Annotated in this window: 84 protein-coding genes, 1 tRNA gene and 1 pseudogene (2 of these 86 running past the window's edge); 35 read left to right on the top strand and 51 right to left on the bottom strand. The window is 53.1% G+C overall.

Going from position 1 to position 115,343, the window contains the following annotated elements:
* The 6 genes from Pla22_RS10880 to Pla22_RS10905 all read right to left on the bottom strand — a co-directional run.
* A protein-coding gene (locus tag Pla22_RS10880; RefSeq protein ID WP_146514633.1) for a DUF1552 domain-containing protein crosses the window boundary here: on the bottom strand, positions 1-864 show its 5' portion. It extends 561 nt beyond the left edge of the window; 864 of the gene's 1,425 nt are visible here — the first part of the coding sequence; it begins with the start codon at positions 862-864; its stop codon lies off the left edge, out of view.
* 4 nt (positions 865-868) lie between these two features.
* Positions 869-3,244 (bottom strand): DUF1592 domain-containing protein, encoded by a 2,376-nt coding sequence (locus Pla22_RS10885; RefSeq protein ID WP_146514634.1) that lies wholly within the window; start codon positions 3,242-3,244, stop codon positions 869-871.
* 217 nt (positions 3,245-3,461) lie between these two features.
* A complete protein-coding gene (locus tag Pla22_RS10890) occupies positions 3,462-5,291 on the bottom strand; it encodes an arylsulfatase (RefSeq protein ID WP_146514635.1) in 1,830 nt (609 codons plus the stop codon).
* Entirely contained in the window at positions 5,291-6,613 is a 1,323-nt protein-coding gene (locus Pla22_RS10895; protein ID WP_146514636.1) for a DUF1552 domain-containing protein, read from the bottom strand. The genes Pla22_RS10890 and Pla22_RS10895 overlap by 1 nt, the downstream gene beginning before the upstream one ends.
* Before the next feature lie 19 nt (positions 6,614-6,632).
* The gene (locus tag Pla22_RS10900) at positions 6,633-9,059 is read right to left on the bottom strand and encodes a DUF1592 domain-containing protein (RefSeq protein ID WP_146514637.1); all 2,427 of its coding nucleotides are present in this window, start codon (positions 9,057-9,059) and stop codon (positions 6,633-6,635) included.
* Positions 9,060-9,262: 203 nt separating this feature from the next.
* Positions 9,263-11,221, bottom strand: coding sequence for a TolC family protein (locus Pla22_RS10905; RefSeq protein WP_242631932.1), 1,959 nt, complete (start codon positions 11,219-11,221; stop codon positions 9,263-9,265).
* A 377-nt stretch (positions 11,222-11,598) separates the two neighbouring features.
* Between Pla22_RS10905 and Pla22_RS10910 the strand changes: the two genes are divergently transcribed.
* The 6 genes from Pla22_RS10910 (at position 11,599) to Pla22_RS10935 (ending at position 21,908) form a co-directional block, all read left to right on the top strand.
* Positions 11,599-15,174 (top strand): ABC transporter permease, encoded by a 3,576-nt coding sequence (locus tag Pla22_RS10910; RefSeq protein WP_242631933.1) that lies wholly within the window; start codon positions 11,599-11,601, stop codon positions 15,172-15,174.
* A 9-nt stretch (positions 15,175-15,183) separates the two neighbouring features.
* Positions 15,184-16,014: a lipoate--protein ligase family protein gene (locus Pla22_RS10915; protein ID WP_146514640.1), complete on the top strand. Its 831-nt coding sequence runs from the start codon at positions 15,184-15,186 to the stop codon at positions 16,012-16,014.
* 76 nt (positions 16,015-16,090) lie between these two features.
* The gene (locus Pla22_RS10920) at positions 16,091-17,488 is read left to right on the top strand and encodes a UTP--glucose-1-phosphate uridylyltransferase (protein ID WP_146514641.1); all 1,398 of its coding nucleotides are present in this window, start codon (positions 16,091-16,093) and stop codon (positions 17,486-17,488) included.
* Between the two features lie 351 nt (positions 17,489-17,839).
* A complete protein-coding gene (locus Pla22_RS10925; RefSeq protein WP_146514642.1) occupies positions 17,840-19,684 on the top strand; it encodes an efflux RND transporter periplasmic adaptor subunit in 1,845 nt (614 codons plus the stop codon).
* Complete coding sequence (locus tag Pla22_RS10930; protein WP_146514643.1) at positions 19,681-20,502, top strand: ABC transporter ATP-binding protein; 822 nt, start codon at positions 19,681-19,683, stop codon at positions 20,500-20,502. The genes Pla22_RS10925 and Pla22_RS10930 overlap by 4 nt, the downstream gene beginning before the upstream one ends.
* A 74-nt stretch (positions 20,503-20,576) precedes the next feature.
* A complete protein-coding gene (locus tag Pla22_RS10935; RefSeq protein ID WP_146514644.1) occupies positions 20,577-21,908 on the top strand; it encodes an ABC transporter permease in 1,332 nt (443 codons plus the stop codon).
* A 148-nt stretch (positions 21,909-22,056) separates the two neighbouring features.
* Here the strand turns inward: Pla22_RS10935 and Pla22_RS10940 are convergent, their stop codons facing one another.
* Positions 22,057-23,088: a transglutaminase-like domain-containing protein gene (locus tag Pla22_RS10940; RefSeq protein WP_146514645.1), complete on the bottom strand. Its 1,032-nt coding sequence runs from the start codon at positions 23,086-23,088 to the stop codon at positions 22,057-22,059.
* 150 nt (positions 23,089-23,238) lie between these two features.
* The gene (locus Pla22_RS10945) at positions 23,239-23,775 is read right to left on the bottom strand and encodes a hypothetical protein (protein ID WP_146514646.1); all 537 of its coding nucleotides are present in this window, start codon (positions 23,773-23,775) and stop codon (positions 23,239-23,241) included.
* Between the two features lie 440 nt (positions 23,776-24,215).
* On the opposite strand from Pla22_RS10945, the gene Pla22_RS10950 reads away from it, so the two are divergent.
* From Pla22_RS10950 to Pla22_RS11035, 19 genes are all read left to right on the top strand, one after another.
* Positions 24,216-25,283 (top strand): alpha/beta hydrolase, encoded by a 1,068-nt coding sequence (locus Pla22_RS10950; RefSeq protein ID WP_146514647.1) that lies wholly within the window; start codon positions 24,216-24,218, stop codon positions 25,281-25,283.
* Positions 25,261-26,250 carry an aminotransferase class IV gene (locus tag Pla22_RS10955; protein ID WP_146514648.1) on the top strand — a complete coding sequence of 330 codons (990 nt, stop codon included), beginning with the start codon at positions 25,261-25,263 and terminating at the stop codon, positions 26,248-26,250. The genes Pla22_RS10950 and Pla22_RS10955 overlap by 23 nt, the downstream gene beginning before the upstream one ends.
* 280 nt (positions 26,251-26,530) lie before the next feature.
* Entirely contained in the window at positions 26,531-27,889 is a 1,359-nt protein-coding gene (locus tag Pla22_RS10960) for a hypothetical protein (protein ID WP_146514649.1), read from the top strand.
* Positions 27,886-29,499, top strand: a complete 1,614-nt coding sequence (locus tag Pla22_RS10965) for an ATP-binding cassette domain-containing protein (protein ID WP_242631934.1) — start codon at positions 27,886-27,888, stop codon at positions 29,497-29,499. The genes Pla22_RS10960 and Pla22_RS10965 overlap by 4 nt, the downstream gene beginning before the upstream one ends.
* 46 nt (positions 29,500-29,545) lie before the next feature.
* Complete coding sequence (locus Pla22_RS25195) at positions 29,546-29,719, top strand: hypothetical protein (protein ID WP_165440595.1); 174 nt, start codon at positions 29,546-29,548, stop codon at positions 29,717-29,719.
* Positions 29,720-29,954: 235 nt separating this feature from the next.
* Positions 29,955-30,821 carry a hypothetical protein gene (locus tag Pla22_RS10970; protein WP_146514650.1) on the top strand — a complete coding sequence of 289 codons (867 nt, stop codon included), beginning with the start codon at positions 29,955-29,957 and terminating at the stop codon, positions 30,819-30,821.
* Positions 30,822-30,972: 151 nt separating this feature from the next.
* A complete protein-coding gene (locus Pla22_RS10975; RefSeq protein WP_315854167.1) occupies positions 30,973-33,870 on the top strand; it encodes an FAD-linked oxidase C-terminal domain-containing protein in 2,898 nt (965 codons plus the stop codon).
* Positions 33,867-34,124 carry a MoaD/ThiS family protein gene (locus Pla22_RS10980; protein ID WP_146514652.1) on the top strand — a complete coding sequence of 86 codons (258 nt, stop codon included), beginning with the start codon at positions 33,867-33,869 and terminating at the stop codon, positions 34,122-34,124. Before Pla22_RS10975 ends, Pla22_RS10980 begins: the two co-directional genes overlap by 4 nt.
* Positions 34,125-34,136: 12 nt before the next feature.
* The gene (locus Pla22_RS10985; RefSeq protein WP_146514653.1) at positions 34,137-34,592 is read left to right on the top strand and encodes a molybdenum cofactor biosynthesis protein MoaE; all 456 of its coding nucleotides are present in this window, start codon (positions 34,137-34,139) and stop codon (positions 34,590-34,592) included.
* A complete protein-coding gene (locus Pla22_RS10990; protein ID WP_146514654.1) occupies positions 34,589-35,761 on the top strand; it encodes an aminotransferase class V-fold PLP-dependent enzyme in 1,173 nt (390 codons plus the stop codon). The genes Pla22_RS10985 and Pla22_RS10990 overlap by 4 nt, the downstream gene beginning before the upstream one ends.
* Positions 35,758-36,264 carry a YkgJ family cysteine cluster protein gene (locus Pla22_RS10995; protein WP_146514655.1) on the top strand — a complete coding sequence of 169 codons (507 nt, stop codon included), beginning with the start codon at positions 35,758-35,760 and terminating at the stop codon, positions 36,262-36,264. Before Pla22_RS10990 ends, Pla22_RS10995 begins: the two co-directional genes overlap by 4 nt.
* 387 nt (positions 36,265-36,651) lie before the next feature.
* Positions 36,652-37,068, top strand: a complete 417-nt coding sequence (locus Pla22_RS11000) for a hypothetical protein (protein WP_146514656.1) — start codon at positions 36,652-36,654, stop codon at positions 37,066-37,068.
* A gap of 258 nt (positions 37,069-37,326) precedes the next feature.
* Positions 37,327-38,190, top strand: a complete 864-nt coding sequence (locus Pla22_RS11005) for a DUF1559 domain-containing protein (protein ID WP_146514657.1) — start codon at positions 37,327-37,329, stop codon at positions 38,188-38,190.
* Positions 38,191-38,323: 133 nt separating this feature from the next.
* The gene (locus Pla22_RS11010; RefSeq protein WP_146514658.1) at positions 38,324-38,686 is read left to right on the top strand and encodes a hypothetical protein; all 363 of its coding nucleotides are present in this window, start codon (positions 38,324-38,326) and stop codon (positions 38,684-38,686) included.
* Positions 38,687-38,788: 102 nt separating this feature from the next.
* A complete protein-coding gene (gene lnt / locus Pla22_RS11015; RefSeq protein ID WP_165440596.1) occupies positions 38,789-40,369 on the top strand; it encodes an apolipoprotein N-acyltransferase in 1,581 nt (526 codons plus the stop codon).
* Positions 40,370-40,479: 110 nt separating this feature from the next.
* Positions 40,480-41,730, top strand: a complete 1,251-nt coding sequence (locus Pla22_RS11020) for an outer membrane protein assembly factor BamB family protein (RefSeq protein WP_242631935.1) — start codon at positions 40,480-40,482, stop codon at positions 41,728-41,730.
* A gap of 110 nt (positions 41,731-41,840) precedes the next feature.
* The gene (locus Pla22_RS11025; RefSeq protein ID WP_146514660.1) at positions 41,841-42,968 is read left to right on the top strand and encodes a Gfo/Idh/MocA family protein; all 1,128 of its coding nucleotides are present in this window, start codon (positions 41,841-41,843) and stop codon (positions 42,966-42,968) included.
* Between the two features lie 241 nt (positions 42,969-43,209).
* Positions 43,210-43,710, top strand: coding sequence for a hypothetical protein (locus tag Pla22_RS11030; RefSeq protein WP_242631936.1), 501 nt, complete (start codon positions 43,210-43,212; stop codon positions 43,708-43,710).
* Between the two features lie 397 nt (positions 43,711-44,107).
* Positions 44,108-45,325: a PDZ domain-containing protein gene (locus Pla22_RS11035; protein ID WP_146514661.1), complete on the top strand. Its 1,218-nt coding sequence runs from the start codon at positions 44,108-44,110 to the stop codon at positions 45,323-45,325.
* 147 nt (positions 45,326-45,472) lie between these two features.
* On the opposite strand, the gene Pla22_RS11040 is transcribed toward Pla22_RS11035, so the two are convergent.
* The 7 genes from Pla22_RS11040 to Pla22_RS11070 form a co-directional block, all read right to left on the bottom strand.
* Positions 45,473-46,465 (bottom strand): HlyD family secretion protein, encoded by a 993-nt coding sequence (locus tag Pla22_RS11040; protein ID WP_165440597.1) that lies wholly within the window; start codon positions 46,463-46,465, stop codon positions 45,473-45,475.
* A gap of 53 nt (positions 46,466-46,518) precedes the next feature.
* Positions 46,519-47,304 carry an ABC transporter ATP-binding protein gene (locus tag Pla22_RS11045; protein ID WP_146514663.1) on the bottom strand — a complete coding sequence of 262 codons (786 nt, stop codon included), beginning with the start codon at positions 47,302-47,304 and terminating at the stop codon, positions 46,519-46,521.
* 3 nt (positions 47,305-47,307) lie between these two features.
* A complete protein-coding gene (locus Pla22_RS11050; protein WP_146514664.1) occupies positions 47,308-48,435 on the bottom strand; it encodes an ABC transporter permease in 1,128 nt (375 codons plus the stop codon).
* A 116-nt stretch (positions 48,436-48,551) separates the two neighbouring features.
* Entirely contained in the window at positions 48,552-49,046 is a 495-nt protein-coding gene (locus Pla22_RS11055) for a hypothetical protein (protein WP_146514665.1), read from the bottom strand.
* Positions 49,047-49,071: 25 nt separating this feature from the next.
* Entirely contained in the window at positions 49,072-49,707 is a 636-nt protein-coding gene (locus Pla22_RS11060; protein ID WP_242631937.1) for a YdcF family protein, read from the bottom strand.
* A complete protein-coding gene (locus Pla22_RS11065; RefSeq protein ID WP_146514666.1) occupies positions 49,704-50,732 on the bottom strand; it encodes a FemAB family XrtA/PEP-CTERM system-associated protein in 1,029 nt (342 codons plus the stop codon). Before Pla22_RS11065 ends, Pla22_RS11060 begins: the two co-directional genes overlap by 4 nt.
* A gap of 68 nt (positions 50,733-50,800) precedes the next feature.
* Positions 50,801-51,958, bottom strand: coding sequence for a glycosyltransferase (locus tag Pla22_RS11070; RefSeq protein WP_242631938.1), 1,158 nt, complete (start codon positions 51,956-51,958; stop codon positions 50,801-50,803).
* 184 nt (positions 51,959-52,142) lie between these two features.
* Between Pla22_RS11070 and Pla22_RS11075 the strand changes: the two genes are divergently transcribed.
* Positions 52,143-53,855, top strand: coding sequence for an FAD-binding oxidoreductase (locus tag Pla22_RS11075; protein ID WP_146514667.1), 1,713 nt, complete (start codon positions 52,143-52,145; stop codon positions 53,853-53,855).
* A 26-nt stretch (positions 53,856-53,881) separates the two neighbouring features.
* On the opposite strand, the gene Pla22_RS25200 is transcribed toward Pla22_RS11075, so the two are convergent.
* The 32 genes and pseudogenes from Pla22_RS25200 to Pla22_RS11235 all read right to left on the bottom strand — a co-directional run bounded on the left by Pla22_RS25200 (position 53,882) and on the right by Pla22_RS11235 (position 95,900).
* The gene (locus tag Pla22_RS25200; protein ID WP_165440598.1) at positions 53,882-54,493 is read right to left on the bottom strand and encodes a glycosyltransferase; all 612 of its coding nucleotides are present in this window, start codon (positions 54,491-54,493) and stop codon (positions 53,882-53,884) included.
* Between the two features lie 727 nt (positions 54,494-55,220).
* Entirely contained in the window at positions 55,221-56,120 is a 900-nt protein-coding gene (locus tag Pla22_RS11085) for a PEP-CTERM sorting domain-containing protein (RefSeq protein WP_146514669.1), read from the bottom strand.
* Positions 56,121-56,181: 61 nt separating this feature from the next.
* Positions 56,182-56,523: a hypothetical protein gene (locus tag Pla22_RS11090; RefSeq protein ID WP_146514670.1), complete on the bottom strand. Its 342-nt coding sequence runs from the start codon at positions 56,521-56,523 to the stop codon at positions 56,182-56,184.
* 65 nt (positions 56,524-56,588) lie between these two features.
* The gene (locus Pla22_RS11095) at positions 56,589-57,368 is read right to left on the bottom strand and encodes a hypothetical protein (protein ID WP_146514671.1); all 780 of its coding nucleotides are present in this window, start codon (positions 57,366-57,368) and stop codon (positions 56,589-56,591) included.
* A 67-nt stretch (positions 57,369-57,435) separates the two neighbouring features.
* A complete protein-coding gene (locus Pla22_RS11100; protein WP_146514672.1) occupies positions 57,436-58,779 on the bottom strand; it encodes a VanZ family protein in 1,344 nt (447 codons plus the stop codon).
* Positions 58,776-59,735, bottom strand: coding sequence for a hypothetical protein (locus tag Pla22_RS11105; RefSeq protein ID WP_146514673.1), 960 nt, complete (start codon positions 59,733-59,735; stop codon positions 58,776-58,778). Before Pla22_RS11105 ends, Pla22_RS11100 begins: the two co-directional genes overlap by 4 nt.
* Positions 59,716-60,942: a glycosyltransferase gene (locus Pla22_RS11110; RefSeq protein WP_242632046.1), complete on the bottom strand. Its 1,227-nt coding sequence runs from the start codon at positions 60,940-60,942 to the stop codon at positions 59,716-59,718. Before Pla22_RS11110 ends, Pla22_RS11105 begins: the two co-directional genes overlap by 20 nt.
* 47 nt (positions 60,943-60,989) lie before the next feature.
* Positions 60,990-62,180: an aminotransferase class V-fold PLP-dependent enzyme gene (locus tag Pla22_RS11115; RefSeq protein WP_146514675.1), complete on the bottom strand. Its 1,191-nt coding sequence runs from the start codon at positions 62,178-62,180 to the stop codon at positions 60,990-60,992.
* A gap of 26 nt (positions 62,181-62,206) precedes the next feature.
* Positions 62,207-63,517 (bottom strand): phenylacetate--CoA ligase family protein, encoded by a 1,311-nt coding sequence (locus Pla22_RS11120; protein ID WP_146514676.1) that lies wholly within the window; start codon positions 63,515-63,517, stop codon positions 62,207-62,209.
* 337 nt (positions 63,518-63,854) lie between these two features.
* A complete protein-coding gene (locus Pla22_RS11125) occupies positions 63,855-64,532 on the bottom strand; it encodes a methyltransferase domain-containing protein (RefSeq protein WP_146514677.1) in 678 nt (225 codons plus the stop codon).
* A 349-nt stretch (positions 64,533-64,881) separates the two neighbouring features.
* Positions 64,882-65,070 carry a hypothetical protein gene (locus tag Pla22_RS11130; protein WP_146514678.1) on the bottom strand — a complete coding sequence of 63 codons (189 nt, stop codon included), beginning with the start codon at positions 65,068-65,070 and terminating at the stop codon, positions 64,882-64,884.
* Positions 65,027-65,175 (bottom strand): annotated as a pseudogene (locus tag Pla22_RS26040) (IS256 family transposase); the annotation flags it as partial. The gene Pla22_RS11130 and the pseudogene Pla22_RS26040, both read right to left, overlap by 44 nt.
* Positions 65,176-65,385 carry a transposase gene (locus tag Pla22_RS11135; protein WP_165440599.1) on the bottom strand — a complete coding sequence of 70 codons (210 nt, stop codon included), beginning with the start codon at positions 65,383-65,385 and terminating at the stop codon, positions 65,176-65,178.
* 35 nt (positions 65,386-65,420) lie between these two features.
* Positions 65,421-68,369 carry a right-handed parallel beta-helix repeat-containing protein gene (locus Pla22_RS11140; RefSeq protein WP_165440600.1) on the bottom strand — a complete coding sequence of 983 codons (2,949 nt, stop codon included), beginning with the start codon at positions 68,367-68,369 and terminating at the stop codon, positions 65,421-65,423.
* 311 nt (positions 68,370-68,680) lie between these two features.
* Positions 68,681-69,628: a glycosyltransferase gene (locus tag Pla22_RS11145; protein WP_146514680.1), complete on the bottom strand. Its 948-nt coding sequence runs from the start codon at positions 69,626-69,628 to the stop codon at positions 68,681-68,683.
* Complete coding sequence (locus Pla22_RS11150; protein ID WP_207310333.1) at positions 69,629-72,277, bottom strand: hypothetical protein; 2,649 nt, start codon at positions 72,275-72,277, stop codon at positions 69,629-69,631.
* A 1-nt stretch (position 72,278) separates the two neighbouring features.
* On the bottom strand, positions 72,279-73,607 hold the full coding sequence (locus Pla22_RS11155; RefSeq protein WP_146514681.1) for an O-antigen ligase family protein: 1,329 nt from the start codon (positions 73,605-73,607) through the stop codon (positions 72,279-72,281).
* Between the two features lie 98 nt (positions 73,608-73,705).
* Complete coding sequence (locus Pla22_RS11160) at positions 73,706-74,479, bottom strand: class I SAM-dependent methyltransferase (RefSeq protein ID WP_165440601.1); 774 nt, start codon at positions 74,477-74,479, stop codon at positions 73,706-73,708.
* The gene (locus Pla22_RS11165; protein ID WP_146514683.1) at positions 74,469-75,344 is read right to left on the bottom strand and encodes a glycosyltransferase; all 876 of its coding nucleotides are present in this window, start codon (positions 75,342-75,344) and stop codon (positions 74,469-74,471) included. Before Pla22_RS11165 ends, Pla22_RS11160 begins: the two co-directional genes overlap by 11 nt.
* Positions 75,341-76,840: a lipopolysaccharide biosynthesis protein gene (locus Pla22_RS11170; protein ID WP_146514684.1), complete on the bottom strand. Its 1,500-nt coding sequence runs from the start codon at positions 76,838-76,840 to the stop codon at positions 75,341-75,343. The genes Pla22_RS11165 and Pla22_RS11170 overlap by 4 nt, the downstream gene beginning before the upstream one ends.
* Positions 76,841-76,903: 63 nt before the next feature.
* A complete protein-coding gene (locus tag Pla22_RS11175) occupies positions 76,904-77,989 on the bottom strand; it encodes an acyltransferase family protein (protein WP_146514685.1) in 1,086 nt (361 codons plus the stop codon).
* 44 nt (positions 77,990-78,033) lie between these two features.
* Positions 78,034-78,798 (bottom strand): GDSL-type esterase/lipase family protein, encoded by a 765-nt coding sequence (locus Pla22_RS11180; RefSeq protein WP_146514686.1) that lies wholly within the window; start codon positions 78,796-78,798, stop codon positions 78,034-78,036.
* A gap of 47 nt (positions 78,799-78,845) precedes the next feature.
* The gene (locus tag Pla22_RS11185; protein WP_146514687.1) at positions 78,846-80,735 is read right to left on the bottom strand and encodes a carbamoyltransferase family protein; all 1,890 of its coding nucleotides are present in this window, start codon (positions 80,733-80,735) and stop codon (positions 78,846-78,848) included.
* Entirely contained in the window at positions 80,716-81,498 is a 783-nt protein-coding gene (locus tag Pla22_RS11190) for a polysaccharide deacetylase family protein (RefSeq protein WP_146514688.1), read from the bottom strand. Before Pla22_RS11190 ends, Pla22_RS11185 begins: the two co-directional genes overlap by 20 nt.
* 391 nt (positions 81,499-81,889) lie before the next feature.
* Positions 81,890-82,615, bottom strand: a complete 726-nt coding sequence (locus tag Pla22_RS11195; protein ID WP_165440602.1) for an acyltransferase — start codon at positions 82,613-82,615, stop codon at positions 81,890-81,892.
* On the bottom strand, positions 82,612-83,871 hold the full coding sequence (locus tag Pla22_RS11200) for a glycosyltransferase (RefSeq protein WP_146514690.1): 1,260 nt from the start codon (positions 83,869-83,871) through the stop codon (positions 82,612-82,614). The genes Pla22_RS11195 and Pla22_RS11200 overlap by 4 nt, the downstream gene beginning before the upstream one ends.
* 3 nt (positions 83,872-83,874) lie before the next feature.
* Positions 83,875-85,173: a TIGR03087 family PEP-CTERM/XrtA system glycosyltransferase gene (locus Pla22_RS11205; RefSeq protein WP_146514691.1), complete on the bottom strand. Its 1,299-nt coding sequence runs from the start codon at positions 85,171-85,173 to the stop codon at positions 83,875-83,877.
* An 89-nt stretch (positions 85,174-85,262) separates the two neighbouring features.
* Complete coding sequence (locus Pla22_RS25660) at positions 85,263-87,029, bottom strand: XrtA system polysaccharide deacetylase (RefSeq protein WP_242631939.1); 1,767 nt, start codon at positions 87,027-87,029, stop codon at positions 85,263-85,265.
* Between the two features lie 44 nt (positions 87,030-87,073).
* Positions 87,074-87,742, bottom strand: coding sequence for an exosortase-associated EpsI family protein (locus Pla22_RS11220; protein WP_146514692.1), 669 nt, complete (start codon positions 87,740-87,742; stop codon positions 87,074-87,076).
* Between the two features lie 37 nt (positions 87,743-87,779).
* Positions 87,780-92,564, bottom strand: coding sequence for a UDP-N-acetylglucosamine--peptide N-acetylglucosaminyltransferase SPINDLY family protein (locus Pla22_RS11225; RefSeq protein WP_146514693.1), 4,785 nt, complete (start codon positions 92,562-92,564; stop codon positions 87,780-87,782).
* 33 nt (positions 92,565-92,597) lie between these two features.
* Complete coding sequence (locus Pla22_RS11230; RefSeq protein ID WP_146514694.1) at positions 92,598-94,925, bottom strand: polysaccharide biosynthesis tyrosine autokinase; 2,328 nt, start codon at positions 94,923-94,925, stop codon at positions 92,598-92,600.
* A gap of 51 nt (positions 94,926-94,976) precedes the next feature.
* The gene (locus tag Pla22_RS11235; protein ID WP_242631940.1) at positions 94,977-95,900 is read right to left on the bottom strand and encodes an exosortase/archaeosortase family protein; all 924 of its coding nucleotides are present in this window, start codon (positions 95,898-95,900) and stop codon (positions 94,977-94,979) included.
* A 711-nt stretch (positions 95,901-96,611) separates the two neighbouring features.
* Here Pla22_RS11235 and Pla22_RS11240 point away from each other — a divergent pair.
* Both Pla22_RS11240 and Pla22_RS11245 read left to right on the top strand, forming a co-directional pair.
* Positions 96,612-97,328 (top strand): hypothetical protein, encoded by a 717-nt coding sequence (locus Pla22_RS11240; RefSeq protein ID WP_146514696.1) that lies wholly within the window; start codon positions 96,612-96,614, stop codon positions 97,326-97,328.
* Between the two features lie 201 nt (positions 97,329-97,529).
* On the top strand, positions 97,530-101,732 hold the full coding sequence (locus Pla22_RS11245) for an SdrD B-like domain-containing protein (protein ID WP_165440603.1): 4,203 nt from the start codon (positions 97,530-97,532) through the stop codon (positions 101,730-101,732).
* A 69-nt stretch (positions 101,733-101,801) separates the two neighbouring features.
* Here the strand turns inward: Pla22_RS11245 and Pla22_RS11250 are convergent, their stop codons facing one another.
* The gene (locus tag Pla22_RS11250; protein ID WP_242631941.1) at positions 101,802-102,584 is read right to left on the bottom strand and encodes an N-acyl amino acid synthase FeeM domain-containing protein; all 783 of its coding nucleotides are present in this window, start codon (positions 102,582-102,584) and stop codon (positions 101,802-101,804) included.
* Between the two features lie 464 nt (positions 102,585-103,048).
* On the opposite strand from Pla22_RS11250, the gene Pla22_RS11255 reads away from it, so the two are divergent.
* Positions 103,049-104,125, top strand: a complete 1,077-nt coding sequence (locus tag Pla22_RS11255) for a hypothetical protein (protein ID WP_146514698.1) — start codon at positions 103,049-103,051, stop codon at positions 104,123-104,125.
* A gap of 763 nt (positions 104,126-104,888) precedes the next feature.
* Complete coding sequence (locus Pla22_RS25940) at positions 104,889-105,050, top strand: hypothetical protein (RefSeq protein WP_390620262.1); 162 nt, start codon at positions 104,889-104,891, stop codon at positions 105,048-105,050.
* Between the two features lie 95 nt (positions 105,051-105,145).
* Here the strand turns inward: Pla22_RS25940 and Pla22_RS11265 are convergent.
* A tRNA-Asp gene (locus tag Pla22_RS11265) sits at positions 105,146-105,219 on the bottom strand.
* A 309-nt stretch (positions 105,220-105,528) separates the two neighbouring features.
* Here Pla22_RS11265 and Pla22_RS25205 point away from each other — a divergent pair.
* From Pla22_RS25205 to Pla22_RS11280, 4 genes are all read left to right on the top strand, one after another.
* A complete protein-coding gene (locus Pla22_RS25205; RefSeq protein WP_165440604.1) occupies positions 105,529-105,696 on the top strand; it encodes a hypothetical protein in 168 nt (55 codons plus the stop codon).
* 367 nt (positions 105,697-106,063) lie between these two features.
* Positions 106,064-106,390 carry a DUF6793 family protein gene (locus Pla22_RS11270; RefSeq protein ID WP_146514699.1) on the top strand — a complete coding sequence of 109 codons (327 nt, stop codon included), beginning with the start codon at positions 106,064-106,066 and terminating at the stop codon, positions 106,388-106,390.
* A gap of 128 nt (positions 106,391-106,518) precedes the next feature.
* Positions 106,519-108,903: a hypothetical protein gene (locus Pla22_RS11275; RefSeq protein WP_146514700.1), complete on the top strand. Its 2,385-nt coding sequence runs from the start codon at positions 106,519-106,521 to the stop codon at positions 108,901-108,903.
* A gap of 74 nt (positions 108,904-108,977) precedes the next feature.
* Positions 108,978-109,904 carry an ABC transporter ATP-binding protein gene (locus Pla22_RS11280; protein ID WP_146515381.1) on the top strand — a complete coding sequence of 309 codons (927 nt, stop codon included), beginning with the start codon at positions 108,978-108,980 and terminating at the stop codon, positions 109,902-109,904.
* A gap of 56 nt (positions 109,905-109,960) precedes the next feature.
* Here Pla22_RS11280 and Pla22_RS11285 read toward each other — a convergent pair whose 3' ends face one another.
* Positions 109,961-111,325, bottom strand: coding sequence for a leucine-rich repeat domain-containing protein (locus Pla22_RS11285; protein WP_146514701.1), 1,365 nt, complete (start codon positions 111,323-111,325; stop codon positions 109,961-109,963).
* A 241-nt stretch (positions 111,326-111,566) separates the two neighbouring features.
* Between Pla22_RS11285 and Pla22_RS11290 the strand changes: the two genes are divergently transcribed.
* Positions 111,567-113,006: a Gfo/Idh/MocA family protein gene (locus Pla22_RS11290; protein ID WP_146514702.1), complete on the top strand. Its 1,440-nt coding sequence runs from the start codon at positions 111,567-111,569 to the stop codon at positions 113,004-113,006.
* A 192-nt stretch (positions 113,007-113,198) separates the two neighbouring features.
* Here Pla22_RS11290 and Pla22_RS11295 read toward each other — a convergent pair whose 3' ends face one another.
* Positions 113,199-115,343 carry the 3' portion of an AMP-binding protein gene (locus Pla22_RS11295; RefSeq protein WP_146514703.1) on the bottom strand. The gene runs 120 nt beyond the window's last position, so the window shows 2,145 of its 2,265 coding nt (coding positions 121-2,265); its start codon lies beyond the right edge, outside the window — the gene reads right to left on this strand; it ends in the stop codon at positions 113,199-113,201.

Here is a 115,343-nt window from a genome sequence, read left to right on the forward strand (position 1 = left end):
CCAGCGACGCTGGGGTTTCATCGACACTTCGATCCGACGCTCGATGCTGCGTACGGATTCTAAGTACTCGTCCAGCTTTGCGCGATCGGTGGTGCCTAGCTTGCGTTGCAAGTTCTTAGCGTCTTCGCGGACAAGGTCCAACACGCTCGTGTCGTCGCCTTGCAATGACTTCGCGACCTCGCGAGTGGTGGGATCGAGTCCTGATAACACGGGGCCGACGTTGGTACCTCGAAACAAGCGGTCAAAGGCTAGCTGAGGAATGATCTCTTTCGGAACCGGTGTGCGTGGGTCTCGCCAAGCGATGTGGGATCCGTAGATGCGAGTGAAACCTCCTCCGATGTTGTCGACTCCGGTGTAGGCTGCATCAACGCCCAATTCAAAACTTGGCAGCGGAGTCTTGGACCCGATCTTTGCAGCGAGAAGTTGGTCCGCCGACGTGTTGCCCGTGTTCATGTCGCGGCCGGACGTTTGCAATACGTGACCCCCGGAAAGGAAGGCCGGGACTTTAGGCCAATGACCGTTCTTGTTGTTCAGGCCAGGGTGGTGAAGGTTCTCCAACAAGATCATGTCGTCTTTCACTTTGGCGAGTGAACGCAACATGGGGGAAAGGTCGTACTGGTCGGTGGGTTTCTTTGTTTCTGGGTCGACCTTGACCGCAGGAGTCCAATTGGGCGCATTCACACCATTGGGCATGAACAAGAACGCTGTCCGCACGGGAGGCCGATCCAGTGGTTTGCCATCGGCGTCAACCGAATCGGATTCCGGTTCCATGGCCTCAAGCCGGGGAAGCGACATCGATGCGGCGGCGCCGGAAACACCCACACCGCGGAGCAGTGATCGACGAGAGATTTTTTGAAAGGCCATCACGTTACTCGGTGGGAAGATAGATAGGCATGGTTTGACGATATTGAAACGGAACGCTTGTGACGATTCCCATCACCAACGCTTCGATACGGTTTTCATTTTGAGCAAGTTGGTCAGTCAATGCACTGATTGTGCAGGAGTCGGCGTCCTCGAGCGATCGGCCCAACGCGAAGCCGAGCATGCGGGTGCAAATCGTGCGAAGGAATTCATCTTGACGATGCGACAATACCTCCCGCAATTCCATGGGGCCGTTGAACACTTCTCCCGAAGGCAGTTTTCCTATCGCGTCAATGTCAAACTTTCCCTCTTTGTCTCGCCATCGTCCTAGGACATCAAAGTTTTCCATCGCAAAGCCAATCGGGTCAATCAAATCGTGGCAAGCTGCGCAGGCGGGATTGGCACGGTGAGCTTCCAGCCGTTGACGAACGGATTGTTTGTCGCGTTCTTTGTCACCCCCTGGCAATGCCCCCGCATCAGGCGGCGGTGACGGAAGATGAACGCCAAAGATTGTCTCTAGTACCCATCCACCTCGCAAAACGGGGCTCGTTCGACGTGCATAGCTCGTCAACATATGCACCGCACCCAAGCCAAGCACACCTGGCCGAACACTGTCTAATTTCGAATCGTCAATCGAAACTCGAGCGAAACCGTCGTCCTCGCTTGGTACGTCATTGAGCTTGTAATGCTGAGCCAATCGGTGGTTCACAACGACATAGTCGCTGGAAATGAGTTCAGTGACGGGGCGATTCTCGCGAAGCAAGACGTGCATCAACTCACCGACTTGATCTCGCAAGTCCGTTACCAGTTCGGTCGTGTAGTCTGGTTTGAAAAAATCGGTGTCGGGGATGTGCGATTTACCCACGACGTTGGTGCCAAGCCATTGTCCAGCGAACGCACTGGCCATGCGTTTGCTGCGCGGGTCGGCCAACATTCGCTGGACTTGTTCCTGCAGAACGTTCTGTTCGTGTAGCTTGTCTTGCTCAGCCAAATCAATCAGCGTCGCATCGGGAACCGAGTGCCATAGAAACATCGAAAGGCGGGATGCAAGTTCAAGATCGCTGATTCGATGCAAACCAGGTTCTTCGTTGGTCGGCTCGGTTAAGAAAAGGAAATGAGGTGAGACAAGAATCGCCTTGAGTGGCAATTTGACGGAATCTAGAAACGGTTCGTCCCGTTCGATAGCTCGATCGAACAACGCCAAGTACTGCTCAAGTTCTTCAACCTTCAGTGTGCGGCGGAAAGCGAGGCGGCCAAAGTGTCGAATGATCTCACGGGCGGCTTCGCGCTCTTGGGTGCCGATCAGATCACCGGCGGGGGCCAGCAATCGTTCGGTCGCTTTCTGCCGATTGGCCAGGTCATCAGCGTCCCGCTTTCGGCGACGTGGCTCGTTCAAGTGGACCCAGTGGAGTTGGGCTTTCGGAGCGTCGTCGGATGAACTCGCTTTGACATCGTTGTCATTGCCATTCGGGTTGCTGTCGCGAACAATAATTCGAATTTGGTGAACGCCGCGAGTCAAACGCAACGGAGTCCAAAAACTATCGTTCTTCTGGTCTGGCTTTAGCTTCTCGGTAAATACTTCAACGCCATCGATCTCTGCATGCAACACTAGTGATGATTCAAGATCGCAGTTTGCCTTGAGCGAAAACTCGTAGTCTCCACCGCGGTAAAGGGTGACTGTTCGCTCGGCCGAGTGGCCATCTGATAATCGAAGTGAATAGTCAATCTTGTCAGAACCTCTAACCAGCAAAGCGTGATCGTTGTCCGATTGTCCCCTGGCAAGTGAATAGGTTTGATCGAACGGAGGCGTAACGATGACGCGGTTTAGAATCTCGCCCGCCACTTCGAGATACCGTTCCATCAACAGAGGAGGCAAGAACAGCGTTTCGCCGTTGTTGTCGAATCCTTCACCGCCACTGCCGTCGGCCGGAAACGATTCGGTGAAGTCAAAATCTAAACCCGTAATGTCGATAATCGCGTGGGTGTACTGATCGCGATTGAGCCGTCGTGGGACCGGGCTGCCCGCGAACTCACCATCGATGCAAGCGGTTGTTCGCAAGTGAGATTCGATCCACTGGAATAACTCAAGTCGCTGAGCTTCGCTTGGTTGGGGCGAGTCGGCCGGTGGCATGGTGCGGTTGTGTAGTTGTTCGGCAACGCTTGACCAAAGGCCACGATTGCGAGCAACCTCGTCACTGGATTGATCTCTCAGGAACCCCACCGCATCGTCTTCGTCATCCGGTGAATGACAATCGCCGCAGAATTCCATCAACTGTGGATGCACGACATCGCGATAGGCATTTTCGTCTGCGCGGGTGACCGATGTCAGCAACGAGATTGCTCCAACAATGAGCATTCGCGATAGGTCAAACAAGCGAATCATAAAATTGCGTGCCGGAGGGATAGTGCGCGGCAAGCTGAGTCAGAGCACAGCAAAGGTGGGAATGCGCCGCGAGGGAGGGTGCCGCTATTATTGACGCAAATCGCAAGGATGCCAATCCGCAAATCGTACCTTCACGACTCGCTTCTCACTTAATAGCCGTTTTGCATTGGACTAAAGTTCTATCAAAACCGGTAAGTCGGGCCCCCGGTTAAGTGGGTCAGAGCCTTTGAACGTACAGGTAGTACGCACCGCAAATCTCCGCACCGGATGAATCCAGAAACGAGGTGCGAATTTCAATCTGCCCCGCCGGCAATGCGGTTTGAATTTGAAACGATTGCTGATCTGATTCCGGTGTTAATTCAAAGGTTTGTCCACCAACCTGTAGGGTTGCTCGCTGGACGGGAAGTGAGCGGCCCTCCGCGTACGTGCCGTCCGTCACTTTGGTCTCGGGGATCGACGCTTGCAATTCTAGATTGGACTCACGAGGCCAGCGTCGAAGCTCCAAGGAAAACACGCCGGCATTGGCAACACTTAAGTGCCACGTGCCGTTTTTCCGTTCCGCTCGACGCACCTGAGTTTGTTGATCCACGAATACATCGAGCCATTCGCAAGCGGTAAGCAAAGTTGGGTTTTCGGCTTTACTTCCGATGATGACTCGTTGAGGTGTCATAACGTCGTCTTTGACGCCGTCCCACCAACGATCTAAATGCGATCGCATTCGTTTCACCACTTCAGGATGCTGATCAGCAACATCGTGATCTTGATGAGGGTCGTAGTCGATGTTGTACAGTTTTCGATTTTCAAGAAAACGCCACTTCTTCCAAAGCACACCCGCACCGTCTCGAGCTGGGATCGCTGGATTTCCGGATGTGTATTCGGCTTTCATGCCCGGCATGCGGCTGTAGTTGATCACGAGCATCCGATCGGGCAACGTTTCTTGTTCACCTCTTAGAATCGGAGCCAAACTGATGCCATCGAGGTCCGCAGGAAGGTTCGTTATGTCAGCCAAGTCCGCCAGAGTTGGCAGCAAGTCTTGCACATGAGTTAAGGCATCAATATCACGCGGTTGATTGATCGGTCCACCCGGCCAGCGAATGAAGCATGGCACGCGGTGCCCCCCTTCCCATAGTTGCGTCTTTTTGCCACGCATGCCAGCGTTGTAATAGTCTGGACCCATCGTGCTTCCGTTGTCAGTTAAGAACACGACGATCGTATCGTCGAACAGATCGCGATGACGTAGGAAGTGATCGAGTTCGCCAACGTTCTCGCCGATGTTTGATCCCATCGCTAAGAAGCTCACCAAGCTCTCTTTCTGTTTTGCATTGAGATGGCGGACAACTTCGGGGTGGCTCTTCAGTGATTGGCGTATCGAATCGCGGTACTTCTCGGGGACGAACCAGGGCCAATGGGCCGCGTTGAGTGCGATGTATGCGAAGAAGGGGCGATCATCGGGTTTTGCAATCCATTCTTTGGCTTGCGAAAAGAAAACGTCCGTGCAGTAACCTGGGAACCTTTCGCGTTTTCCATTGTGTGAGTAGGTATCGTCGAAATAATCGTTGTCCCAGTAATCGGGAACACTGTTGATGTGCGACGAAGGAAACCACAGCGTTTCTTCAAATCCACGATCTTGCGGACGATAAGGGTAGTTGTCGCCCAGATGCCATTTGCCAAAGATCCCAGTGCGATAACCTGCGTCCTGAAACACATTCGCGATTGTTGGCAAATCAGACCGTAACAGTGTCCGTCCACTGCTAACGTTGCTGGCGTTATTACGAAACGCATCGAGGCCGGTCAACAATTGACCTCGTGTTGGAGTGCACATGGGCGCGACGTGAAAGTCCGTTAGTCGAATGCTCTGGGACGCGAGGCGGTCGATGTTCTGCGTTGCAGTGATCGGATTACCGTGACACGAAAACTCACCGTATCCCTGATCGTCGGTCATCACGACTATCACGTTGGGCTGCGATGCACTTGATGCAGTGCCGAACCAAAACAAGGTCAGGCACGCAAAAAAGACAAGGCAACGTGATCTGCCGCGGTATTGCATCAGGTATCTAGCCCTTTTACGCCGGCGGCAGTGCTTGTTCCAAACGTGTCCAATTCCAATCCCATCCGTTGAGCGAACGAGACGAACAAATTGGCAAGCGGCGTATTATTTGCCGAATCATGAGCAACGTATTGCCCATGTCGATAGCCGCCGCCCGCAACGACAATCGGAAGGTTGTGCCAATCGTGAGCACTGGCGTTGCCCAAGTTCGACGCGAACAATACTGCGGTTTCATCAAGGAGGCTTTGACCGGATTCGTCGATCGCGCGTAGCTTGCTAAGGAATTCGTTGAAGACAGTGAACTCCGCTTCTTCGATTAATCGCAACTCTTCTATCTTGGTCGGGTCTTTTCCGTGATGAGAAAGTCCGTGCCAATCGCTGGAAACGCCTTCAATTTTAGGAACGGAATTTAGTCCACCCAATTCGAAAGTGATCGTTCGAGTGGAATCGGTTTGCAAAGCAAGAACGATAATGTCATAGAGCATTCGTTGACGTTCGATTGCTTCATCCTTGTCACGAATGTCGACGGGGGATTCCACATTGACTTTCGGTTTGGGGCGCTTCACCCATCCCTCACTTTGCTGCAAGCGGGTTTCCAGATCGCGAATCGACGAAAGGTACTCGTCTAGTTTACGACGATCTTGACGGCTTACTTTCGTTTCAAGTTCTCGTGCGCGAGAACCCACAGTATCTAAGATGCTGCGTCCTCGTTTGATCGCTGCGATCTCATCAGCCATCTGCGATGAACTGCCTTCAAAGAACAATGCCTTGAATAGTTTTTCAGGTGAACTTTCGCTTGGGACGCTGACGCCGCTAGCGGTCCACGAAAGAGAGCTCCCACCACGGGTGGAAAGCGCCAAATAGGGAAACCGAGTTTGAATGCCGATGTGCTGGGCGATCAGTTGATCGAGAGAAATGGTATTTCGAAAACCAGCTAATCCAGGTCGCATCGCTGATGTCAGGATCGTTAGCGAAGAAGCGTGGCCGTTGTTGCCTTGTTGCTCGGGATGCGAAAGTCCGCCCAACAAAGTTATCTTGTCGAGGTTATCTTGGACCGCCGCCAAGTATGGCGTTGACGGCTTTAGTTGGCCGGGCGATTGCGGAAACAGGTGAGGAGCGTGGAAGCCAAGTCCGGCATTCATGACCACGAAGCGTTTGGGGGCTTCTTCATTCGATGCACCCAATGCACGTTGCCCGACGGTCGGTCCCATGGCTTCCAGCATCGGCAATGCAATCGCCGCTGCACCCATCCCACGTAAGAGTTGACGTCGGTGAATACGCGCCGAATCGTTGATGGCGAGGCTTCTTTGGAAATGATTCATTGTGTGATGTCGATTTGGTTTACTTTTTTCGGAACACATTGCTAGTGACGACATGCTCGATCAAATCTCCCACCCGATAGCCTTTAGATTTTGATTGAGCAACAATTTTGGATATTTCAGGTCGATCCGAAAAACCCATGTCCCGACCGGTTGCGAAGGTCAGCAATTTAGTCACGAAGGATGTGGCAATCGTATCCGAGTCAGCAGCAAGATGTGCACGAAATTCGCGGTAATCATCGAACGATCGTCCATCAGGTAACTCGCCGCTGGCGTCGACTGCAGGGCCGAGCTTGTACCTGACTTTGCGGCCACTGATTTCAAGCTGAACCTTTTCCCCTTCACCGAGACTGCGGAATCTTTCCCGATAGCCACCGATCGGATCAAAGCATTCCAACGCGAATCCTGGCGGGTCAATCATCGTGTGGCAACTTCGGCAACTGTCTAAGTCGCGATGCTTGTCCAAGAGTTCTCGCAGCGTTGTCGCGCCTCGAATGTCTGGCTCGATGCCGGGGATTCCGGGCGGGGGCGGTTGAGGTGGCTTGCCTAGAATTCGTTCCATCACCCACACGCCGCGAACGACCGGGGATGTGTTGGTACCGTTGGCCGAAACTTTCAACACGCTCGCCTGACTGAGCAAACCCCCGCGGATACTATCTTTGGGCAACGTCACTGCGCGAATTTCGGGACCGTGTACGTTTTCGATTTCGTAGTGCCGCGCGAGTCGTTCGTTAAGCATCGCAAAGTCCGATTGGACAAGGTTCCCAATCGGCAGGTTGTCCCGGATCAACTTGCTGACAAAGGCTCGCGTTTCGTCGATCATCGACTGATGCAAAAACTGATCGTATTCAGGAAACAATTGTTGATCGGGGCTGGTGAAATCCATGTCACGCAAGTTGAGCCATGCATCACAAAAATCGTTCACGAACCGGTCGTTATGCTCACCGTCAATCAAGCGCCGAACTTGATTGATCAACGCAGAAGGATTGGTCTTCAACTCACCTTTGTCTGCCGATCGCCTCAATTCCCCATCAGGTGCGGAACGTGTAAGAAAGTAGGCCAAGCGATTTGCGATGGCATGGTCGTCCAGCCAACCATCTGGTTCGTTGAAGTACAGGAAATCTGGTGAACAGAAAACCGCAGCGACCGCGGTTCGCAAGGCATTTTCTAGCGATGCCCCTTGATCAAGTTGCTTCTGGAACAAATCTACATAACGTTCAACATCGCTTGCCAGAACCGGACGGCGAAACGCCAGGTTGGCGAGACGAAAGAGGGTTTTCCGCGCCGATGCGTTTGGGTCGTCGGATTGCAGTTCAAAAGCCTGTTCTCGTTGCCACTTTTTTGTCTTGATTGGCGAGCGAACAAATTGGTCAAGTAAAAGTTGGTGACCACGGCCGGGAAATTCTTCGAGGATCGGGCCGATCAATTCCACTTTGCGAATCGCGGCACCAGGACCCCGGTATCCTTCGATTCCATCTTTTCGCAAGTTGTAGCTTCCTGTGTCGATGCCCCAAGGATCGATCTCGATCATGTAACGATCTTCGATGTCCGCTTGCAGTTCAACGGTAGTGGGTTCTCCCGGAGCCAGTTCGGTGAAGCCGTAGGTCAACTTTTCTGAACCTCGTCGGAAACTGGTTCCACCAACGCGAATCGTGATCGGCTTATCGCTTTGGTACGCGTATCCCGTTACGCGAATAGTGTATCGCCCCGGTGGTTTGACTTCTGTGCCCCGCAACATCCCCGTCGGGTAACCCATTCTTGCAAAAAATACGACGGAATCATCGGGCAACTTCTTCCATAGGTTCCCGATGAACCGTTTTCCCTCCATTGTGTCAGCATAGGATGCGGCAACGGTTTGCATCGGAGGACGTTCGGCAGTTTTTTCAATGGCGGCGTTCATTACCTCGTCCGCTGCTTCGAGGTATTGCTGCAAGTGGACCATCGAAATTCCGAGAGCGTCGCCCACGTTATCGAACTCATGCGATCGGCCATCTTCTGGCAAGCGATCCACTAAGTTCAGCTTCGTACCAAAGATATCGTTCATCGTATTTTGATATTCGCGCCGATTGAGGCGACGGTAGACCGTGCCTTTGTTTGCGGCGTGAGCCTTAGACAGGGATGCGCTCAGCGTGTCATCGAACAATTGACGATCCGCAGGGGAAACCGTGGCCACGTCCTCCGGTGGCATCTCCTGATCGTGAACACGATCAAAGACTCGTTCCCACTTCGCAAAAGTTGCGGCCTTATTCAAGTCGTTCTGCAGCGATTCTAAATCGAAGCCGCCTTCACTCTGCCCGTTGGCGTGACAGTCACCGCAGTGCTGATTCAGGAACGGATCGAGAGTCGAGCGGTTCAGATCACCATTCGCCCCGCATAAGCTGGGGCCGATCAGGAACAAGACAAGCGACGGCAGCAGAATCGCGAATGGGGAATGAAAAGGTGTACTCATGCAGGTGACTTTAGGATTCAGTGGCAGCGCACCGGTTTCGTTGGTTGTTCTTCAGTCGCGCTGGTTGGGCCGGCGCATCGGACTTCAGAGTATAGAAGGAAACCGCAGGGACTCGACGCTTCGGAAGCGGAGTTTAGACGGCGACGCTAGAAGTTGCTCGACACAGCGAAGGTTAGAGGTGATGCAAAGCAGTCAATTTCTAACTAGGTCCCCGCGTAGACTGGATGGCTGCCGCAGCCGCTGTTGCTGATAAAGATGCCCAGGTCGTTCAGCAATGAGCCCGTGGCCGTGCCAATATTAACCAGGGAAAGAGCGTAGCGAGAAAGATCAGACGCCAATTGAGTTTCCGCTCGAAGCAGTTCCTCTTGCGCGTCGAGTAGGAATTCGATTTGAATCTTGTCGGCTTCGTATTGCGCTTGGGATGCAGCCAGCCGGTCACGAGCAGCATCGACTTGAGCCAACGTGGCCTCGAGAGCAGCGAAGCTTGAAGCAACTTCTGCGTGTGCATCGGCGACTTCGTGTCGTACTGATCTTTGTTGTTCGGCAAGCACGGTTTGCTCGCGATTGAGTTGCAACAATGCATTGCGAACAGCCGCTTTCGCTTGGCGTCGTCCTGCCGCTACACCCATTTCGACGCCGAATTCCCATTCTTGGTGGTCGAGAGACGTTAGGTCGTTATACGCACTGGAAAATCGCGAGCCTTCGCCGGTTAGATCGTCACCAAAGCCTCGCATGCGATAGCGACCGATCAAGTCTAGTTGTGGTAGCAGGAAGTTTTTGGCGGCCAACATCTTCAACTCTTGCTGACGCACTCGCAACGATTGGCGCGTTAGTTCCGTTCGTTGATCCATGGCTCGTCCGACTAAGCCGTCGAAGTCAAACGCGAATCTCGCTGTCGAGGCATCGTCCACGGGACGCAGCAGTTGTCCGTCCACGATAGCGATGCCCATTAACATTCGCAGCCTTCGTTCGACCACATACAAGCCACCTTGGCCGGATTCTCCACCGAGGGCTGTTTGTCGTTGCCGAAGGAAACTGTAGTAGCGTGCACGAGCCTGCGCTTCCTTGTTGGCTTCGCCGCCTAGGACGCTGGCGTTTCGCCGAGCCAAGACGGCTTGCCATGTTCTGTAGGCAAGGTCTTCCGCCTCGCGAACACTTTGGTAAACGGCGTATTGTTGTTGAAGTTGCCAGTACGTCGCGTACAGGTCTCGCACGAAATCGCGGACTTCAATTTCAAAGTCGGCTTCGGTCACTTTGACGTTCAGCCGAGCAATGACGATACCGTTTGAAAAGTTAAACCCTGGTTGAGCGTTGGGGCCAGCAATCAAGTTGAAGTTTCGGCCGGCACCTTGCAAGAGTGGTTGCCGCACGCCGGCTTCCCACTGAGTTTCCCAATAGTTTTGAAACAGGTTGCCGGTTCGGTTGTTATTGTCGTAAAGGTGATTGGCACCCAGTTGAATCGTGGCACCTGAAAGCGTTCGCTTTTGTAGTCCTGCGTTGACGGTGGCTAAGTCCTGGGTCAGTTCTTGAGCGTTTCCGCCCACGATGGTGTTGTTGAAAACGCGATCGTTGTTTTGGGCATTAGCGGTCAGGCTTAGGCGAGAATCGAATTCCGATAGCGCGGCTTGAGGCCCAAAGAAAGGATCCGTTGCGGCGATCTGCGGATCGTACGTCGTCGTCACTGCCTCGGGGTTGGCAAGGACCTGAACCCCAAGCGGTCGAAGGACCGGACTGTTAGCCAGAGCGACGGCTAACATTTCGGCTTCGGTGAGGTCGCGAAAGTTTTCGGGGGTTTGCGCCGAGTTGAAAGGGCGATGGTAGTCCGAAGTTTGCGCTGGTAACTGGCTTTCGATGCCGAGCTCTCGCTGATGACTTTGTTCGATTGCCGCTTCAACTTCGGCGATCAACCCTTCGCTTACGTCTGCCGGTTTGGTGGCTTGCGCAGTGTAAGGATCTAGGTCATCGCTCGCCAATAATGCGGAAACGACTTGAAAGGGCGAGCGCGTGATGCTGGGCCGGTAGTCGGCGTTCGAAGTGCTCGATCGCCCGTTGCGATCTGCCATCGCGGGTGTGGTCGTTGTAGACGCGACGGTATCGGGACGTTGCGGTTGCTTTCCGGACGCACAACCAAGCAGGCACGTCGATGTTAGCAGCGACGACACCGAAAAGGCGAAGCCTAAGGACTGCAAGATCAGCGCACGGCGATTCGTTCTACCCACTTGGGTAGGCAGGCGCGCAGTCCGTTCTTGCGGTGTGAAGCGTGTCACGTGAGGGTTCGTCCTTGAACCGTAGAAACATCATCGCCGGTTTGTACCGGTTCGTTCTGTTGACGTATCGGAAGTTGAAGGCCGTGGCAGGTAGTCCCGTCGTTTTTGCCGGACCAGACGCCAGAAGCGAGGCGATGCCCATGATCGGTGCGGTTGGCATATCCGCTAGCCACGTGAGAACTTGGTCCGGTTGTACGGTTTGCTCGCCCGCATGAAACTAAAGGCTGACGCAAATCCCCATGTTCCGTTTTCTTTTTCACCCAGCTTCGTCCGTGAATTCATCTCCTTCGCAAACGTCAGCCGGTTTTTCACTTCGGCGAATGGTCGGTCGATCGCTGCGTCATGATTGGCGAATTTCCCTTGCGGTAGCCTTGGGAGTGGCAACTGCCACTGCGGTGATCACGGGGGCATTGTTGGTTGGCGATTCGATGCGGGGGAGCCTGCGTTCGTTGACCATAGAACGGCTTGGCAGCACCGAGTCGATCGTAGCGCCCGGCGGATTCTTCGTTTCCGATGGTGTCGCGCCGTCGGAATGGGATCCGGTAGCGTTGATCTTCTTTCCCAGTGGAATTGCGGAAGCAAAGTCCGAATCCGGGCGTGTACGTCGCGCCGGATCGGTTCAAATCATCGGCTGCGATGCCAATTTTTGGGACTTGGATGTTTTAGAGACTAAGCCTGCGTCCCTGCCCGGTGAAAACAGTGTGGTCTTAAACCAATCAGCCGCATCCGAATTGGGCGTAGTCAAAGGTGACGAGATCACAGTGCGTTTGCCCACCGAGCAAGCAGTGCCCGCGGATAGCCCCCTTGGCCGGCGAGATCTCAGCAGCGAGGGTTTGCCACGGATGGTTGTGGCCGACATCATCGACGACCAAGGACTCGGGCGTTTTTCAATCACCGCGTCTCAGGCATCGCCGCAAAACATTTACCTCAGTCGAGCTTTGGTAGGTGAAGTCCTTGACCGCGATGGACAAGCCAACATGTTGTTGTTTGATCGCAAAGTCAACATGGATGCGATGCAAGTGGACTTGGAAGACCTTGGATTGTCGCTGCGGAAAATTCACCGCACTTTCGAATCCGAGGATGGTCAAGAACAAACGGTGTTTCAATACGACTCGCTGACCAGCGATCAACTGTTGCTTCCCGAGCCCGTCGTTCGCGTGATTAAGAATGAGTTTTCCAGTGACCAAATTCTTGAAGTCACCACGTATCTTGCCAACGCGATTGAGAAACGCGGTGCCGAACAAGAGATCGTCGCATCGGTTCCTTACAGCACCATTACGGGAATCGATCCGAGTGAATGGCTTCCCCTAAATTACGAGCTCCCCGAAGACACCGCGGAAGGGGTGGTGCCTTTGGTTATCAATGATTGGACAGCCAAGCAGCTCGACGTGAAAGTTGGTGACCCGTTGCGAGTCGCTTACTTTGAACCAGAAGTTGAAAACGGCAAAGAGATCGAGCGTAGTTTTGAAGCCGTCGTTACTCAAGTGGTCCCGATCACCGAGCCGGCCAAGCCGTACCGACGAAATCGTGATGCGGTGTTTGATCAAATGCCAACGCTCTACAACGATTCGGATTTAACGCCCCTTGTGCCAGGTGTCACCGACCAAGAATCGATTAGCGATTGGGACTTACCCTTTCAACTCGAGCGGACCATCTCCAAGGCAGACGATGCCTATTGGAACAATCATCGGCTGACACCCAAAGCCTTCATGCCACTAGCCGACGCGAAGCGTTTCTTTGGTAGCCGTTTTGGTGAAACAACTGGCATCCGTTTCGAAGAGCTAACGGAAACCGAAAGTGAAGGCTTGCGGGAGAAACTTTCCCATCTGCTCAGGCCGCATTGGGGAGAACTTGGTTGGACAGTTCGACCGATTCGTGAACAGCAGTTAAAAGCGTCCAAGGGAACCACGCCCTTTGACGGTCTGTTCTTAGCGCTCAGTTTCTTTGTGATTGTTTCTGCAATCCTGTTGATCGCAATGCTATTTCGACTCGGGTTGATTCAACGCACTCGGCAAATCGGCACCCTAATGGCCACGGGATGGACCGGCGGTCGTGTGCGTCGGTGGTTGCTGGGGGAAAGTGCCGTCGTTGCAACCGTTGGAGCCATTTTAGGCGTGGTCGGCGGCATTCTTTATGCCATGGGTGTGCTGGCAGCACTGCGTTCCTACTGGGTCGGTGCCGTGACGGTTCCGTTCTTGAAATTTCATTGGACGCCCATCAGTTTGATCGGAGGCGGTTTGGCGGGGTGGTCGGTGGCCATGCTAACGATCGTTTGGACGACGCGGTCTCTGCTTCGATGCCAGCCTCAAACCTTGTTGCGCGGTGAAGATGTGGATACTGCATTGCCGAGCACAACGATCGTATCGGGGAAATCGCGGCCAGAAAAAACAACGCGTCGGTTTCCCCTACTTGCCGGGATCATCTTAATTCTTGCGGTGATTGCAGCGGTCGCGGGAGCGATGGTGGGTGGCCAAGCAGCGGCGGGCGGATTTGTGGTATCGGGAATGATGCTGTTGGTCGCTGGTATGTTGTTGATCTACGCCAAGTTGAAGCATCCTCGGCGTCTTCATCATCCTCGGCGTCTTCATCATCAAGGAAGTCACTCGGCATCATCGAACGTCGATCGTGCATCTCGCTTTACTTTGGGTCAAATGGCCTCGCGGAACGCGTCGCGACGTCCGCTCCGCAGCGCGATGACGATCGGGCTGATGGCGTCTGCGTCGTTCTTGATCATCGCCATCAATGCGTTTCAGTTAAGGCCGGATGATCGCGGTATCGGTGGTTACGAGTTGATCGCCCAGTCGGCTCACCCCGTTTATCGCGACATTGACGATGCCAGCGTTCGGTCGGAAATGATGGGCCCCGACGCCAAGGACCTCGATGGCGTTTCCATCGTCTCAATGCGTTTGCGGCTAGAACAAGATGCAAGTTGCAACAACCTGTATCAAGCCACCAAGCCAACCGTGTTGGGGATTCCCCGTTCGTTGTCGGCTCAGCTTGAAAGTCGCGATCCGGACAAGAGATTTCAATGGGCTTCGACGGCTGCGTTGGCACAAGATCAATCGCCCTGGGATTTGCTTAGCGTCGCTGCCGAGGGAACAGAACAAGACCCGATTCCTGTGGTCATCGACCAAAATACGGCAATGTGGAGTTTACAGATGCTCGGCGGTGTCGGTGAAGTAAAGGCGTTTGAGTACGAAGACAACAAGCCTGTCTATTTCCGCGTTGTTGGTCTGTTAGCGAACTCGGTGCTGCAGGGCAAGTTGATGATAGGGGAAGCGAACTTTGAAACATCGTTCCCTGACATCAGCGGCTACCGATACTTTTTGGTTGGCGGCGGTCGTGCATCCGATGGCGATGAAAAAATGAACGCGATTGTCGAATCGTTGGAAAGCCGTTTCAGCGATGTGGGGATGGACGTTTCTTCCTCACGCGATGTGCTAGCAGGTATGTTGGCGGTGCAGAACACTTATCTGCGAACCTTTCAAAGCTTGGGTGCGTTAGGACTGCTGTTGGGAACTATTGGTTTGGCGGTCACTCAAATGCGAAGTGTGCTTGAACGGCGTAAGGAGTTGGCCGTGATGCGGGCCAACGGATTCACTCAGCAGCGACTCGGAACGGTGTTGATGACCGAAACCGCTTCGCTCTTAATTACTGGAATCGGATTGGGAGTGGTGTGCGCGGTATTGGCCGTTTTACCTCACGCTTGGTTGGCCGGGATTCGTCCGCCGTTAATCGAGCCGGTGGTAATGGTGGTCTTGATCATGGCATTTGGAATGTTGGCCGGAGTGTTTGCGGTGCGCCGCGTCAGTTCAATGTCGTTACTCGAATCTTTGCGTAGTGAGTAGATGCTTCGAGTGACCTCAGCCCAAGCGGCTCATTTTTCGAATCTCAGTGCAACCGAACAACTCGCGCTCGACGAAGCGATGTTGCTGGAAGCGGACGGCCAGCATGCGTTGCGAAGCGAATCGCAAACGCGTCAGGAACACGAGACATCGCATGGCCATCAAGATACGAAACTTGGACCAATAAATCGCGAAGATGCCAACCCCAAAGATTCCGAACGCATTCGAATCTGGTCCTTTGATCGGCACGTGGTTGTGCTCGGAAGATCATCGCGAGTGGGCGATGAAGTCAACCGACCATTTTGCGAACAGCATGGGATTACGATCGAACGTCGGGCCAGTGGCGGTGCCAGTGTGGTCGGCGGACCAGGGTGTTTGATGTACAGCGTGGTGGTCGCACATCACGACAAGCCACACTTAAAGCAAATCGACGCCGCGCACGACTATGTGATGTCCCGCGTCTTGTCGGCGGTACAGGTTCAATTGCCTGAAGTGCGGCGTCAAGGCATTTGTGATTTGACCTGGGGTGATTGCAAGTTTTCAGGCAACAGCTTGCGGATCACCAAGCATCATTTGCTCTATCATGGCACGATTTTGTACGGGTTTGATTTGCCCCTGCTTGCCCGTTGTCTAGAGTTTGCACCGAGGCAGCCCGATTATCGAAACCAGCGCTCACATGAACGATTTGTGACGAATGTTCCGCTTGTGGCTGAACGATTGGCAGATGACTTGTGCCAGTCGTTCGGAGTTACCGGGCAATACGATGCCGCAAACTATCATCGACGGGTCTTAGATTTGCGTCAGTCCCGATATGACGATGACAGTTGGCGGTTTCGGCATTGATTTTTTATACATGTGCTGGACGGCACATCGTTGCGACGCACCTTTTTCTAACTCTTGAAGAACTCTTTTCAAACTCATGACAGACGAAACACTTCGCAAAACGCTCGAAACTCACGGTCAATCATCAGTTCTTCGATTCTGGTCGTCCCTCGATGACACGCAGAAAGCAAAGCTGAAATCACAACTCGAAGACATCGACTTTCAGCAACTCAAGGCGTTGATATCGGGTCAGGATAAAAAGCAAGATTTTGCGGCGATGGCTGCGGCGGCCCAGTCGCCACCTTCGGTTCGAGCCGACGGAAGCGGAGCATCGTGGACACTTGCCGAAGCGGTTGCATGTGGGGAACGAGCGCTTTCCAGCGGCGAGGTGGGCGCGATCATTGTCGCCGGGGGTCAGGGAACTCGCTTGGGTTTTGATCAACCCAAAGGAATGTTCCCCATTGGTCCCGTATCAAATCGGACGTTGTTTCAGTTTTTCGCGGATCGACTTGTCGCGGTGGGCAAAAAATACGGAGTGGTCATTCCTCTTTACGTCATGACCAGCGAGGCCACCGACTCGGAAACCCGTGAGTACTTCCAAGCGAATGACTACCTTGGTCTTGATCCCAATCAGGTCCGCATTTTCAAGCAAGGTACTATGCCGGCGGTCGATGCAAAGACCGGCGAATTGCTGCTGGCCCAGCCCGACTCGCTTGCGTTGAGTCCAGATGGCCACGGGGGAACCGTCCGAGCCCTGCAACGCAATGGCTGCTTAGATGATTGCGATGCTCGGGGCGTGAAGTACCTCGCGTACATTCAGGTAGACAATCCGCTCGCCAACCTTTGCGACCCCGCACTGATCGGTCATCACTTGATGGCCGAAAGTGAACTCACCACTCAGGTCGTTCGAAAACGTTATCCCACCGAACGAGTCGGCAACGTCGTCCTCGTCAACGGAGATGTGCAGATCATCGAGTACAGCGACTTGCCAGACGAAGCCGCCGAGGCAACGGACGAAAACGGCGAGTTGAAATTGTGGGCGGGCAATATTGCTGTTCATGTGATTGACGTCGATTTTCTAAAGCGAGTGAGTCAATCGGTAGATGCATTGCCATTTCACCGAGCGTCGAAGAAGGTGCCTTACGTGAATGACGCGGGCGAATGGGTCGAGCCCACGGAGCCAAACGCAGTGAAATTCGAGCGGTTTATTTTTGACTTGCTGCCTCAGGCCAAAAACGCCTTTGTCGTCGAATCCCTGCCCAGCGAGGCGTTTGCCCCGGTAAAGAATGCAGAGGGTGCGGCCACCGATACCGCGTCCTTGGCTCGCCAAGCGGTTTCGGATCTGTATCGCGGATGGTTCGAGTCAGCAGGAATCGCTGTGCCGGAGGAGGTTTTGGTCGAGATCAACCCTCGTTTCGCGCTGACTCAATCGGAACTATCCGCAAAGGTCGACCCAGATCTGACAATCGAGGCAAACGTCTATTTGGATGAGTGATTAGTATGGGGGTAGTCGGTTACACTCGACAGCCGGCAATCATTACTTAGGCGGCTATCAGCGTACGGCGGCTGCGCAAAACTGACTTTGGCGACATAAGCTTCGGTCCGCGGCGACAGGATGTTGGTTTTCGTGCGTGGATCGCTCTTTTGGCCAAAGATTTGGGTAAGGGTGGCCGGAAACGGCGAAACCTCAGCCCTGCGGCGGGGTTCTATGCCCTAGGCGGATTTCTAGTCAGGCAACCGGCTGCTTGAAAATCGCCATGCGCGAACTTTGCGCGATGCGAGAGAAGGATCTCTGTATTGCTGCCAACACCTTCCTTCCCTTCCCTCTCTCCCACCTGCAGTGTTCATGTTGAACTTCAATGCTCGAGATCATTTCCATCATCGCGGTTCCCTGCGGACAGGCGGATTACTTGGTGGATTGTTAGTGTGTTTGATCGTGGTCGGCGTCGTTGCCGCTGTGGGGTATCGTTTTGTATACGCCCCGGACGATGAGATCGACGCGACCAAGTTAATTACCGAAGTGGCGCGACGGGGGTCATTTGATCACGTGGTGTTGGAACAGGGCGAAGTCGAGAGCAGCGTGAACAAGGAAGTTGTTTGCGAAGTGAAGGCTCGCGGAATGGGTGGCGTCTCGATCCTATGGGTCATCGACGAAGGTACCCGGGTGAAAAAGGGTGACAAGCTCGTCGAGTTGGATACGTCCGAGCTCGAATTGAACGAAAAGGAACAACGCATCCAGGTCATCACCGCGGAAGCTCGCGCGGCCACCGCGAAGGCAATGCTTGAACAAGCCATCATCGCAAAGGAAGAGTACCTAAAGGGTATCTTCACAACTGAGGAACGGGCAATTGAAAGCGAGATCCAAATTGCAGAGCAGAACAAGCGACGTGCGACGCTAGCTCTTCAATCCAGCGAGCGGCTCGTGTTCAAAGGCTTGGTGAAAGCTTTGCAACTCGATGCTGACCGTTATGCGGTTGCCAACGCAAACACTCAGCTCGAATCGGCTCAAGACCGGCTAAAAGTACTTCGCGATCTCACCAAAGCCAAGTTCTTGGTTCAATACAACAGCGACATCGCGGCTGCTGAAGCGGCACTTTCCGCTGCTGACAGCGAGCTGAGGGAAGAACGCAAAGAGCTAGACGAAATCATTGGGCAGATCGACAAGTGCGTCATGTACGCCCCGTCGGACGGTGTGGTTGTTCACGCCAATAAGTTCAGCAGTCGTGGTGGTAATTCAGAGTTTATCGTCGAAGCGGGGGCGACCGTTCGTGAACGTCAAACGATCATCCGATTGCCCGATCCAACTCGCATGCAAGTGAATTGCAAGATCAATGAGTCGCGGATCACTTTGGTCAAACCTGGGATGCCGGCAAAGATCAGCATCGACGCTATCACGGGTTTGACGTTGACCGGTCGAGTGACCAAGGTCAATCGCTACGCAGAACCAGGCAGTTGGTTTAGCTCGTCGATTAAAGAATATGCGGCTCTCGTTGAGATTCTGAATCCACCTGAAAGCATTCGAACCGGTATGACGGCTGAGGTGCAAATCTTTGTTGAACAGCTCGACAACGCGTTGCAGATTCCTATTCAGGGACTTTACGAACACGGTGGCGAGATGTTCACGCTGGTCAAACGAAGCAACAAGTCGTTTGAAACTGCGAAGGTGGAATTGCAAGCGACCAACGACACGATGGCGAGCATCAAAAACGGATTGTCGGAAGACGATCGTATCGTGCTGAACCTTCGAGAGCACCTTTCGCTAATGAATTTGCCTGAGATCAGCGAAGTCGATAATAGTGAGATTCGTGAGATGGGCGCGCAGCTTCGTGAAAGTGATGCGGCGGCGGCCAAGGCCGATGCTGATGCGAAAGCAGCCGATTCGGTCGCATCGCAAGGTTCCGCTTCCGGTGACGCAAGTGAAGGCGGCGAAGGCCGTCGAGGCGGAGGACAGTGGAGCGGCGGCGGTGGACGGCAAGGCGCTGGCGGACGACCCGGTGGTGAAGGCCGACCTGGCGGTGAAGGACGAGCTGGTGGTGAAGGACGAGCTGGTGGCGGTCGACCCGGTGGTGGCGAAGGCCGAGCGGGAGGCGGTGAAGGCAGAGCAGGAGGCGGCGAAGGCCGGCCCGGTGGTGGTGGACGACCCGGTGGCGGCGGTGGCGGTAGGCCAAGCGGCGGCGGAGGACAGGGATGAGTATGTCTGAGGCGTATGCTACTACTCCGTTGCCCAATCACAGTGACGAATCGAACAACGAGCCGAAACGGTTAGCGACGTCGATTCGTAAATTGACCAAAGAGTATGTGCTGAAAAGCGAAACCGTTCGCGCCCTGCGCGGCGTTTCGTTTGACGTTCCCGAAGGCGATTACGTTGCGATCATGGGACCGTCGGGGAGCGGGAAAAGTACGCTGCTCAATTTGCTTGGTTGTCTCGACAAGCCCACCAGCGGTTCGCTGATGCTCGGTGAGGACGACATTGCATCGATGACCGACGACCAACTCGCTGAAATTCGCAGCAAGCGAATTGGCTTTGTCTTTCAATCCTACAATTTGATCCAACAGCTCAGCGTTGTTGAAAACATTCAGGTCCCGCTTTATTACCAAGGACGCCTTGGCGCGAAAGAACGAGCGCGGGCCGTTGAACTGGCCGAATTGGTGGGTTTAGGCGATCGACTCGATCACCGCCCCACTCAGCTTTCTGGTGGTCAACAGCAACGTGTGGCGATCGCCCGAAGTTTGATTAACGATCCTTACTTTGTGCTTGCTGACGAAGCGACCGGTAACCTGGATTCCGTAACGACTGACGAAATTTTGGCGATCTTTGACGGTCTCAATAACGAAGGCCGCACGATCATCATGGTGACGCACGAAGACGATGTTGCTGAGCGAGCCAAGCGTATCGTGCGACTTAAAGATGGAATGCTTCACACCGACGAAATCGTAAGTGAAGAACGACGGATCGCGGTTCGGGCGCGGCAGGCGCAAGCTGTGAAAGAGTTGCTTGCCCGCGAGTAGCCTCGTTGAGCTCTCGTTGATTGTCGCGTTCATTGTTTCCCTGGTTCTCTCCTTTTTATTGTTAAGCTGCTACCGTGGTTTGGTTTCGTACATGGCGACTAGGCATCAAAAGCCTCGCGTTGCACCCGCTTCGAACGGGCCTGACGATGCTTGGCATCATGATTGGTGTCTGGGCCGTGATTGTGCTTACGGCGATCAGTCAGGGGGCAAGCGATCAAGTTCAGAAGCAAATTGAATCGCTGGGTTCCACCACCATCATCGTCCGCAGTCAGAAGCCGCCGGACGACAAGATGGCGGGGATGCAGGCGAGCCAATACGGGTTACTGCGCAGCGATCTGGACAAGATCCTTGCCAACGTTCCCACAATTGAAACCGCCGTTCCCGTCCGCGAAATTCGGCGTCAGTTTACCTACCGCGACAACATCGTTGATGGACGCTTGGTCGGTTGTACACCGCAATACGCCGACGTAAATCACTTGAAGATTCGCGAGGGAGGCGGACGATTCTTGTCGGATGCTGATGATTCTAGCTCGGCAACCGTCTGTGTCATTTCGCAAGGCGTCGCCGAACGCTTGTTTCCCTACGAAGAACCTTTAGGTAAGCGAGTCACCATTCCTGAACATACCGACAAGTACAAGATTGTCGGAATCGTTGAAGCACGAAATCCATCGGCGGCGATCGGTGGTTCCCTCGATTCGCAGGACTTCTCGCTCGATGTTTATGTGCCGATGGGCACGATCCGTAAGCGAATTGGCGACACGATTGTCACGCGTCGTGCAGGGCAATTTCAGATGGAAATCATGGAATTGAACCAAATTACGCTGCAAACGAAGGATCAAGAATCGGTCAAAACGTCCGCCGCGTTAATCGAAAGCATCATGGATCAAACTCACGGCGAGTTCAATGATGTTGCAGTCGTCGTACCGCTCGAACTGCTTGAACAAGCCCGGAACATGAAGTTGATGTTCATGGGGATTGGTATTTTGATCGCCTGCATTTCGTTGGTCGTCGGTGGCATCGGAATCATGAATATCATGCTCGCTAGTGTTACCGAGCGAACACGAGAGATTGGGATTCGCCGAGCATTGGGAGCGAAGCAGGGGGACATCACGCGGCAATTCTTGGCCGAGACGATTGTTCTTAGCTTTGCCGGTGCTCTGTTGGGAATCGTGATAGGTCTATCTAGCTTGCCGATGTACCGAACGATGATTTGGTTCGTCAAACGAAGCTTGCCTGACAAGTTCGCTGCATTACCGGCCGCCATTCGTGAAGCGGAACCGTCGATTGTCTACTGGACGATTCCATTGGCCGTTGTGATTGCGGTCTCGGTGGGATTGATCAGCGGACTCTATCCGGCAATGCGAGCGGCCAAGATGAACCCAATCGAAGCACTTCGCCACGAATAGTGACGTGCCGAGTGGGCACTGCAAGAATTGCCGCTAAAGAAGCGGCAGTCGTCTTTGCGAGTTTCTAGCGATCTCGCAGCAATCCAATGTGATTGCGCGTCGCGAGCCGCGGCTCGCGCGACTGGGCCAGTTGCGAAACAAACCGTTTCTAAACGTCAATCATTTCGCGAATCCAGGTTGGCCGTGGATTCTTCTTGCCTTTGCGATCGGCCTTTAGATACTCGGCAACGTACCGCACTGGGGTTCGCGATTCAGGGACCTTGAAGCGGTCACCCTTTTGCAAGATCGGTCGGTACTCGTCCATCCGGCCAAACATGCGAGTGCCCGCCGCTTGGCAGGGAAACCATGTTCCGTTGCCTTGCGAATCTTCTAGGTAAAACTCGGGATAACAATGGTCCGGAATCCATACCATTCGAGCTGGGATGCGAAGGTTTCGGCAGATTGCCACGAACAGACTCGTTAGATCTTCGCAGTCGCCTTTGCCATCTTTCAACGCGTCGGATGCGTTTCGAATCGGCCCTTCTACGTATTCCACTTCTTTGCGAACAAAGTCGTAGATTTGCTCAACGCGATCCCAGTCGTTTTCCGCTTCGCGTTCACCGAGTTCGCGCGACACTTTTCTGATGCGACCGTTTGATGCATCAATGTGAGGGCTGTTGCCGATGTAGATTTTCTCATCGCGCGATAGCCGTTTGGGGATGACAAGATCGTCGATCTGTTCGGGCGGCAGGATGCGAGTGCGCTCGATGTCAAACTCAAACGAAATTTCGTTCGTGCTCCCGGCCGGGACGCTCGCCATCTGGACAAGGACCTGTTTGGCACCGCCGACAAGCTCTTTCACTTCCCAGCCGGTGATTCCGTTGTCGATCGTCTGGTTGATGGGGGTCAGTTTTTGCTCAGGCCATTCCATCGGCACAACGAAGGTAGCGAACACGTTCGTACACGTGACCGGAGTGTTGAACGATAAGCCAAACTTCCAACGCTGAGTCTGCGGACCCTCATAGGTCAATCGGGACGCCGCAGGTTCGCCGGTCGTATCGTCGTCATCCGGCGCGGCAAAGCATCGTTGCGAGAGGGTTGCCAGGGCGCAAAGGCTTCCCAATTGCGAAAGCAGCGCGCGTCGTCCCAAGCTTGGTTGCGGAGCGATCGGTTCGATGTCGGAATGATGAGGGCTGGTCATAGTTCGTTCTCGCGGAAATGAAAGAGACGGCCGGAGCTGCAGCAAGGATTTGATGACGCGTAGCTGCATCATGATCCGCTGTTGCTCCGAGCCGTCGCTCGCTATTTCGAATTGTACTCGCTGGTGCCAAAGTCAAAGGAAGATTGATGCCTAGGCGCCACCGTTGATGGGCTCTTCCCAAAGGATTTTGTTGCCATCGGTGTCGAACTTGCGACGTGTTTCAAATTGGTCCGGTTGTATCGGGCCGCTAGGAAGCACGTTGCTAGGGACGGAATTGCGTGGGACGTAGCCACCGGAAACACCGCCTTGCATAGGTGGATCGGCAGAGATCACGCGTTCACCGTTGATGATCTGGCCTGGTGAGATGGGGCCATCGGATGATCCACCGTAAACGGGGGTGCCATACGAGGGTGATCCGTAACTTTGTCCACCCATGTAGGGATCCGCGACGATTCCGGTCTCGTATCCGCCGTGATCGTAGTACCCTGTGTCATACGACTGCGATCCAACACCGCATCCACATTCACCGCTGGCGTATCCACCGTGGTCGTATGTTGATGGTGTTTGGCATCCGCAAGTGGGAGCTTGGTAGTTCGGAGTGGCGCAAGGTTGTTGTGGCGCAGCGTAAGGCTGTGGCACGTAAGCAGGAGCTTGGCATGTCGGCGCAGCGGGCAAGGGTGCCGCCATCGTGTTGCCAAAGCAAGGACCTTGAAATGGGGTAGCCAATTTGGTGCACAATCCACATCGCGCACCGCGACCGAAAAGGAAATTTTTCATTCCAGAACAGCCACTGCTGAGGCTGAGCAGCGTTATCACCGCTACAACCGTCCAACTGCGAGTAATCATTATTGTTTCCTTCAAATGCATAGCGAGCTTTATCGGCCAACTCGATGATTAGCCGCTCAAAAGTACGACGCTATCTGTGTTGTGCAAACGCAACATCGTTTTTTTTGAGCAACAATTTGATGACAGCATGCAACGGGGCTTCCGCGCCTTCGCTTTCATCCGTCGTTTGCGATCCGGCCGAACTCATGGCCTTATTGATTTGAAGATTCGTACTCGTCCGTCGTTCGTGCTGTCCACGTTAAGACCCATCATCTCCACCGTTTGCCATTAGCAGTTGCTCCATGCGTCACGTGCCCCGATTATCGCTTTGTTTGCTATGCGCCGCTTGTATCGCTTCGCTCGGTATTTCGTATCGTTCATTCGCCTACGAACTGTCCCCCACACCTGCGCCGCCTGCGCCCAATTTGTTCGAACTGATTGAACCGATGGACTCGAGCACATGTTGTGGTGCGAGTCCCTGTCTTTGCGAAGACCAAGAAGACCGATTTTGGTTGATCAATACACGCGGTATGACTTCGCAAGCATGTCGGGCCAACTTGCAAACACCGGAGCTAAAAATTTCGCGGTTGAATTCGTGCGGCAGTTGTTCGGACAGTTCGTTAGACGATTACACAAGTTCCATCGCTCAATCGCCACGTGTCGTTATCTATGCACACGGAAACCGAATGGAATCACACGAAGCAGTCAAGCGCGCCATGACCGTGTATCGAAAGACTCGTTGTTACCGCACCGGTCCCAGCATCGATTGGGTGATTTGGAGTTGGCCGAGTGAACAACAAGGCATCTTGGCGAAGGATGCTCGATTGAAGGCAAAGCGTACCGATGCCCAGGGGCTCTACTTGGGGTGGCTGCTTCGTCGGCACGCCGAATTGAATGTTTCGACGGCGGTGATCGGATACTCGTTTGGTGGACGTGTCGTTATTGGTTCGTTGCACGTACTTGCTGGTGGAACATTGGGCGGACGCCAACTCGATGGGGAACCGGTATACGGATTCAACGTGGATGCGGGTTTGATCGCACCGGCTTTGGACGCCGATTGGATGCAGACGTGCGGCTATCACAACTTGGCAACCAAAAATTTGGACCGTTTGCTTCTGCTGTACAATCGCAAGGACGCCGTGCTGAAACGATATTGGTTGCTTGATCGTGTTCGTGGTGAGAGCGCCTTGGGTTACACTGGCCCGACTTCCTTCGCTTCGCGATTTGACGGCACCCGATTGCCCGTTCAGTCGCGTGATTGTGCGCCCATCGTGGGATTGCATCACAGCGAACTGGACTATTACGAAAAACCTTGCGGTGCCGGATGCGCCATGGCGACCCTCATTCATGACCTCGGAACAACTCCCTAGTGATCTGGCCCAGTACTTTGCTCAGCATGTCTGTTACTTCAACGGTCGATGGGTCGCGCGACCAGATCTTCGATTGTCGGTAGACGATATCGGATTTCGACAAGGTGTTACCGCCGTTGAACGTCTGCGGACTTACGACGGTAAGTTGTTCGCCGCGGACGATCATCTCAAACGTTGGGTGCAAACGACGGCTTCGTTGAAGATCGACGGTCTCCCGTGCTCCAGTAAGTTGGCCGAGTGGCTGGGCGAATTGATTGAGCGAAACAGAGCTCTGCTCGACCAAGCCACCGATGTCGGGGTCACCATCTTTGGAACTCCCGGGGAAGTTGGTGGCAATGGTCCGACCATCGCAATGCATTTGAACCCGCTCGATCACGGCCGGAATCAACGTCGTCGACAAGGGGGACAACCGCTGGTCACGTCGGCGATTGAATCGCCATCGAATGCCTGTTGGCCTCGCACAGCCAAGGTTCGATCGCGAATTCACTACTACTTGGCTGATCGCGAGGCACGTCGCCATTCGTCGGACGCGCTCGGTGTGCTGAGTGACCACGACGGCAGCGTCACCGAAACAAGTATCGCCAACTTGGCGGTCGTTCGTTCCGGCGCAGTCACTTCACCGCTAGCTGAGCAAGTCCTTAGTGGCATCACGCAATCACATTGCCAAGCCCTTGCTGTCTCGATGGGAATTGCATGGACTCAAGAGCGAATTTCGAAGCAAGATTTGCTTTCCGCGGACGAAGTGCTGTTGATGGGGACTGACACCGGTGTTTGGTTTGCCAATGAGATTGATGGTGTACCGATCGATGGTGTACCGATTGGGGCGGACGCATCGACCGGCACAGTAACATCGGTCGCGACAAAGGCTGCGGTTGGGGGTGGCAAAGTCGAGGGCAGCCACGCTGGGTCCGTTTGTCGGAGACTGCAATCAGCGTTTGCGAAATTGGTCTGCTCTACGCAAAACTGAATTGTCGCTAGACTGGGACTAGACTAAGAAACGTTTCGGAAGCCGCCTTTAGACCACACCCACTCGCCTCGCACTTGGTTGCCGCACACTTGATTGCCAAACACGAGAGTAATGTGCATCGATCTGGTGTTCGCTTTCGAACCGTTTCGAACAATCCAGGTATCTTCAGGAGCAACCCGTTGGAAACCGTGGCAATACTTCGGTAATACTTCCGCAGGCAGCTTTGGGGGAAACTTTAAGATCACCGTGCACACCTTGCTTCTCTTCTGTTTTTGACTTCATGACTCATTCGCAATTTCGACTGATCGGAATTCTCACACTGTTGGGTTCGGTCATTGCGGTCGGAGTCTCGGTAGTGAGGTCGTCCGACGATGCGGTCGCTCGGGTGTCCCATGTCATGACAGCGACGCTGTGGGATTCGAGTCAAACGATCAATGCGATCGACAGTGGTGGGCGATTGCGGGCTGGCGATGCCATTTTCATTCGCGTCGAAGACGGTGGTTGGGAACAGGTTGGCTTTGTTCAAAGAGCGGACCCTCAATCGGATCATCTGCAACTGACATGGTATGGCGGATCGAACCCGAACGAGTATCAGTTCGATCAACATTGGCAATCCGGAAGTCTGCAGCAGGTCATCGCAACAATGATGCCTCCCGAAAAGCAGCAACTGATCAAGCATCGCTTGACATCGGTTTTAGAACAGCATGGGGACGAAATTTCTGCGGCATTGATGCCGTTGGTTCAAGAGAGTATGCGCCGATCGTTGCCAATCATTGAATCTTCTTTCCGCGAGTCTGTCGCCCGCCATCGCAGCGAAATTGATCGTTTGGGAAGGCGGCTGAACCGCGAAATCGTTCAGCAGCAGTTGGTCCCGTTGGCCAAGGAAGAGTTGTTGCCAATCATTCGACGGCACGCCCAGCCCGAAGCCGAAGCGATTGGTCGTGAGCTTTGGGATCGAGCTTCCTTGTGGCGATTCGGTTGGCGAGCAGTTTTGGACCAGACGCCGATTCCGCAGAAAGGGCTCGTCCAGGAAGAGTGGGAGCGCTTCGTTGAAGAAGAAGCGGTGCCGGTCGTCGAAGCTCACACCGATCAATTGGTGGCTGCGGTCCAAGCGACGCTTCGTGACATCGCTGCCAATCCTGCTGTACGAGCAGAATTAGGGAATGTCCTTTCCGAGTTGGCAGAGGATCCTGATGCACGGGATCTAGTTCGAGACATTTTGAAAGAGACGGTTGTTGATAATCAGTCGTTGCGAAAGGTTTGGGAAGACGTTTGGACTAGCCCACAAGCAAAAGAGTCCTTACGCATCGCTGGAGACCGACTCGAACCGGTCATTCGACAGATCGGTGATGATCTATTTGGGACTCGCGAAGCTGGGATCGACCCGAACTTTGCCCGCGTGCTTCGCAATCAGGTGCTCGGGAAGGATCGGCACTGGGTGGTCGCGTCCTATCGCGGAAGAATGACTGGCAACGGTGCTCTCGGTAACGGTGGGGACGAAGAAGACTTGATCGAAATCGGGGTCGCCAACGAATCGGAATCCTATCCGATGATTTATATGGCGAGGAACTTTCGAGACGCTCGGCCCAAGACCCGTGCCAATAGCGTCGAGTCAGTGAGCCGTGAGGCGCCGCGATGAAATCAGTGGACGAGCATTCAAACGAGGAAGAAGTTGCAACGAGTAAGCCGTCGTCCATGCGCCTAGACGCATTGGAGATCAAGCTGCATCAAGATTATTTGTTACGGTCAACGAACCTGACTATCGCGGCCGGTGAGATTACCGTGATTGTCGGAGCCAGCGGCGCGGGCAAGTCTGTGTTGCTTCAAACGCTCGCCGGACTTGTGTCTCGAAAGGGCGATGCGATTAACTGGTCAGGAGAAATCGCGATCGGTTCGGCGAATGAACGGTCGCGAGTGGGAATTGTATTTCAACAATTTGCCTTGTTTGATGAGTTGAGTCCGACCGAGAATGTTCAGTTCGCCATTGATCACCGCAAAGACAAATCACAGGCCCCTAGCAGCACCGCCCCGGAATGGCTGGGGCTTTTAGGTATTCCGTCGCGGACTCACACCTCTTCCTTGTCGGGCGGTCAAAAGCAGCGTTTGGCAATTGCACGGACGCTGGCGGGTGATCCCGACGTGGTTTTGTACGACGAGCCGAGTTCAGGTCTGGACGCGGCGACTGGGCGTGAGGTTGCCAAACTGATTCGCCAAACGCATGATCGTTTTGGAAGAACCAGCGTGATCGTGACCCATGACTATGAAACCATGCTGGACATTGCGGATCATGTTTTATTCTTGGATCCCAAGACGCAGTCCCTGGTCAATATCCCACGTTCGGAATTTGCATCGGTAGCCAATCGAATCGTGTCCGTTTCACGAAGCGAAGGCGTCGCCGATTCAGCATTTCGGGCGACGCAGTCGTGGGGAAACGCAATTCGGGGGTTGGTCGATCGTTTCCTCATTCAACTGGGGCAAGTGACGTTGACGGCGGTGTCATTGCCGTGGACTTTGCGTCCAACGTTTCCGACGATCCGGTGGGCGCTGCGGTTCTTTCTGCATTACCTGCGGTTGGTGGGTGGGGCCTCGGCCTGGGCTTACTTGATCATCGCGGGGTTAATCGTTGGGTTCACGACGACGTACTTCACGCTCCGTTTCTTGCCCTTTCGCACCTATACGCAGCCGCTGTTGATCGATGAACTGCTCGCGTCGATCGGGTTTGCTTTGTACCGAGTTTTGGTGCCAGTGCTCGCTACGGTATTGATTGCCGCACGATGCGGGGCCGCGGTTGCAGCCGATGTAGGTGTTAAGCGATATGGGGGAAGCATCGATGCTATGAAGACGTTCCAGGCAACGCCTCGGTCGTACTTGCTCGTTCCGATCGCCGCAGCGTTTTTGGTTGCCACGCCGGTGCTCGAAACTTTGGCCTACGTCTTCGCACGTATGATTAGTGCCGTAACATTTTCGATGATGCACGAAGAAATCGGCGTGCATTTTTGGCGTCAGCATTTTGATCGACGTGTGGTTCCGTACGGCGGTTGGATTCCTGTGGGCTTTGGCTGGGTTACGATGAAGAATCTTGCCTGCGGTGTCGCCAGCGGAGTGATCGGTTACTATCGTGGATTGTCACCTAAGCAATCGGCTCGTGATGTCAGTGACGCGATCACATCCACGGTACTTTGGAGTACGCTGTGTGTGCTTGTCATCCACTTTGCGGTCGCGCTGTTCGAGTTCAAGAGCATTGATTGATGACGTGATTTAGGTGGGTCTTTGTTCCTTTTGGATTGAATTGATTGTGGATAAGAAATCTAAGAAACGTTTGGAAGTCATCAACAAGAAGCTGCAGACTTTGCGACCACGGTTGGCGGGTTCGCGAGAGCAGGCGGACGATCCTGATGAATTGAAGCAGCTTGAGGATGAGATCGGAAAGCTGGAAGCCGAGGCGGCAGAGCTTAAGGCGGCCAAGTGATTCAGTCGAAGTCGGGGAAATGTTCGGCTAAATAACGCTGGATGGTGGGGCGAGATTGCTGAGCCAACCATCGCTGAGCCGAAAACGCCGATTTGGCCGTTCGGGACGGGCTGAGTCTCGTTTCTCGACGCCTTCCGCATTGTTTTCAAAAGCAGGTAAACTGTGGTGGGCGAGTTCCGTGAGCTCGCCCGTCTTCTTTCCATGCACCCTATTTGTTCCTTTCTCGACTTCCGATATGCCGATTACGATCAAATGCCAATGCGGCAAAGCACTGAAAATCCCTGACTCGATGGCGGGTAAGGCAGTGAAGTGCCCCGGGTGCGCGACCGTCATCAAGGTGCCCGCAGGTGGGGCGACCGCGAAACCTGCGGCTCCGGGTGCTGCAGCCCCACAACCAGCAGCCCCACAACCAGCAGCCCCACAACCAGCAGCTCAGCGTCCGGCAGCTCAACGTCCAGCAGCTCAGCCTGTTGTCCCTGCGTCCGCAGACGGTGGGCTCGATGACATGTTCGACGAGGAAGGTTTTTCCAAGCAAGTGGGGAAGGTTTGCCCGGCGTGTGCGGCAGAGATGTCGGCGGGGGCTGTGTTGTGCACCAAGTGTGGTTTTCACAGCGAACACGGTGTGAAGATGCAAGCGCACATGACGGCGGGTCTGGACATTGACCACGGAACGCTGGCACTGATGAAGGCAGAGCAAGACATGGCGAAGGAAACGGCCATGCAAGACAAGCTCGTCAAAGGTGCAGGCATGCCTTGGTGGGGATTGGCGTTGACGTTGTTCATGATCATCAGCGGTATCACCATCGGCGTGATCGCGGTGAACACCAGTCGTCAAGTCGATGGTGCGGGTGAGTTTAACGCCGTGGGTTTGTTTGCGTTGCTTGCCGGATCCGCATTTGCATTAGTGGCTGCCGGTGCTTGGGCGATGATCATCGTTCACGCGTTCAAGGCCGACCGAAATCAAGGTCTGCTGTCGATCTTGCCTCCGTACACCCTGTACTACGTCTGGAAGAATTTGAAGGCGACATGGCGATACTTGGCGGTTGCCGTCGTCATGGGTGGGATCGCGGGCGGTTTGCTGTCCGTGGCGGGCGGACCGTGATGCTGTTCGATAGCGTGATCCGTTTTTACTTGCTTCGAAGGTCGGCCTTTTTCTCAACAGGTCCCGATACGTCCCTATGGATATAGAACGACAACGTACTCAGGACGATCTGAGGGGGATCATCCAAGGCGATGTATTCTGTGACCCTGTGATGACCCAGTTGTACGCATCGGATGCGAGCATCTACCAAGTGCAGCCGATGGGGGTCGTTCGTCCGCAGACCAATTCCGATGTCATAGCGGCGGTGCAGTATGCAAAAGAGCATGAGATTTCGTTGCATCCTCGCGGTGCGGGCAGCGGCGTGGCTGGCGAGTCGCTCGGGCGAGGTCTGGTCATCGACTTTTCGCGTTACATGCGGCGGGTCGAAATTAGTGCTGATGCGACGACGGTCAATGTGCAAAGTGGTGCTGTACTAGCCGATGTCAACCGTTCCTTGCGAGCTCGTCGGCGCGGGTATGGTCCAGACCCGGTCACGCGAAGTATCACGACCATGGGAAGCGTCTTAGCGACCAACGCCACCGGCAGCCACTTCTTGCGCAGCGGTACAGCACGCGACACGATCGAATCGGCGCGAGTGGTGACGGTGGATGGCGAATTAATCGAGCTCGCCAAGCATTCGCCCAGCGACGATGGGACAGCGGGAAGGTTTGCATTGGGGCTCAGTGAGATCCAGCAACAGTTTGCACCGCAGCTCGCGAAGTCTAGCGAAACGAAAGCGCGGGGCGGCTATCGCATTGACGATATCGTCGGCAGCGACGGTCGCGTTGATTTGGCAAAGTTCATTGTCGGAACCCAGGGGACATTAGCGATTGTCGTCGACGCAACGGTTCGCACCGAAACGATCGCGACCCATCGCGGAGTGGTGTTGCTGTTTTATCACCGTATGGAACTGGCCGCGCGGGGTGCGGTATCGGCTCTTCGACATGGCTTGGTGGCTTGCGACTTGATGGATCGGCGATTGCTGCAGATTGCTCGTGATACCGACCCAAGATATGCGGACATCTTGCCCGCTGCGGCCGAAGCAATGGTTTTGCTTGAAATTCAGGGCGAATCATTGGGGGAACTTTACGATCGCCTTGCGATTATCCAACAAGACTTATGCAGCGGACATGAAGGTGCGTTTGCGAGTGTCGATACGGTCAAGCAAAGTGAGCGAGATCTTTATTGGGCGTTGTCCCGACGAGTGATCCCGCGGATGTATCGGTTCAAACGAGGGGAAGCACCCGTGCCGTTCATCGAGGACCTTACTGTTCCCCGAGATCGCCTGCCGGAAACCTTGACCGCTATTCAAGACACGCTGAAACGTGAGCAAACGACGGCTACGTTCTTCTCGCACGTGGGGCATGGCCACTTACACTTGCGTCCGTTTCTTGATCTTTCCAAAGCGGCGGATCGTCGGCGGCTAGCACGATTGTCGACCGAGATTGCCGAGGTGGTTTGGCAGCACGGCGGTCAAGTCAGTGTCGAGCACGCGGCGGGTTTGAGCCGCACGTATTTGTTGCCCAAACAATTCGGCGAACTCTGGCAAGCGATGGGGCAAGTGAAACGCTTGTTTGACCCGATGCACCGGTTGAATCCGGGCAAGCTATTTGGAGCGGTGCTTCAAAAGCCCAATGAGAATCTTCGTCCGGCCGATCAGACGATTGAGGTCACTGCGGATAATCGCGTGATCGTGGAAGCCGATCACGGCATTGCGGCGCCCGTTCGCGATTCCAATCGCTCGGTTCCTCAACTGCAAGTCCTGCAGCACTGGCCGGCGTCGAGCACTATTACATCGGTGGCGCGGGGTTGCAACGGTTGTGGACGGTGCCGGACGACGTCGCCCGACGAACGTCAGTGCCCGGTTTTTCGTGCCAGCATGCGTGAGGAAGCAACGCCGCGCGCGAAAGCAAACCTGTTGCGAGCAGTGATCGCGGGCAAATTGCGAGTCGATGATTTGGCGACCGACCAAGCGAAGGAAATCGCAGACCTTTGTTTCAACTGCCATCAATGCCGATTGGATTGTCCTGCATCAGTGGACATTCCGAAGATCGTTGGCGAACTCAAGGCGCAATACGTTGCCACCAATGGTTTGCCCCTTTCGGATGCTTTGATTGGGCGCATTGATACGGTGGCGGCGTTCGCGTCACGCGTGCCCTGGCTGTCAAATTTCTTGATTCAGAATTCGTTCTCGCGGTGGCTCGCGGAACGCCTCTTCGGGCTCTCGGCAGCGCGACGATTGCCAGGTGTGGTCCGCGAGACTTATTTGCGGTACGCGACCGGACGACGTTGGCATCGACGATCACCCCATGGCGGGCTCAAGGTCGCGTATTTCGTAGATCAATACGCGAACTTTCATGATCCCGATATTGGTCGAGCACTTGCCGAAGTGCTGCAGCAAAACGAGATAGGCTTGTATGTGCCGACGGCACAATCGGCCAGCGGAATGGCTCGCTTCACGTCGGGCGACCTCAAAGGCGCTCGAAGAATCGCAAAGCGGAACACGAGGCTATTGGCCGATGCGGTTCGAGCCGGCTATACGATCTTGGCAACCGAACCTTCGGCGGTGCTTTGCCTGAAACATGAGTATCCCAATTTGCTTGACGACGAAGACGCGCACTTAGTTGCTGAGCACTCGCATGAAGCTTGTGAGTTTCTATGGGGACTGCACCAAGCGGGAAGATTGTCGACTGAGTTTCAATCCGTCGACGCGAGCATTGCCTACCATCAACCATGCCACTTGCGAGTTCTCGACCCGATTGGTTGTGCGCCTCAGTTGCTTAAGCTGATTCCCGGCATGGACGTGCAACACATCGAAGCAGGTTGCTCCGGAATGGCCGGAACCTGGGGGTTGCAGAAAAAGAACTATCGAAACAGTCTGCGTATTGGGTGGCCGTTGATCTCTGCGATGCGATCCGCCAAGGTCACGTCCGCAACGACGGAATGCAGTGCTTGTAAAATGCAGATCGAGCATGGTAGCGGTCAAGCAACTTTGCATCCGATCAAGATTCTTGCCTATGCCTACGGTCGCATGCCGAAGATCGGAAGCGATCTGGAGGGGACATCATGACGAACAAGCCCGAAGTCAACGTATTGGTGTTCGCCATTGCAAAAGAGTTTGTGGGGGCCGATCAAGTGGCGGTGGAAACGGAGTTGCCTGTCTCGGTCGGTGACTTCCTGACAAGGCTTCAGTCCCAGCATCCTTCGCTTGCGAGCTTATTGCCGTCTTGCCGGTTGGCGGTTAACCAAACGTATGTCGACAATCAAGCAATCATTGAAGCCGGTTGTGAGGTTGCGTTGATTCCGCCAGTCAGCGGCGGTTAACAGGCCATTACTATGATTTCTAAATCCAAACACAACCTCTACTTTGTGGGGATCACGTCCGAGCCTATCGATGCTGGATCACTTGCCGCCTACTTGGACGATCCAGATGTGGGCGCTCATGGATGGTTTCATGGCGTCACTCGTCGAACAACCGGTAATTTGATCACCAGTCTATTGAGCTACGAAGCTCATCAAGCGATGGCAATCAATCAACTCGAGTCGCTCGCCCGCGATGCCGTCAAAAAGTTTGGTCTCTCTCGCGTCGTCATCGTGCACCGCATTGGCGAAGTGCCCGTTGGCGAGTCCAGCGTCGTGATGGGGTGTAGTAGTCCGCATCGGGTGAACGTGTTTGCCGCGTTACCGTGGATGATGGATTTGCTAAAGAAAGACGTTCCGATTTGGAAACAAGAAACATTTGAGGATGGAACTCGCTCGTGGGTTCATCCTGATCCAACGGACCATCAATGAGCAAACAACGAATCTACCTTGACCACGCGGCAACCTCGTATCCTAAGGCGAACGGGGTGCTTGAAGCCATGGATCACTTTGCAAGATCATGCGGGGCAACCGCAGGTCGTGGGGGCTACACGTCCGCACGAACTGCCGATCAAGTGGTCGCAAAGCTGCGCCAGAAACTGGCCGAGTTTGTGGGCGCCGAATCCTCGTCCTGTATCTCGTTTCACGCCAGTGGGACGGCCGCTCTCAATGCTGCCATTCAATCGACGCTGCGTCCGGGCGATCATGTGGTGACCACGGCGGCTGAGCACAATAGCGTGCTGCGACCGTTGCACCATTTACAGAAACACAACGATGTGAAGTTGACGATCGTACCCGTCGACTCAGATGGTCTGGTCGACGTGGCGGAAGTTTTAGCCGCCACGACGTCAAAGACCCGTTTGGTGGCTGTGACATCGGCTAGCAATGTGACCGGATGTGTGGAACCCATTGCCGAGATCGGTCAGCGGTTAAAGGATCGATCAGCCATCTTTCTATGTGATGCAGCTCAAACTTTGGGCGTCTTGCCCATCGACGTAACGGCGATGGGAATCGATTTGCTAGCCGCACCCGGGCACAAAGGAATGGGGGCACCTGCTGGTACTGCGATGCTCTACGCCAATCAATCCTTACATGAAGTCATGCAGCCTATCATCCAGGGCGGCACTGGTAGTCAGAGCGAATCTTTAGACATGCCCGAGCAGATGCCGGCGAAGATGGAAGCTGGGAACCTAAATATTCCAGCGCTAGCGGGATGGTTGGCGGCGGCGGAAAGCCTTAATAGCGATGAATTAGAACGGCGTCGAATTTATCATGGCGAATTGGCAGCCCTTTTATACGACGGCTTGCGTCAGGTGGACGGCGTTACGCTATTCGGACAAACTGGTCCACTTCCAATCGCGAGCATGGCAATCAATGGAATGGATGTTGGCGATCTTAGCATGATCTTGGATTCTGATTTCAGTATCGAAACCAGATCCGGATACCACTGCGCGGCACTGATTCATTCTCACATCGGTTCCTCGGCGGGCGGAACACTGCGGATGAGCGCTGGCTCGACCACCACACGGCAAGATATAGAAACCGCCATCGATGCGGTCAAAGTCATCAGCACAAAGATGCAGGAGTTCTCGCAACTATGAGCAAGCCCGAAAAGAAATCCGATTCCAAGAAGAAGTCGGACCGGAAAAAGAAGTTGGCTGAATTGACCAGCAAGAAGAAAAAGAAGGACAAGAAAGGACCTTGGTACCGTGACGGTTTGAGGTTCGAGTGCACCCAATGCGGTGCATGTTGCGGTGGAGAACCGGGCTACGTTTGGGTAGATCCCGAGGAGATTGAAGCGATGGCAAAAGAATTGGACATCGACGTCATCGACTTTGAGGCGAAGTACATTCGACAAGTTGGAAACGCCAAGAGCCTCAAAGAGTACGAAAATGGGGATTGTGTTTTGCTCGACCAGACGTCGCGAAAGTGTACGGTCTATGAGGGTCGGCCCATCCAATGCCGCACGTGGCCATTCTGGGATTCTAATCTCGAGAAAAAGAAGGACTGGAAAGAAACCTGCGAGGTCTGTCCGGGGGCTGGTGTGGGAACACTCTATTCGTTCGAGCACATCGAAATTACTCGCCGCGAAAAAGCTGTCTAAGCAACTTCGCTTCCTTCGTTGCCGAAACAAGTTCAGTGTACCAACATCACGTTGGGTTAGTGAGATGTTGCTAGTGCCTGCGCGATCATCGACGGACTTCATGGCACGTGCGTGATCGTTATTGGCTGTGCGAAATGGCACGACGCTTTTTGTACTTGTGTGACGAATAAGGTCACTCGGAAAAGCAGGCAAGTTTGCTGTCGTAGTATCTTATGTCGTCAGCACATTGCTGATGCCAAGCAACGGCAGTCATCAAGCCCAGGCGTTCACCCGTGCGGATGCATATCGAATCGCCAATCGGTACGCGATGCAGTGATCGGTGGCACAACCTTTGCGTTGATCGACGGGTTCTTCTCTATCTCTGTTTCTGAAATTTGGAATCCTCACATGCGTTTGTTTGCCTTCTTATCGTTGTTGATTCTTTCGATCGGTGCTCCAACATTGGCTCAAGAGACAGCTCCACCGAGCAACGACGCTGATGTCGCCAAGGAGGCGTCCGAGCAGCTTGATGATGTTTGGATGCAGAAGAAGCTTGATTATTCAACCGCGATCTTGAAGGGATTGTCGTTGGGTGATTTCGAATTGATTGAGGCAAACGCTCGGCAGATGCGTTTACTCAATCGCATCGAGGGTTTTGTTCGCAGTCGCAATCCCGACTATCGCACTCATGTTCACGCTTTTGAACGCGCGTCGGATGAAGTGATTCGGCAGGCCAAAAAGCAAAGCATCGACGGCGTGATAGTGGCGTATCACCAGCTAACGGTCAGTTGCGTCAGGTGTCATCAAACGCTGCGAGAGGAGTAAGCCGCGGGACCGCTCGAACATCCGTTGCTCGAACATCCCTTGCTCGGTCATCGGCGATGGGTGTGTTCGGGTGTGCACTAATGTGGCGCCGTCAAGCAATCTCAAAATTATCACTTGACGAACGGCTCGCATGGTATACAAAGCATAGCCACTAGGTGGTCCCTCTGTGGTGCCGCATGGTGATGTTGGTTGGTTGTGATTCTCCGATCGTGCAGTTGGTTTGGCCAGAATGGCCCGAGCTCGCGACACCTGAACTCAATGGATACCAGTGCAATGCGAGATTATCGCAGTAGATTCGGATCCGGTTGCTCACCGGACCCTATACGCCGATCGAATTCGGCATTCACGTTGATCGAATTGTTAGTCGCAATTTCGATCATGGGGATTTTGGTATCGCTAACGCTTAACGGTGTCCAAGCGGCTCGCGAATCAGCGCGGCAAGTGCAATGCAGCAATCAGTTGCGTCAACAGTCCTTGGCACTTGTCTCGTTTCATTCCACATGGAAATCATTTCCGTTGGGCAATGATCGACGCGGCGGAATCGACCAGGCATGGTCTTCCGCGATTCTGCCCCAACTTGAACTTGGTTCTCTGGCCGAGATCTACGATCGCAAGCTGAAGTGGGATGCCCCCGGACGTAACGCGAAGGTTGCATCAACGGTGGTACCACACTACCGCTGTCCTACATCCGTCGAAGATTTCGCGGGCGACACCGACTACGCGGCGGTGCAAGGAAGTTTGCTTGCCAACGAGCAGTCGTTTCTTACGCATGGTCCCAACAACGGAGTGATGTTGATCGCGTCCATCAAGCGTGTGCATCCGGTTTCGTTTTCTGAGATCTGGGACGGAACCAGTTACACGATGATCTTAGCCGAAGTGAGTGACCGTTCGGCCGAACGAGGCGGCATGTGGGCCGACGGAAACAACGTGATCGCGCACGACAACGGTCCTGTGAATGTTGACAACGACAACGAGATCTACAGCCTGCATCCGGCGGGCGCTTACGTCGCTTTGGCTGATGGGTCGGTGCGATTCATTACTGAATCGATCGACCTAGATACGCTTGGCGGACTTTGCTCTCGCGACGGTCGAGAGGATGTGAATGAGTTCTTTTTGGAATAGCTGAAATTCAGTTTTGCAAATCACCTTTAAACCTTCCCTTACTCATGTTGCAAGGAGATCTACCGGCTAGCGAGTGACCCAATGTTTAGACTGCTTTGAAGTTCAACACACCATTTCAAGAAAGAGACTCGAGATGCACAAAGTTTTAATTGCACTGATGTTGACCGTTGCGATTCCGTCCCTCGCGATTGCCGGCGGCGGTAACTCGAAGGCAACAGGAAAGATTAGGTTCCTCAATCGGACAGACGGCGATGCCTATGTCATTCTGGATCAAACGACTCCTCCATCGAGCTTGGCTGACTTCAACCGAAAGGGCGGAAAGAGAATTCCAGCTGGTGGTAACGTTGTGTTTACAGGTTTGAAAGATGGTCGCCACACCTATGGCGTCGTCTACACCGAAGCAAACGTTGCACCTTCGAGCACTACCCCTGACGAAACCGGTTCGGTGGTAACCAAGAGTGGCGAAGTCAAGAATGTGGTATTGAATCCGGAATAGTCATTTATGACTCTCCCGATCAATCACTTAGAATCATGTCAGCCGCGAACGGACTTGGCTCCTTCGCGGCTGATTTCATTCACGACTGGATCGCCGACTTTCATGTTTCGCTCTGCAATTGTCACGACCCGAGGTTGGATTCTGCCCACGCTGATGACGTGTGGTGTGGGCGTGATGATCGGGCTGCCGTGGCTTTACCAAGCGTGCTATCCGATTGGCCTGCTAGGCTACGCGTGGTTGATATTCCGTGCTGCAAGAATGGCGGGCGCACCCGCATTGCTGCATTCGTTCGTGAGTGGGTCAGTCGCCTTAGCGATCGCGTTTCACTGGGCGTCTCAGTCGATTTCTGATACGACGAATCTCGGAAATGTCCTGTCATGGGTGGTGTTCGGCTGTCTTGTTTTTTGGGAAGCGATACCGTTCGGGTTGTTGGGGTGGGCCGCCTCGTGCTGCCAGCGTTGGGGACCGCGTTGGATATGGGCGTTGGTACCGTTGTGGATCGCTTTCACGACTCATTGGCCCAAGGTCTTTGCTTGGGAAACCGCTCACGCCTTTCTTGGGTTTCCCGCGATCTTGCAGCTCGCTGAACTTGCCGGCACCGCAGGCGTCACTGCGGCAGCGATGATCGCAGCGGTCGCCGTCGTTCGATGGGGACTTGAACCTAGTCGACTCTCTGCAAAAGTCGAAGCTTCGTTGGGCGGATCAGTGGTGGTGGTCGCGTGTTTGTGGGGGACGGTGACGTTGGAACATTGGCGAGAACGCATCGCATCGGCTGAGCAATTGCGAGTTGGCGTCGTTCAAGTGGATCCCAGCTACGTCGAGTCCCTCAATAAGATGCAAGTCATGTCGGACGCGATGGAAGGGAAGGTCGACTTGTTGCTGTGGCCCGAATCCACTCTGGGCCATTATCACGTCGGGCTCGATCATTTTCGTGATACCGACCACACGATGGACAACGCCGAAATGCCCAACCCGGCCGTGGATCCGTATCCTCGCATCTACTGCGACCTGCTCGCCGGCGGAAAGACTTACGAAAACGGTGGGAAGCATTGCGGTCCGTATAAGAACACAGCCTTTCTGATGGACTGTCACTATCAGATTGTTGATCGCTACGTTAAGCGATCATTAATGCCCATTGGGGAATACATGCCCTTTGAAGCTTGGTTCCCAGTCATGAGAGAATGGGCGGCACTCGACAAAGAAATCGTTCGGGGAACGGACGATCGACCGTTGCGGCTTTCGACGGGAACGAAAGTCGGAGTGTTGGTTTGTTACGAAGACATGGTCGCTGCCAACGCGTCATCGAGCACGCGCGAGGGGGCTGATTGTTTGGTGGCGCTGGTGAACGGGTCCGCCTTCACCGACTCCGACACGCTCAAACAGCATCTGCAATTGGCACAACTAAGGACCATCGAAAATCGAAGGTCGTTGGTGCGATGCGCCGCAACGGGCGTCAGTTGTCTGATCCAACCGGATGGAACGATATCTCAACAATTGCCGCTCAACACAGATCAATCCATGATCGTCAGCGTGCCCTTGGAGTCCAAGCTAACACTGTATACCCGGCATGGTCCGTGGCTATCGCGAGGATGCACGGTATTTGCGATGGCGTTGATTGTCGTTTCATGCTTGAAATCGCCAATGGTCATGCGAACGCTCTCACGGCAACCCGCCGCGGACTGAATCAAGGCCCTAAACGTTTGCAGACTCGTATTCCTGGCTTACCGTTGACCGATCGGATACGATTCTTTTGTCGTTCATTGCTGATTCCGTCCCTGTATGAAAGAGTTTCCGTGAATCGTTATCTAGCTGCATTGATGCCGTTGTTGCTTAGTGTTTGCCCGTCCGTTTCCTGGGCTGACAATTGGCCGCATTGGCGTGGGGATGGTGGAAACGGCGTGGCTGAGAACGCGAACCCACCGACTGAGTTCAGTAACGCTCGCAATGTCAAATGGAAGGTAGCTATTTCAGGCCAGGGATCTGGGTCGCCTGCGGTTTGGGAGGACAAAATTTTCGTCACTACCGGCGTGCCGGTTTCAGGTACGAAGCAAGTCAAATTTACCGTGCTGTGCATTGATCGGGCGACTGGAAAAACGCTTTGGGAGAAAGTCGCCGTTGAGGCCGTGCCGCATGAGGGGACTCACCAAACCAATGGCTTTGCTTCGGCGTCGCCCTGCACGGATGGAACCGCAGTCTATGCGTTCTTCGGTTCACGCGGCTTGTTTGCTTATTCAATCGAAGGTGAAATGCTTTGGAATCGCGACTTCGGTGACATGACAATACGAAACAATTTCGGCGAAGGGGCGTCACCAGCATTGCACGGAGATCATTTGTTTGTGCCGTGGGATCACGAAGGCCAATCGAAATTGTACGCCGTCAATAAACTGAGCGGCGACATCGTTTGGCAGGTCGACCGTGATGAGCCGTCGAATTGGGGCACGCCTTTGGTGATTGAAAGTGAAGGGCAAGAACAAGTCATTCTCACTGGTCAAAACAAGGTCCGCGCGTACGAATTAGGCACCGGCAAACCGTTGTGGGAATGCGGCGGACAAACCGATCGACCCGCGGCCTCGCCAGTTGCCGGTGACGGTTTGGTATTTGTGGCCAGTGGATTCCGTGGTGCTTTCGTGGGCGCTTTTCGGCCAGATGGGAAAGGCGATATCGAAGGCACCGACCATGTGGTATGGACTCGCAGTCGCGATACACCGGACATTGCTTCGCCACTGCTTTCTGGTGACCGCTTGTACTACTACAAAGCGAAAACAGGCTTGCTGACCTGCGTCAACGCAAAGACCGGTGAACCATATTATTCGGCGAAGCGGATTCCTGAACTGGATACGATCTATGCGTCACCCGTGGCAGCCGGTGGATACGTTTACTTGTCCGATCGTGATGGGACCATCGTCGTGATCAAAGATGCTGACCATTTCGAATCGGTCGCCACGAATCAGATGGGGGAAACGGTGGACGCCACCCCAGCGCCAATCGACGATCAATTGATTGTTCGTGGGTCAAAGCATTTGTTTTGTTTGCAGGCTCAGTAGCATTGACCTAGCTCTTGTAGCTGGCGATGCCATTATTCTATCCCGCTCGGACAGCCCGCTTCGATTTCTCAATCCTTCTTTTCATTCTTCCACTTTCGCTGAGGATACCTATGAGTCATTCCAATCCGGACCGACGTGAATTCACCAAAACGCTCTCTGCTGCTATCGCCGCTGGAATGGCGTCCGGCGGATTTTTCTCCACGGCCCCGTCGGCGAAAGCCAATGCCACGACCAACGGGAAAGTCGGTGTTGCGTTGGTGGGACTTGGGAACCTAAGCACGAATCAGTTGGCTCCCGCTCTCCAGAAAACAAAGGTCATGGAACTGCGAGGGATCGTGACGGGAACGCCTGCGAAGGCTGACAAATGGCAGCAGCAATATGGCATCGCGAAGGAGCACACGTACAACTACGACAACTACGATGAAATCGCAAACGACGACGCGATTGATGTTATCTATGTTGTGCTTCCCAACGGAATGCACCCGGAGTACACGATTCGGGCGGCCAAAGCTGGTAAGCACGTTCTTTGCGAAAAGCCCATGGCAAATTCATCGGAAGAATGTCGTCAAATGATCGCTGCATGCAAGGATGCAAATCGTAAGCTGGCGATCGGCTATCGCTGCCAATTTGATCCTTTCCATCGTCGCTGTATCGAATTGGCTCGAGAGCAAACCTTTGGCAAGTTGAAGTTCATCGAAGCGGGGTTTGGTTTCAAGATCGGCGATCCCAATCAGTGGCGACTCAAGTCGGCGCTTGCCGGTGGTGGCGCGCTGATGGACGTGGGGATTTACGCACTTCAAGCTTGCCGTTACCTGACCGGTGAAGAGCCGCTCGAAATTACGGCCCAGGAAACCAAGACTGACCCCGTGAAGTTTGCCGAAGTGGATGAAACCATCACATGGTCTATGAAGTTCCCCAGTGGAGTTTCGACTTCGTGCATGACCACGTATGGATTCAATGGCATCAATCAATTCACTGGACTTTGTGATAACGGTTGGTTCGGTCTCGATCCCGCGTTCAGTTACGCACCTCCGCAACCCAAGTCCAGCAATCCATCGCAAGCAAAGCTAGACCTTGATCCTGTTGATCAGTTCGCCGCCGAGATGGATGCTTTCGCCCGTTGCGTCCTTCACGATGAACCTTCAAGCGTTCCGGGTGAAGAAGGACTGCGAGATTTAGTCGCCATCGAAGCGATTTACGAATCAATTCGAACTGGCAAAGCAGTCAGCCTCGCGTAGCACTACTCACTGAGTTCTCACTCGGTGTTTCAAGTGAAGCATCTCTCAGTGGCTAGGCAAGCCAATGGGCTCCTTTGCCGGAAACGGACCAACGGAAGGTTGGATGCCAATTGATGGAACTGCTAGCGGGCAATCCAACCGTTGGCATCATGGTTGCATCGTTTTTGTGACGTAGCCTCGGGCGGAATCGCAATGGGATCCACTAGATCCCACCGTCACAGCCCTTTTTAAGGAAAATGTCATGAGTACCAGCACCAACAATCCCGTGCAGGTTCAGGCGAACGAGCCTGATGCGCACCTAGTCGCACGCCATTTCCGCACAGGCGTGCGGTTGTTGCTCTCCCTATCGTTGATCGCGACTATCGTTTGCTTGTTCTTTCTTCAAGAAGCGGCTTACCTCGCTGCGATCCCAATTCCGTTGTTGTATGCGGTGCTTGCGTTCACCAACTATCTCGAGATGCGATCACGGGCATCCCAACTACGTCCTTCAAAGTCGTCCGGTATCGGTCGAGAAGAAATCGAAGTCGATATCGAAACGGTTGGCGTTGTGACGTTATTGAAAGTGTTCGGAGTCTTAGCAATCGGAAGTTTCATCGTTGCCGCATCGTTCTTTGACTGGAAAATGGTAGGGATTGGCGCAACCGCTTTGTTCTTCCTGGTGATCCTCATTCAAATGCCATTCTTGCCACTGTATTTCAGCGAAGCAGAACGCGATGAGCTTCGAAAGGTGCGGAAGTCGTGAGGGAATCTAACGAAAATAAGGCGGCTAGGTCGAATTCTGCGCAACATGATCCACAACAACGCGAGTCATCAAAACACGCTCGCGTGGGGCCTTTCATTTGACGACTGACGAGTAGGGCCCTAAGAATGTTAGGAACGATGTTTGCAGGGCGTACGATGCCGCAGACCTTGGGTCGTACCAGCGAATAATTCAAGACCTGCCCAGCGCAACCGCATTGCGCAATTAGCATCAGACACCCGACAAAAGGTGTCGAACAACAGACACTCGACAAGAGTCACCGGCCAACAAGCAGCAAGGATATCGCTACCGTTCGAACTTACCTTCGTTGCATTGTTAGGCACGTGCTCTCATCGATCATTGATCACTTCACTTCCCTAGTAGTAGAGGCAATCAAGTCATGTGGGCCAAACTTACGCTCGTACCTTTCTGTATTTTGTTCTGTACGTTCGTGCAGACGTCGTTTGGACAAGACGTCGCCTCGGAGTTCTTTAACAATCATGGAAATGCCCGCCTTGGGATTGAGGTCACTGACAGTCCTGGCATTGGAGTCCGGGTCGGCGTCGTCGCGATCGGGGGACCGGCCGACTACAGCGGTGTTCGGCCGGGTGACTATGTGTTGAGAGTCAACGGGAAACCGATTGATAAACCGGAAGACCTGATCGAAGCCGTTCGTGCCGAAAGTCCCGGGGGTGAAGTGGTAATCACTGTTTGGCATGACGGCCAGGCATCCGACCGCAAGATTGTGTTGGCTACCGCTGACAGGATGAACCATCGAAATGATCGAGCTTGGCTCGGTGTCACTTTGGAAGCTAGCGAAGGTCCGGGTGCCGATGGAACCTCAGGTGCCAAAATCGAACAAGTCATTCCGGGTAGTCCAGCAGCCCAATCAAATTTGAAAGCGGGTGACGTAGTCGTGGCCATCAATGGAATCAACGTTAAATCGTCAAAGGACTTGGTCACCGCTGTCGAAGGTCTCAAACCAGGGGAAACGGCAACATTGAAATTAGCGGGTGATCCCGAAAGAGAACGTCAGATCACGCTCGGTTCGGTTGCCAACTCACCGCCTCTGTTTAGCTATCGCATGCCAATCCCTGAGCTCAACGACGAAGCGCCAGATTCGTTTTCGCCTCCGACTGCGTGGCGCGACGAGATCACAGATTTGCGTCGCCAAGTGCAAGAACTACGCAAGGCAATTCTCAACGATAAAGTGGATCGCCCAGGCGAACAACGTGGTGAAGATGACCAACATGATCAAGACGAAGAACGTAATCACGACGAGGAACGTGATCAAGACGAAGAACTTGGTTCTGACTCATCTCAACCCAACGTCGATGACTCGTCGAGCACCCATGCGGACCGCGATGATTATCACCTAGTCGTTCACCGCCCATTGCGTCGTGGTAATCGTGCCCACGCTCACTATCCTACGCCGGCTTATCGGTATTCGTATGGCTATCAACCAAATTACGGCTACTGGTACAACTACGAATCAGCACTCCCCTATTCCAGCTACTACCGTTCGCCGCCCGTCTACCGTCAATACTACCGACGTTACTATCGACCTAGCGTGCGAGTCTACGTTGGCCCCGTCGGCGGCGGCTACTACTACCGATAGCTCGTACAGCCGACACTTGGTACAGCCGACACTTGGTACAGCCGACACTTCGCGGGTGCCACCATCGTCAGGTCAAAGAGAGGTCGGGCTCTCGTCCGTTGATTGGCCAGCGTCGATCACATCCAAGTTTCAAATTCACGTCAACGTTCAGTTTTGCGAGTTGACTTTGATGTAGACGTCTACCGGCAGTCCGATGGGCAAGTCGGGATCGTTCTGAAGTTCGATCCAAACACGTCGGCTGTTGGTGTCGTTCCGTTCGCCAGCGAATTGACCAAACAGTTTTTTGCGGTCCATCAGAGGCTCAATCTCGATGGTTTTGCCTGATGCAATGATTCCTTCCGCGGCGTCCGAATAGATATCACAGCTCTGTCCGACAGAGATCCGTAGTGCATCAAACTCATCAATGTCTGCGACGGTACGTAGGCTTGATGTATCGGACATGACGACCAGAGGAACGGAACGATCGGGGCCTGTTAGTTCACCCGGTTCTCCGTTGATGATCATAACACGCCCGTCCGAAGGAGCGCGAACCGTACAACGGTCAAGACTGATCTGCGCGATCTGCAGTCTGGCCTCGGCCGCTCGAACTGACGCGCTGGCGGCAAGCAGGTCATCGCTTCTTGCAGGAAGTTCAAGCGTCTCTAGTCGACCTTTGGCGGCCGATGCGGTTGCTTTTAGCGATGCAACTTCGGCCTGCAAGTTTTCTAGCTCTCTGTTGCTGATCGCTTTGTTTTTCGACAACTTGACGCCCCGTTGATAGTTCTTGGTGGCGGCATCAAGCCGAGCGATGATCGCATCGTGTTCGTGTCGGGCGGTTTCGATTTCTGAAGGACGGAAACCGTTCTCTAGCCGCTGTTTCTTTGCGAGTTCAAGTTGCAGCATTGCATTGGCAAGATTGCGTTCATGCACATAACGTTCGGAATCGAGTTCAATCAACACATCGCCTTGGCGAACCCACTGTCCTTTGGACACGGCGACTCGTGAAATCTGTTCGGTGATCCTGGCAAGAATCTCGACTAGTTCCGTCCGCCCTTCAATAATGCCGGCCGCGCGAATGGTGTCGTACCGCTGCACGTGGTTGGCGAGCTTCGCAGTTGCCGGTTCGCGATTGAGCACAACGATGCGACGATTCTCGACCATCAGAAGTACTGGTCCGAAAATGACCGCAACCAAAATTGCAATTTGAATTTGCCTCATTTGAACTGCCCGTTTTCAATTTCGCAAATTCGATCAGCATACTTAATGATCCGTGGATCATGCGTAACAACGACGGTGGCCGAGTTGGTGTCGGCGATCAGTTCCTTTAGCAGTTCCATGACTTCCTGTCCCGACTTCCCATCGAGCGCTGCGGTGGGCTCATCCGCAAGAATTAGGTTCGGGCTCGTGATGACCGCTCGCGCAAGCGCGACGCGTTGGCATTGCCCAGGACTCATTGCCGATGGCAAATGATGACGGTGGAATTCTAAGCCGACACGTTTAAGTAACTCAGCCGATCGTGTTCTGGCGTCGGCAAGGCTGTGGCCTTGCAACGTTAGCGGCACCGCGACGTTATCCTCCGCAGAGATCCCTCGGATCAATTGAAATCTTTGAAAGACGAATCCAATGTAGTTGCGACGTACCTTGGTTCGTTCCTGAACGTTCATTTGGTCGACGCGATGCTCGGCGATGGTGACTTCTCCCGAGTCGCTCTCGAGCAGGCATCCCATGATCGAAAGCAGCGTGCTCTTACCACTTCCCGATGGACCGGATAAAAACACGCACTCGCCTGAGTCAGCATAGAAGTTCACTCCGTCAAGAACCGATCGTTTCTCTCCGCCAATCGGGTACGACTTGCGAACTTGGTTCGCTGTCAAAATCCGAGTTTGACCTAAACCCGTTGGTGGGACTCTAGTTCCCAGGGATGTTAGGTTTGCGTCCAACGCGTTCTGCTGCGTCGAAAAGTGTTGAAAGGCATCCTTGAGACTTAATTTGTCAGCCATGCTTTATCCCTGCAAAACAGTATGAGGGTCAACGCGGCGGATGCGCAGATAAGGCAGTGCCGAAGCGCAGAGGCAGATGAAGAAAACTAACCCTGCACTAGCAAAGTATAAGCCAAGCGGAATTTCGATCGCCGCTCGAGGCGTGCTGAAGAAGTGACGGATCAGGATCGTTATCACGACCCCGATGGCAATCCCCAGACTCGCAACGACGGTCGACTGGGCAGCGAGCAGGAGAATGATTTCACTTTCACTTGATCCGATTGCCTTAAGCGTTGCAAACTCGCTGATGCGATCCAACACCATTGCGTACAGCGTTTGTGCCACCATCACGAGTCCGACAAGCAAACCCAGAAACGTTGCCGCGCCAAAGCTCAGGCCGATGCCAGTTCGAGTCAGCCAAAAATGAATACTGGTTGCCGCATACTGCTCAGCGGGAACGGCAGTCACATCTTTCAGCCGACGACGGATCTCTTCGCAAACATCGTTTGCGTCAATGCCCGGTTGAAGGCGGACAAGGAAGTACGAGGCCAACGATGGGTCACCACCTGAGAAATTGATAGACCGCTCGTAGTCGGTAAACACGTACGGCGTGACGAGAAAACTTAGCAGGCCATGGCTCTTACCGGAGATCCTTGCTCGCTGCCCGCCGATCTCGCGAATCTCTCCGATGTCAGGCTCGAACAGCTTTTCATCATCACATTGGTCAACGATGACACTATTGCGGTACGTTAACGCGTCACTAGGACCTTCGACGATGTCGTAAGCGCGGCCAAGGTCCGAACCTTCGGCGACCCCGACGACCATGACGCCTTCGAAATTTCCATCAGGCAACGAGATTTCTGAAAACGCGATTCGCATCGGTTCCGCTCTCTCCACTCCGGGGACGCTTCGGATGCGGTGGATCCAGCGTTCCGGAATGCCGTGAGGAAAGTCCACATTGTGCATCCCTTGATGGCCGACCCAGATATCAGCATTGCTGCGATCAACTAGCAAGCTTGCTTTTCGAATCAGTCCAAAGAAAAGCCCGCCTTGGATGTTGACCAATACGACCGAAAAAATGACCCCGATCAAGCCAGCGATCAGCTTGCCGCGATCGTGAAACAGAGTGCGGAACGCAATATTCCAAAGCATGACACTCTGCGCGGTCGGAATGAAGTGAGGACTGAAACGCCATTGGAGTGGTATCGGTTATTCCATCAACAAACTTCATTCCGTTTGTAGCGAGTCGAGATCCAGGTGTAGAGATATTACTTGTTTTTTGCCTCAAGCTTCTTCAGTCGATATTCAAGGTCGTTGACCCGTTCATTCAAACGGAGCACCAATTGCCGCAGTTCTGTATCGTTAATTGCCGGGTTAGACGACAAGGGTTCACGGATCCGGTTGGGTTGTTTCAGGAATGGATTTTCATCGTCGGGTTCTGCAGGGACAAATGCCTTCAATTGAAGCAAAATATCGTTGATTTGCCGATCGATGCCTGATCGAGTTGGATGCTTCTCTCCTAGGTTTGATCGAGTTCGACGTAAGTTGCGAAGCTCTTCCGCCAAGGCTCGTCCGTGATCGGTCAGCAGTGCGGACGCAGGAACGCCGTCTTCCGGTTGCGATTTTCGATCTGAGTATTCGACATCAGAGCCTTGCAGACGAGGCGATTGCGATTGCACCGATGACATACCGTGAATCGATATCAGCAGAAGCATCGCAATGGCAACGCTAGCAGCAGATTGTTGCGGACAAGAACGTTTCATCAGATTGGCACCAAGGGGAGAATGACTAAACACAAAACCAGTAAACGATCAGTTTGCCGTACTCAATCCAAATCGGAAAGTGCGTTTCGGCACTATCGGCTGAACTCGTCGCCGCGCAAACTGACACGTTTGCTTCGTCTTTAAAAACCCGGTCGAAACACAACCGGCATCGACGAGTATGGGGTGCCGATGTGACCACAACTAATTTCGTCACTCCAGGCAACGCACGTTGCAGTCCAACAGCTTCGCTACGCGAACTAAGCCAGTCACCGTCAACCGGGCGAACGGTATGGATGTGTTCAGTCGGGACACCGTGCAGTCCGAGGAAGTCAATCTCACGTTGCACACGCGAGTCGTTTTGGCCCCGGACAAAGTTGTAAGTCGACATCTGTTGTTCATCGAGCAAGTAGATGTCGTCGACTCGTTTCAAATGATAAAGATCCGCTGCAGCGTGCAAACGTTCCCACACCGCAATTCCATCGGCCATCACATAAGCGACTTCACCCTCCGCTTGGTGATCGTGAACGTACAATGGCATGATCATCCATCCGCGGATCTGTGCAAACGACATTGCAATCCAGATTGCCGCCAAGGCGATTGCCAAACACCAGAATCTTCGCCGCCACTTGGAAGCGTCGCGTGAGTCGGCAGGAATGTTCAAGGAATGCCACGCACGATCGTGGGGCCAATCAATCGTGTCAGCCAAACTGGCAAACGTTGCCAGATTTTTACGAGCCGTTGTTTTCCGTCGGAATCAGGACGCATGTCGTTCGGGTCGCCCTTGCGAACATAGTACTGCCAGCATGCAGGATGAGGGACCGCGCCCCACTGAGCCTTGAATTTATACGTTCCACTGCCTTCACTGCTGCGTCCAAAGTCAAACGTATGACTGCGTCGCTCGACGGCTCGCTCAAGCAAGTGCCGATACATCAGCATGTTGGCATTCATCCGGTTGAACTCTCGCAAGCAACTTGCACTTGGCACTTCGGTCACACCATCGCAGTGCACCAGCAAACCTGCGGCTACCGGTCGGTCTTCCTTCCGCACGACACAAATCTCTGCATCGTCGCCAAATTCCTTCAACACATAAGCGAACAGGTTGCGTGAGAAGACAGGGGTGCCCAGGTCTCGCATATTGTGCGCGAACACCGCATAAAACGAATCGAGCAATTCATCAGCACCGAAGTTCACCTGCAGACCGAATTCGCCAGACTTCTTCACTTGGCTGCGAACCTTTGACTTCAGGTTTTTCATGATTCCCTCGGTCGTCTCTGGAAGAGGCATGCGCATGTGAACCTTCTCGGTTCGCTCGAAATTCAACCGAGGATGATCGACGGGCGATTCATGTCTGAGCTCCAAATAGTTGACGTCCAACTCGTCCGCAAGATCGCAGGCCGCATCAATCAGTTGCACCGCAGTCTCGTTGTCCTTCGCCCAGACTCCGCCCGTGTTGACGTATGGAATGCTAACTAAGAAGCGACCGAACAGCGGCCCCGACACCAAGTTCAATGGCAGAACGCCCGTCGCCTGATCACCACAAGTTGCCGTTGCGAGATAAGTTTGGTGACGCAGTCCCTTGCCGATGCTATTGATCCAAGACTCATGATGCGCATTGAGTCGCCCGTAGGTTGCGTCATGTATCAGCGGCCAATCCGAAGGCCAACGATGAGTTTGGATTTGATTCACGAATTTTCGACCAGCGCCCTCACGGAAGATTTCAAGACGATCGTAGATGCCCAGTCTTGCAAGTCAATTCAAGAGTCAAGCGAGCGGTAAACATCGACCATTTTTTTCATTCGCCCTTCAAAACTGAATCGTTCTTCAACGGTCTGACGCCCAGCCTCACCGAACCGCTGTCGCGCACTCGGGTCGGCGATCAATGCCGCCAATGCTTGTTGAAGTTCATCCATGTCGTCCGGTTCAACGAGTCGACCATTGACGTCATCGGAAATCAGCGTTGGCATCCCCGCGACCTTTGTTGCCAAAACGGGGACACCCATTGCCATGGCTTCAAGCACCACGTTGGGCAAGCCTTCACGTCGACTGCTCAACGCGTACAAGTCGGCGGCACGATAGACCGTTCTCGGATCCGCGACAAACCCAAGCAGGCGAATTCGGTCTTGGTGACCTGTTGATCGAATTAGTTGTTGCAGTGAGTCATGTTCGGCGCCATCGCCAGCGATTGCCAATGAGACGTCAGCGCCGGAGTCAATCAGGTTGGCGATAGATCGAATCAGAAGATCAAACCCCTTTTCGTTGGACAGTCGGCCTACACCTACGACAAGCGTGGTGTTGGTCGAAAAACCCAATTGTTGTTTCGCCTCAGCCGGATCGTTACTAGCGGCGTAGTCATCCAAGGCAATCGCGTTGTCAATCAGTGAAAGGTTTGTTGCCGCAACGCCACTGCGAAGGCAATCATCGTACAGGTCTTGTGAGACACAGATCACTCGATCGTAGCGTGGTAGACATTGCCGATCGACAAAGTAATACAGCGGAGTTTTCCACGTTTTCTGAACCCAGCCATGCACCGTCGTCACTAACTGCATCGGATGACGACGTCGCAGCATCAGTCCCAGCAGGTTGCTTTTGTAGTCGTGTCCGTGCCAGATCGTCGGTTGATAGCGATCAACTAACTCGCGAAGTCGCGAAACGATTCCAACGTCCTTGATTCCAAAGTCATCCACCGCCTCGAGCGACGCCTTCTTTTCAGCCGCTCGCTCGGCGATGACCGAGAATCCATCATCACCAGGATCACGAAGGTAAACGCAAACGCAGCGATACCCAAGTGGATCCAGAAAGCGAGGTGAATTCAAAATCGTCTTATCCGGACCACCACCCGTCCCACTCACCACGCGCACATGCATGACAAGCGGTGTTTGGGAGCAGGATTTGAAGACAATATCGGAGCTCATAGAAATTAGCGAAAGCATAGGGCGAAATTTCGGGGGAGAGAGTTCATTTTGTACAAGTCGCCGCCTGTTCAACTCGTGCAATTCGCAATCACGTTGTCGAATCAACATCGGCAACAGCGTTTGATCCGACTGGGGCCTTTTCGCAAGTAACGAATGCCTAATCGTCATATCCAGCATATCCAGCATGAATGTCAGCGATAGCCAAGGCGATAAGTCCGATACGTTGAATAGGAACACGCTGCGTCGTTACAGAATCGTAGGTTTGATTGCACAAATTTTAAATCCACGGACATACAAAATGGCCCTTTCACCAACTCCTTTCTCTAATTGGGAAACTGCTTTCCAAGTATCACCTATCAACGCGAGCGTAACCCTGACAAGCGAAGTGCCAGTTGCATCAATAAACGGGGCTGGCCAACCGCCGGTAACTGCGGATGTAAGATGCTGGTTCGAAGCGACTATCGGGAAAGAGAATGTCTTGTGTGATGAAAATAGCAAGAATCGCTACGGGAAATGCACGCTTCCTGTCGGTACCACACCAGGAATCATTGTCCGGCCCCGTGATGTGAAAGAGGTTCAGCAGGTCATCTTGGCTGCTAAGAACTTCGGACTAGCGACTCATACAATCAGCTGCGGAAAAAATTGGGGTTATGGTGATGCCTGTGCACCAAAGGATGGACAACTGATCATAGATCTGGGACGTATGAATCAGATCATCGAAGTTAATGAAGAACTAGCCTATGCCGTGATAGAACCGGGGGTGTCACAAGGGCAACTCTACGATGAACTGATCAAACGCAATAGTTCGTTGATGCTCGATGCAACAGGAGCTGGGCCCGATGCGAGCATTGTTGGTAACGTTCTGCAGCGCGGATTTGGACACACGCCTTATGGCGACCGGACTGCCTATTCATGCAACTACCAATACATAACACCGGACGGAAAAATTCATCACTCTGGTTTCGGTGATATTTCCAATAGTCAGGTTGGGAATGTCTACCCCTATGGCCAGGGGCCTTGTCAACAAGGGATGTTGGCTCAAAACAACTCTGTAGTTGTTACACGGATGACGATTTGGATGATGCCACGTCCCGAGAGAATTGAGGGATTTGCGTTTAAGGTTGACGACCATGACGCATTTTTCAAAGTGATTGATCGCCTACGGCCATTGTGTATCGATGAAACAATCAATGGCGTCATCCATCTGGCTAATGACTTGAGGGTGATGTCTTCGCAGCCATGGATGAAGGCGAGAGGTCCCGTCCACAAACTGCTTTCCAAAGATGAACGTTCGGAGATGAGGAAACGCGCTGGAGTGGCAAATTGGAATGCACTGGGAGGGATCTATGGGACTCGTAGTAGCGTTGCTGATAGGCGAGCAAGAATACGGAGTAAATTACGGGGCGTCTGTTCTGTGCACTTCTTTCGAAAGCAGTACATTGATGCGGCGCGACGTGCCGCTTACGGGGTGCCACTGTTGAGAAAATGGAAGCGGATTGATTGGCTTCGCGATTTAACGTCGTCAATAAATGATGTAATGGATTTGCTTCACGGTCGGCCGTGTCGGAACCATCTGGAAGGCGCGTTTTTTCGAAACAGGCCTGAGTCTGGACAGGTGATCGACGCGGGCCTTATTTGGAAGTCCCCCGTGATTCCGTTTCTCGGTTCCGACGCCAAACGCTTGATTGACTGCATGGAGTCAATTGCAAATGATTATGGATTTGATTTGCCTATAACAATATCGCCCGTCAAGAAGCGTTCAGCAATATGCGTGACCAACCTATGCTTTGATAAATCAAGTCATGACGAAAGTTTGAGAGCGGAAGAATGTGGCAACGAACTAAGGAGCAAGCTCCTTCAATTCGGTTATCCATTATATCGAGAAAGCTCGATATAGAATTTCAATCCTGGGGACGACTGCTATTAGATTGCTTCTTTTAGAAACTCACTTAGTCTTTGCCTTGCTTGTTCTGTAATGTAGCCGTTAGTCAATTCTTTGCGAAGCGAGTTGCATCGTGTACGAGTTTCTGCATCAGTGAGAACGTGCTTGACCTTTTCAAGAAGTGTTTCAATTCTAAGATCGCGAGGTCTAAGCAAATCACCCACGCCAAGTCTCAGAAGAGCAACACTGTGAAAGTGCTGGTCAGCCTGCACTGGTAACGAAATGATTGGCACACCGTAGTACAACCCGTTGTAAATGCTCATTGCACTGCCATGGGATATCCAAAGATCTATTGTGGTAAGCAACGCATTTTCATCGAGAAAGTCGTGAACTTCCAAGCATTCGTGTGTGCGAGGTATTTGAAAGTTTCGTCCTCCCTTTGAAACGATGATGTAGTGGCCTTCTTTTAAAAGGGCATCAATGACTTCGGGCAAGAAGTCAGTTGCCATAGATTCCTGAGTACCAACGGTAATGTAAATGCGTTTGCAGTTGCTGCCATCGTAACTGAACGACGTATCTTGATGCTCTCGATTCTGATTCCAAGTTAGGACACCCGTGTAGCAATCTTCTCGTCTCAAGTTTTTAACTGGCATGACTGTCGGATGGTCCGACAGGAGGCAGAGATCGCCTTGGCTTGCATACTCGAAAAAGCTTCCTAGTACTGGCAAGCCGTTTGCGCGTGACGACGCTTGGTAAGGTCGAGAAATGCTGCGCATAACGCGTTCGCGGGCAACACGCCCAAACCAGGTTTCGTTCAACCCATCGACTAGGCCAGACGGAATGAATGAGGGGCCGAGGAAGCAATTGGCTACCGAGTTGGGGATTTGGAATTCTGGATGACAACTGGCACTAGTTATCCCAATTGTTGGAATGCCTGCTTGCGCTGCGAGTTGCAACAGTGGGAATCGAAAATCCGCCACAACTACAGATGGCCGCGTTTTAATTAGAAGCTCGCGATCGTCCCGATAGTACTGATTGAGCTCGGCTGTCCTATAGAGTGTGCTTCCGCGAGCCAATCGGCTATAGATTCTTACGGGATCCGCAGTTCTGATTGAGATAGTTTTGAATCCATCCTTCTCAAAGTATGATCGCCTATTTGTGGGCGCCGCGACGAGAACTTGAGCGTCACTCAATTCTCTGATCCAGTGGGCTATGATCAGCGGTCTGACAACATGACAGAAACTAATCCCTTCAGAAAAGATCAGGACGGGATTGTGGGGGGGCGTCATGAACATCCGTCCAAAAAGAATAGTGGACGCTGTCCAGACTGGCCAGCGTCCACTTTCAAAGCAATTAGGTGACTGTCAGATAAGCCACTCGTTAGGCAGTTCGGCGACGACGTCGTGCGCCTAGCCCGATTGCTCCAATCCCAACAAATGCCAACACGGTTGCTGGTTCTGGAACTGGATTGATTAGGAAATTGGCTTCGTCACCAAACGTAAATCCATTGGTATTATCCCTAGAAAACGAACCAGCTCCGGCTGGGTCATTGCCTTGGCTTGCAATCACGATATCGCCAAGCGCTACACCATCATCAATTGGGACATACTGAACTGAGCTATTAAACTCGTCCCTCAGGACGGTGAACGCACCGTCGAAAGTTCCAGTGAAAAAACCACCGCCCAATATGTAGTTGGTAATTGTGTAGTAATCGTCGATTCCGTCGAATCCGGCCACCATAACCACATCAAACTCGGTAGCGGTACCAGTGTAGTTCAAATCCAAGGCGGAGTTCGCGGCCCCCGTGTTCTTGAATGCTGATAGATTCGTGCTTTGCGTTGCGCTTCCATTATCAGTGAAAATGGCAAGTGCAGCCGAGCCAGCACTGCGGAATGTCGTTGCGAGGTCCGTGACTGGCTGACTGAGCGAATTCACGATGTCTAGCACACTGAATCCAGCAGGTGCCGCTGTACCGGTGTAGTCCTGCTGCGTCGCAGTAGCGGATACCAGGTCCAAACCTATTGAGTATGCAGCATATAGATTTCCGCCAGTGACATTGTAGATCGAATCTGGATCGGTCTTCGTTGACGCTCCGAGGTAAACAACGCCTTGGATAACGTCCGCAAAGCCGTCGCTGTTAGTGTCGATAAACACACCAACGCTGTCATCGGTAAGGCCATCAGGTGATCCATCAAAAGTGAGTGAACTACCGAGGACACCCGCATCCGAATTAGCAGCACATACAGCAAGTGCCGCGATACATAAAAATTTACGTAACATCTTCTTCTCCAAAATTTTAGAAACAATTCTATAAACACAAAACCGAAAGATCGGGCAGCGTTTACGAAGGTTTCAGAAGACCGTCTAACAGCGGACTTGGAGGGAGGGTCGCATTAGCAAACGCGATCTGCCATAGAAGAAAAGGTGTATCGCTTAGCTGGAATTCAGTGCGCGATAGGGCATGAGTGCTGTTGGATTGAGACGTCACCATCGCCACGCCAGCCAATGTGTCACGACACTTGCCGTCGACGTAGTCACTCAAAGGCTCGTCCGCTTGTTGCGATGCCACCCAACTCGTCAAAACGCTAAGTTTGGCGTCTTGGGAAATGGATAGCCGCTCGACGCCACTCTCGACGATCACCCCCGCGTCAACGCGAACAGCGCCAACAAGGAGGAAAAACACGATTGTGAAGATTCGTGGGCTCATAAACGCTAGGTTAGTATAGGTCTGGGGGGGTTGCAAGGGGCTCAAGTACGGGTTTCCTCATTTTGTACTGATAGATTCCACCACAATCCAGCAACGGCGATCGCGAGAGAGGATAGGGCCGGCGTGTCCACGAGCGATCCGACCAACATGACGGACGCAAAGCCGCCCAACCCGCAGAGAACGCTAAAATGTTCGGGCGAGAGACGTCGCCGCATGTGCCAGGCATCGCTCAGGAACACAATCTGGACGACGATAATGCTGGTCAATCCTACGATTCCGTGCTCGTACAACCAGTGAAGGCAGGCGTTCTTGACACGCCAAATCAGGTGATTGTCGGACGTGAACACCCAACCCGCTGCACCTGCAGAGTGCGCCAGATTTCCCACACGGGGCTGTTCTGAGTAAACAAACTGAGGTTGGCCAAGTACGAGACTGCCTTGGTCAACCGAAAACCAACAAGCTTGAGGCCGCAGCCTGGACAACAGCCCTGTAGAATTTGCTAGTGAAGGTGAGTCAAACGGAATCGTTTGACGTTCGTGGTCGATGCCCGGCACGATTCGCATGTCGCCGACGTTACCATCGTAAGACTGAAGCAAATCTTTGTAGCAGCGCCCGTAGCTCAACGTTTGGGAAGCCGACGTTTTGTTGCCTAGATTTGAAATTTGAACTTCGCATTGAATGTCGCCGGCGTCCAAAATTCGGGCACGAGTGTTTCGATGCCATCCAGCGGCTAGCCCGGCTATTGCATGTCGGCCGGACCAAGGTCGATCGAACAGTGCCGTAGCTGTGCAAACCAATCCAACTGGAAGGCACTCTGTCATCGCTAGCGGTTTCCAAAATCTCAACCGAAGTTCCGGCGCCAAATTGGTTTGCTGGATACGGCCTACACTATGCTTCTTTGGTTCTTGAGTTGGCTAACGTCATATGGTTTGCGTCAAATTGGAATAGTCGGGCAATAAACAATCCAACTACTACTCCAAGCAAGCGTGCGATCGCATCAAGCACGCTAGGGTCATGTTGAAGTGAGAGGAATTGCATCGCTTCTGTACCAACACAGATTATTACTGAAGCAATGCAGGCCCCGACCCAAAGTGCCTTCGTGTAAGTCTTTGATTGGCTGACAACCCATCCCATCGATCCTCCCAGCGCGATAGACCAAAGGAAGGAGCGAAATAGATTCGAAACCATCAGCATTGAGTTGCCCTCAAGCCAGTTGCTCGATTCGAATCGTTGGAGATTCATTCGCAGCTCGGAGGACGTGGTCGCTAAATCGAATGGCGCCAAAGCTACGGCGATATACGCCACGGTCAACAAGAGAGCGCATAGCGTTGGCACAAGTCCGGCGAGCGATCCTGATTCAAAGTGATCAGGAGCTTCTGAGACTCGCGCGAACAGCCAAACGCCGATCAAGGCCCCCGCGGCGGATCCGATTGCGTCATCCAAAGCAGCCACACGAGATTCGACAAAGATCTGCAGGAATTCCAGTGATACGACCACCGCGACTGCGACTGAAATCGCTGCGAGCCAGTTTTTACTCCTGCTAATGTTTAGAAAGAATTGGGCCACTAGCCAACCAATGGGGACTGCGGCAACTGAGCTAACTGCCAAGGTATAGGTCACCTGCCAAGGATCAAATTCCGCGAATGCGGTCATGGATATCATGCCCGTACGCCACTTGGCCGCTAACTCCGACAACGAAACTGGCGCGAACGGTATGAGCATCCACAAGCAGTACCCAGCAGCATACAGTTGTAACAACGCGGTCGCTTTGGATTGTGCTTCTTGAAATGATGACGTCATGACATCCAGACGCCCTCGTATCCAATCGCCGGCGAACCAAGCGATCAACGAACCCAGCAGCCCGCCCATGACCTGGGCCACCGTGTCGTTCATCGACGACGTGCGGCCGACGATTCTGCATTGCCCAAGTTCAACGACAAGCGAGATCGCGACGATGACTATCAATACGATCAGGACCGAAGGCATGCGTATCGTGTGAAAGCGTTTCAGTTTTGCGATCGCCATCACACCAAGAAATCCAAGTGGAACCCCGGCAAATAGGTTCACCGCTAGGTCACTGACCGATTGTCCTTTTGCTGAACCGTTGGCAAGCCATGTTTTCCAAGCGTCACCCACCGTGTCGGGACCAACTCGGAACGGATGCCAAGAGCCATACGTGAGCATCAACGCCCAAGCAACAAACAGCAAAGCACAAGCTCTTTGACAAGTCATCGCATCTCAAGCGATTGCTCGCTCTCCAGAGATTGCTGCCGCCCATAACCGCGATACATTCCCCAGCCGGCCAGGATTAGGGTCATGAAGGCAAAGTGCACGACGCAAAAACGAACCACGACTTGATTGTCAGATTGATAGTCCGAGCGTTCTGGGCTGAGCAGAAACTGAATCGCAGAAAATGTTTTCCCGTACTTTTCGATGTGCGAATCGGTTGCGACATTCACAAGGATCCAGCCTATCAGCAAACTCGCAACGATCGTGATCGAAATCGTGCTGAATTGATTGAGCGATGGATGTCCGTCGAACACACGAATCGACCGAGCAACGGTCCAGCCCATTGCTGCGAGCCAAAGAGGAATACCAAACGCGCGAATGTCTTTGCCCCCGTTCTCGAGTAGTTCAGTCAAGTTGTCAGTGCATGCATGCAAAACGACAACTGAATACGAAACGATCAGTCCTCCAATTGCACAAGCCAATGTGAGCCAACATTTCTGAAGCATTCCCCAATTCATCCTGCCCATTAGAATCCCTATTGCCTGAGCCCAAAGCGCGCCAAGGACCAGTGCGATGAATCGCAACCAGCGTTCAGTCGTTTCTCCGATCTCCAGTACCGGCGTTCCTACCACGTCATCGATCGATTCAATCGGTGCAACGAAGTGGATGATGATGAATACCACTGTCGCAACTGCAAACGTGCAAAGGACATTGCACGCGAAATCGGGGACGCTGTTCCGGATCCACAGATCTGCTGTCCACCAGGGATGAGCGGCGAGAAGCACGAAGCAAACGGCCAGTCCAAGGGAAGCCAGGATCGCGTTCTCAGCGAACAATTCTCGCACGTTGTAGGGTAACTGGGGGAGACGTCCAATTGCAAACATAAGGCATGCGATGACGAGCGTGAACGCGATCATCCCTAATGACCGATGCAGGTACTTAGGCGATTGCGTGGTCACCGTCTTTAACAGCCGAACGAAAGAACAGCTCAGACTTTTTCTCCCAGCTTTCTAACGAGAGTCGGTCCTGTCGTCGCTGTGTGTAGCGATCGTCCACGTCTCCGCCCGCGTCCAGAACTGATTTAACCGATGCGATGAATGCCGATTCGTCATCCACCATTTCCAAACAATCACTCCATTCCCTGACGGCTGGCAACGAACTCGCGACCACCGGTAATCCGGTCGCCAAGTATTCTTTTAGCTTCAGCGGTTGCATGGCCCGCGTTACCGGCAAGTCGGCATAGGGCATGATCAAGATCGCCGCCCGTTTTGCCAATGCGGGCAACGATTCAAACGGAACTGCTCCTGTCAACGAGATACGTTGATGATGATGCAGCCGAGGATCTGGATCCTGTTGTGGCCCCGCCAACACAATCGTGCCCGCCGACATGGAATCCGCCAATGCGAGCACCCAATCGGCATTCAACCTGCGATCAACAACACCCCAAAAAAGAACGAACGGAGCAGCGTCAGCGGCGACTTGCGGGTGATCAACCAGAGGATCGTTTTCGCTGTTTTGCAGTGGTTGATTCCAAAAATCTAGATCGACTCCATGCGTGAGGACTTCGGCGTGGTGCCCTCGTGACGCGATCCCGGCGGCGAGCGTGTCACTGGCCGCGACGATCACATCCATCTTCGGTAGCAATGCATTTTCCATTTGGCCCAGCATTTGACTATCAAGCCCCGGCCAAACAGAGAAGTCATCCACGCAGTAGTAGACCCACCGCTTCGCGGGCAGATGTCCGACCAGATCGGCAACGATCGGAATCGTCGTGATCACCACCGCGTCTTGGGCCGCCGCGAACAATTGCCGAGTCAGTAATTGCTGGTTAAGCCAGCGATCGTGGCCACGGGTCATCCAAGGCCACATCTTTGCATCGATCACCGATAAACCCGCCGGCAAATCCGTAGCCCCTTGGGCCGATTCGTCGGTCGGTGGCCGTTTCAGCCACCCCGCAATCTTACCTGCACCGCGTTGAAGCGTTAGCCAATCCAAGCGAGGCGGTCGCATCCCGATGGTATTGACCCAAGTCGTCGGCACTTCCGGCAACAAACGCCGCACCAAGTGCTGACAACTACTCGGATGCCGTCCCCAGTCATCAGAAAAAACGAGCAGTCGATCTGATTTGTTGTCATTTGCGTTGTGCGATTGCCCAGAATCCTTCATCAATAAATGTTTTTCAGCAGAGTTCGGTTGAGATGTTGCAGAGTAATTCACATCACACCCAATTTTGCAACGCTGCCGAGGATCTTCGCAAAACGATCTATGTCGGCTCGTGTGTTATAGATCTGTAAGCTTGCTCGGACAGAAGGCCGCAATCCGAGAGTCTGATGCAGCGGCTGGGCGCAGTGGAAGCCTGCACGAACGAAAACTTCGTCCCGTTGCGCCAAAATTCTCGCGATCGCCGAGGCTTCCAATCCTTCGACAGAAAAGCTCGCGAGCGGTCCACGGGATTGGCCGCGCGAAGGCCCGACGATCTTTACACCGGGGACTGATTCAAGTCGGTCAATCAAGTAGGAGCTGAGCTCGCTCAAATGCTGCTTCAACGTTGCGGTGCCGATTTGTTGGAGATAATCAATGGCGGCACCCCAACCGATCACGCTCTCGATAGGCGGTGTCCCCGCTTCGTATCGCTGCGGGGCTTTTTGAATTGTCCAACTATCCGGAAAAACGTGGTCTACCATGTGGCCACCAAGCAGCATGGGCTTGAGTTCTTCATGCAGTTCTCGCTTTACATAGAGTGCACCGCAGCCACTCGGCCCTAACATCTTGTGCCCGCTACAAGCCAGGAAATCGATACCTAAGTTTCGCACATTGGGTGGATCATGAGATGCCGTTTGTGCTGCATCGATCAGCACGCGAGCCCCATATCGATGAACCAGCGGAACCAACCGCTCCAAATCTACGGCAGCGGCAAGAACATTGCTCATCTGCGTGACAGCGACTAAGTCGATGCCTGTCTTAAGACTGTGTTCGAGTCCTTCCCAGTCCAGCGTTCCCGTCGAGTCGACGTGAATCACGTCGCAGCGTTCCAGGTCCATCCAAGGCACAAAATTGCTGTGGTGTTCCATCAGCGTTGTTGCGACACGGCGAAGTCCCTGCCATCCATGACGCACTAGGTTGATCGCCTCGGTCGTGCCATGGGTCAGAACAATCTCATCGGTGTCGGCGCCGAACCAGCGTGCCAATCGCTCACGCGTTCCCTCAAAGCGATCCGTAGCATCGATACTTCTTGTGTGGAACGCACGATGTACCGATGAAGTGCCGTTTTCTAAGAACCAACGTACCGCGTCAACGACCGTGTTGGGCTTGAGCGTTGTCGCCGCGCTGTCAAGGTACACCATCGGTTTCGGACGGGATGACAGCGCCGGAAAATCGTCGGAGTAATCGTGATCTAATTCCAAGGTTGTCGTATCCTGCGGTGATATGTTCACGGAGGCGAGAAGCCGCTGCTTACGATCTGCTCGGCGCGTTGCTGATCGAGATCACCTCGAACGTACCGAAACTTCCCGCCGGACTCAGGCTGAAGCGTTGATGCGACACGCAGTTCGATTTTCGCGTCTTGACCAATCCAAGATGAAAACTCATCACAAAGTTTCGGTTGGTCTAGCGTCTGTTTCGGATCTTCTACGACCGTCAGCTCATAGCGTTGATTTCCAATTGCTGTGAGTTGCCCAGAATCCACACCTGGAAAATCCTCCAAGAAATCTACAATGTCGTCGGTGGTTCGCCAGCGTGATTGCCCATCGACGATGGTGTCGAAAGCCCGCCCTTTGACCTTGATACGCGGTGCTGTTCGACCGCATTGGCAGGTCTCGGCGGTCATCGTTCCAACGTCGCCAATCTTATAGCGGATCAAAGGCATCGTGGTGTTTACAAGGTCGGTTACCACGATCCAGCCAAGCTTTCCATCAGGCATACGTTTGCCCTCTGCGTCAACGACTTCAACGAAAAACAGATCGTCAAAGACATGAAGGCCATCGTGTTGATCGCATTCGCAGGCGATGGATCCGAACTCGGCACTACCGTAATCATCCCAGTAGGTTCCGCCAAACGATTGCTCCAGCACGGCACGCTGACTAGGCGTTACGCGACTACCCATCGTCTTAATCACAGGAATGGACAAAGGTTGAACGTTGTTGTCTCGAATGTGTTTGGCGATTGCCACGAGGTAGGTCGCGAGCGCCTTGAGAACATACGGGCGGTCTCGTCGAAGTCGCTTAACGTACTCATCCAGGACATGGTTGGGCGGGTGTGAGCCGAAGCGTCCGAATCCCGGATACATTTTTCGGTTTAATATCCAATGACGCTCAACGAGCCCCCGCAATTCACGAACAGATTTGGCATCCAATAGTCTACGGTTCCGGAACATTTCCCAGGCCTGCGACAGCACCCCCTCGTCCCGTTCGCCTTCATCTCCACACACCACGTCACAGATTTCCGGCGGGATCTCGACCATTGGCATGCCTGGTTGATATCCACCTGAGAGGCGAAGTGATCTTAGCTGAGCCGCTCGCACGGCATCACGCTTTGCAAATCCTTGAACAGTGATCAGTCGCTGTGCGGTGCCCCGTGTTGACATCAATCGCCAATCCGAAGAATCGCTGCCGTCAGTGATTCGATCGGGGAAGTTGGTTTCAACATCGTCTTTGGTCGTCAATGGGAATTGAGTCAGACAATCGAAAAGCGAAAGGCCATCACGATTTATGGCTCCTTCGTCTTTCGTCGGAATGTTTCCCAAACGGCTTGCATAGAATGGAACCTTGGTTCTAGCTTGCTTTATGAGCGCTCGAAACCGCCGAACTGCAACCTCACTCGCATCCTTAGGCGGAACCGCTGTTTGAACACAGTCACTCCGTGTGAGTAAGCAGCCAAACGAAAGACAGGCTCGCACAACGAAACAGCGTGAAACGGTTATAAGGTTAGTAAAATGTCGATGTGAGGACTTGCTCATATTTCACCAACATCAAGAACTGGATTGAACTAACTAACGAGAGCTGGTCGGTGGAGCAAACAAGATGAGCCGTCGCACGATACTAGAGAGGTGATTAGGGTTTGGACAGCTACGAACGGTGTTTTCACGCGTTTGACACGCCCGGCGGTCGACGCACGAAGGCCATGATGTTCTTGTAGTGCTCGTCACGAACATCCTTGAGAAGATTGGTATCTCGCTCAGCGTATTCGAATCCCCGGTTCTTCAACTTTTCGATCCAGTAGGCGGGTTCTTGCTCATTGAGATGTCCCATTCCGCCTTGACCGGGACGGGCTGCCGTCATGAGGATGCGGTTGCCGTGATTAACCAACGTGTCCACGAAGATGTTTGCTGCTTGTGGGGGTAAATGTTCTGCCACTTCGAAACTGTAAACTACATCGAACTTTCGCCCTAAATCGATCGGGTTGGTCAGGTCGTGGCAAAAAAGTTTTTCTGGTTGATTCGCGTGATCAATCGCTAGTTGAGACCCTTCAAGGCCAACCAAGTCCGTTAAACCAAGGGACAAAAGGTGATCAATCGCCTTTCCTGTCCCGCACCCAACATCTAATACGCTGTTTGGTTTCCAGATTGCCATCATTTCATCAAGCATTCTTGCTGGGCAATGCGAGGCGAAAGCCAAATCTTGAGGGCGGCGGAAGATGGAGTTGCCCCTCAAATGCATGCGCAACGACTCGATGTCGGTTGGGACATCCTTCACTGTCGCGACGGGAGAGTTGAAGAATCGTCGCGCGAGCCGAGCTATTTTTCCAATTAGCAACCACATGCAATCTTCTCATGGATAAGGTGAACGAAACGCAGAAGCAACGGATTGCAGTCTAGTTCCCTTTCATTTGCCTCACCACCCGATAGAGACGACGAAACAACGCATTGTTAAACGCTCAGCAGTGTGCAGTCCGCTCATACGCATCAATCGACGTCCCAAGGCCTCCGTAATGGAAATGCACTGGCATTCGTTGGGTTCTTGCGCTCTGGAAGTTGCCTGTTCTTGACGACCGATTGTCAAGAACAATCATCGCGGCGGTCTTCATGCATTACGACAAATGCATCGATTTCCGCATCGCTGGCCGACTTCACCTTGCTCCTTCTCTGAGAATTCCTTCGAGCGAGCTTTTCTAGTCGAACTGAGCCTGAAAGAAGATATTTTTGGGATCGAGTTGTTCGTGAACTGGCACTGCGCGTCGGTCTGCTTTTGTCTCGTGTATGGCGTGTCCTTCTGCCGTAGGTTGTTGCAGTCGGTCCATGCCAGTTGCAGCGAGTTTACCACTTCGTGCCAGCGATGTGTCGCAGTCTAGCTGCGACATGCATCAATGCCTCCGCCCATCTGGAAAAGCACCGAATATTGTGCGGCGACGGATGTCTTTCGTGAATCGTTCAAGCATGTTGTTGCTGCGAATTCGAGTCGTGTGCTATTGAGTGGATGAGGTGACACGGGTTATTAGCGAACCTCGGTGATTGCCTTTGACACGGCAAACAGACTCGCCAAGCAGGTATTTCTCCAAGTGAGTATCCTCAACGCGCGACTCACGCCGTTCGTAACGTTCGATGATTCGAGTCTCAAAGGGAAGCTTGCGAAGTCGTGGCACTTTCAGGACAACCTTGCCGGTCTTGGTCTCCAAATTGCGTCCAATCGAGACAGCACTCGCCCCAATATTCAGAATCTTGACGCGACCAGTCGCCTCGGAACGAAGACGCCGTCATTCAGCCATTGAATCCCCCGTTCTGATAAGGCAACGATTGACTGTTCTGAAAAGGATTCCGTCCACCAATAGTAGCTCGGGATTGATTCAAGTTGCGAATTGACTAGTGCTGAAACCTGAGACTCTGCAAGGTGTCGAAAATCCGCATAATGAAGAGTCTGGATTTGCGTCTCAGTTAGCGATAGGATCTGCATCTCAGTCAGCAGGCTGATAATTCCGGGATTCGAAACCTGGAGGTTCCTGACCTGATCTATTTCGAGTGCTGCTCGCGCTTGAGGAGAAAGCTCGCTGAACCAATACTGATTGGGGATCGAGGCAAGCTGGGTTGGCGTCAACAACTTAATCTGCGATGACGAAAGCGGAACAAAATTTTGGTAGCGAAGTGATTGGATTTGTGCTTCGGTCAGCCACGAAATCTGAGTACGCGTGAGATAAGTGATCATGCCCGCTGCGTCTACCATGAGATTCTGCACTTGAGGTGGCGTAAGCTGTTCCCGAACCCCGGCGGGGATCCGGCTGAGCCAGTATGCACTAGGAATATCTGAGAATCGCACTGGATGGATTAGTTTAATTTGGTTCTCATCAAGAACAGGGAAGTCATAAAAACTCACTGAACGAATCTGTTCGAAGGTGAGCCATTGACGCTGTTTCTCCGTCAGCAAATGAAGCGTGCCGCGCGAAGCAACGTTGAGACGCTGCACCTGCTCCAACGACAGATTCGCGCGGGCCGCCGCAGAAATCGTCCCAAACCAATAAGCATTTGGAATCGACTCAATCTGCCCCGCGGTCAAGAACGCGACATCGGTTGGAGCTAAGGTTCCGAATTCTCGAAATGTCAGTTGCTCGACGCGGTCTTCGGGAGTGGGCTCCGGGATTGGTGGCGATACGCTACTCGTATGGCTCAGTCGGCCTGCCAGAAGCCAATCGGGACGAAAGGCGTCTGGAGGCATGAGCCTGCCAAGTGTTGGCCGTTTGCCGGCATCTAAGAGATCTTGGTTGGTCACCCCTTCGCCGGGATACCCAAACAGTTTGTCGTTGGGCACGACGTAGTCGGGGTGCTGCTCTTCAAAGTAAGCATCTACCCCATTTATAACGATCCGCTGCGAGTGATCGCCTCTGAAAAGCTGTGAGCGTTGCTGTAGATCCCATTCAAGCTTGATTGAGTCAACTATTCCATCGATAACAGATATCGTATCGTGCCTTCCGTCACCATTCTTGATTAGCAATCCGACGTCATTGTCCCGAAATACCACGTCTGCCAAGCGTGACTTTACTATGGCATCTTTTTGGCCTGTTGGTCGAAGGATTGTACCTATCGCGAAGCCAGAAACCGTCACCTTTGAAAGGTCGAGATCGCCGCGATTCGCCGCGCCTTGATGCGAGATTCCGACTGAACCCTCGTTGATATCCGGATTCGCGAAGAAAGATGAGTCCGAAATCAATTTAGCATTGCTCGTATAAAAATCAGCGAAGGCGAATTCGGAAGTGTTCCAGCTCGTCAATCCGACGAACTCATTCGTTGTCTGAAGGCTCCAGATGTCAAAACCTCGTTTTCCGCCAGCCGCGATATTGTTCTCGAACGCAGCAAACTGCAGGTGAGCCCGAAGCGTATCCTGCGTATAAATCTCGTATTGGGTTGGGTCGCTCAGAGCCGCTGCGACCACCTTCGGTACCTTAAGCCGCTTGTTAGGATCGGACCCATCGCCAAACTGAAAAAGAGCGTATTGACTGAACGCATTCCCCTCGGATACGTTTCCACGCACCACAGTCTGGCTCGCCCCGTGCAACCAAATGCCGGCCCCCTCGAATGCGAATTCGGACGGCGTCGCCTTGCGCCCGTCAATCGATTCGCCGGATCCGTTCGACGCGCCGGCGTAATTGTCTTCGATCACGACGCCCGTTTCGTTGCCGTCTTCGGTAACAATTCCCGCGCCAACTGCCTGCCAAACGGCATTGTTCGTGACGTCAATAAAATGGGTTCCGTGTATGCCAATTCCCCATTTCGGCGAGCCGTTTATGGCGGTACCACGAACTTCCGATATTCCGGATGTTCCCACGTGGTGAAAATGGATCGCGTATCGCCCGACCTGGTTAGTGCCAATATGTTCGATTTGGCCTCCTGTTACTTGACCACTGTCAAGTACATCGACGGTGGTTCTTCCGAAACCGTCAATTTGCGCGCCCACAATGCTCATTTCGGCACCTTGAAATCCGATCAGATGGCCCCGGGTGCCATCAGGGTTTTCGGATCTAAGCAATACATCTCTGGTCAAATTCGTAACGTGAGGGAAGTTTCCAGCCAACCCAATATGATCATGTTCAAGCCCTTCTGAGATCCGAATTAAATTTCCCTCGATATCGACGATCTGCATCGTTTCGTGCCAGTAGCCGCCCTTTGGGCGTAGCCTATATCGATCGGGGTGTGAGGTGTTCAGGATGGGTTCATATTGAAGATCTTGCCGCGCTAGTTGCCTTGTATCAGCAATCGCAATCACATCTCCGATCTCCCAATCATCTGGAACGTTTTGAAAGACTAATGTACTTGTGTTCGCGTATGCGTCTTCTGCGAGTCTTGCGTAGGCAGTCTTCTCCGTCCCGTTAACGTCGAGTTCGCCAGCGACTAAGATCCCATTTCCCATTTGATGAGGATCGTCCGAAGTATCGATCTCGACGTCGGCGATCGTTACGACCGCGCCCGGGTTGAGTTCCAGTCGTCCACCCGGAGCCACGAAGATTGTCTGCCCAAAAAGCTCCCCTTCAACGACAACTTCTCCTTCGATTCTTAGTTCTGTGAAATCATAAGTTTCACCGGCCTCGACGCGGAGGATTTCGCCTACCTCAACAATTTCGTCATCGATAACTGGCATGACGTCGCCCGCCATGCCAATGGGGACAAACATCATCGCCCGCCGTTCCAGACGCTCGATACAATTAATGTGCGTTGGCCGTGTTCTGAGGATTTTCATTGGTCGGGTCATGCTGAGATGAGAGAAGAGAGGTCGAGAACAGGTTGCGAGATTAGTGGCGATCGATTAGTACTGAAACAAGTCGAGACTGTCGCTTCCAAGGACCGATACACTCGCAGTTTAAGCTATACCACCAAAGTGTATCGATCATCGAGATTTTTGGTCCCCTCAACTTTCAAAAAGACTCGATGGTTGTCAGCATGTATTGTCACAGGTAAGCGGGCACGACAAAAAGCTCAGCGTCGATCTTACAATGCACCGATCGCGGCCTTGACTTCGGCACAAGGTGAGGTCTTTCCAACTAGAAATGAGAAAAGGTTGGGCAGGTGAGGACCGAAAACAAACCGCTTGCTGAGTTCGTTTCCCGTCGCGTCTGACAATAGTGAACGACGCGAAATCTGACTTATCTTGTCCTGCAATATCTCTCGCTGTTGCCGAAGCTTTGTAAGTGTATGTTCTCTAATTTTTTCCGCCTGCCAAGTTCGTTTCGAAATGGATGAAACGGCATTTAAAACGGAAGACGAGTCAGCCTCGGCGATAACATGATTGTCAGGATCGAACCAGAAGTCACGCCCACCCGTTGACTTAGTTGAAACGATTGGTTTACCACATAACAAGTACTCGGTTGTCGCGAACATTCCACCCTCCTTCTTTGACAAGGCAAGGCAACAAGCTGAACGACAAATCTCTCTTGCTACATCGTCCTTGCTAAGATACTCGGGATTAGCCTCCGCATGCGAACACCCCCAGTCGTCGAGTCTATCGAGAGCCTGGACGCTAGCGGTAATGATTCGTAACCGGGGAACTTTTGACGCCAACCAGACACGTTTGTAGTTGTGCAATCCTGCCGTATAGAGAGCATCATAAACTTGCTTTTCTGCTCGCGGACGAAATAGTGTCTCGTCACAAAAAAGATTGTGATGGCAAAACGAAGCATTCAGTCCGAGCAGACGAAGCGCTCGCTCCTCTGCTGGTGCGTTGCATAACCAATACACCTTGTGCGGACGGGATTTCCACGTCGCTTTGAACGCGGAAATTGCACCTCGGGCATCGCCCGCGTACCACATAGGGAAAACCAAGAAATGAGCTTTCATTCCCGCTTCGGATGCATTAGCCGCAGCGACTTCAAGATAGTTGTTCGCTACACAGAAAACTGGAGGCTCCGTAGAGACTACATAGACACCAGACATCAACATTCAGCGAGACTCCACGGTAAATGTGATCAAAGAATAGACGAGTAAAAAACAGAGTGTTACAATCAATCCGCCCCCGAAACTCAAGGCAATGAGTTTTGCGCGACGCAAAGCGATCTGTCTCTGAGGGGTGAATGCCTGCTTTGGAGGATGCGAAACCAATCTCGCAGTTGGCAACCTCTTGGAGGCACGATGGCTTCGGAACCAGGACCATTGCCAACCGAATTGAGCGATTAAGATGACGGGACGGCAAAGTGTCCGCGAAGGCATCGTGTGCAATGTCGAACAAACATAATTAAAAAAGAAATCAGATTTCTTCCTCAACGCTGAGTGGCGTTCCGAATCGTCTTGGTTAAGCCAAGCAGCGTATTCCAAAATGTGCCACTTCCGCATGTCTTGTGCAGCCCAAGTCTCGCTGGGATACTGCAGTCGGTCCGCATTGCTCAGCGTAGGAACTTCGTGATTGGTCATCCACAACGCGTAGTGGTTTAATGAGTCCACTGCAAAGGCATATGACGAGTCGTTCTCCCCAATTGCCGCTTTGAGATCGATATATCGCGTGAGCGCCTGTAAGAACATCGTGTAGAACCATCGTAACTCCGCATTAAGCAGATCCAACTTTTCGATGTTATCTTCCGGATGTATCACACGCATGATGAGTTTTCGTGCATAGTCGAGGTACTTTTGATCTTGAGTTAACTCGTACCCGGTCATCAACGCGTGTAGTGAATTCGCGGAGGCGCGGCCGGGACCGTGATATCCCGCACCACTCTCAATCGAGAGTCCCGTCTCTGACCTTGAGAGCCAACGGAAAACTGTTTTTGTGCCATCCTCGATTCGCATCACGTAGTCGGCGGCATTGATTGCCGCGTCTCGATACTGTAGCTCACCGGTCAGAAAGTACGCATACATCCAGCCAGTCGGGTAATTCTGCGAAGCCGACGGGCCTCCACCGACTCCATAGTTCTGTGCGAGCTTCTTACCCGTGCTTCCCAACTCCTTGAGATCCTTACCACCTTTCATCCCCGAAGTCTTCAAATGACGTGGGTAGCTACGGTGCGTTCCCGTGTCGGCATCGGCATAGTGGTAGGTGTGCCAGAACAATCCGCCGTTATAGAGGTTCTTGTCTTCATCGGTGTGATACGTGTCGATATCCCATGCATGATCTGCCATTGCAACCATCTGATCGAACCAGCGTGAATCGCCAGTACGCATGAAGTGGATCGCGAATGCCCACGTGCAGTCGTACTGATTGTTGTAGTGCGAAATCATTGGGCCCTCGCCCTCGTGGTAGATGGCTTCGTGGTCGCCATAGATATCGCCGTAATGCCGCCATCCGTACTCGTCGATGAGTTCGCGTTTTGCAAAAAAACTATCCGGTCCGACGATCGCTGAATCGACCAGATCGTGATAATTCGTGTTGGGGTCGTCACTGCGCGATGTCAAAAATGGAATAGCTTGTGACCTCACGTAATCTCCTGGTGATAGCGATGGCCTGCAAGAACTCGTGTACCAATCAAGTGGACCATCCGTCGCTTTGCCTTCTCCGACGAAGATTGCGAACTCATGAGTTTTTTGCTCGCCGCCCTGCAGTTCGTGAAGAGAACCGGACTCCTCGGGAAATAATCCCAATTGCAGCGAATTGTCGTTCACTCGAATACACTTTGGGAAATTCTCCCAAAAGGCTCGCATTGCGATCGCAACGGTCGAGTCGCCCACAGAACGAACGACCTGTGGTTTCGCACGAAGTCCTGCTTGACGATTTTCACCGATGTTCGCGCGGTAGCCACGAAACGCAAGTGGAATCTCGCGATCCTTGTTGAGATGATTCCGGGAATGCCAGTTTGCACCCCCGCTTGACGCTTGAAACAGATTCAGGGTCGATTCGCCCTGAAGTTTTTTGCCGTCGCCACAATCCAAACGGATCATGGGTTCTTCTTTGGAGTGCTCCTGTGTTGGAAGTGAAAGAACGAACGAAAGGTCTCGCAGTAAAAGCGAGCCTGCGTTCCCGAGATCCCAGTTTCCGTCAGGATGCCCCGCCGGTCGCGGGTTCTGAACCGTCACCCGGAAGACCGCTGTGGATAGATCTGGGTAAACGCTGACAAACAGTCGAACCAACAATGGAAGTTCGATACCCGTGTCGCTGCGCATCCCAGTTGAAAGCAAAAGTTGCTTGCAAATCGGTCCGTCATCTAATACTTCAAACGAGCCCCCCGCTGCTTCGTAGACGTTGTTCCTCGAGTCGACCGAGCGGAATCTAACGCTATGCTCGACCCCTCCTAATCGAATCGCTAGTCCGTGTTCCCCGCATGACTCGATAGAAAACTGAGTAATAGGAGGGTCTTGAGACATCGGCATTGCAGCGACAAGCTCTGTCGAGTCCTGCCATTGATCTTCGTCGGGGGGAACGGTCCAAACAATGGAACACCACTGAATGGATCCGTCTGGCCACCGTTGAAGCACTTTGACCTGCGTGCGTAAATTGTTAGCGCCTACACGAATACCCACTTGATTCGCGTGACTAACGCTTCCGCTCGCGAATGGGACGCTCATCCGGAACAGACGGGTGGCTTTGCAAGCAGCCGTTTCCGATGCCTCGAAGACGACACGCATTGGGGCAAAGTCTGCCGGAGTGTGTTTTTCGACACTCACCTCAACATCCATCAGTTGAGTGTCCCATACCTGCTTGCGTAAGCTCGATGGTTTGCTCTACCGCCAGTTGCGGACTCGCGCGCTCTAAATCGATCGATGCGCAAATCCCTGCTCCAATCGCCACGATTGCGTATGAGCTTTCCAAGAGGGCACCGCTCGAAAACGAACTTGAAAGAAAATAACCGGGTACCATTATCGAAATCGCAAACAGTCCGAGCAATTCGGGATGCCCGAGCTCCCTAAATCGGTGACGGTAGGTTCGTAAGCAACGCCACCACGGAATGAGAAAGAAACACAGGTACAATAATAAAGACGGGACACCGGACCCGGCACTGATCTCCAGAAAGAGGTTGTGCGGTGCCTTGTGCGTCTCATTTGCATACTCGGTTTCATATTGAGGGATTACGGTCTTGACGGCATATGGTCCAACGCCAAGTAGAAGATTGTCCTCAGTAATCTTCCACGCAGCCCTCCAGAGCAGGAAGCGGCTGTTTGCAGAGGTGTCGCGTTGTTCTTCCGACTCGAACGTGGACATGAACTCTTTTATCACCGGTGCACCCGCCAGAACTGCGACGAGTATCCCTGAAACGACCGCAATGCAGATCGTTTCTGTGGTTTTGGGCATCAGGAAAATGGCCACAATCGCGATCAACACGATCCCAAGCATTGCACCGCGTGATTCCATTAGCATGATTTGGTGTAACTGCAGCAACACGATACCACCAGCAATGGAGCGTTGCCAAATCTTGCCGGAAAAGATCGCAAGGGAGAGACTGGCGACGATCGCAGGCATCGTGAACACCGAGTAGACATTACTATCTCCCTTGAAACCCCACGGAACGGATACATATCGGCAAAACCCGAGTTGGAAATACTCTTCGTTTATTCGAAACGCGTTGTACGCACTCCCGATGGCGATGGCCCAAAATAATAGGAAACAGCGTCCGGGTGTGTCCGTTATCCGCGCGGTGAGGACCGACAACACCACAATTTTCCATAGGTTGTCCATGTAGACGGACGTCAACTCGGGCGTTACGGACTGCTGTGCCGAAACAAAGGAGAGGAGTAGGAAGCCGACAAGGCACGCGTTTGCTCTCGCGAACCATCCTTGAAAGCGATTGCCGGAGAAACCCGCGATAGCCCAGCCAACGATCAGCGACCCAAAGATGTACTTTTGGAATCCTGAGTCGGCGGGGACGCTCCAGTGCCAATTCCATTCTGGCTGAAGAAAAACAAAGAAATAGAATGCAGCGAGGCCCCATATTGGTCGAAAAAGCGCAGCGATGACTGCGGCACCGAATAGACCATAAACTACGAGTAAGCCGATCATGTTTGGTTTACCCGACGGGCATATGATATTCGTTCGGACCTGACCGAGCAACGAACGTGATCAGCCGAAGATACGGTTTCCGCATCCAAGCAATGTTCTCACGATTGTCCATAAGGCATCTTGACAAATCGCCTGCGGATAGATCGCCAAACTGTCCTAGGGAAACACAACATCGCTTTGAGGCTTTCTTTTGTCCCAAGTTCCTGGCTCGCATATCGTTCTAGGTGAATCGGGTGCACCACGTCCAACATTAAGTTCGATGCGTCCTTGGCATCACCAAGGATCGCGGCGTACTTTTCCGCGTTTGCGTAGAACAGCGTGTTCTGGCGATAGTAGAAAGGTATCTTGCTGTCATTCCATATACGAGGTCGGACTAGATCGATCGGCCGATAGCCATGCTTCATGAAACGTCGCGCCCAATTGCTTTGCCATTGCTCGTTCACGTGGTCGACGCCTCCCTGCAATGGGATTGCCGCACCGAACAGAACGCAGGGTGCAACGCCACATATGTCGGCGACAAACGAATCGGCCCGTTCCGGAGAGAGGTGTTCCGCGACCTCTAGTGAGATTGCTAGGTCGAACGATTCATCCGTCGAGATCCGATCTTCGAGATCTTGTCGAATCAGTTTGATCTCCGGCGAATCTAAGAGATTGTCGGACACCCACAGTCCTTCGAAACCTACTGTCCGTTCGACGCCGTGCTCGCGCCCTGTCGCCAGCCAAGTTCCGGTTCCGCAGCCGAAATCGACGGCGCTCTTGATGGGAATTGTATTCGACAAAATTTCCCAAACAGCCTGGCACGTGTGGAGTGTACGCTCTCGCCGGCCCTCATAAAAATCGCCTTCGTAGTTGGTTACTAGCTTACTTTTCATCATCGTCCTTTGAATTGGATTGATCGGGCGACGCCATCAACCCGTACGATAGATGGGCTTCCAGGTAACGCCGGACTTTGTTTTTGTCACGCGTAAATTCGTGGGGGTTGTCTACTACAACTTCCATGAAAGGCCCTTCGTAGACTCCCAAATCTCCGATGATATCCTCGTCGAGCCAGTTGTGGGGAAGCAGATCAAAAAGCCATTTCGGCAGCATCCGGATCTTGCGTATGTCGTCGTATTTCCCCGAATGCTTTTGATTGCGGATCGATTGTGTTCGCCATTTTTCTCGCAAACGCGCTGCATGACGAACCGTTCCGAAATGGTGCACTTCAAAGTTGTCGCCTGTGCGGCAAGCGTTTGCATCCTCGCCAATCTCATGTACGTTTGATGCGTCGCCCCAGAATTCATACTTTTCAGTATTCGGGTGGATACACCATTTAAACTCTGGCCATCGCAGTTTGCCGGGATCTTTATGAAACACCTCGTAGCTGCCGTAGAAATTCTTGAGATGAATTGCTGCGACAGCATCTTCAGTTGAATCGATGTACTTTCGCAAGCGATCCCACTCCCACTCCGGAAGAAATTCATCTGCATCCAACTTTAGGCACCAATCGCCGCTGCACTCCTTCCGTCCCAACTCGACGAAGTCGAGGTAGGAATCTGTCGCGTTCCAACGCTTTCGCACGATCTTGATTTTCGGATCGATATCCTTGATTCGTTCGAACGTTCCGTCGCTCGAATAGCCTTCCATCACGATGACCTCGTCGGCGAACTGGACATGGTGTTTAAGCATGCACTCTAAGTGATAGTCCAGTCGGATCGCATCTTTAGCGACAGTATGAATTGATATTGTCTTAGTCAACTTACCGGGGCCTCGGTTCGTGGCAGAAATGCTTTGCGTCGCATCGGTTCTGTCAGACTTATACACTCTTCCAACACCTCACGATTTAGGGTGTACGACAATGCAACATAGCTTGCAATTCCTACTAACACTTGTATCGCGAAGATCAACTTGAGGTCGATCGATGGAAGTAGATAGGATGAGTAATGAGCAACAAGCCCCATCAGCATGCTGCATAGAATGCTGGGAGTGACTCGCGTCAGAAACGATGCAATCGAAATGGAAGCGATTCGAAACGCGATCAACAACCCAGGTATCGAGACCAAGGCCGTCGCAATCGAAAATGCAATCGCGACCCCTCGTGGACCAAAATGTGTCCCCGTAAGTAGCGCGATGGTCGTAACGAGAGTTCCGATAGCTTGCCATGCAAACATAACGCCGGTTTTTCCCTTACTTTGAAAGATCATCGCAGATGTTGAACCAACCGCTTCAATCATTGCGGCTGGTGCGAGTAGCAAAAAAATATCTGCGGTCGCCTCCCATTCGGAGCCAAAAAAGGCGTCGATAGCGACTCCGATCACTGCGAGAATCCCCGCGACCACGGGCATCGTCACGAACGCGACCATCGAGACAGTGTCGAGGTAAGCATCATTGAAGCGTTTCTTGTCGTCCTGCAACCGCGAGAACGCAGGAAATGCCACCCGCTTGATTACCTCGCCGCAGCTTTGGACCGGTAGCATCATGAATCCGGCGGCCAACCCATAGATGCCGGCAGCCGACATCCCAATAAACTTACCGATGATCAGGACATCCGCGTTTCTGTTGAGGTAATTCACGAACGTATACAACGTCAGGTAGCCACTGTAGGAGAAAATCTTGCGAATGTCACCAAGCTTCGCCCGGACGCTGCCTATGTAATTCGAGATCCGCATGTAGGCGATCATCACCAACATTGACAGTATTAACCTGGGGAGAATCAAACTCCAAACGCCAAAGTCCAGCAGCGCGAGAACGACCATCGCAACCGATGAGAGCAGCGTCTGCGCGATGTCGATTGCCGCGAGCACGTTAAAACGCATTTGCCGCTGAAGCAGCGAAGACGGTACCACGGCACACGCCGAAAAAACCAGCACGACGCTGACGATTCGAAGAAAGTATTCCAGTTCAGGGGTCGAAAACCAAAACGCGAGCGGCTTTGATGCGAGGTATAGTAGCCCTGAAGAAATGACTCCCACCACCATGTTGAAGACGAAGACCGAGTCGATAATACCCGTTTCCAATTCCTTTCGCTGAATGATTGCCGCGCCGGTTCCTCCGTTGGCGAAGATTTTGCCAAACGCGATAATGGCCCACAGAACACTCGCGATTCCGAAGTCCTGCGGGGTCAACAGCGCAACCAAAACCGCGGAACTGGCCATGCGTGCTACGCGATCCGTGAACATCGCGATTCCCAGCCAAGCGGCGCCAGCAACGGTAGCGTCCTTTAAACTGTTCGGTTGTGCGACTGCGGATGACATCTGGTTTGAAGGATCACCGATTGCGATGCGGAAGAGCAGCCGAAGCCAAGGTACGCAAGATATTCACTTTGCGGGCCTTGGCTTGGTTGCAACGATGTCACGAAGACGATGTCGGAGGACCGGTTCTAGGTAAACCGCCAAAACGAGCGAGACTAGAAGAACCAACACGGTAGTGATGGCAAGGCTCAATGCGTTTCCAAGCTCAGGAAACATCGAGTTCATGAGCATATACCCAACATTTTGATGCAGCAGATACAGCGGATAAGTTGCGGTTCCAAGTGTGGTCCAGAATAAAGGTATCCTTGAGACCCATCGGAACACCACCGGCACAAAGGCACAATAGATTGTCGTGACCAAACCAACAACAATCAATGGGTTCAGGGTCTCACCATAGCGGTCACTCAACACTGCGGCCTTCTGGATGGCGTAGTAGTTTGCCGCCAACATCGAGAGCACGATTCCGCTAATCCGTGTGATGCTTGGACCGTCACGATAACAGAGGAAGAATAGGATTCCCCCAACGAACAGCGGAGCGTATTGGGCTAGTACCATTTGGCTGATGGTGAAGCTGGGAAAAACGATTAACAGACCTGAAAGAACGAGCCAAAGGTAGGCTAGGTATTCAAGCCGATCGATCTGCCTCAGCCAGATGCAGATGCCAACAAAACAATAGAACTGGATCTCAACGTATAACGACCAATAAACACCGTCGATTGAGTTGAAGCCCACGAATTGCGCAAGCAAAGTCAAATTCACGAGATAGGTCAAAATATCGGCATTGTACCGCTCGCCACCTAATAGTTCAGTCACAACAAAGGTGATCGAACAGCAGATCCAAAATGCCGGATATAGGCGAATCGCCCTTGAAATGGCGAACTTTCGGATGCTGCGATCAAACGCTGTGTATGCGATGACAAAACCGCTAATCACAAAGAAAAATTCAACGCCCAGATAGCCATACCTGACAACACCATGCAAAGAGGGGAGCGAAACGTCGCACAAGTTGCCTGCCGCATTCCCGCGAAACGCATAGTGATACATCACTACTGCCAGTGCAGCGACCACCCGAAATACATCAAGCAAGACAACACGATCCCGATTGCATTTCGCCGGGATGTAGTTGGTTGCACTCTCCACTTCGTCGGACAATCTGGGGTTTGTAACCAGAATTGCAGGCAAAGCACGTGATCCACTCAATGTGCTGTTTGTGATCCTATGTTCGCCTGGTCACTCACTTTTCTTTCTGGTGATTCAGGCAGCGAACGTGCAAGCTGGTCAATCCATATGGCATACCCTTTTCGACTTAGGTGAATTCCGTCTCCAGTGTGATATGGGTCTGCAAGTCCGTTGCTTTGATCAACTAACTTTTTACCGACATCAACAAATCCACACTTTTCATTTATGTTGGCCATATTTTTTAGTTCGCGGTTGATGGACTGAATTCTTAAATTATCACCCATCCGATCGCTTGTCTTTTCATCGATGGGCAGAATTGCGCTGATTAAAATCCACGGTACGTGTTCAAGACGCGACAGAATCTCCTGGAAATTGTCAACGATCTCTCGATCGTTTCTCACCTTTAGGTCGTTGACACCAATTGCTAGAACGAGGCAACGTGAGCGACCAAGTGATTCGTAAATCGGCAGTCTTTGAAGCACTCCGCTCGTCGTATCATGCCCAATACCGTAGTTGACTGCATACGGCGTTATAGCCGTCACAGCAAGCCCCTGGGTGATGGAGTCGCCGATAAAAACAACGGCACCTGGTGGCAAGTGCGGATCAATCCGTGAGTGAAACGAAACCATCTGACGATAATGCTCGGATGCGACTGAGGCCCCATCGTCGAAGCGGCATAGGAATGCGGTGAATATGCCACCCGTCAGCGCCGCTGAGATCACTGCGACACGCCACATATTTTTACTAAGTTTGAACTCGGGTTTCGTTTGAACAATTGCCATGCAAACATCAACAAGCCTCGTTAGCCAGCAGTGGTCGAACGAAAGATTCAGATAGCATTGAATGCATACTCGCCCTTTCGTTGCTTGGTGTTTTCAGCAAGATTCGGATGGGGCACTAGGCACGATCCGATCGCGAGGTAGTCGATGTTTCCGAGCAAGAAAGCTCGCACCGCGTCGGCCGGTGAGCAGACGATCGGCTCTTCGTGCATGTTGAAACTGGTGTTGATCAAGACCGGAATGCTTGTGAGTGATTCGTAATGCGCGAGTATCTTGTAAAAACTCTCATTCGATTCAGGAGTGACGAGCTGCGGTCGGGCGGTTCCATCAATGTGGACGGCTGCCGGGCTGTGGCGTTTCATTTCGTCGGTACAGTCAAACGTGATCGTCATATACTCTGACGTTTTTTCGCATCCATCCATCTCGATAAACAAGTCATTCGCCCTTTCGCCCAGGCAAGCCGGGGCAAACGGCATGAATTCTGTGCGGCCGAGTTGATTGTTCAACCATTGATTGACTTCGGGTTCACGGGCGTGATAAAGAATCGACCGGTTGCCCAATGCGCGTGGACCATATTCCATCCGCCCATTGAATCTCGCAACGATGTGGTTTTCCGACAGTACCTCCGCGATTCGTTGCTCGATCTCGTCGTGCTGTTCGTATTCGAGGTTCTCTGCGTCGAGGGCTTCTTGGATTTCGTTCTCGGAATAGTCCGGTCCGTAATAAACGTTTGATACTTCTGCGACACCAGCACCTGCTTTCTCGTTGCCAAGGGCGAGCAGAGCCGCACCTGTCGCGCATCCTCCATCGCCCATGTTGGGATAGACAAACGCCGAATCGATTCCATCGATCTCGAACAGGCGCTGGTTGAGCTTTACGTTCGCGTGAACGCCTCCCGACATGACAAGGCGTTTCAGGCCTGTTTTTGCTTGCCAGTAGCGAAGGCTCTCTACGGCCACTTTCTCAAGGACGTATTGGTACGCCGCTGCGACGTCTCGCTTCGAGAAGTGCATTGCTAGTGCTCGCCCAAACAACACGTTCTGTGCGCCCAGAATCTTGATGTCGCCGTCTTCGACCAAGAACCGGCTGTAAAGTAAGTCGCCCAGCAATTGCGGGTCGCCGTAAGAAGCCAAACCCACGATTTTTCCTTCATGGCGACTAGGCCGGAATCCGAGAGCGCTAGTCACCTGTTCGTAGAATATGCCGAGCGAGTAGGGGAACTTATATCGGTGCAGACATTGGATCCCATTCTTATCGGCGGTGTAGACTGCGCCACAGCAACCCGATCCGTATCCATCAAGAACCACGACCAGCGAGTCAGCGAAGCCAGATGCGTAGAACGAGTTTGCTGCGTGGGTGTCGTGATGTTGAAACCGTTGAAGCTTGTCGCCGATTCCCAGTTCGCCCAACCGCCTGGTCAACAAATCACTCCATTGATGATGGTCATGGATTGCAGTGTCGATCCATTGGTTGAAATAGTGTCGGTGAGCCGCAAGATCCCATCGTCCGCTTCTGGCAGCCCGCTCGTAAACGAAGGACTTGGACCAAGTCTTGGCTGGCATGAACTCCATTGCGAGATCGTCGAGTCCAGGGATTTTCGTTGGCGGAGAAAATGGCGTCTTGTCTCGAACCAATTGCTGGTAGCGTTCGCTAGATTGGCCAAGTCGCTTTGCCGATTGCACTATGCGATCCTGAGCGGCCGCATCACGGATGAGACGTTCTTCTTCGCTACCTTCAAAGAATGGATAGGCGACGACATCAATGTCGCTCAATTGCCAACCGGTTCGCTGCAGCCCAAGTTTCAGTGCTCTTTCCGGAAACCCGTCCTGTAATTTCTTCCGCGAAAGCCTTTCTTCCCCACAGGCGAACAAAACACGTCCGTCTTCCACAAAAGAAACGGTCGAGTCTTTGTCTAACGGACTAATTCCCAGAATGCGCATGATATTCCGATTCCAAATGGTGTGCGACATCAGTGATGGTCGACGGTGAACACTCAGCCCAAGGCTTCAACAGATTGACTGCCTTTTCCAATCGATCGTAAACACGCTTCAGGTCAGACGCGGTTCGGACGTATGGATTGAGTCCAGCAACGAGTGATGAGGAGTGCATGGTAAAATTGATACATTGCAAGCCTGAATTGCGAAGGACGGGCAACAGCAACTCAAGAGAATCTCCAAGCGGATGCTCAAGATTCAACCAAACGCGTTTCACAGCCGTACGCTCCGCAATGCCAATCAATCGCAAGTGTTTCAGGCTGGTTCGTTCACAGACTTGATAGAAACGGCTCCAGAACCACCAAGGTTTCCGAGTGAATGCTAACGTCAGCGGTATTTCCCAAAGCCCCATGGACTGATCGCCCATTGAGCGGCGACGCGGCGTCAAGTCGCGCGTTCGAAAGTCCGGTGCTCCGTGATCATCCCAAGTCGTGAAAGGCAACACCGAGGCGTCTGCAATGCACCCATGTTGAAATAGGAAATCCTGAATCCAATCACTCGTCGAATACCGACCGCCTCGAAAGCTAGTGGCCGAGAGATCGTTTTCCTCAAAGGCGCGTAACACAGTGCTCAGTTTCTCAATAGCGAGCTCTCGAGACAGATTGTGCAGGAAGCTATGTTGCACTTCGACAACGTCCTCTTCAGCAAGAGGCGGCGTATTCCAAGGATGGATGTGAAGTCCTATTTCCACATTTGGGTTCTTGCTCAATGACCGAATCGTTTGGGCGGATTTCGGGTCCTTTAAAACCGCATGATTGACGAAGTAGGTGACGCATACTCCTAGTCGATCACAAGTTTTCTGAAACTCGGTGAGTGCATCGATGTTAGCAACCGATTCGTTATCAGTGCGAAAATCGGAAGCCCAATCCCACTCCTCTTCTGTGTCAACTGTGATCGTATACAGCATTACGATAGGGCAATGACATTCGGCAAGTCCGCCACCGTGTCGGTGCGTGCGACTTCGGCTCGTATAGATAGAATTATGATCATGTTCGTTTTGTCAGCGCGGACTCCGTCCACTTGGGTGACAGAGCACCTTTCAAGCGGTTGATTTTAGTTGGGTTTGAATGGTTGATCAGGGCCGGGGCCGCTGATGCGTTTTAACTGCGTTGGGTCAGCACTTTGGCTGGGTTGCCCGCTGCGATTCTTCGTGGTGGCAGGGGTTTGGTGACGATGCTGCCGGCACCGACGACGGTTTGATCGGCGACGTTGGCAAGCACAATGCTGGCGGCGCCGATCCAACAATCGCGGCCAATATAAATCTGTTCTTGCCGTCCTGGTTGCAGACGGATCGGCGTGTCGAGTCGCTGGATTCCGTGCGTGTGTCGGCCGCTGGGGATCTGGACCGAGGGCCCAATCAATGTGTCTTTGTCAATCACGACAAGTCCAATCATGCATCGAGGTCCGATGTAAACGTTGTCGTGGATCTGTGCGCCGACTTTCGAGAACATCGTGCCGAAGCTGATCGTGGCACTCGGGTCGCAAAGCTTCAACGTGAACCGATAAAAGGCGACTCTTAGGTAGCTGCCGGTGGTTCCGGGCAGCAGCGACAACAGTTGCGAATGAGACTCAAGGGATGCGTCGGGCGACGTGATGCGACTGCCCAATCCAAACGAAATAAGCAGCGGCGACACAAGGATCACGCTGATGCCTCGGCACAAGGATTTAACTACTTGCTTGATCTTTGACCTCGCAGCCGAGGGCAAGTCTTGCTCTCGGGAAGCAAGGGGGTATTCGCGCGATAGACAATCACCAAGGCTTGCTTCGTCTCGATCGAAAAAACCGGGCGTTGCATTGCGAGTGGTCGTGGCATGCAGGTTATTCATTCGGTGCCTACCATGCATGTGGGGCTACTGGACGCGTTGTCGTGTCCAGCGTGGTGGCTGACTTGAAGCGGACGCGTCGTGTTCGATTCCGAAGCCGGCAAGGAGCGGTTGACGCAGTCGAGGTACAAGTCGCGGTACTTGGCGATGATGTCACTGAGTTCAAAATCAGCAATCACGCGCTGTCTTGCTGCGGTGCCCATCTCAATGCACAGAGACTTGTCGCTAAGCAGTTGGGTAAGGCGTGTGGCAAGGGCCGAATCATCGGCTCGTGGAACCAAGAATCCTTCGACTTCGTCACGCACGTGCTCACCGTTTCCTCCGACGTCGGTGACCACGGCCGGGCATTGGCTCGCCATCGCTTCCAGCAAGGTCAACGATGCTGCTTCGCTGACGCTTGTCAAAGTGAAGCAGTCCACCGCTCGCAGGATCGAAGCGACATCGCTTCGGATGCCCCAGAACTCAATCGACGAGGCAAGGTCGCTGGATCCGGCATGCGTTTGGATGGCGGATTCGATGTTTTGGCGTTCCGGCCCGTCGCCCACCAGAAGCAGTTTTGCGTTGGGAACTTGCTGATGCACGCGAGCCCAGGCGCGTATCAACGTCGAATGGTCTTTGACGGGATGGAACCTTGCAACGCAGGCGGCGTACGGACGATACAGGTCCAGCCCAAGTTGACGTCGCAGGTCCATTTGCGCATCGTCGGTGCCTCGCGGCGGTAGTCCACACAGGTCGACGCCATTGCGTAATGTGAACGTTGATGGGAACCCTTCAATGTCCTGCACTGCCCGCGTGCTGAAGTCGCAGCATGCGGTTGCGGCGGTGCAGCAGTGTTGCAGCAGGTAACGATTGGCGAAGCGTCTTTTCTTCGAAACGACGTCAGGGTAGTGACGTCCATGCTCGGTGAAGATCACTTTCACGCCACTGCGGCCGCGGATTTTAGACAGTGCGGAATAAAAGAATGGTGTGTATTGATGAGCGTGCAAGACTTCGATGCGGCGAGATTTGACATCGGATGCCAGTCGCTTGGCAACGCTTAGATCGAGTCCAGGTTTGCGGTCAAGCACCACGACGGGCGTGCCTGCATCGCGAAGTTGCTGGCCGAGTTCGCCTAGCCCATCGAGGCAATAGACGGTTGCATCGATGTTGCCGCTGAGTCGCTCGATGATCTGTTTGACCAATACTTCGGCGCCTGCGACTTGCATCTTGTGCATGACGAAGCCAACGCGAACCGGGGTAGCCACTTTTGAGGTGCGCATGTCCTACCAGGCTCCCGCGTCGACAGCCAAAGACAATTCGTCATCGCATCGCGGATTCGGATCAGTGTCCGTCTGGCCGTTTAGCGAGGCTGGCTGAGTCAATGTCAAGAACTTGTTGAGTCTGGCGTTCCAGGAATACTGCTGCGAAACGAGTTTCGATGCGCTGCGTCCCATCGATGTTCGTAGTTCCGCATCGTCGGAAAGTTTTAGGATCGCGTGTCGCCACTGTTCGACGGAATCGGCGATTTGGAAATCAACGCCCGTGGTCGCATCGATACCTTCGGCAGATTCCGTGGTCAGCACGACTGGCAGACGTGCCGCCATGGCTTCGAGCACTTTGTTTTGAATGCCGCGAGCCAGCTTAAGTGGCGAGATCGCGATATCGGCGTTGTGCAAATAAGGACGTACATCTTCGACTTCCCCAACAAGGTTTACTCCTGGCAACAAAGCTAAGTCCTTCACTTTGCCGCAGGCTCTTCGCCCCACGATCTCTAACTCAATCGGCTTGGATTGACGTAATTGAGGAAGCAGGTCGCGGCAGAACCAAACGAGTCCTTCGACGTTGGGGTGATAGTCAAGGACGCCGGTGAACACCAACTTGGTAACCTTGCGGTTGGCATTGGGACGATGGACTGCGTCGTGAGGATAAAAGAAATCACTGTCGACGCCGTTGCTGATTCCCAATGGCGATTTCGCAACGCAGACAGTTCGTTCAAACAGCGATGCCTCAAGATCGCTAACCAGCGCGATCCCGTCGGCGCGATCCGCGATTCGTTGCTCGAGCCTTTGCACTCGTTCGGCTTCGCATCCATAGATCCAGCGTTTGAGTCGCGTGGACTGTTGGCTCATTTGTTTCCACTTTCGGCTATCGACATCCACCACATCGACAATCTTTCGAGTGTCACGAAATGATGGCTGGTCGACGTAGGGAAACATGCTTGAGCAGTAAACCAGTGCCGTCTGGAAAGGTGTTTGAGCGTGCAGCGATTTAACTTGCCGTTGAAGCGAAGACGAAAAGAACATTCCTTCGGACAAGCTCTTGCCGTTTGCGTAGGACCGAATCGCGTGAGTGAGGCGGCCTACCTTCGAGAGTGGCGCGACCACCGATCTTTCGCAAAACGCATTCACATGATCGAGCTGAGACTGCGAAACGGGTTCGTCCGTAGGGCAACAAAGCGTGATGCGATGATATTGTGAGAGCAGCCTAAGCAGGTTGTACGAACGGATCCGGTCTCCACGATTAGGTGGATAGGGGAACCGATGTGTCAACATCAGCAGTCGTGGAAGGCAAGGTTCGGGCATTTGGCTAGGCAAATCAGCTCTAAGTTATCGCAATGGACGAAGGGACGATGAAGGTCTGAATCGTCGATGGGTCATGGGGTGAATCAGACTTAAGAGGTTGCCGCAGCAAAAGTAGTTTCGCGAGGTGTCGCGGGTGATGCGGTTTTCAGCGCTGTGTACTCGGCCATGACGGTTGAAACTTGATCGAACGGATGCGACATCAGCAGTCGGCGAAGGCGATCTTCGGTGTTTCGCAGGCCAACGTAGTGACGAAACTGATTGGCTCGACCTGCGTTCTTGACGCGAGGCTGTTGCGGATCAAGTTCCCAAGGGTGAATGTAGAACATGGCTGGCCGTCCCTGACTTCGCACTCCTTCAATTGCGCGGCTAGTGACGCTTAGCGGGAAGAGGCGAAAGTAGCCGCCGCCTACCGGAACTTGCAGAGGCCAGCGGTTCCACAGCGAAGGAGGGAATTCGTTGATAGAACCGTTCTCGGTCTGTATTTTGTGGATGTCTTTCCTCGCCGATTTCATTCCATAGCGATGATGGCCCCTGATAGGGAAAATGCTGGAATCGGTCGTAAAGCCATGCTCCACCAAGATATCCAGGGCCCAAAGCGAATCTTCGACAATTGAAAAACTAGGAGCTCGGTAGGAATCGACAACCACATCGCAGGCATTGGCGATCGCTTCGCGGCTGTTGCTGATGTCCTCTGCAAACTCTTCGGGGGTGAGATCATAGACTAATTGGTGCCAATATCCGTGCGACGCAATTTCGTGTCCTGCGTCAGCTATTCTTCGCACCAGATCTGGATATCGATCGGCAACCCAGCCAAGGATATAAAACGTGCCACGAACCTCGCAGTGATCGCAAATTGAAAGCAGTTTGTCAGTGTTGTCTTCGACTCGGCATTCCATTTTGTCCCAGTTTTTTCGAGACACTCGATTGCTAAACGCCGTCACCTGGAAATAGTCTTCAACATCAACCGTGAATGCGTTGCTGACAACCTGAGACAGCGGATTCAAATTCAGTGGAGTACCGTGTGACGAATCAAAACGGTCGACACGAGTTGGCATTTTGTTCCAGCTTTCCGCAACGCGAGTAGCCACATTGGGGTAACAAGGTTCGGGAGTATCTGGTTGTCTGTCATCCGACGAAGGAATGTGGGCAACCAGATGCAGGCGACAAAGTCTCATCCACCGGGTAACCGTTTCACCTCGCACCCCAAACATTCTTAGCGCTGTGGCGAACAAGATTCGGAGATCGAGCCAAGAGTCGACTTCTTCGATGTACTGCAAATCCAGAATCTGCTTGCGACGCACATCATCGACGGTTTCATCGGGCGGCAAGTTGATCTGAGCCAGGCCGGTCACTCCCGGTCGGACGCAATTGCGATTGAAGTAATTAGGAATTTGACGTGCGAGTTCTTTGCAGATGACAGGGCGTTCGGGTCGTGGTCCGACTAGCGACATCTCACCGCGTGCAACGTTCACCAGTTGCGGGAGTTCGTCCAGGTGTAGCTTTCTCAATAATCGGCCTAGCGGGGTCACTCGCGGATCATTCTTTACGCACCAAACGGCTTTGCCACCTTTCTCGGCGTCGATGCGCATGGATCGCAACTTAAGGATATGAAAATGGCTGCCATTGAGGCCCACTCTTTCCTGGCGATAGAGGCCAGGGCCTCGTGAGGTCACCTTCACGAGAAGGATAAGCAGCAGCACCAACGGAGAAGTCGCAATGAGCAGGACTGTGCCGCTAAGTCGATCCAGGACGTACTTGCGCCGGAAGAACGCCGCTTGATCCTGGTCAAGGTCGGTCGCAAATTCGATGTCGTACGATGACTCTACGAATTCAAACGTCTGCGAGGTATCAATCATTGTTGAATGTCGTTGTTACGGAAAACGGAATGGGCACGTTTGGCTTACTGCACTATTTCTTCGAGATGTGGCAAAAACGCTTTTAGGAAGTCTTCGCACGGTTGTTCGGAATCACTGGTAACTGGCCCAGCGACTTGGATCTTGTACAGCGTGTCTGTCATCCAAAATCGAGGATGATTTCTTGCTTGCCAATCTCCTCCGTCACTCCACGCGTACCACACGTCGAGTGCTGGTTTGGGATCGGGTGCCAACGAAAACTGAACGGACCACAGTTGGTGTTTCGCGTTCTTCGTTGAAATGCTTTTCTTCGTCGTTTCATTCGCCTGCTTGGTGCCCACGGAGCTGTAACAAACCTCAGGCGTGTGTACCGCAATGGGGCCTCGGGGACCGAACAAAACAGCGACGTTCACATCGGTGTCTCGTTTTTCGTTGTGGTAGACGCGAACACTTGATCCGTAGCATCGCAGCAACTCGGCTGCTTTCGTGTTTAGTGATTGGTCCTCTTTAAGAGTCCAGTCGCCGCACCGATCCGGGATCAATTCCAAGCGATCACCGATCAAGTTAAGGTCTTCGGCTTTGGACCATCGTCCATCCATGAATCCGTGAACGACGCCGGAGAAGAGCGTCAGCCCAAGCACAACCGCGCCGGCGATCCTGCGGTTACTCAGGTGCGCCGATGGTTGTGACGGTGAGTTGTTTTCGTCGGTATTCATGTCAAGTCGAACGTTGAATCAAAGGTGGGGAATGCGGCTACGAGCTGTACTTCTTAGCCATCAAGTCGAGTTGGTCTCGTTCTTCTACGGTCAGGCCCGATCGGTCCAGTTTCTCGATGTCCAATCGTTTCCAAGCCTTCGCGGCTTCTTGTTCTTTGTCTTGTTGCAGCAGGGCAACGATCAAATGGAACTGGTATCTCGGTTCGTTGGTGTCCAAGACGGCCTGTTGAAACACCTGCTGTGCTTCGACTGGATGGCCGGCCTTCAACAAAACGACCCCTTTGGTGTCCAACAGCTCGGGGGCTTCACCGGCCAATTGGATCGCGCGGTCGATCCAGTTGACTCCCTCGTGAGCGCGATCGGGCATTTCCGATAGTGCCATGGCGAGGTTGTTCAACGAACGCAAGCGAAGCGGGTCAATCTTTAAAGCTCGTTCGTAGTACTGAACAGCTTCGCGATTGTTCCCTTGTTGAAGTCGAAGCGTTGCCACCGCTTCGATAAGGCCGGCATCGTTGCTGAATCGATCCAGTGCCGATTCGATCACTTGTTGGCATGGTTCGGTCTGCGCGTCAGCCATGCTGTTCATGAGGGCTTCGGCTAACAGCACCGCGGACGTCAGGTCTTCATGCTCTAAATAGTGCTCGGTGCATACTTCAACGCTTTCGTGCGTTTTCCCTACGGCGGATAGTGCGACGACGTAATGCGGCAGTCGCTTCGGATCCTTTTCGTAGGATTGTTTGTGCCAATTGAGTCCTTCTTCGATGAATCCGAGTTTGATCAAGGACGAACCTGCAATGCCAGCGACCATGGGGTCATCCATGGATTCACTGGCAACGGCATCGTTGGCCCATGAGTTAACAATCTCTGGTGTCTTGGCCTGATCGCCAGTGCGTTGAGCGTAGCGAACGCCAATTTCCAAGGCGGCAACCGTTCCTCGCCTCGTCGATTGCAATTCATCGAGCAAGTTCTTTACACGAGGCAGGTCTTCGTCATTTTCAGAATCAAGTAAAAAGTCCGCGAATCGGTAAAGGTCGCCTACTTCTGGAAGCGTGCGTCGCACCAGTGATTCGTGAGTGGAACGTATTTCGGACGTGATCGAATCACGCTGCTTTTCGTCTGCGGAATCGCCAAGTTGCTTGAGCTGTTTGCCCAGCAATGCTGCCAGGAAACGTGCGGCGTCGTCGCTGCTGCTGTTTCGTTCGCGAACCAGTGCCCGCAATATCTTGAACGCTTCAGTTTGTTGTTCAGAGTTGCCTTTGAGTCCCAGTAGCACAGCATGCAAATAACGATTGCTGACGGAAGTCTTGTCGGACTTCGCAAGCAGTTGTTCCAGTTCGTTCCAATCGACATCTTCGCCATCGCGAGCTGCCAGAGCGCGGGCAAGATCATTTCTTATTTCAGTGTTATTCGAATCGCGAGATTGCGCCAGTCGCAACGCGTTCACTGCCTCATCTTGTCGATGCAAGAGACGATAAAGTTCCGCCAGAGCCCGCTGGGTGGTGGCCGTCGGTTTCAGTTTGTCTGCGGCTTGTAGTAGCGGTAAAGCCGCTTGGTAATCTTTCAGTGCCGTCAGGCCATGGCTTTGCAATACGAGCTGAACATGCTCGGCAAGCTCGCTGTTGTCGATGTCCGCGATCACGCCTCGAGCGGACGCTTCGTCTCCGTGAGCGAGTTCCAATTCTAGGTGAGCGGCAAAGACGGCAAGCTCTGGCTTGGTTGCCAACTCTGCAGCCTTTTGGATTGCCGACCGAGCTTTTTCAATCAGACGTTCTTGTTGGTCACTGTCCGTCGTGTTCACCGCGGCAATGGAAGCGGCTTTGCACATGACAACGTGACAGATGAAATCAGTGGGACGCTGATCGATGGCGTCTTGCGCCACATCTACGCTTCTTTCGAATTCACCTTGCCGCTGAGCAAGCTGGATTTTCGTGGTCGCGTATTGGTCAAGGGGGATATCGGTCGACATCGAAGCGAGATGCAGTTCTCGTTCAGCGTCCGCATCAAGCCCGACTCGACACAGTTGTTCAATCAAGCACTGACGAGTCATCAGCCGGCGGTCGCCCGCTGCGATGCCGCGACGCAACTTCGAGATGGCCTGTTTGGCATTTCCTTCGATCGAGGCGATCCATCCTTCAAGAGAAATCGCCTCTCCCCATCGAGGTCGCAAGGAAACAAGTTCACGGACCAGAGACCTTGCTTCGACTAAACGGGGGTCGGTGGGTTCAATGGGACCCTTGCTCGAGCGAAGTTCAACGATCAATTCACTGACGCGTAGGAATTTCCAGTACGAGCCCGTTTCGCCTTCTTCGGTGCGTAGTGTCTGTTGCCATTGGGAAGCTAGTTCGGACGGCGTTAGCGTTTTCCCGTCGACTTTCAAATGCTGCGAATCATGGGGCAGAGCGATGGCCGTTTTTGCCAATTGAAATAACAACGAATGTGTTTTGTTGGCATCGGAAATCGAAGAGAGTGCTTCGTACGCCAGGTTGGAGTCACGGCCGCGAGCAGCAATTTCAAACGCACGGAATCTCAGTTCATCCGCATGGACCGGGTCCGCTTCCGCGCGATTAAGGAGCTGTTTTCCCGCATCGGCAATGTTGCCACGTTCGGCTTCGATTCTGGCTCGCACTGCGACTAAGGACACGTCATCTTTGCCAACGAGTTTCTCAAGCTGAGCGAGTCTTTCTTTTGATTGTTCGTCGTGTCCGAGAGCCGCGAGACGTTCCGCTGCGAATGCCTGGATCGTTCCATCGTCTTCATAGCGAACGGCGAGTTCATGAATCTTTTCTGCGAAGTCTTGCGAACGCAGATGGTCTTCCGCAATCGTTCCTGAAGGAGGCAAAGAGGCTTCCACCACGGCCAGTCGGCTGTTAGCGGCTGCCATGGCGGCAATCGTTTTCGGATCGTCCGACTCCTGTGACGGTGCAAAACTTCGCTTGATTCGTGCAACGGCCGTTCGTACACCACTGAAGTCTCGTTGCTCGTGCGGCAACCGCAATTGGTAATTAAACAGAGCCTCGATGCTCGCGGCTTGGATCGCTGGTGAATCAGAAGCACCGAGCACTCTCCAATGCTCCATCGCTTGCATTCGGTTACCCGATTGCATCCATGCATCGGCAGCTTTGATTCTAAGTTCGAGGTCATTCGGGACAAGGTCGACGGCTCGATCGTATGATGACGCGACTTGGTCCCAGATGCCTTCGTCCGCGTAGATCGCTGCCAACTGCAACGCGACGGCGGCACGTTCCCTGGCATCGACGACAATCGAAGCACTTAGGGCCGCTTCTAGGTGGACTGCCGCATCCGCGGATTGTCCGTTTTTCGCATCTAGAGATCCTTCCAAGACTTGCAAACGCCATTTCGCAACTTGGATTTTTCCTGACAGCGCTGTTCTTGCGGCGTGTGATATTTCGTTGTCGCTCGTGCGTGAAAGACGAAGAGAGTACGTCTCAAGAGCGTCGCGGAAACGGTCAAGGACGTCGGAGAACTCTTGATCGGATTCTCCTTGGTTCTTAGCGTTGGCAAGCAAGCCGAGTAGATCCAAGCTATTGGCATCGACCTGCTCAAGACCGCTTTCCCAAATCGCAATTGCGTCATCAGGGGCACCACTGGCGTTTGCCAGCAGCCCAGCATTGGCAAACACGTTCTCGCGAACTGCGTCAGGAATGGACGGGATCTGCAGCGACATCAGGGTCTGATACCACTGACGCGCTTTCGTCGCATCGGAGGTGGCGAGGATTGGCGCCGCTTCTTGAATGAGTACGAAATCCCAGTAGTGATCAGGTAGTTTGCCACCTAAGGGCTGATCTTCGGTCTGGTCTTCACTCTCACTGATGGATTGAAGTCGTTGAAGTGCGACATCCGCGTTTTGAATTAACCATTGGTTAGCTTCATCCGACTTGCCATTGTTTTGATAGAAATCAAACAAGATCAGCTTGGATCGGCTGTCGTGGTTCTGGGTCAACGTCTTCAACGCGACCTGCAATCTTTGTTGATGTTCTTCCAAATTCGCAGCGTCAAACAGATCAGACTGCTTAGGGAAAACCGAAAGCAGATTCGCGATCAAATCAGTGTCGCCGGGGTTTCGGTCAACGGCGGTCGCGAGTACTTCGCCAATGGGTTGGCTTGCCAGCCACCGCCAATAGCCTTCGGCGATGTCGACTTCGGGTCGGTTGGTCTCCGTAAATCCCGCTGCTTTGGCTTGCCCCATCAGCGAGACGGCAAGCGATTTAGTGGCTTCGGCATCTTCCGCGTCAGCGTCAAGTAGGACGACTTGGCGTTCGGCCTCGCGAAGCCATGGACCGCCTGCTTGAAGTAACCTTTGAATCAGAAGTTTACGTAACGTCTTGGCATCGTCGGGCCGTTTGGCACTGATGCGAGCGATAGCGATCCCCAACTGCTTGCGGGCCGCATGCAGCGCCATCGTGTAACGTTCAGGTTCCGCCAAGTTAGCCGCCGTGTCAGCAGCAATGGCCGTGTCGATGACCACTTGCAGATCGTCTGGCCGCAGCAGTGAATACCGTGAGAGCCACTTCGCTTGCGCTTCGTGGTCTTCGACGTCAGCGGCCATTTTGGCGCGACTTAAAAAGGTCGTGGCTGCCGTTGTGGAATGGTGATAGTAAGAAATTGCCGATGCGGTGAAAATAATCGCGAGCGCAACGACCGAAATTCCTGCCAACTTCGTGTTGATTTGCCAGTGTTGCCGACGTTGTAGTTCCTTCTGCGCAAGCTTTGTCTTCGCTTCGAGCAATAGCTGAGCTTGTTGTGCAGCGCTAGGTTGTCTGTCGAGGACAAAACGCTTTCGGTCGTTTGCAGTTTTTGACATTTTAAGTTCTGACGATTGTTACCGAAGCCCAACTTATTCTTGAACGGCCAAACCGGCGGCTGAGTAGTGATAGTCGCCATAGCGATAGCTGTACTGACGTGGTGTGACGCCACTGAAGACCGTGCCAGCGATCGATGCGCCTGAGGCTTGAATGCGACGCATCGCACGGCCGACGTTGTCCAATCGGCTGACATCTCGCATCACGCACACCAATGTTGATTCGACCACGGAAACCACCGCGAGCGTTTCGCCGGCAGCCAGTACCGGAGCGGTGTCGAAAACGACGAAGCTGTAGCTTTCCAGTGCTTGATCCAAGAACTTCTTCATCGACGCTTGATTGATTAAGCGATGCGGATTGGCTTTCAATGGGCCGGCGGGCATTACATGAATCAAGTGCCCGAGAGTCGAGTCAATCGCTTGTTCGAACTCGACTTCCCCAGAGAGGACACCGGCGAGTCCCGGACCAATATCAAGACCGAACAAAGAATGTTGATCGGGGCAACGCAAGTCCGCATCGACCAGCAGAACCGTCTCGCCAGTTGCCTTGGCAATCGAAATGGCCAACTGGGACGCGACGCTGCTTTTGCCTTCGCTCGTCATGCTGCTTGCGACCGCGATAGAGCGAATGTTCTTCGTCGCAAGCGAATGAAACAGATTAGAGCGAAGGGTATCGACGCTCTCTTCAAATACTCGTCTCGCTCTACCGCCGTGAGTCCCGGCGGGTAGCCTTGCAATTTCGCCAACAACGGGGGCCATGCCGAAATGCTTTTGCACCGCGTTGCCATCGGTCACTCGTTGAATTCGTAATTCGAGTAACAAGCCCAGCAGGAACGGAGCAACGAATGCTACCGTCGATGCCAGTCCTAACTGCTTGACCGGGATCGTTTCAGTCGGATTCTTGGGAGGCGTCGCGGAAGCCAATGTTCGAACCGCGCCATCTTGCCGGCGTTCAGTCTGAATCGCTGCAGTTCGATCTCGCAGTTTTCGCAAGACGTCTGTTGCGACGGATAGCTCTTCTTGGGCAAATTGAAGCGCTGCCGTTGCACCGCCGAATTGCTCCATGCGGTCGCGTTCTTCGTCGTACTGCTTCTGCAAGATTCCAAGCTTCGCGACCAACGCGGCACGATCCCTCTTTTTGAGAGCGGTATTCATGTTGTCTTGGTGGTTGCGTTTCAACGAATCGTGACTTCTGGCGGCGTCCAGCTCAACTTCGTGCAGTTGTTTCATTGCAGTCAGCTTTGCTTCCGCCTCCGCCATTTGCCGTTGATAATCCTCTTCAGCACGTTTAGTAAGAACTGCGATGGCAAGCTTTTCCGCTTTGCTTTTTTTCGCCTCGAGAGAATATTCTAGGGAATCTCGTTTCGCCTTTATTTCAAGGTAGTAGTCACGACGAACGCGAACGAGGTCGCTTATTTCCATTTCTAACACCATGCCTTGGTACTTGCGATAAACCATTTCGGCTTCGCGGACTTCGGCATCGTTTGCAACGAACTGTGCGATCTGACTTTCGGTGGGGACTTGCTTTTGGATGCTGATCGCTGGAGGGACAAAAGGTGTCGACGCGACAAGACTAGGCAACGGTTCCGAATCATCTTGCATCGCAATTTGGGCGTCATCGATGGCCAGTTGAACACTTAGATCTGCAATCTGAGATCGCAGGTGAGTCATCAACGAAAGGCTGCTTTGGTCCTCGATCACATCGAGACGTTGGCCGGGGGCGAATCCGAGCGTTTGTTCGCTCAGTCGTGTCACCTTTAGCTGGCGTTCTTCAACCTGTTGTTCCCAACGCTGAATCTCTGGTTCTAACCACATTTCCAAGTTCGTCATTCGTGCGTTGTCGAACGCATCTCGTTGGCGAAGATAGGAATCGACCACCGCGTTGCAGACCATTGCAGCGGCTTCTCGATCCGAGTCTTCGTAACTTACGACTAGACGTGCTCGGGTGCCGCCATTTCCCACGGTAAGGTTCTTGCGAAGGTTGACTTCTGCGGTGTCGGGATCGGCTAGGCTCGGCGCTCGGCGAATTTCGGGATCCGCCAGAACAGGATCAATCACAATGGGGTTAAAGAACAGTGACTTTTCCGTGTTCGCTAGATCGTCTACCGTTGGCATCACTCCTTTGAAAACCACGAAATCATCGTTCGCTTCGAGCAAATGACTCGCACGGTAAGTAGGGGTGAAATTCTGAAGTACTACGAAAGCCGTGATGGCGGACAAGATGGCACCGCATGGCACGGCCCACGGCCAGCACTGTCGGAACGTCACCCATAGAATCCACGGGTCGAACTGATTCTCCGGACGTGCCGATGGACGATACGATGTTTCAGTCGCGCGTTCCGACGAGATGTAATTAGTGTTCATTGAGTGTTTAAAGAACTAGGACTGGTGGTTGATGAGATCGCGAATGATCCATCAAGAAGTACTGCCCGAAGCAAAGTGTTGGAGTTCGTGAGAAGCATTAAGAACGTCTTTCGCGGTCATCGGTTCGACCGGTTGATAGAGGTTCTGCCAGTAGGTCTTGGCGAGCCAAAGCAATCCAAATGCAAAGGGGATCATCAGGTAGCCGGACCAGTCATGAATGCTGGTCTGCGTCGCGGGATCGGTGAAAGATTGATACAGCAAACCCACGCACGTGATTCGCACCGCGTTGACAAACACGGCCAGGGGAATGATCAACGAGATAAGAATGATTCGGTCGATCCACCCTCGTTGTCGATTGACGGTCGCAGCCCAGAAAAATGCTAGCGCCCCGATTCCCATAAAGATCCGAAGTCCCGAACACGCTTGTTCGATAAGTAATCGCTGGTCATTGACCCAGATCACGTGGCCTTCCGATACCGCCGGCTGACCAAGGACTCTTAGGAAGGTGGTGCTTAAACTTGTTGCAACGCCTTGCAGTTTCCAACTCAACAAGGATTCCGCTTGGTAAGGCATAGGAATCATTAACAGCAGGAACGCGAGTGATGGCAGGCTCCATCGCATCGCCTTGAATCCGAACAGAATCCAAACGCATCCGGCAAGCAAAGGAAAGAGCGACCAACCATCAAGAAAGTCTGCATAGATCAAGCGACTTGAAAATCGCATGACGATGGCGAGGACGATCAGCCAAACGCCTGACCAGCTTGGCATCGAGCGGATCCCGGGAAAGGAATCGGCACGAACCCAGCAAAGCATCGCAGCCAAAGGAAGGATGAGATATCCATGCGAATAGTCTGGTTCGTTGCGCCACGCATCTTCAGCCCACACGAAGGTTGGCCAGTAGGCGTACAACACGATCAGCGCTAGTCCTATGAAGACCGCCCAATAGTTTTGGACAACCGCACTCAATTGAGACACGTAAATCTGCTCAATAGACTCGTGTTTTCCCTCATCAGTAGTGCCCAAATCTTTTCGGCCTGATTGTCTTTTCGGTCGCAAATTTCGCTTGGCCATCAATCCCCCTCTGGTGGATATTGCATAGCGCGGTAGGGGAGAGGAAAGGGTAGTCCGGCTTGCGGGTTTGCGAATAGCCTTTCCCTCTCAGTTGCGTTGACGATATTCCTGGCATTCTCGAACGTCAAGCGAATAGATCTCAGATTCTCGTAGACAGGGGGGGTGTCTGCATCGGGAAACCCTGCAAAGTACGGGTGATATCAGAATGTAGGCATTCAGAATAAAACTTTGAGACGCAGCGCTGCGAGATACCAAAATGAACGTTATGGGCGTGTTATGTACACATGTCGTGAACACAAGTTCGAGCAAACAAGTGAACACTTAGTGGCAAAGCGACGCGATCGGACCACTTGTAATTTGTACAGCCCCTTTTGGGATGCGAGAAATCGCGGGTTAGTCGTCCAGCGGAGGGATGTTCATCGCTTAAGAAACATACAGTCCGAGCTGGCCCCCAGGTAGGTGTTTGGGTGTTGGTCTGGCGAATTAGCTCTAATGGAGGTGATTAGGCAAATTTGGGTCTTGATTTGGGCATTTGACCCACTACCATCTGGGGGTGTGACACTTGTCCACTCTGGTTCAGACTGATCAGACGACGCCAATTCATTGGGTGATTTTGTGAATCGACTTTCCGCTCTTTCTTGTTATCTGCTTTGTTTGCTTTTGGCATCGAGCAGCGTTGCGCATGCGGGTGTGATGGTTCCCGACATTGCGGTAGGTGGGCTGGCTGGGATGTACAACGCGGATTCGGATGATCTGTATCTGCAGGGTGCTGCAGGCTCAATAAAAATGACGACCGATCCTTCGGATGCAGGGCAAACAATCTATCTCGGTACGGGTGGCGGTGGGCCGAAGCGGGCGAGTGGGTTATTCATGCTCAATGCAACGGTGCAAGATGCAGGTCTTGTTCAACCAAGTGCGACTGCCAGAAGTGCGACTGCAAACCAGCATACGTTTTCGATCACGGGCGCTTTTAATCAAAGTGCCGGTACGCTGGGCACGGCGGACGATACGAATGTGGTGCTCTTGCAAGGCACACTGACCGAAGCACGACTCGCCGCGTTTGAAACACTTAGTCGCATCGATTTCGTGGCGACCGTTACTGGCGGAGCTCTGAGTAATCTCTTCGAGCCAGAGATTCTTATCAAAGTAGACACGGGAAGTAGCTTTAACAGTTTCGCTTACACGGTAAATGGGTTTGGCGCAGGTAGCGCTGACGTCGGCAAGCCTGTGCCCGAGCCCGCGTCGCTTGCCATTTGGTCAGCGATTGCATTTGCCGCGTGTTGTTCGCAGAAACGACGCAAGCGCGTCAGCACGACGACCGCTGCTTTTTGATTCAGCTAGGTGCAGCTTTGCTTCGTCAAAGTATGCCGAGCTTCCCTTCCCTCGTTCCTTCCTTTGACAAACACCATTTCAACGCATGTGCCTTGGTCACTTCGTTGAAATGCGTAGAGGTGCTCCATGTTTTCACGCGCACGCCGCCGTCCTCGTTCCAAGCAATCCCTGTCCAACAATCGACTCAGAAGCAGATCTGATGTGCGACGTCGAATTCGGATGGAACCTTTGGAAGATCGTCGCCTGTTGGCTCTGCTGGGAATTAGCCCCGAACTGCCGACCGTTTTTTCCAACGGAACACTTTCCTACGATTCGAGCACGAATCAGTTCGAAGCAACCGCGGTTCCACAAACCTTTTCGACGACGCTGTTTGGTTTTTCGCCTCTCGTAGACATGCCGAGCAGCTTTAGTTTGCAGGCGGAGGTTGACGAGTCTGGCGACTTAGTCGGCAGTGGGCCGCATCCCTTTGCGTTGACGGGCTCCATCGACATTGACTTTGATGGCACCGCCGATGTTTCTGGCGATCTGTTGACAGGCAACGTTGTTGAATTTGGATTTCTTGATGGTGGATCCCTCTCAACGAGCGACACCTATGATTTTCGTATTGTCATCACAAGCGGTGCACTCGCCCAAAGTGGCACGCTAAGTGATGGTGGACAATTCCCGGCCTATTTTGCTGGTCGCGATATTGGTCTGCGAATCAACAGTGAAAACTCTACCTTTAACAACGACTTCAATGTTGATTTCAGCGGCGGAAACAAAGCGACCCTTGGTCCCATCGATCCGGCGCCGGAACCACTCGCCGAGCTAGGCAACTTCGTTTGGCTCGACAGCAACGGCAACGGCATCCAAGACGATGGAGATACCGGAATCAATGGCGTCGAAGTCAGTCTGTTCGTCGACGTCGATGGCGATAGGATCGCGGAGCCGGGCGGCGACGATGGAGCGCCGATCGCGACGCAGTTGACCCAGAATTCGGGAAGTTTGGCTGGCTACTATCTCTTTGAAGATTTGGCTGCTGGCGATTACTTCGTGCAGTTCAATCCAGCGACCATCCCTGCAGGATTTGAATTCACTGCGACGGGGATCGGAACAGATGACGGTATTGATAGTAATGCGGATAGCACGACTGGTCTTACCGAAGTGACAAGCTTGATCGCAGGTGAGAGTGATTTGACATGGGATGCAGGGGTCATTACCAGCATCAATCCAGCGATCGCTATCACCAAGTACGTTGATAAGATCATTACCACGAACGAAATGACGGTCCTTGATTTCGATTCGTTGTCCTCGGGAGACATCGTTTCAACGCAGTATCCAGGGGTCGTGATTAGCGCAGTGAACGCGAGAACGCCGGGAGCGGGAAATCGAGCGATGGTCTTTGACAGTTCCAACCCGACGGGCGGAGACTTTGATCTAGGGTCACCTAATTCTGCCTTTGGAGGTCCAGGGTCGGGAAGCGGCGGCAAACCAAGCGGGGGCGGTCCCAACGATCAGGCGTTAGGAAACATCCTGATTATCTCCGAAGACGGTCACTCGTATGATCCGGACGACGAAGCACAGGGCGGTACCTTCACCTTTGACTTCGACTCGCCCGCGACAGTCAATTATTTGGACCTTCTTGATATCGACAGCAATGAATCCGGAGGTTCGGTCGTGACCTTAACGACAACTTCCGGAACTCAAACGGTTAGCATTCCTGCTGTCGGCAACAACAGTTTCCAACGCGTTGCCATCGACGCCACGGACGTGACATCCATGGAAGTACACTTTGTCAGTAGCGGTGCTATCGCTGCGATGAAGTACACCAGCTTTAGCGAAACGAAAGAGTGGTTCGATGCAAACGATGCACCTGGGGTAAGCTTTGAGTACGACGAAACCATTGAGTTTTCCTACCACGTTACCAATCCTGGCGATGTATCGCTTTCACCGGTCTTAGTTACCGATGACAATGCAACGCCAGGCAACACGGCCGATGACTTTGACCCGCAACCGGTATTGGTTGATGTGAGCGGAACGTCGTTCAATCAGGGTGACGTCGATCACGACAACCAGCTAGATCCCGGCGAAGAGTGGATCTACACCGCGACAATTGTTGCGACTGAAGTGGGGCAGTTCACCAATATCGGAGACGTCGTGGGGACGCCGGTCAACGAGAACGGCGATGTGATTGGCGATGATGTATTTGATGATGACCCTGCGAACTATGTCGTTAATGGTCTGCCTGGGATCGAAATCGAAAAGTTGACCAATGGTCATGATGCTGATGAGCCGGAACAAGCCGCTCAGATTCCAGCAGGCAGTCCGGTGAGTTGGACTTTTCAAGTGACCAACACAGGTTCGACTTCGTTTGCTTTTTCTGATGTTGATGTCGTCGATGACAATGGCACACCTGATGACGAATCGGACGACTACATTCCTGAGTTCGTTTCACTGTCCGATGTGAATAGCGATTTGATCCTTTCTCCTGGGGAGGTCTGGGAATACACCGCTTCGGGGACGGCGCAATCATTAACCGAGACCGGCGGCACAAGTACGTTTTACTTTAACGGCAACAGTGGAAGCGACGGAAGTGATGGCAACATCCGTCACTTCGAAGTCGACGGTGTTTCCGCCAAGGCGAGCGCATTTAGCAGAGATGACTCTGGCAACTGGCGTACCGCGTTTCTGGGGATATTCTCCGGCGGACTAGGGGTCACCGATTCATCGGAGGGCAACGGAGGCAACGGCACCCATCGCGTCGACAACGTTGGCCGAGACAACTTTGTTCTGTTTGAGTTTTCAGAGGACGTCGTCGTCGATCAGGCGTTCTTGGACAGCGTGGTCACGGACAGCGACTTATCGGTATGGATTGGAACGGTCCCCAATGCTTACGCCAATCACAATTCGCTAAGCGACTCCTTCCTTTCGAATCTAGAGCTTAACGAGGTCAATGACACATCGAGTTCCTCATCACGTTGGGCCAACATCAACGGCAGTGAAGTGGCGGGAAACATTCTCGTTCTTGCAGCGTCCACCGTGGATCAATCACCGGAAGACCGATTTAAGATTCGAAAAGTCAAGTTCCAAAACGTGACACCCGGAATCTTTAAGAACACCGCGACCGTGGAAGCGGGGGCAGTGTCCGATGCCGACGCTAGTCACTATGTAAACCCGGTGGAACAGCCGACGGCGCGGATTGGAAATTTCGTGTGGAACGACACTGATCGCGACGGAAAACAGGACGACGATGAAGTCGGAATCGACGGAGTCACTGTGAACCTGCTTAACGAGGCCGGTCAGGTACTGCAAACCACGGTATCAAGTGGTGGCGGGGCCTACGGATTCAGTGGACTTGAGGCGGGCAACTATTATGTCGAGTTTCAATCGCCTGACGACTTCACCTTTTCGCCCCAGGGACGCGGCGATCATGCCGACCACGGTAGCGATGCCGATCCGAGTACAGGAAAGACTTCTCTGATCCAATTGGACGCCCATGAAGTGAACCATACGGTTGATGCGGGGCTTTACGCATCGGTCGTTGACCTGATGTTTGAAGCCGAAGACTATGACTGGATCAACGATCCGTGGAAAGTCTATTCGTCCAGTAGCGCATCGGGTGGCGAGTACATCATGGCGCCCAACGGCTGTGGTTCTCAGTACAACTCGCCGTCATCACACTCCGGTGTGAAGTACAGCTTTACGGTCAGCGAAGCTGGCAACTACGAAATCTCTGGCCTTGTTCGGGCTTCGGATTCGACCAATGACTCTGTCTGGGTGAAGGTCGACAACCAGCCTTGGGTGCAGTGGCACATGGATGTTACAGGAAGCAGTTTCCAATGGCAGTCCGTTACCGATGGTTGGAACAAGGATATGACGAGTTTCCAACTGCAACCTGGTCAGCACTCCATGGAAGTCCGCGTTCGTGAAGACGGAACGAAGTTGGACAAGTTCATGGTCAGCAAGCTATCGACAAGCACCGTCGTCATCGACGCAACGGACTTTGATTCCAAGCGAGGCGATTGGCAGGTTGAAGTAGACGATGATGGAAACGAGTTCCTAATCGCTGAAAACGGAACAGGATCGCACTATCGAGATATCCCTCGCAGCGACGAGTTGAGCTACAACTTCTCCGTTGATTCATCGGGTGAGTATCAAATGCACGCCTTAGTCAGCGCGCTTAATAGCAACGACAATTCGTTTTGGATTTCGATCGACGATGGATCATGGGTTGAGTGGCATTTGGATGTCACCGGCGACGCTTGGCAGTGGCAGACCGTTACCGATGGCGCAGCACAGAACGCCGTGAGCTTCCAACTTGAATCTGGCGACCATACTTTGCGAATCAAGGTTCGCGAGGACGGTACTAAGCTAGACAAGATTGTCATTACCAATGACAGTCAAATCGATTTGGACAATGTGTAACCTTGATCCGCACAACGTGTGACCGCTAACAAGAGATCGTCATCGACGCGGTATTACCACAAGTCGCGACTACGACGGGGTCAGAGTGTTAGTCAAAACAGCCCAGTTGTAGTAGCCTTGAATTCCGCTGAGCGACGAGATCTTGTTGTCTCGGTCCAGTATTTGTTTGAAGAATTTTCTCGTGTCTGGTTCCCAGCGGTACGGGGCAAGTTCATCCTGCGGGATCGGGTCGCCAAAGTACAAGTCGTGCAACGGTGTCCCTTCATGCTCTTCAAATTTTAAGACTAAGGCGACCGCGGGGTTTCCGTTGGCGTACGGGCAATCCGAAAGATCACCAATTTGTCGAAAACCCAAAATGCGTTTGTAAAGACGAGCGTGCTTGGGATGAGTGGCGACAACGAACCCATCGGTTTCACGCGACCTAGCGACCTGCGCTAACAAACGTCCAAGTTGCGCAAACGTTTTTAGAAAACGGATTTGGGAATCTCTGCGATCCGCCAAGCAACCAATTTCAGCAAGCCTCAAACCTTCGTCACGCAGGCGTCTGGTTTCCACGGAATACATAGAATCCATTGGCAAACCAAGGTATCCATCGCCGAACATGGAAAGGGTTGTCGTGACCGTATTGCCCACTTTGGCCAACAACACTTCCGAAGTGGGCAACAGATGGTGCGGAGTCAGTCGCATGCCGCTCGGCTTTTCAATGGCCAACCCAGCCTGCAAGTAAGACTGGAAGACTAGCCGAAACGCTTGGCACAACTCCTCAGGAGATCGCGCAAGACAAAACGTTTGACGTTGAATGTTGGCGCTACGATAGAGATCATCTGACGCGTTGCTGAGCGCGTTAGTCATGGAGGAGACTTTCAAAGATGAGATGCTTAGTCTGGTCAGCCCTTGGCCAGCACTTCAGCCGCTTGCCTTCCCCGTAAAGCATCGCCGCTACTGAGAACGTAGGGCGGGAACGATTCGAGAGCCGCGGTCAGGGGGGAAACCCGCCCCGAAATATGAAAGGTTCATTGGGGGTGAACCAGTTGTGCGGATCATCGGGCCGGCGGTAAGGGCGCGTCGGTAGGTCATAACGGTTGTAGGCTTGCGTTCGTGTTCTCGATCGCAACTTGATTCGCTTTGACTGCGATCGCTATCCCCCAAGAACACCGTTGGGTTTCGGTAGGCTCTCGCACTCAATTTTGATTGAAATTGCATCAGGTTGACCTTCGATTGCCGTTCTCGCGATCGTCGTTAGGATTCTCACAACTTGGATGCCTGGTCCTGTTATGATGCCTAAAGGGAGGAGGCGAACGCATTTTTGCCATCCAATGTTTGCGTGCCGCAGCGGTACTTTGGCAATGAATGATTCGGTGATGTTTGGAAATCAAATTCGAAGTGAACTCGTGACGAGCGGCGCCAATGAAGCCAGGTCAGCCATGCATTCTCAACCGACACTCTGGGAGTCAAGCGGCTATCGAGTGAAGGTGGTCATTAACGGTGTAACGTCATGGATCGTTCCGGATCGACCTTACGTATTGATCGGCTCGGCGGATCACTGTGACATTACTTTGGAAGGTGCTGGCAAGGTGCCGCCGGTCGCTTACATCGTTTGCTGTCTGCGCGATCGCATTGAGGTTTGGCCGACTTCGGCGATTGCCTATTCGCGATGGGGAGCTTTGAAACCCAACGACACAATCCAAGTCGTTAATGCCCTTGTTAGTGTGCGGTTGGATTCGGCTGAAACTGAGTTCGCGGATGATGATCCAGCACCTGCGGATTCGACACGCACGGAGGTGTTGACTGCTGAATTGGCTTGCTTGAATAAGAAGGTGGTGAGAAAGCGCTTTCGTCGTTCTGTCACCATCATCGGTGATCGACATCCCAGCACTCTTCGTGTGCGCGGCCAAGGACTTCATCGATGTCACTTCGCCGCTGTTGCGCAGGACTCGAAGATTTGGATTATCGACTTAAGCGTCGGTGATCAGTTGCCGTCTCAACGCATTCAACTGTTGGACAACGCGGACTCCGTCGCACGAATGTTGGACATAACGATCAAGCTTTCCGACCCGGTCGACGTAGGCAACGAAACAAGGCTGCCTATCGTAAAGCGAAATATGTCTCGCAACGATATCGAAGCGAGTGAGCCATCCCCGAACAGCGAGGATGAGGGCGCGTCGACCACTTCGACTTCGTTGCGCCGAACCGATGCAGGAAACCAGCCGTTTGGTACCGAAAGAACTGATCTCTCACGCAAGCTTTCGTCGGCTTTGACAGATCGGCTGATTCATCGATCGCGATCGTGGAAAAAGATAACCTTGCTGATCATCAGCCTCGTCGTGATATTGCTTTCCGCAGCGTTCGTATGGTTTGGAATGCTAAGTGAGATCTATCTCGACTGGTTCTGATGCGAAGCCAGCGGTTCTGTTTCGCTACTCTCAATGTCCGCGCCACGGACACAGGGACGGCCTTCTGCTTCCATTTTGCACTGCCGATTTCCAGAGATCGTTTCGCAGTCACAGGATTCAATCACTGGCGCTCGCTTGCTGATCACCATGACGGCGATCGCAGATGCGATGCAAATGACGAGAATCGTGAGCGTATACGTCAGCACGAGAAAGCCTTTCCGACAATCTAGAGGGAGCGTTGTCCTATCTTACCTTCTTAATACACCGTCAAGACGATTCGACCAAACGGGTTTTGGGGAATTGAGTTGGGTTTGGCTTGCTGTCGTCTTTTTATCCTCACATTGTGCGTTTTCCGGGGTTGTGAAGATTGTACGCGGCGTGGTCATGCGGATCACAGTTGAGTGTTTTGTTTCAGCCGAGCCTACCGTAGTTAGTTAACCCCTCTTTGGGCGGGGCGATTGGGTCGGGGACAATTCAGCGCTGACAACATCTTCGAGACTCTGTGCCAGCTTGAGCTTCGCTATGCAAAAGCATTAACTTGAACCGCAATTACGATCGCGACTTGCCGCAGATTCTTTGTTTCGAGACGGCGTTTCATTGCATCATGCCGCGTTTGATAACGTTGCTTTCGACCCCACGTCGATTCGAAGCGACAGGTGTTTAACGCTATGGGTTTCGCGGCTTGTCCTGCGCCGAACTGATGCAGGAACTACGTCGGCTTAGTTGATCCGTCGGCTACCATCGGCCGCGTCAATCTGGCTCACTGGACAACGGAGTGAGCATGGCGGCGGTTCGTAACGGACAGTGCCTCGACACGAGCATGGGTTTCACTCCATCGGCGAACCAAGCCGCTTCGAACACGGCGAGAATCGCCTTTTTAAGTGGCATCGGGAAGCTTGGGCCACGCAGCTACGAGTTCAGTTAACTCGACCGGCATTCTTGCGGTGATGGACATGCCTGTGGACATGTACCCCCAAAGGGGAGACGACTCCGTTTGAGGTAAGTCGTTGCAAGATAAAGCGACGCGGACGGGACTCGAACCCGCAACCTCCGGATCGACAGTCCGGGGCTCTAACCAATTGAGCTACCGCGCCCTGCAAACGAGATGATCTGAACCAGATTTCTCGTTGCTGGAGCAGGGATTATATCGACCGACTTGCCGCTCGCAAGTGGAGCTAGCAACAAATGCGCGCTGATCTGTGAACTTGTGAGGACCGGTGGTAACGATTGGGCGGAATCTGCAAGTATCAGCGGGCTGACCCAGCCCACTTTTAGCCAAACTTAGCCCCTCTGGCTCCGTGGCAGACCTACGTTTCGTTAGGAATTTATCGCCTGAACGTACTGGCGAGGATTCCAAATTCCCACTCCCACTTTGACGCTAGCCTCGGCCCGAGGGGTTCACCATGACTATCGATATCCTCGCTTTTTCGTTGACCTTATGGTTGTCTGACGCTTGGGGTGAATTAGTACGATACCTTGCCAATTTGAACACTTGGCAGTGGGGCATCGTTTCCGCGTGCGCCGTGGTGTTTGGTTTCCTTTGTTTGAAGGGCACTGGTATCAATCGCTAGGGTTGAACAACTAGGATTGGGGTCCGCAGCTTTTAGCTGGGCCTGATTGCGCTTGGACCCATTTGCGTCTGAGTCAACTAGCTGGGCCAAAATAGCAGAGGTTCAGATAGCGGCGATTCCGAAGGCTGACCCGTTAGCGTCTGAACCCATGCAGACTGAACCCTGGGCAGGCTGAAATATTGGCGCCACAAACACTGGACTGATCCGCCGCGGCGAAATTCCGCCTCAGTCATTGGCTATCTTTCTTCGAGTATCCAACCGGGTGTTGACGACAAAACCATTGCCTTTCTTGGTAAGCTAGGTGAATCCCGGTGGTTCCCCATGGGCGACCCGCCGATTTCGATAATCTACCAAGAGGATTCCTGCGATGCCGCTTTACGAAATTGAAACTGAATCGCACATCATCATCACTTGGGCCGACAACGAAGAGTCGGCTCGAGAAGTCGTCGCGGACGCTTATCCGCAAGACGATGTCTTACGACTGACCAAACGCCCCCGTGATACCTGGGTTATCAGCAAAGGCGTTCTTGGATTGTCCACAAAAACGATCGACCCTTGCGCGGTCGCTCGCGAATGTCTGAACCGGTCAGCCGGCGACAAGGTCAACGCGATCCGTTTGTACCGAATGGAAACGGGCAGCGACCTCGAGAACGCCAGAAAGGCCATCGAATCCAACATGGTTCTAGGTTGGTAAGAGTAGGTTTCAGGTTTCAGCAAACAGGCAACAGGCTGACGACGGTTGGAGTTTCAGTCTGCTGGAAATCTATATGCTGAGACGTATTGGCAGTTTCCTTTTTGTCGAAACCACTCCTCCGATTTTTCATGCCGCGAATATCTTTTCTTCTAGTGGTGCTGTGTCTGCCTCTCATCGTGGGCTGCGAGGGATGTCGACGCGACCCACAATCGCAACTCGATGAAGAACAGAAAAAGAAGGAAGCGGCAAAGGAGGACTTTTCATCTCGACCGCCTCTGCCTTTTCCCGCTGACGCATCATTAGGAACCAACGCGATTAAGCCTGGCCACTGGACGACGGCCTCGCAAACACTTCAGGCCAACAAGTTCGATACTCGTGGTGACTTGGTAAGTCGTGTGGGCCTTAGTGGTGTCTCGATGCGATCGGGAAGCGACACGACCTTGGACACGACGGTTCCCAATCAGCGTCCGGTCGTAATGCCCAAGGGACAGCGGCGTCGTTTCGATTATCGCTTGTTGCCTCCGCTGCCAACGTCGGTTGATCAGAAACGTTGTTACTTGAGCAGTCGTTTCGTTTCGGCTGGTCAAGGGACGTTCTATGAAGGCGGTCGGCAACCATTCGTGATGATGCGGCCCGAAGAGTACTTCTTTGTGATTTTGACATCACGGCCTGAGCGATTCTCGAAGTTTAAAGACAGTGATTGGGCGCGACCTTATCGTGGCGAGTTTGATCAGCAAGCCGAGACGGCAAACTATCGAATTATCATTCCCGACACCAACGATGTCTTGCCGCTTGCGGAAACGATGCTCGATTGGACCAGCACCGCGGTCGTGTTTTGGGATGACTTACCCGCCGAATCACTGACGCCGGATCAATTAACCGCGCTGCGTGATTGGCTTCACTTCGGCGGACGCCTGATCGTTAACGGGGCTGACGCAACGGATGCAGTCGCCAATACGTCGCTACGAGACTCGCTTCCCTTGGTTCCAACCGGCAACATAGAACTGGACCCAACGGCGGCAGCGGAAGTGCTTAGCAACTGGCAGGTCAAAACAGATCCATCCACGCAAAAACAGATTGCGATCATGCAGGGACAATCTGCTCGCGTCGCCGTCGATGGAAGAGTGGCCGAGGATGCTGGGGTGGTTCCCGAAACGGGCAACCTAATAATGCGCCGAAAAGTTGGACGTGGTGTCGTGGTTCAGCCACGCTTTGATGTGACAAGCGATTGGATTGCGAATTGGCAATCGTACGACTCATTTGTGAACGCCGTTCTAATCGAACGTCCGCGTCGTGCTTACTTCCAAGCGGAAAGCGATGGGGTAGTCCGACAACGCTACCCGTCGCTCGGTAGGCTCGACGCCGATGCCGAGATGAATACTCAATTGCGGCTATTTTCACGTGATGCTTCACTGCGACAAGCACGGCCCTCGCGTGGTGTGTCATCTAACGCGAATATCGCCAGCCAGGTAATTCCAACGGAGTCCTTTGTGACACGAGCGGGTTCCGGGATCGGCGGATGGAACGACAGCAGCGACGTGATCAACTTGTGCCGTGACGTTCTGCGTAGCGAGTCGGGCATCGAAATTCCAAAATCGGATCTGGTAATCAAGTCACTGGGGATCTACCTGATTCTGCTCGTTCCCGTGAATTACCTCATCTTCCGTTTGATGGGACGTCTTGAATACGCGTGGCTTGCCGTGCCGGTAATTGCGATTGGGGGTGCAATCTGGGTCGCGCGTGCGGCGAGATTGGACATCGGGTTTGCTCGCAGCCAAACCGAACTGGCGGTGCTTGAATTGCAACCTGACTATCCTCGCGGGCATCTGTCGCGTGTCATCGCGATCTATAACTCGCTTTCGAGTAGCTACGATATCGACTTCAAGACGGTTGACGGCGCTGCGATGCCCATGAGTGCCGATCGTGTACTCGATGGCGAGCGATCTGGTGATGATGCCACGTTCAGGACTTCGTACAACGAAGGGCCGAGTTTGTCAGGTATGGCGGTCGGGTCGAATCAAGTTCGGTTGTTAAGGACGGAACAGATGATCGATGTCGGCGGTGGCGTGTTTGTCAAAGACGACAAATTCGTGAACGACTCTAGCCTGGACTTGTTGGACGTCTTTGTGGTTGAAAAAGACGTTACCGGTGACGTGCGCGTGGCAGTGGTGGGAGGTTGTTCGCCTAGCCAAGCAAAGACTCTACGATTTCGAGACACCGACTCGTTAAACGTTGATTCAGAACTTCCGATGCAGACGAGCAAGATTATCCGCCAGTTTGCTTCCGAAGAAACAATGACCATGGGAACGATGCGAATGGTCGGGCGTGCAAGTGAGCGCCTTGGCGGAATCGAAATCTCACCGGGAGCCAACCAGCAATCATCGCAAACCATCGTGGTTGCGCACCTGAAGCACGCCAACGGTTTCGAGCAAGAACCCGATGAGAACTTTGTCACGGACTTTCGAATCGTAAACACGCTACTTGAAGAACCAAGTGACGTGACCTCCGAATAAACGCCACCGGGTGTCCGACAACAGACTGCCTTGGCTAATTCCATTTTCCTTTTCTTCGCGACCGCTATATGTCCATGATCAGTTTGACCGGTTTCGGCAAAGACTACGGTGACTTCACAGCCGTGGAAAGTATCGATCTAACGATCGAGGCGGGTGAAACGTTTGGCTTCATCGGTCCCAACGGTGCGGGTAAAAGCACCACGATTCGCTTCTTGGCGACACTGCTTCGCGCATCACGCGGTGGTGGTGTGGTCGCGGGATGCGACGTGATGGGAGACCCCGTCGGCGTTCGCCAAGCGATTGGCTATATGCCCGACAATTTCGGCGTCTATGACGGAATGCGTGTCTGGGAATTCTTAGACTTCTTTGCCGTCGCCTATCGCATCGGACGTACCGAGCGAAAGCAGATTATCGACAACGTGCTGGAGCTCTTGGACCTAACTCACAAACGCAACGACTTCGTGAACGGATTGTCGCGAGGCATGAAGCAACGATTGTGTTTGGCGAAAACCCTTGTTCATGATCCGCCAATTTTGATTCTTGATGAACCGGCCAGCGGTCTAGACCCTCGGGCTCGCGTGGAAGTGAAGGCGCTTTTAAAAGAGCTTCGAAAAATGGGCAAGACGATCTTGATTAGCAGCCACATTCTTACCGAGCTGGCTGATTGTTGCACATCGATTGGGATCATCGAGCGAGGTCAGCTACTGATGCACGGACCCATCGACAGCGTTTACAAGCAGATTCGTCGTAACCGAATCGTGCAAATCCAGTTCGTTTCTGGCGAAGAAGCTGGCATGTCGATCCTGCGCAGCAATCCGCACCTAAGAAGTCTTGAGCATGAACCAACGGGCGTGATCGCGGAATTAGAGACTGGCGACGAAGGGCTAGCCGAGTTGCTTGAAGAGTTGGTTCGAGCAGGGGTGCGAATGAAGTCGTTTAACGATCGCGACCCCACGCTCGAAGATGTCTTCATGACGGTTACAAAGGGTTTAGTAACCTAACGAAGTACGCATAGCCGGCGTGAACCGGCCACGCGAACCGTCCACTCGCTGTGGTCCTACTCGACAACTTCTAAGTCTTCTCGAAGTTCGAACAGTTCGTCGAGCGTGTCGTAGCTAATGCCCGTGTTGGTGACCACCATTTTCTTTAGACTCGGCATGCTGCCGATTTTCATGAACGCTTCGTCGGTAAACTGAGTGCCGATCAGGTTAATCGTTTTCAGCTTGTCCATCTTCAGAATGACGGGCAGCGATGCATCAGTCAGCGAAGTGGATTCCAAGTTCAATTCGGTCACTTCGGTTAACTTGTCATAGTTGGCGAAGGCCTCGTCGTTGACTTTGGTTTCCCACAGACCCAAGACGGTTAGTTTCGTGAGTTTGCCAATTTGAGCGAGCGACTCGGCGGAAACAAGTTTGCATTCGCTGATGTCAAAGAAAGTCAGTTCGGGAAGACCGACGATGATGTCCATGCCTTCGTCATCGAATGAGGACGCTCGCAGTTCAAGTCGATTGATCTTCTTGAGTTCAGCAATGTTTTGCAGGCCTTTGCCAGTGACGTCGGTCCCGCGAATGCGAAGTCGCTTGAGGTCTTTCAGATTTTTGACCGCAGCCATACCTTCGTCTTTGATTTTGGAATAGTCCATTTGCAAAGACTGTAGCGTGGTGGTTTTTCCGAGGGCTTTGAGTCCCTCGTCGGTGATCGCGGTGCAATAGTTGACGTTGAGCGACTTAAGCGGCAGTGTAGAAATTGCAATGACGCCGTCATCACTGACCTTTGACTTTTCAAGTTGCAGGTCGGCAAGTCGAGGAAGCTTCGCCAGCGCGGGCATGCCAGCGTTTGAGATATTGGTGTTGCGAAGGTCAACGGCTCGAAGTCGTGTAAGTCCGGAAAGATTGTCGAGTCCTTCGTCACTCACCCCCGTTCGACGAGCGAAGAATACTTCCAGCGTCTTGAGATCCTTAATCGCTTGAAGTGCACCGTCCCCGATGGATGAATTTGAGAGGTCAACGCGTTTGAGATTGGTCAATTTGCTAAGGACTTCGATACCGTTATCGGTTAGTCCGGGACCGGAAAGTTGAAGTTCGGTGACGCTGGGAAGCTTGGCCAAGTTGGCCAGCAATTCGGGGTTTTCTTCGCTGAGTAGACCGCCCACTTTGATCACATTTCCCGCAGCATTCTTGGTCAGCAAGAACCCGGCCGTGTCCAAGGCGGCGACCGCTTCGGCATCATCGGGTTCGACAGGGGGTGCTGGCTTTGGCTCCACGGCGACATCAGCCGTTGATTCTGGGGCTGGTTTTTTTTGCGTTTCTGACTTGCAGCCCGTGATGGCGCTAAGGGGAGCGATGAAAAGCAGGCTCGAGATGAGGGTAAGAATTGCGTTGTGTGACGTGACGTGGAGTCGACGACGAGGGGATAAAGTCATGTGAAAGCAGCAGGTTTAGGGGCAGGAAGAATAGGGGAGGCAGGCTTGATTTGAACAGTATTCTACTGGTCCTTTGCTAGCGCCCAAGGCGTCAATCGGATTGATTGTCGCTTGAGGCATCCATTGCTAAGGTGGAAGGGGCGGTCATTCCGCCAAAACGGCCTGCATCTAGATTACAATCTCAAGCGTCCATTTGCATTCCGCCCTCCAAATTCTCTCACTTTCTATCTAAGGAAACTTGATGGCCAATAAGACGACGACCCGTCGAAAATTTCTCGGTCAATCTGCTGCCCTCACTGCGATTGCCGGTACCGGGTTCTACGCTAGTTCCGCGCCTCACCGACTGCATGCTCAAGACACACCAATGAGCGGCCTTTCCGCAGGATGCATCGGCGTCGGTGGCAAGGGAGACAGCGACACCACTCACATCGCCGAACAAGGTGTTGAGGTCGCTGCGATTTGCGACGTTGATAAGGACACACTGACCAAGAAAGGTCGCGAACTGCCGAAGGCTGTGCATTTCACTGACTTCCGCGAGATGCTCGATCAGCTCGGTGACAAGCTAGACATCATCACGTGCAGCACTCCCGACCACACGCATGCTGCGGCCTGTGTCAAAGCCATGCATATGGGCAAGCACGTGTATTGCCAAAAGCCACTGACATGGTCGATTGGCGAAGCTCGTATGATGCGAGAGGTTGCAGCCGAGACCGGCGTCGTGACTCAGATGGGCAATCAAGGCACCAGCCAAGACATCCTTCGTGAAGGCGTCGAAGTCATTCAAAGCGGCGCCATCGGCGAAGTGAAGGAAGTTCACATTTGGTCGAATCGTCCAGTATGGCCACAAGGAAAAGGTCGGCCTGCCGGTTCAGATCCGATTCCTGAAAGCTTGAACTGGGATGCTTGGATCGGCCCTGCTCCTATGCGTCCCTACAAGGCCGGCGAATACCACACGTTCAATTGGCGTGGTTGGGTTGACTTCGGAACTGGCGCTCTCGGCGACATGGCCTGTCATACAACCAATCTGCCCGTGATGGCATTGCAACTTTGGGATCCGATCGCTGTAACGGCGATCACAAACCCAGGAATCGTTGAAGGGGAAACGTTCCCTGCGAATACGGCGATTAAGTTTGAGTTCCCAGAACGAGACGGACTGCCAGCTTGTAACTTCTTCTGGTACGACGGTGGTAACCTGCCACCGGATGAAGTCATCAACCAATTGCCGAAACGCGAATTGGCAAAGATCCAAGAACAAAAGAAGAAACCCGGACAACGTGGCACCAGTGGCGCGATGGTCATGGGTAGCAAAGGTGTCTTTTACTCGGGTGACGATTACGGCGGACGCTATGCGTTGTTGCCTCGCGATAACTATCGCGACTACAAGGTTCCCGAGCCGACCTTGCCGCGTATCCCATTCAAGGGCAACGTTGATCAAAACCAAAAGTGGGAATTTGTCAGCACGGTTAAGGGCGAATACGAGCCTGGCACTATGTCGAACTTTGGTTACGCCGGTCGTTTGACCGAAACAATCTTAGTTGGCAACTTGGCGCTTCGTGCAGGTGAAGGCCAACGCATCGAGTGGGATGCGAAGGAACTCAAGAGCACCAACGTTAGTTCAGTCAATGAGCATGTGATGCGAGAAGCACGCGAAGGTTGGGAAATCGCTCAACCGGTAGCCTAAGCATCGCTTCCATGTCTCGGGTTGAGACCGAGCAATAAACTTACGAAACGGCGAGAGAGCATTCCGTGCTCCTTCGCCGTTTTTTTTATGGCCGAATGTTCGCCAAGGATTCGCGACGAACCAAAAGCGGGTGCCTGGCTCTATCAGCGGTGAAGAGCAGAAGTGTATCGGTCTCGAATTGAGTCCGACGTCTTAGGATTGACGCTTATCAGCAAACGCATGTGCGTCGTCAGCTTCAAGCGTTGATTCATCGTCGTTGTTGAAGTTCTGTAGCGATGGTACTGAGTCCATGTCGTCACCCATTACTTGCGCGACGATGAATGCACTTAGTTTTGACACCGTGGGATAGTTCCAAGCATCAATCGGCGTAAGTTCGGCTCCGGACCAATCTTCGATCTCGCCGCTCATCTCGACGGCAGTCATCGAATCCAGGCCATACTCGGCGAAGAGTTTGTCGAAATCAATATCGCGCGGGTCGACTCCCGCGCGAGCGATCAGCCATTGAGTCATCCACGATTCCGTATCTTGCAAGAATCGCTCACGCTGTTTCGGTTCATTGCCAGTAGGAACGACGGGCATGTCCAAGGGCACCTGTGTCGATCCCGACGCGCAGTCGTATCGGTACTTCGACTCGATTGAGTTGTCGTCGAACATTTGACGGCAATGGCTGCGTTTGACCTTGCCGCTGCTGGTCAATGGCACGGTTCCTTGGCGAACAAGTAGCACGTGCCGAGGATCAACTTCATGGACATCGATCACGGCGCGACGGATGGAACGGACGAGTCCCGGTAGCGAGATTTCTTTGTGGTGCCGAGGTAGCTCTGCAACGATCGCAAGAGCTTCACTTCGAACTCCGTCCACCGCAATCGCAACGCACTGCCCGCCTTCGCTTCCGATCGTTTCGGAAACCGTGTCTTCAATATCGTTGGGAAAGAAGTTACGGCCGCGCAGGATGACCATGTCCTTGAGTCGGCCGGTCACAAACAGCTCGCCATCGTGCAGGAATCCGAGGTCTCCGGTGCGACAAAAGCCACTGCGACCGTCGGCGGTTTGGGCGTGAAAGCGTTCTTCGTTCTCTGCTTTTCGGTTCCAGTAGCCTGCAGTGACGCTGGGACCGCGAAGCCATATTTCGCCGACTTGCCGCGAGTCTTTTTCTTCAAGTGTTGCCGGATCTACCACCAGCAATTCCATGTTGCGGGCGGGCAATCCGCAGGAAACAAGGGCACGAACATTTGCACCGCGACCCTGCGACATCACTTCCGCATCGCCCTCGCCCAGTCGTTGGCGGTCGACCTTAATGACTTGGGGTTTATGAGGCCCCTCGCCGCCAGCGGCTAATAACGTTGCTTCGGCTAGACCGTAGCAAGGGTAGTACGAATTCTCGGAGAACCCGGACGACGAAAATCGTGCGTCGAAGTCGTGGAGCGTGCGAGCCAAAACTGGTTCGGCTCCGCTGAACGCGATCTTCCAACAACTAAGGTCAAGGTCGTCTGCCTGGGCAGGTGAAATTCGATCAACGCAAAGCTGGTACGCAAAATTGGGAGCACCGCTGATCGAAGCTTTATGGTCGCTAATCATTTGCAACCAACGCAAAGGCCGCTGCAGAAACGCACGCGGGCTGATCAAGATTGTGGTGCAGCCCAAGTAAAGCGGTGCGAGGATCCCACCAATCAATCCCATGTCGTGAAAGAATGGTAACCAGAAGACCGCTTTCTCGACCTGTTCAGCATCATCTGGCTGCATCGGGATGCGAAAACCATAACCGATCGCGTGAAGATTCGCTACTAGATTTCGATGACGAACCATCACTCCCTTGGGCTCGCTGGTACTTCCGCTGGTGTACTGCAGTAGTGCAAGCGAGTCCGGGTCTATGTCGAGCGTCGCGGGGTCCACGTGCGAGCTAGACGTCGCCGATGACGAATCATCGGTTGCGATGTGAGGAATATTCCGCGCGGCGTCACAGAGTAAGTCATGCTCAAGACCCTCTATTGCCGTCGCGTCACCTAGCAATGCGGCCGGACGGCAATCTTCCGCGGCTGAATCAAGCCTTGGAACCTTACGGCCGGGACGGGGATAACACGTTGGCACCGGGATCCAACCAGCAATCTGGCATCCCAAGAATGCAGCCAAGAATTCAATCCCGGGTGAGTAAAGCAGCAACGCTCGCGGTGCTTGGAATCCGTGATCAAGTTTGGCGCTGCTATCGCTACCTAGGTCGGCATCGCCATAAGCTCCATTGGTTTGCGTCGAAGGAGGGTCAAAAGTCGAAGCCGCTTGTAGTTGGTTGAGTTGTTCGGCGACTTGGCAAGCTCGCGACCAGAGTTCGGTGTAAGTCCA

The sequence above is a fragment of the Rubripirellula amarantea genome (assembly GCF_007859865.1).
Taxonomy (GTDB): domain Bacteria; phylum Planctomycetota; class Planctomycetia; order Pirellulales; family Pirellulaceae; genus Rubripirellula; species Rubripirellula amarantea.

Excerpts from the sequence above, each read along its gene's own strand:
- Pla22_RS10885 (WP_146514634.1), bottom strand. The coding sequence starts at position 3,244 with ATGATTCGCTTGTTTGACCTATCGCGAATGCTCATTGTTGGAGCAATC.
- Pla22_RS10890 (WP_146514635.1), bottom strand. The coding sequence starts at position 5,291 with ATGCAATACCGCGGCAGATCACGTTGCCTTGTCTTTTTTGCGTGCCTG.
- Pla22_RS10895 (WP_146514636.1), bottom strand. The coding sequence starts at position 6,613 with ATGAATCATTTCCAAAGAAGCCTCGCCATCAACGATTCGGCGCGTATT.
- Pla22_RS10900 (WP_146514637.1), bottom strand. The coding sequence starts at position 9,059 with ATGAGTACACCTTTTCATTCCCCATTCGCGATTCTGCTGCCGTCGCTT.
- Pla22_RS10920 (WP_146514641.1), top strand. The coding sequence starts at position 16,091 with ATGACAGACGAAACACTTCGCAAAACGCTCGAAACTCACGGTCAATCA.
- Pla22_RS10925 (WP_146514642.1), top strand. The coding sequence starts at position 17,840 with ATGTTGAACTTCAATGCTCGAGATCATTTCCATCATCGCGGTTCCCTG.
- Pla22_RS10930 (WP_146514643.1), top strand. The coding sequence starts at position 19,681 with ATGAGTATGTCTGAGGCGTATGCTACTACTCCGTTGCCCAATCACAGT.
- Pla22_RS10940 (WP_146514645.1), bottom strand. The coding sequence starts at position 23,088 with ATGACCAGCCCTCATCATTCCGACATCGAACCGATCGCTCCGCAACCA.
- Pla22_RS10945 (WP_146514646.1), bottom strand. The coding sequence starts at position 23,775 with ATGGCGGCACCCTTGCCCGCTGCGCCGACATGCCAAGCTCCTGCTTAC.
- Pla22_RS10950 (WP_146514647.1), top strand. The coding sequence starts at position 24,216 with ATGCGTCACGTGCCCCGATTATCGCTTTGTTTGCTATGCGCCGCTTGT.
- Pla22_RS10955 (WP_146514648.1), top strand. The coding sequence starts at position 25,261 with ATGACCTCGGAACAACTCCCTAGTGATCTGGCCCAGTACTTTGCTCAG.
- Pla22_RS10960 (WP_146514649.1), top strand. The coding sequence starts at position 26,531 with ATGACTCATTCGCAATTTCGACTGATCGGAATTCTCACACTGTTGGGT.
- Pla22_RS10965 (WP_242631934.1), top strand. The coding sequence starts at position 27,886 with ATGAAATCAGTGGACGAGCATTCAAACGAGGAAGAAGTTGCAACGAGT.
- Pla22_RS10970 (WP_146514650.1), top strand. The coding sequence starts at position 29,955 with ATGCCGATTACGATCAAATGCCAATGCGGCAAAGCACTGAAAATCCCT.
- Pla22_RS10975 (WP_315854167.1), top strand. The coding sequence starts at position 30,973 with ATGACCCAGTTGTACGCATCGGATGCGAGCATCTACCAAGTGCAGCCG.
- Pla22_RS10980 (WP_146514652.1), top strand. The coding sequence starts at position 33,867 with ATGACGAACAAGCCCGAAGTCAACGTATTGGTGTTCGCCATTGCAAAA.
- Pla22_RS10985 (WP_146514653.1), top strand. The coding sequence starts at position 34,137 with ATGATTTCTAAATCCAAACACAACCTCTACTTTGTGGGGATCACGTCC.
- Pla22_RS10990 (WP_146514654.1), top strand. The coding sequence starts at position 34,589 with ATGAGCAAACAACGAATCTACCTTGACCACGCGGCAACCTCGTATCCT.
- Pla22_RS10995 (WP_146514655.1), top strand. The coding sequence starts at position 35,758 with ATGAGCAAGCCCGAAAAGAAATCCGATTCCAAGAAGAAGTCGGACCGG.
- Pla22_RS11000 (WP_146514656.1), top strand. The coding sequence starts at position 36,652 with ATGCGTTTGTTTGCCTTCTTATCGTTGTTGATTCTTTCGATCGGTGCT.
- Pla22_RS11005 (WP_146514657.1), top strand. The coding sequence starts at position 37,327 with ATGGATACCAGTGCAATGCGAGATTATCGCAGTAGATTCGGATCCGGT.
- Pla22_RS11010 (WP_146514658.1), top strand. The coding sequence starts at position 38,324 with ATGCACAAAGTTTTAATTGCACTGATGTTGACCGTTGCGATTCCGTCC.
- lnt (WP_165440596.1), top strand. The coding sequence starts at position 38,789 with ATGTTTCGCTCTGCAATTGTCACGACCCGAGGTTGGATTCTGCCCACG.
- Pla22_RS11025 (WP_146514660.1), top strand. The coding sequence starts at position 41,841 with ATGAGTCATTCCAATCCGGACCGACGTGAATTCACCAAAACGCTCTCT.
- Pla22_RS11030 (WP_242631936.1), top strand. The coding sequence starts at position 43,210 with ATGAGTACCAGCACCAACAATCCCGTGCAGGTTCAGGCGAACGAGCCT.
- Pla22_RS11035 (WP_146514661.1), top strand. The coding sequence starts at position 44,108 with ATGTGGGCCAAACTTACGCTCGTACCTTTCTGTATTTTGTTCTGTACG.
- Pla22_RS11040 (WP_165440597.1), bottom strand. The coding sequence starts at position 46,465 with ATGGTCGAGAATCGTCGCATCGTTGTGCTCAATCGCGAACCGGCAACT.
- Pla22_RS11045 (WP_146514663.1), bottom strand. The coding sequence starts at position 47,304 with ATGGCTGACAAATTAAGTCTCAAGGATGCCTTTCAACACTTTTCGACG.
- Pla22_RS11050 (WP_146514664.1), bottom strand. The coding sequence starts at position 48,435 with ATGCTTTGGAATATTGCGTTCCGCACTCTGTTTCACGATCGCGGCAAG.
- Pla22_RS11055 (WP_146514665.1), bottom strand. The coding sequence starts at position 49,046 with ATGAAACGTTCTTGTCCGCAACAATCTGCTGCTAGCGTTGCCATTGCG.
- Pla22_RS11070 (WP_242631938.1), bottom strand. The coding sequence starts at position 51,958 with ATGAGCTCCGATATTGTCTTCAAATCCTGCTCCCAAACACCGCTTGTC.
- Pla22_RS11075 (WP_146514667.1), top strand. The coding sequence starts at position 52,143 with ATGAATGTCAGCGATAGCCAAGGCGATAAGTCCGATACGTTGAATAGG.
- Pla22_RS25200 (WP_165440598.1), bottom strand. The coding sequence starts at position 54,493 with ATGCCAGTTAAAAACTTGAGACGAGAAGATTGCTACACGGGTGTCCTA.
- Pla22_RS11085 (WP_146514669.1), bottom strand. The coding sequence starts at position 56,120 with ATGTTACGTAAATTTTTATGTATCGCGGCACTTGCTGTATGTGCTGCT.
- Pla22_RS11095 (WP_146514671.1), bottom strand. The coding sequence starts at position 57,368 with ATGACAGAGTGCCTTCCAGTTGGATTGGTTTGCACAGCTACGGCACTG.
- Pla22_RS11100 (WP_146514672.1), bottom strand. The coding sequence starts at position 58,779 with ATGACTTGTCAAAGAGCTTGTGCTTTGCTGTTTGTTGCTTGGGCGTTG.
- Pla22_RS11110 (WP_242632046.1), bottom strand. The coding sequence starts at position 60,942 with ATGAAGGATTCTGGGCAATCGCACAACGCAAATGACAACAAATCAGAT.
- Pla22_RS11125 (WP_146514677.1), bottom strand. The coding sequence starts at position 64,532 with ATGTGGTTGCTAATTGGAAAAATAGCTCGGCTCGCGCGACGATTCTTC.
- Pla22_RS11130 (WP_146514678.1), bottom strand. The coding sequence starts at position 65,070 with ATGTCGCAGCTAGACTGCGACACATCGCTGGCACGAAGTGGTAAACTC.
- Pla22_RS11140 (WP_165440600.1), bottom strand. The coding sequence starts at position 68,369 with ATGATGTTTGTCCCCATTGGCATGGCGGGCGACGTCATGCCAGTTATC.
- Pla22_RS11145 (WP_146514680.1), bottom strand. The coding sequence starts at position 69,628 with ATGTTGATGTCTGGTGTCTATGTAGTCTCTACGGAGCCTCCAGTTTTC.
- Pla22_RS11155 (WP_146514681.1), bottom strand. The coding sequence starts at position 73,607 with ATGATCGGCTTACTCGTAGTTTATGGTCTATTCGGTGCCGCAGTCATC.
- Pla22_RS11160 (WP_165440601.1), bottom strand. The coding sequence starts at position 74,479 with ATGAAAAGTAAGCTAGTAACCAACTACGAAGGCGATTTTTATGAGGGC.
- Pla22_RS11170 (WP_146514684.1), bottom strand. The coding sequence starts at position 76,840 with ATGTCATCCGCAGTCGCACAACCGAACAGTTTAAAGGACGCTACCGTT.
- Pla22_RS11180 (WP_146514686.1), bottom strand. The coding sequence starts at position 78,798 with ATGGCAATTGTTCAAACGAAACCCGAGTTCAAACTTAGTAAAAATATG.
- Pla22_RS11185 (WP_146514687.1), bottom strand. The coding sequence starts at position 80,735 with ATGCGCATTCTGGGAATTAGTCCGTTAGACAAAGACTCGACCGTTTCT.
- Pla22_RS11195 (WP_165440602.1), bottom strand. The coding sequence starts at position 82,615 with ATGAATAACCTGCATGCCACGACCACTCGCAATGCAACGCCCGGTTTT.
- Pla22_RS11200 (WP_146514690.1), bottom strand. The coding sequence starts at position 83,871 with ATGCGCACCTCAAAAGTGGCTACCCCGGTTCGCGTTGGCTTCGTCATG.
- Pla22_RS11205 (WP_146514691.1), bottom strand. The coding sequence starts at position 85,173 with ATGCCCGAACCTTGCCTTCCACGACTGCTGATGTTGACACATCGGTTC.
- Pla22_RS25660 (WP_242631939.1), bottom strand. The coding sequence starts at position 87,029 with ATGATTGATACCTCGCAGACGTTTGAATTCGTAGAGTCATCGTACGAC.
- Pla22_RS11220 (WP_146514692.1), bottom strand. The coding sequence starts at position 87,742 with ATGAATACCGACGAAAACAACTCACCGTCACAACCATCGGCGCACCTG.
- Pla22_RS11225 (WP_146514693.1), bottom strand. The coding sequence starts at position 92,564 with ATGTCAAAAACTGCAAACGACCGAAAGCGTTTTGTCCTCGACAGACAA.
- Pla22_RS11230 (WP_146514694.1), bottom strand. The coding sequence starts at position 94,925 with ATGAACACTAATTACATCTCGTCGGAACGCGCGACTGAAACATCGTAT.
- Pla22_RS11250 (WP_242631941.1), bottom strand. The coding sequence starts at position 102,584 with ATGACTAACGCGCTCAGCAACGCGTCAGATGATCTCTATCGTAGCGCC.
- Pla22_RS11255 (WP_146514698.1), top strand. The coding sequence starts at position 103,049 with ATGTTTGCGTGCCGCAGCGGTACTTTGGCAATGAATGATTCGGTGATG.
- Pla22_RS25205 (WP_165440604.1), top strand. The coding sequence starts at position 105,529 with ATGACTATCGATATCCTCGCTTTTTCGTTGACCTTATGGTTGTCTGAC.
- Pla22_RS11270 (WP_146514699.1), top strand. The coding sequence starts at position 106,064 with ATGCCGCTTTACGAAATTGAAACTGAATCGCACATCATCATCACTTGG.
- Pla22_RS11275 (WP_146514700.1), top strand. The coding sequence starts at position 106,519 with ATGCCGCGAATATCTTTTCTTCTAGTGGTGCTGTGTCTGCCTCTCATC.
- Pla22_RS11280 (WP_146515381.1), top strand. The coding sequence starts at position 108,978 with ATGATCAGTTTGACCGGTTTCGGCAAAGACTACGGTGACTTCACAGCC.
- Pla22_RS11285 (WP_146514701.1), bottom strand. The coding sequence starts at position 111,325 with ATGACTTTATCCCCTCGTCGTCGACTCCACGTCACGTCACACAACGCA.
- Pla22_RS11290 (WP_146514702.1), top strand. The coding sequence starts at position 111,567 with ATGGCCAATAAGACGACGACCCGTCGAAAATTTCTCGGTCAATCTGCT.